General features: G+C 60.0%; 100 protein-coding genes, 1 pseudogene and 1 riboswitch (2 of these 102 running past the window's edge). Of the genes and pseudogenes, 52 read left to right on the top strand and 49 right to left on the bottom strand.

All coding sequences use genetic code 11. The features are described 5' to 3' along the window. From B9Z39_RS09055 to B9Z39_RS17080, 5 genes and pseudogenes are all read left to right on the top strand, one after another. Positions 1-902: the 3' portion of an amidohydrolase gene (locus tag B9Z39_RS09055; protein ID WP_108301452.1), read on the top strand. It extends 7 nt beyond the left edge of the window; 902 of the gene's 909 nt are visible here — the last part of the coding sequence; its start codon lies off the left edge, out of view; its stop codon occupies positions 900-902. A 31-nt stretch (positions 903-933) separates the two neighbouring features. Continuing rightward, positions 934-1959, top strand: a complete 1026-nt coding sequence (locus B9Z39_RS09050) for a tripartite tricarboxylate transporter substrate binding protein (protein ID WP_158236154.1) — start codon at positions 934-936, stop codon at positions 1957-1959. A gap of 24 nt (positions 1960-1983) precedes the next feature. Continuing rightward, positions 1984-2841: a TauD/TfdA family dioxygenase gene (locus B9Z39_RS09045; protein WP_108301451.1), complete on the top strand. Its 858-nt coding sequence runs from the start codon at positions 1984-1986 to the stop codon at positions 2839-2841. A gap of 71 nt (positions 2842-2912) precedes the next feature. Beyond that, positions 2913-3050 (top strand): annotated as a pseudogene (locus B9Z39_RS17085) (BrnT family toxin); the annotation flags it as partial. Between the two features lie 69 nt (positions 3051-3119). Further along, positions 3120-3401 (top strand): BrnA antitoxin family protein, encoded by a 282-nt coding sequence (locus B9Z39_RS17080; RefSeq protein WP_199221195.1) that lies wholly within the window; start codon positions 3120-3122, stop codon positions 3399-3401. Between the two features lie 22 nt (positions 3402-3423). Here the strand turns inward: B9Z39_RS17080 and B9Z39_RS09035 are convergent, their stop codons facing one another. From B9Z39_RS09035 to B9Z39_RS09000, 8 genes are all read right to left on the bottom strand, one after another. Then, entirely contained in the window at positions 3424-4212 is a 789-nt protein-coding gene (locus B9Z39_RS09035) for a class II aldolase/adducin family protein (RefSeq protein ID WP_108301449.1), read from the bottom strand. Between the two features lie 13 nt (positions 4213-4225). Beyond that, positions 4226-5284, bottom strand: coding sequence for a lipopolysaccharide heptosyltransferase II (waaF, locus tag B9Z39_RS09030; RefSeq protein ID WP_255416814.1), 1059 nt, complete (start codon positions 5282-5284; stop codon positions 4226-4228). Continuing rightward, positions 5268-5471: a zinc-finger domain-containing protein gene (locus B9Z39_RS09025; RefSeq protein ID WP_100146632.1), complete on the bottom strand. Its 204-nt coding sequence runs from the start codon at positions 5469-5471 to the stop codon at positions 5268-5270. Before B9Z39_RS09025 ends, waaF begins: the two co-directional genes overlap by 17 nt. An 18-nt stretch (positions 5472-5489) precedes the next feature. After that, on the bottom strand, positions 5490-6440 hold the full coding sequence (locus B9Z39_RS09020; protein WP_108301447.1) for a branched-chain amino acid transaminase: 951 nt from the start codon (positions 6438-6440) through the stop codon (positions 5490-5492). An 89-nt stretch (positions 6441-6529) separates the two neighbouring features. Next, on the bottom strand, positions 6530-6985 hold the full coding sequence (locus B9Z39_RS09015) for a glycerate kinase (RefSeq protein ID WP_100146630.1): 456 nt from the start codon (positions 6983-6985) through the stop codon (positions 6530-6532). 88 nt (positions 6986-7073) lie between these two features. Next, on the bottom strand, positions 7074-8453 hold the full coding sequence (gene radA, locus B9Z39_RS09010; RefSeq protein ID WP_108301446.1) for a DNA repair protein RadA: 1380 nt from the start codon (positions 8451-8453) through the stop codon (positions 7074-7076). A 99-nt stretch (positions 8454-8552) separates the two neighbouring features. Beyond that, positions 8553-9242 (bottom strand): hypothetical protein, encoded by a 690-nt coding sequence (locus B9Z39_RS09005; protein WP_108301445.1) that lies wholly within the window; start codon positions 9240-9242, stop codon positions 8553-8555. Next, a complete protein-coding gene (locus B9Z39_RS09000; protein WP_108301444.1) occupies positions 9235-9825 on the bottom strand; it encodes a helix-turn-helix domain-containing protein in 591 nt (196 codons plus the stop codon). Before B9Z39_RS09000 ends, B9Z39_RS09005 begins: the two co-directional genes overlap by 8 nt. 515 nt (positions 9826-10340) lie before the next feature. Here B9Z39_RS09000 and hpaR point away from each other — a divergent pair. Genes hpaR through B9Z39_RS08955 form a run of 9 tightly spaced genes read left to right on the top strand, consistent with a single transcriptional unit; the run spans position 10341 to position 17780 of the window. Then, positions 10341-10796 carry a homoprotocatechuate degradation operon regulator HpaR gene (hpaR, locus tag B9Z39_RS08995; RefSeq protein ID WP_100146628.1) on the top strand — a complete coding sequence of 152 codons (456 nt, stop codon included), beginning with the start codon at positions 10341-10343 and terminating at the stop codon, positions 10794-10796. Positions 10797-10830: 34 nt separating this feature from the next. Then, positions 10831-11520: a fumarylacetoacetate hydrolase family protein gene (locus B9Z39_RS08990; RefSeq protein ID WP_108301443.1), complete on the top strand. Its 690-nt coding sequence runs from the start codon at positions 10831-10833 to the stop codon at positions 11518-11520. Continuing rightward, the gene (locus tag B9Z39_RS08985; RefSeq protein ID WP_108301442.1) at positions 11517-12296 is read left to right on the top strand and encodes a fumarylacetoacetate hydrolase family protein; all 780 of its coding nucleotides are present in this window, start codon (positions 11517-11519) and stop codon (positions 12294-12296) included. Before B9Z39_RS08990 ends, B9Z39_RS08985 begins: the two co-directional genes overlap by 4 nt. A 22-nt stretch (positions 12297-12318) precedes the next feature. Next, positions 12319-13791: a 5-carboxymethyl-2-hydroxymuconate semialdehyde dehydrogenase gene (gene hpaE / locus B9Z39_RS08980; protein WP_108301441.1), complete on the top strand. Its 1473-nt coding sequence runs from the start codon at positions 12319-12321 to the stop codon at positions 13789-13791. Next, complete coding sequence (gene hpaD, locus B9Z39_RS08975; protein ID WP_108301440.1) at positions 13791-14714, top strand: 3,4-dihydroxyphenylacetate 2,3-dioxygenase; 924 nt, start codon at positions 13791-13793, stop codon at positions 14712-14714. The genes hpaE and hpaD overlap by 1 nt, the downstream gene beginning before the upstream one ends. A gap of 26 nt (positions 14715-14740) precedes the next feature. Then, positions 14741-15148: a 5-carboxymethyl-2-hydroxymuconate Delta-isomerase gene (locus tag B9Z39_RS08970; protein ID WP_108301439.1), complete on the top strand. Its 408-nt coding sequence runs from the start codon at positions 14741-14743 to the stop codon at positions 15146-15148. Between the two features lie 52 nt (positions 15149-15200). Beyond that, on the top strand, positions 15201-16022 hold the full coding sequence (locus tag B9Z39_RS08965) for an aldolase/citrate lyase family protein (RefSeq protein WP_108301438.1): 822 nt from the start codon (positions 15201-15203) through the stop codon (positions 16020-16022). A 10-nt stretch (positions 16023-16032) separates the two neighbouring features. Continuing rightward, entirely contained in the window at positions 16033-16791 is a 759-nt protein-coding gene (locus B9Z39_RS08960) for a class II aldolase/adducin family protein (RefSeq protein ID WP_108301437.1), read from the top strand. Beyond that, positions 16788-17780: a 2-dehydropantoate 2-reductase gene (locus B9Z39_RS08955; protein ID WP_108301436.1), complete on the top strand. Its 993-nt coding sequence runs from the start codon at positions 16788-16790 to the stop codon at positions 17778-17780. The genes B9Z39_RS08960 and B9Z39_RS08955 overlap by 4 nt, the downstream gene beginning before the upstream one ends. On the opposite strand, the gene B9Z39_RS08950 is transcribed toward B9Z39_RS08955, so the two are convergent. Next, positions 17768-18643 carry an EamA family transporter gene (locus B9Z39_RS08950; protein WP_199221190.1) on the bottom strand — a complete coding sequence of 292 codons (876 nt, stop codon included), beginning with the start codon at positions 18641-18643 and terminating at the stop codon, positions 17768-17770. The genes B9Z39_RS08955 and B9Z39_RS08950 overlap by 13 nt on opposite strands. 9 nt (positions 18644-18652) lie before the next feature. Next, positions 18653-19747: an alanine racemase gene (gene alr, locus B9Z39_RS08945; RefSeq protein ID WP_108301435.1), complete on the bottom strand. Its 1095-nt coding sequence runs from the start codon at positions 19745-19747 to the stop codon at positions 18653-18655. Positions 19748-19848: 101 nt separating this feature from the next. Here alr and lplT point away from each other — a divergent pair, with 101 nt between their 5' ends. The 5 genes from lplT (at position 19849) to B9Z39_RS08920 (ending at position 26122) form a co-directional block, all read left to right on the top strand. Then, positions 19849-21156, top strand: a complete 1308-nt coding sequence (gene lplT, locus B9Z39_RS08940) for a lysophospholipid transporter LplT (RefSeq protein ID WP_108301434.1) — start codon at positions 19849-19851, stop codon at positions 21154-21156. A gap of 1 nt (position 21157) precedes the next feature. Then, complete coding sequence (locus B9Z39_RS08935) at positions 21158-22054, top strand: DMT family transporter (protein WP_233248964.1); 897 nt, start codon at positions 21158-21160, stop codon at positions 22052-22054. Beyond that, positions 22051-22539 (top strand): glutathione peroxidase, encoded by a 489-nt coding sequence (locus tag B9Z39_RS08930; RefSeq protein ID WP_100146617.1) that lies wholly within the window; start codon positions 22051-22053, stop codon positions 22537-22539. Before B9Z39_RS08935 ends, B9Z39_RS08930 begins: the two co-directional genes overlap by 4 nt. An 81-nt stretch (positions 22540-22620) precedes the next feature. Further along, the gene (locus tag B9Z39_RS08925; RefSeq protein ID WP_108301433.1) at positions 22621-24366 is read left to right on the top strand and encodes a hybrid sensor histidine kinase/response regulator; all 1746 of its coding nucleotides are present in this window, start codon (positions 22621-22623) and stop codon (positions 24364-24366) included. Further along, positions 24356-26122 carry an ATP-binding protein gene (locus tag B9Z39_RS08920; RefSeq protein WP_108301432.1) on the top strand — a complete coding sequence of 589 codons (1767 nt, stop codon included), beginning with the start codon at positions 24356-24358 and terminating at the stop codon, positions 26120-26122. The genes B9Z39_RS08925 and B9Z39_RS08920 overlap by 11 nt, the downstream gene beginning before the upstream one ends. Before the next feature lie 13 nt (positions 26123-26135). Here B9Z39_RS08920 and glcF read toward each other — a convergent pair whose 3' ends face one another. The 3 genes from glcF to B9Z39_RS08905 form a co-directional block, all read right to left on the bottom strand. Then, positions 26136-27368, bottom strand: a complete 1233-nt coding sequence (gene glcF, locus B9Z39_RS08915; protein ID WP_108301431.1) for a glycolate oxidase subunit GlcF — start codon at positions 27366-27368, stop codon at positions 26136-26138. 16 nt (positions 27369-27384) lie between these two features. Beyond that, entirely contained in the window at positions 27385-28539 is a 1155-nt protein-coding gene (gene glcE / locus B9Z39_RS08910; RefSeq protein WP_108301504.1) for a glycolate oxidase subunit GlcE, read from the bottom strand. Between the two features lie 81 nt (positions 28540-28620). Further along, a complete protein-coding gene (locus tag B9Z39_RS08905) occupies positions 28621-29361 on the bottom strand; it encodes a helix-turn-helix transcriptional regulator (RefSeq protein ID WP_158269476.1) in 741 nt (246 codons plus the stop codon). 74 nt (positions 29362-29435) lie between these two features. On the opposite strand from B9Z39_RS08905, the gene B9Z39_RS08900 reads away from it, so the two are divergent. Next, a complete protein-coding gene (locus B9Z39_RS08900) occupies positions 29436-29903 on the top strand; it encodes a gamma-glutamylcyclotransferase family protein (RefSeq protein WP_108301429.1) in 468 nt (155 codons plus the stop codon). Positions 29904-29919: 16 nt separating this feature from the next. Here B9Z39_RS08900 and B9Z39_RS08895 read toward each other — a convergent pair whose 3' ends face one another. From B9Z39_RS08895 to B9Z39_RS08885, 3 genes are read right to left on the bottom strand one after another with little or no spacing between them, the layout of a single operon-like run. Beyond that, positions 29920-31404, bottom strand: a complete 1485-nt coding sequence (locus tag B9Z39_RS08895; RefSeq protein ID WP_100146697.1) for an ammonium transporter — start codon at positions 31402-31404, stop codon at positions 29920-29922. A gap of 37 nt (positions 31405-31441) precedes the next feature. After that, positions 31442-31780: a P-II family nitrogen regulator gene (glnK, locus tag B9Z39_RS08890; RefSeq protein ID WP_100146613.1), complete on the bottom strand. Its 339-nt coding sequence runs from the start codon at positions 31778-31780 to the stop codon at positions 31442-31444. A gap of 31 nt (positions 31781-31811) precedes the next feature. Then, positions 31812-32594 (bottom strand): TorF family putative porin, encoded by a 783-nt coding sequence (locus B9Z39_RS08885; protein WP_108301428.1) that lies wholly within the window; start codon positions 32592-32594, stop codon positions 31812-31814. Between the two features lie 204 nt (positions 32595-32798). Here B9Z39_RS08885 and B9Z39_RS08880 point away from each other — a divergent pair, with 204 nt between their 5' ends. After that, positions 32799-34346, top strand: a complete 1548-nt coding sequence (locus tag B9Z39_RS08880; RefSeq protein WP_108301427.1) for a YifB family Mg chelatase-like AAA ATPase — start codon at positions 32799-32801, stop codon at positions 34344-34346. 122 nt (positions 34347-34468) lie between these two features. Further along, entirely contained in the window at positions 34469-34783 is a 315-nt protein-coding gene (locus B9Z39_RS08875) for a PsiF family protein (protein ID WP_108301426.1), read from the top strand. 81 nt (positions 34784-34864) lie between these two features. Here the strand turns inward: B9Z39_RS08875 and metH are convergent, their stop codons facing one another. The 3 genes from metH to B9Z39_RS08860 all read right to left on the bottom strand — a co-directional run bounded on the left by metH (position 34865) and on the right by B9Z39_RS08860 (position 40105). Next, the gene (gene metH / locus B9Z39_RS08870; protein WP_108301425.1) at positions 34865-37588 is read right to left on the bottom strand and encodes a methionine synthase; all 2724 of its coding nucleotides are present in this window, start codon (positions 37586-37588) and stop codon (positions 34865-34867) included. 48 nt (positions 37589-37636) lie between these two features. Beyond that, positions 37637-37730, bottom strand: a riboswitch (S-adenosyl-L-homocysteine riboswitch). 4 nt (positions 37731-37734) lie between these two features. After that, positions 37735-39021, bottom strand: a complete 1287-nt coding sequence (locus tag B9Z39_RS08865; protein ID WP_108301424.1) for an amidase — start codon at positions 39019-39021, stop codon at positions 37735-37737. A gap of 10 nt (positions 39022-39031) precedes the next feature. Further along, a complete protein-coding gene (locus B9Z39_RS08860; RefSeq protein ID WP_108301423.1) occupies positions 39032-40105 on the bottom strand; it encodes a homocysteine S-methyltransferase family protein in 1074 nt (357 codons plus the stop codon). 34 nt (positions 40106-40139) lie between these two features. On the opposite strand from B9Z39_RS08860, the gene B9Z39_RS08855 reads away from it, so the two are divergent. From B9Z39_RS08855 to B9Z39_RS08840, 5 genes are all read left to right on the top strand, one after another. Next, a complete protein-coding gene (locus tag B9Z39_RS08855; protein WP_100146607.1) occupies positions 40140-40532 on the top strand; it encodes a rhodanese-like domain-containing protein in 393 nt (130 codons plus the stop codon). Continuing rightward, positions 40517-42508, top strand: coding sequence for a RecQ family ATP-dependent DNA helicase (locus tag B9Z39_RS08850; protein WP_100146606.1), 1992 nt, complete (start codon positions 40517-40519; stop codon positions 42506-42508). The genes B9Z39_RS08855 and B9Z39_RS08850 overlap by 16 nt, the downstream gene beginning before the upstream one ends. Before the next feature lie 75 nt (positions 42509-42583). Further along, a complete protein-coding gene (locus tag B9Z39_RS17075) occupies positions 42584-42724 on the top strand; it encodes a hypothetical protein (RefSeq protein WP_199172959.1) in 141 nt (46 codons plus the stop codon). A gap of 241 nt (positions 42725-42965) precedes the next feature. Continuing rightward, on the top strand, positions 42966-44801 hold the full coding sequence (locus tag B9Z39_RS08845) for a phosphoenolpyruvate carboxykinase (GTP) (protein WP_108301422.1): 1836 nt from the start codon (positions 42966-42968) through the stop codon (positions 44799-44801). A gap of 109 nt (positions 44802-44910) precedes the next feature. Continuing rightward, positions 44911-46089 (top strand): ATP-binding protein, encoded by a 1179-nt coding sequence (locus B9Z39_RS08840; RefSeq protein ID WP_108301421.1) that lies wholly within the window; start codon positions 44911-44913, stop codon positions 46087-46089. On the opposite strand, the gene B9Z39_RS08835 is transcribed toward B9Z39_RS08840, so the two are convergent. The 7 genes from B9Z39_RS08835 to B9Z39_RS08805 form a co-directional block, all read right to left on the bottom strand. Further along, positions 46086-46352, bottom strand: a complete 267-nt coding sequence (locus B9Z39_RS08835; protein ID WP_158236153.1) for an HPr family phosphocarrier protein — start codon at positions 46350-46352, stop codon at positions 46086-46088. The genes B9Z39_RS08840 and B9Z39_RS08835 overlap by 4 nt on opposite strands. Next, a complete protein-coding gene (locus B9Z39_RS08830) occupies positions 46349-48256 on the bottom strand; it encodes a potassium transporter Kup (protein ID WP_108301419.1) in 1908 nt (635 codons plus the stop codon). The genes B9Z39_RS08835 and B9Z39_RS08830 overlap by 4 nt, the downstream gene beginning before the upstream one ends. Positions 48257-48327: 71 nt before the next feature. After that, complete coding sequence (locus B9Z39_RS08825) at positions 48328-49041, bottom strand: response regulator (protein WP_199221189.1); 714 nt, start codon at positions 49039-49041, stop codon at positions 48328-48330. Further along, positions 49038-50606 (bottom strand): ATP-binding protein, encoded by a 1569-nt coding sequence (locus B9Z39_RS08820; RefSeq protein ID WP_108301417.1) that lies wholly within the window; start codon positions 50604-50606, stop codon positions 49038-49040. The genes B9Z39_RS08825 and B9Z39_RS08820 overlap by 4 nt, the downstream gene beginning before the upstream one ends. A 22-nt stretch (positions 50607-50628) precedes the next feature. Further along, positions 50629-51819, bottom strand: coding sequence for an amidohydrolase family protein (locus B9Z39_RS08815; RefSeq protein ID WP_100146599.1), 1191 nt, complete (start codon positions 51817-51819; stop codon positions 50629-50631). Between the two features lie 35 nt (positions 51820-51854). Beyond that, positions 51855-52568 carry a TetR/AcrR family transcriptional regulator gene (locus B9Z39_RS08810; RefSeq protein WP_108301416.1) on the bottom strand — a complete coding sequence of 238 codons (714 nt, stop codon included), beginning with the start codon at positions 52566-52568 and terminating at the stop codon, positions 51855-51857. Between the two features lie 2 nt (positions 52569-52570). After that, a complete protein-coding gene (locus B9Z39_RS08805) occupies positions 52571-53344 on the bottom strand; it encodes a ferredoxin--NADP reductase (protein WP_108301415.1) in 774 nt (257 codons plus the stop codon). A gap of 148 nt (positions 53345-53492) precedes the next feature. Between B9Z39_RS08805 and B9Z39_RS08800 the strand changes: the two genes are divergently transcribed. The 9 genes from B9Z39_RS08800 to B9Z39_RS08760 all read left to right on the top strand — a co-directional run bounded on the left by B9Z39_RS08800 (position 53493) and on the right by B9Z39_RS08760 (position 65503). After that, on the top strand, positions 53493-55085 hold the full coding sequence (locus B9Z39_RS08800) for a 6-hydroxynicotinate reductase (protein ID WP_108301414.1): 1593 nt from the start codon (positions 53493-53495) through the stop codon (positions 55083-55085). Positions 55086-55092: 7 nt separating this feature from the next. Continuing rightward, positions 55093-55983, top strand: coding sequence for a UPF0280 family protein (locus B9Z39_RS08795; RefSeq protein ID WP_108301413.1), 891 nt, complete (start codon positions 55093-55095; stop codon positions 55981-55983). A gap of 17 nt (positions 55984-56000) precedes the next feature. Continuing rightward, positions 56001-56585: an amino acid synthesis family protein gene (locus B9Z39_RS08790; RefSeq protein WP_100146695.1), complete on the top strand. Its 585-nt coding sequence runs from the start codon at positions 56001-56003 to the stop codon at positions 56583-56585. Positions 56586-56642: 57 nt separating this feature from the next. Then, complete coding sequence (locus tag B9Z39_RS08785) at positions 56643-57854, top strand: ABC transporter substrate-binding protein (protein WP_108301412.1); 1212 nt, start codon at positions 56643-56645, stop codon at positions 57852-57854. 63 nt (positions 57855-57917) lie between these two features. Further along, positions 57918-59849 carry an ABC transporter permease gene (locus B9Z39_RS08780; protein ID WP_100146593.1) on the top strand — a complete coding sequence of 644 codons (1932 nt, stop codon included), beginning with the start codon at positions 57918-57920 and terminating at the stop codon, positions 59847-59849. Next, a complete protein-coding gene (locus B9Z39_RS08775; protein ID WP_100146592.1) occupies positions 59846-60613 on the top strand; it encodes an ABC transporter ATP-binding protein in 768 nt (255 codons plus the stop codon). The genes B9Z39_RS08780 and B9Z39_RS08775 overlap by 4 nt, the downstream gene beginning before the upstream one ends. Beyond that, positions 60610-61347 carry an ABC transporter ATP-binding protein gene (locus B9Z39_RS08770; RefSeq protein ID WP_108301411.1) on the top strand — a complete coding sequence of 246 codons (738 nt, stop codon included), beginning with the start codon at positions 60610-60612 and terminating at the stop codon, positions 61345-61347. Before B9Z39_RS08775 ends, B9Z39_RS08770 begins: the two co-directional genes overlap by 4 nt. A 23-nt stretch (positions 61348-61370) precedes the next feature. Further along, on the top strand, positions 61371-61844 hold the full coding sequence (locus B9Z39_RS08765) for a (2Fe-2S)-binding protein (RefSeq protein ID WP_108301410.1): 474 nt from the start codon (positions 61371-61373) through the stop codon (positions 61842-61844). Next, positions 61841-65503 (top strand): molybdopterin cofactor-binding domain-containing protein, encoded by a 3663-nt coding sequence (locus B9Z39_RS08760; RefSeq protein WP_108301409.1) that lies wholly within the window; start codon positions 61841-61843, stop codon positions 65501-65503. The genes B9Z39_RS08765 and B9Z39_RS08760 overlap by 4 nt, the downstream gene beginning before the upstream one ends. A gap of 60 nt (positions 65504-65563) precedes the next feature. Here the strand turns inward: B9Z39_RS08760 and B9Z39_RS08755 are convergent, their stop codons facing one another. Together B9Z39_RS08755 and B9Z39_RS08750 are read right to left on the bottom strand one after the other, a co-directional pair. Beyond that, the gene (locus B9Z39_RS08755; protein ID WP_100146588.1) at positions 65564-66142 is read right to left on the bottom strand and encodes an amino acid synthesis family protein; all 579 of its coding nucleotides are present in this window, start codon (positions 66140-66142) and stop codon (positions 65564-65566) included. A 64-nt stretch (positions 66143-66206) separates the two neighbouring features. Then, positions 66207-67772 (bottom strand): alkaline phosphatase, encoded by a 1566-nt coding sequence (locus tag B9Z39_RS08750; protein WP_108301408.1) that lies wholly within the window; start codon positions 67770-67772, stop codon positions 66207-66209. A 53-nt stretch (positions 67773-67825) separates the two neighbouring features. On the opposite strand from B9Z39_RS08750, the gene B9Z39_RS08745 reads away from it, so the two are divergent. Continuing rightward, entirely contained in the window at positions 67826-68734 is a 909-nt protein-coding gene (locus B9Z39_RS08745) for a DMT family transporter (RefSeq protein WP_108301407.1), read from the top strand. Here the strand turns inward: B9Z39_RS08745 and B9Z39_RS08740 are convergent. Together B9Z39_RS08740 and B9Z39_RS08735 are read right to left on the bottom strand one after the other, a co-directional pair. Beyond that, a complete protein-coding gene (locus B9Z39_RS08740) occupies positions 68731-69738 on the bottom strand; it encodes a tripartite tricarboxylate transporter substrate binding protein (RefSeq protein WP_233248962.1) in 1008 nt (335 codons plus the stop codon). The genes B9Z39_RS08745 and B9Z39_RS08740 overlap by 4 nt on opposite strands. Positions 69739-69844: 106 nt before the next feature. Next, on the bottom strand, positions 69845-71041 hold the full coding sequence (locus B9Z39_RS08735; RefSeq protein WP_108301406.1) for an acyl-CoA dehydrogenase: 1197 nt from the start codon (positions 71039-71041) through the stop codon (positions 69845-69847). A gap of 115 nt (positions 71042-71156) precedes the next feature. On the opposite strand from B9Z39_RS08735, the gene B9Z39_RS08730 reads away from it, so the two are divergent. Further along, the gene (locus tag B9Z39_RS08730; RefSeq protein ID WP_108301405.1) at positions 71157-72065 is read left to right on the top strand and encodes a LysR substrate-binding domain-containing protein; all 909 of its coding nucleotides are present in this window, start codon (positions 71157-71159) and stop codon (positions 72063-72065) included. A gap of 1 nt (position 72066) precedes the next feature. On the opposite strand, the gene B9Z39_RS08725 is transcribed toward B9Z39_RS08730, so the two are convergent. After that, a complete protein-coding gene (locus B9Z39_RS08725; RefSeq protein ID WP_233248961.1) occupies positions 72067-74784 on the bottom strand; it encodes an EAL domain-containing protein in 2718 nt (905 codons plus the stop codon). Between the two features lie 217 nt (positions 74785-75001). Here B9Z39_RS08725 and B9Z39_RS08720 point away from each other — a divergent pair, with 217 nt between their 5' ends. The 5 genes from B9Z39_RS08720 (at position 75002) to B9Z39_RS08700 (ending at position 81768) form a co-directional block, all read left to right on the top strand. Beyond that, positions 75002-77209: an indolepyruvate ferredoxin oxidoreductase subunit alpha gene (locus B9Z39_RS08720; RefSeq protein ID WP_108301403.1), complete on the top strand. Its 2208-nt coding sequence runs from the start codon at positions 75002-75004 to the stop codon at positions 77207-77209. A 9-nt stretch (positions 77210-77218) separates the two neighbouring features. Further along, on the top strand, positions 77219-78826 hold the full coding sequence (locus B9Z39_RS08715) for an indolepyruvate oxidoreductase subunit beta family protein (RefSeq protein ID WP_233248960.1): 1608 nt from the start codon (positions 77219-77221) through the stop codon (positions 78824-78826). A gap of 72 nt (positions 78827-78898) precedes the next feature. Beyond that, positions 78899-79924 carry a TRAP transporter substrate-binding protein gene (locus tag B9Z39_RS08710; protein ID WP_108301401.1) on the top strand — a complete coding sequence of 342 codons (1026 nt, stop codon included), beginning with the start codon at positions 78899-78901 and terminating at the stop codon, positions 79922-79924. A gap of 6 nt (positions 79925-79930) precedes the next feature. Continuing rightward, positions 79931-80461 (top strand): TRAP transporter small permease, encoded by a 531-nt coding sequence (locus tag B9Z39_RS08705; protein WP_108301400.1) that lies wholly within the window; start codon positions 79931-79933, stop codon positions 80459-80461. Positions 80462-80469: 8 nt separating this feature from the next. Continuing rightward, complete coding sequence (locus B9Z39_RS08700; protein ID WP_108301502.1) at positions 80470-81768, top strand: TRAP transporter large permease; 1299 nt, start codon at positions 80470-80472, stop codon at positions 81766-81768. 369 nt (positions 81769-82137) lie between these two features. Here the strand turns inward: B9Z39_RS08700 and B9Z39_RS08695 are convergent, their stop codons facing one another. Together B9Z39_RS08695 and B9Z39_RS08690 are read right to left on the bottom strand one after the other, a co-directional pair. After that, positions 82138-82605 (bottom strand): DUF3237 domain-containing protein, encoded by a 468-nt coding sequence (locus B9Z39_RS08695; RefSeq protein ID WP_108301399.1) that lies wholly within the window; start codon positions 82603-82605, stop codon positions 82138-82140. Next, positions 82602-84701: an acetoacetate--CoA ligase gene (locus B9Z39_RS08690; RefSeq protein WP_108301398.1), complete on the bottom strand. Its 2100-nt coding sequence runs from the start codon at positions 84699-84701 to the stop codon at positions 82602-82604. The genes B9Z39_RS08695 and B9Z39_RS08690 overlap by 4 nt, the downstream gene beginning before the upstream one ends. An 89-nt stretch (positions 84702-84790) precedes the next feature. Between B9Z39_RS08690 and B9Z39_RS08685 the strand changes: the two genes are divergently transcribed. Further along, a complete protein-coding gene (locus B9Z39_RS08685; RefSeq protein ID WP_108301397.1) occupies positions 84791-85606 on the top strand; it encodes a cyclase family protein in 816 nt (271 codons plus the stop codon). Between the two features lie 10 nt (positions 85607-85616). After that, positions 85617-86039 carry a hotdog fold thioesterase gene (locus B9Z39_RS08680; RefSeq protein ID WP_108301396.1) on the top strand — a complete coding sequence of 141 codons (423 nt, stop codon included), beginning with the start codon at positions 85617-85619 and terminating at the stop codon, positions 86037-86039. A 15-nt stretch (positions 86040-86054) separates the two neighbouring features. Here the strand turns inward: B9Z39_RS08680 and B9Z39_RS08675 are convergent, their stop codons facing one another. Genes B9Z39_RS08675 through B9Z39_RS08665 form a run of 3 tightly spaced genes read right to left on the bottom strand, consistent with a single transcriptional unit; the run spans position 86055 to position 87963 of the window. Continuing rightward, positions 86055-86624: a cob(I)yrinic acid a,c-diamide adenosyltransferase gene (locus B9Z39_RS08675; RefSeq protein WP_108301395.1), complete on the bottom strand. Its 570-nt coding sequence runs from the start codon at positions 86622-86624 to the stop codon at positions 86055-86057. Between the two features lie 60 nt (positions 86625-86684). Beyond that, positions 86685-87374 (bottom strand): MT-A70 family methyltransferase, encoded by a 690-nt coding sequence (locus B9Z39_RS08670; protein WP_108301394.1) that lies wholly within the window; start codon positions 87372-87374, stop codon positions 86685-86687. Position 87375: 1 nt separating this feature from the next. Continuing rightward, positions 87376-87963 carry a BglII/BstYI family type II restriction endonuclease gene (locus B9Z39_RS08665; protein ID WP_108301393.1) on the bottom strand — a complete coding sequence of 196 codons (588 nt, stop codon included), beginning with the start codon at positions 87961-87963 and terminating at the stop codon, positions 87376-87378. A gap of 133 nt (positions 87964-88096) precedes the next feature. On the opposite strand from B9Z39_RS08665, the gene B9Z39_RS08660 reads away from it, so the two are divergent. Then, entirely contained in the window at positions 88097-89524 is a 1428-nt protein-coding gene (locus tag B9Z39_RS08660; RefSeq protein ID WP_108301392.1) for an FAD-binding oxidoreductase, read from the top strand. A 12-nt stretch (positions 89525-89536) separates the two neighbouring features. Here the strand turns inward: B9Z39_RS08660 and B9Z39_RS08655 are convergent, their stop codons facing one another. From B9Z39_RS08655 to B9Z39_RS08610, 10 genes are all read right to left on the bottom strand, one after another. Next, the gene (locus B9Z39_RS08655) at positions 89537-91291 is read right to left on the bottom strand and encodes an ATP-binding protein (RefSeq protein ID WP_108301391.1); all 1755 of its coding nucleotides are present in this window, start codon (positions 91289-91291) and stop codon (positions 89537-89539) included. Then, positions 91288-93045 (bottom strand): hybrid sensor histidine kinase/response regulator, encoded by a 1758-nt coding sequence (locus B9Z39_RS08650; protein WP_108301390.1) that lies wholly within the window; start codon positions 93043-93045, stop codon positions 91288-91290. Before B9Z39_RS08650 ends, B9Z39_RS08655 begins: the two co-directional genes overlap by 4 nt. 32 nt (positions 93046-93077) lie before the next feature. Further along, positions 93078-93995, bottom strand: a complete 918-nt coding sequence (locus B9Z39_RS08645) for a ParB/RepB/Spo0J family partition protein (protein WP_100146570.1) — start codon at positions 93993-93995, stop codon at positions 93078-93080. Then, the gene (locus tag B9Z39_RS08640) at positions 93985-94536 is read right to left on the bottom strand and encodes an alpha/beta hydrolase (protein WP_108301389.1); all 552 of its coding nucleotides are present in this window, start codon (positions 94534-94536) and stop codon (positions 93985-93987) included. Before B9Z39_RS08640 ends, B9Z39_RS08645 begins: the two co-directional genes overlap by 11 nt. Positions 94537-94550: 14 nt before the next feature. Then, complete coding sequence (locus tag B9Z39_RS08635) at positions 94551-95348, bottom strand: ParA family protein (RefSeq protein WP_100146568.1); 798 nt, start codon at positions 95346-95348, stop codon at positions 94551-94553. A gap of 22 nt (positions 95349-95370) precedes the next feature. After that, positions 95371-95985, bottom strand: coding sequence for a LysE family transporter (locus tag B9Z39_RS08630; RefSeq protein WP_108301388.1), 615 nt, complete (start codon positions 95983-95985; stop codon positions 95371-95373). 33 nt (positions 95986-96018) lie between these two features. Next, positions 96019-96726, bottom strand: a complete 708-nt coding sequence (rsmG, locus tag B9Z39_RS08625) for a 16S rRNA (guanine(527)-N(7))-methyltransferase RsmG (protein ID WP_108301387.1) — start codon at positions 96724-96726, stop codon at positions 96019-96021. Positions 96727-96728: 2 nt separating this feature from the next. Continuing rightward, positions 96729-98750 (bottom strand): tRNA uridine-5-carboxymethylaminomethyl(34) synthesis enzyme MnmG, encoded by a 2022-nt coding sequence (gene mnmG / locus B9Z39_RS08620; protein WP_108301386.1) that lies wholly within the window; start codon positions 98748-98750, stop codon positions 96729-96731. Between the two features lie 148 nt (positions 98751-98898). Further along, positions 98899-100305 carry a sensor histidine kinase gene (locus B9Z39_RS08615; protein ID WP_108301385.1) on the bottom strand — a complete coding sequence of 469 codons (1407 nt, stop codon included), beginning with the start codon at positions 100303-100305 and terminating at the stop codon, positions 98899-98901. After that, complete coding sequence (locus tag B9Z39_RS08610) at positions 100302-100991, bottom strand: response regulator transcription factor (protein ID WP_108301384.1); 690 nt, start codon at positions 100989-100991, stop codon at positions 100302-100304. Before B9Z39_RS08610 ends, B9Z39_RS08615 begins: the two co-directional genes overlap by 4 nt. A 59-nt stretch (positions 100992-101050) precedes the next feature. On the opposite strand from B9Z39_RS08610, the gene B9Z39_RS08605 reads away from it, so the two are divergent. From B9Z39_RS08605 to B9Z39_RS08595, 3 genes are read left to right on the top strand one after another with little or no spacing between them, the layout of a single operon-like run. Beyond that, entirely contained in the window at positions 101051-102331 is a 1281-nt protein-coding gene (locus B9Z39_RS08605; protein ID WP_108301501.1) for a TolC family protein, read from the top strand. A gap of 11 nt (positions 102332-102342) precedes the next feature. Continuing rightward, positions 102343-103587 carry an efflux RND transporter periplasmic adaptor subunit gene (locus B9Z39_RS08600; protein WP_108301383.1) on the top strand — a complete coding sequence of 415 codons (1245 nt, stop codon included), beginning with the start codon at positions 102343-102345 and terminating at the stop codon, positions 103585-103587. Further along, on the top strand, positions 103584-106667 hold the full coding sequence (locus B9Z39_RS08595) for an efflux RND transporter permease subunit (protein ID WP_108301382.1): 3084 nt from the start codon (positions 103584-103586) through the stop codon (positions 106665-106667). Before B9Z39_RS08600 ends, B9Z39_RS08595 begins: the two co-directional genes overlap by 4 nt. On the opposite strand, the gene B9Z39_RS08590 is transcribed toward B9Z39_RS08595, so the two are convergent. Continuing rightward, complete coding sequence (locus tag B9Z39_RS08590; protein ID WP_233248958.1) at positions 106661-108925, bottom strand: cation-translocating P-type ATPase; 2265 nt, start codon at positions 108923-108925, stop codon at positions 106661-106663. The two genes, B9Z39_RS08595 and B9Z39_RS08590, sit on opposite strands and share 7 nt — an antisense overlap. Positions 108926-108961: 36 nt before the next feature. On the opposite strand from B9Z39_RS08590, the gene B9Z39_RS08585 reads away from it, so the two are divergent. The 3 genes from B9Z39_RS08585 to B9Z39_RS08575 all read left to right on the top strand — a co-directional run bounded on the left by B9Z39_RS08585 (position 108962) and on the right by B9Z39_RS08575 (position 110630). Then, positions 108962-109156 (top strand): heavy-metal-associated domain-containing protein, encoded by a 195-nt coding sequence (locus B9Z39_RS08585; protein WP_100146560.1) that lies wholly within the window; start codon positions 108962-108964, stop codon positions 109154-109156. Then, the gene (locus B9Z39_RS08580; protein ID WP_100146559.1) at positions 109153-110016 is read left to right on the top strand and encodes a pirin family protein; all 864 of its coding nucleotides are present in this window, start codon (positions 109153-109155) and stop codon (positions 110014-110016) included. Before B9Z39_RS08585 ends, B9Z39_RS08580 begins: the two co-directional genes overlap by 4 nt. A gap of 110 nt (positions 110017-110126) precedes the next feature. Continuing rightward, entirely contained in the window at positions 110127-110630 is a 504-nt protein-coding gene (locus B9Z39_RS08575; protein WP_158269475.1) for a Spy/CpxP family protein refolding chaperone, read from the top strand. Here B9Z39_RS08575 and gyrB read toward each other — a convergent pair. Then, entirely contained in the window at positions 110627-113182 is a 2556-nt protein-coding gene (gene gyrB, locus B9Z39_RS08570; RefSeq protein WP_108301380.1) for a DNA topoisomerase (ATP-hydrolyzing) subunit B, read from the bottom strand. The genes B9Z39_RS08575 and gyrB overlap by 4 nt on opposite strands. 68 nt (positions 113183-113250) lie before the next feature. Next, a protein-coding gene (dnaN, locus tag B9Z39_RS08565) for a DNA polymerase III subunit beta (RefSeq protein WP_108301379.1) crosses the window boundary here: on the bottom strand, positions 113251-114261 show its 3' portion. It continues 96 nt past the right edge of the window; the window shows 1011 of its 1107 coding nt (coding positions 97-1107); its start codon lies off the right edge, out of view — the gene reads right to left on this strand; the stop codon is at positions 113251-113253.

The following is a 114261-nucleotide window of genomic DNA, read 5'->3' as shown; positions in this document are numbered from 1 at the left end:
CCTCACCCCTGACCGTGCTCAGCGTGCCACACGACGCGCTGAACTTTGCCATGCCCGCCGAGGCCTGCGACTGCCACACCCATGTGTTTGGCCCCAGCGCCAACTACCCGCTGTCGTCCGAGCGCAACTACATGCCGGGCGACGCCTTGGTGCCCGACCTGCTGGCTTTGCATGACGGCTTACAGATTGCACGCGTGGTGATTGTTCACCCCAGCCCCTATGGCACTGACAACGCTTGCACCCTGGACGCTTTGCGGTTGTTGGGCCCGCGTGGACGCGGCGTGGCGGTGATCGATGCCCACACCACCGACGCAGAGCTACAGGCCATGCACAAGGTGGGTGTGCGCGGCATTCGTTTGAACCTAGAGACCAGCGGCATCCACAACTCCGACTACGCCGCCACACAACTGCGCTGGGCCACGGCGCGCGTGGCGCCGCTGGGCTGGCACTTGCAAATGTTCACCAACCTCAGCGTGATGGCGTCCTTGCGTGAGGTGATCAACACCTTGGATACGCCCGTGGTGTTCGACCACTTCTGTTTGGCCCGGGCCGAGTTGGGCACCTCGCAACCGCACTTTGACACCTTGCTGGCGCTGCTGGCGAGTGGCCGTGTCTGGCTCAAGTTGTCGGCTCCGCACCGGGTGGCACAAGACCCCGACGGCGCGGCCATGACCGAGATGGCGCGCACGCTGATTGCCCACCGGCCCGATCGCCTGCTGTGGGGCAGCGACTGGCCGCATCCCGGGGGTCGCCCCGGTCAGCCGCGCCATCGCGATCAGGTGGAAGCCTTCAACCCCATCAACGATGGCCATGCGCTCAACCGCTTGGCGGCGTGGGTGGATGACGCCGCCACGCTGCGCCAAATACTCGCCACCAACCCTGCGCGCTTGTACGACTTCTGAGTCGCCCACCGCCATCCACACCGTGCCGCCTATGTCTTTGCCCCACACCTCCCCTGAGTTGCAACGACCTCGCTCCGATGCTGCGGCCTCTCGGCGGCGCTTCACTCAGTGGCTGCTCGCCTCATCCTTGGGTGCCGGCGCACTCGGCCACACGCCTTTGGCGCAGGCACAAGACAACAAGCCGCTGCGCATCGTGGTGCCGTTTGCGCCGGGTGGCAGCAACGACATCGTGGGACGCAGCATGGCGCAGCAACTCACGGCCCGCCTCAAGCGCAGCGTGATTGTTGAAAACCGCCCCGGCGCCGGAGGCGCGATGGGCACCGAGCTGGTGGCGCGCGCCGAACCCGATGGCAACACGCTGGTGCTGATCTCGTCGACCTACACCATGAACGCGTCGATCATGAAGCTCAGCTACGACCCGGTGAAGTCGTTCATCCCGGTGGCCATGCTGGGCATGGGCCCGAGCGTGATTGCGGTGGCGGCAGACCTGCCGGTCAACTCCATCAAAGAATTGGTGGAGTACTCCAAGAAAAACGCGGGCAAGGTGTTTTTTGGCTCGGCAGGCGTGGCGAGTTTTCAGCACTTCGCCATCGAGTTGTTCATGCAACGCAGTGGTGCCGTTCTGAGTGTGGTGCACTACAAAGGCGGTGGCCCAGCCTTGGTGGATTTGGCGGCAGGGCACGTGCAGGTGTCCTTGGGCAGCTTGATTCAGATGCAAACCTTTTTGCGTGCGGGCAAGATCAAACTGCTGGCGGTGGCGGGCCCCAAACGGGTGGACCTGATTCCCACCGTGCCCACGCTGCGCGAGTCGGGCATCGACATGGAAGCCAGCAACTGGTGGGCGCTGCTGGCCCCAGCGGGCACGCCCATGCCCTTGGTGGACGCGCTGCACCGCGAAGTGAATGCGGTGCTGACCACGCCCGAGATGCACCAGCGCTTTGCCTCGGAAGGGGCCGAAGCCCTACCACTCAAACGCAGCGAATTGGAAAAACTCATCGCCGACGACACCGTCAAATGGGCACAACTGGCCAAACAAACCGGCATCAAAGCCGAGTAAGTGCAGCCCTTCAGGAGACTTTGCATGACCCTCCATGTACAACCCATTCGCGCCGGGTTTGGCGCTGAAGTTTCAGGCCTGGATTTGACCCAGCCGCAAAACGCCGAGATCCGCGCGCAGCTCAACGACTTGTTCGCTACCTACGCCGTGCTGGTGTTTCGTCAGCAGCCGCTGACGCCGCCGCAGTTCATGCAAGCCGCCGAAATCTTTGGCCCCTTGACGCCGCAGCAAATCAAAAAGTTTGTGCTGCCCGACTACCCGTTGGTGGGCTACAACTCCACCCACGACTTGCCGCGCAAAAACGGCAAGCTGCAAGTGCGCGGCGAGAACTACCACACCGACCACTCCAACGACTTGGCACCGCCCAAAGCCACCACCTTGGTGGCGGTGGAAATTCCGTCCCACGGCGGCGACACCCAGTTTGTCGATGCGCGCCAAGCGTTTGACGATTTGCCCGAGGCCATGCAGCAGCGCATCGTGGGCCTGCGCTCGCTGCATGTGCACCAAAGCAGCCGCAGCCCGCGCAGCTTTGCCAAACTCAGCGACGAAGAGATGGCCCGCATTCCACGCACGCTGCAGCCCTTGGTGATTCGCCACCCCGACAGCGGACGGGCTGCGCTGTACCTGAACACCGGACGCATGGAAGGCATTGATGGCCTGGACGACGAGGCGGGTTACGCCTTGATTGAAGCGCTCTACGCCCACGCCACCCAACCGCGCTACGAATACCGCCACCGCTGGCAAGTAGGGGACTTGGTGATTTGGGACAACCGCTCGGTGCTGCACCAAGCCAATGCGGACTACGACCCCGAGGAATACCGCTACCTGTTGCGCATCATGCTGCAAGGCGCGCCACTGCTGGCCTACGGCGGCAGCACTTGATGCCGTGACTGGGCGACGGCACGGACAGCTGGCGCGAGGATCTATTCAAATTGTTATTACAATAAAAGACGATGCATGTCGAGTTTGATCCCGTCAAGAACGAACAAAACATCCGCCTTCGTGGATTGAGTTTCGAGCGTGCAGCAGCATTTGATTTCGACACCGCCATCATTGCGCAAGACACTCGCAAGGACTACCCAGAAGTGCGCTACGTGGCCATCGGCTTCTTAGTTGCCCGCTTGCATGTGCTGTGCTTCACCCCAGAGAGGTCAACAGCTATGAGCAAACGCACCCCACTGATTGACGCGGACGGCGAAGTGCGCGAACTCAGCGCCGCCGACCTGCGTCGCTTCAAACCAGCGCAGGAAGCACTGCCTGCTGGCTTGCAAAAAACGCTGGGCATGAAGCCGCGTGGCCCCCAAAAAGCGCCGACCAAGCAAATGACCACCATCCGCTTGTCACCCGAGGTGATGAGCGCCTTCAAGGCCACGGGGCCGGGTTGGCAAACCCGTGTGGATGCGGCGCTGAAAGACTGGTTAAGTACGCACGCCTTGGGATAAGTGCGTCAGGCCAGCAGCTTGCTCAAATGTCGTACGGCGGGTAACCCGAGTGTTTGCCCTCAGCTTGCAGCAGGCGAATCATGGCCGGCCACTCCAGCACACCATACGGGCGGCGTGTGCCCGGTTGGTACAGATGGGCCGTGTGCGCCAGCACGTCGGGCGAGGGCATGGTCAGCTCGGTGCGTGCGGCCATGGCGTCCACCTGCGCACGGCACGACATTTCCAACTGGTACATGGTGTTAAACGCTTGCTGAATGGTGGCGCCACAGGTGAGCAAGCCGTGGTTGCGCAAAATCATGGCGTCGTGAGGCCCCAGGTCTTGCACCAAGCGCACGCGCTCGGCCAGGTCAATGGCCGGGCCTTCAAAGTCGTGGTAACCGATGTGACCCACAAAGCGGATGGAGGTTTGCGTCATCGGCAACAAGCCGCATTGCATGCTGGCCACCGCCATGCCCGCGCGGGTGTGGGTGTGAATCACACAGCGCACATCGGCACGCGCTTCGTGGATGCAACCGTGGATCACATAGCCCGACTTGTTGATGCCGTAGTCGGTGTCGGGCTGGCTGATGATCTGGCCAGACGCATCAATTTTCACCAAGCTCGATGCCGTGATTTCTTTGTAGAGCAAGCCGTAGAGGTTGATCAGCAAATGGTCGGTGCCTGGAATGCGCGCCGTGATGTGGTTGTAGATCAGATCGGTCATGCCGAACTGGTCCATCAAACGGTAGCAAGCGGCCAGCTCGACACGGGTTTGCCATTCTTCAGGCGAGACGCTGTGTTGCAGGCTGGGGAAGTCGGTGCTGTAGTTCATGGCAAAAAATCAATCAGGATTGAAAGGCCTGCAACACACGCTCGGGGGTGATGTCTTCCAGGCAACGGGTATGGCCCAACGGACACACGCGTTCATAGCAAGGTGCACAGGCCAGTGGCGGGTGGTAGTTGGGGTCCACACGCAGCCACAACACGCGTGCTTTGTCGTTCAACGGTGGCGTGTGTTCGGGACTGGACGAGCCGTACACCGCCACTTGGGGCACGCCAAAGGCGGCTGCCACATGCATCAGGCCCGAGTCGTTGCTGACCACGCGGTAGGCCGAGGCGATCAAGGCAAAGGCTTGCACGAGTGAGGTTTTACCCGCCAGGTTGACGCATTGCCCCGGTCGCACCGCATTGGCTTGGCGCGCAATGTCGTCGCACAAAGCCTGCTCTTTGGCCGAGCCCAGCAACAAGACGGGGACATCCAGCTTGGCCGCCAGCTCGGCAAAGTGGTGGGCTGGCCAGCGCTTGGCAGGGCCGTACTCGGCACCCGGCGCAAACACCACATAGCTGTTGCGCGCCAGCGTAGGCACATGTGGCATGCGGCCCACCAACTCCAGCGCCTCGTCCAGCAAGGCCGGCGCGAGTTGCAGCACGGGGCGCAAGTCACCACTGAGCTGCATCGACCCTTGGGTCCCGAGCAAGCTCAGGGCGGCGTAAAACTCCACCATCGGGGGGCGTACTTCGCCACTGGGGTTGTCCAAACGGTCGGTCAACAAACCAAAACGCATTTCGCCGGTGTAGCCCACGCGTTGGGGAATGCGCGCCAGCCAAGGGATGAGTGCGCTTTTGAGGGAGTTCGGACACACATAGGCCACGTCAAAGCGCCCGCGCAGGGCACGCGCCATGGCCAGTCGGCCTTGCCATTGCAGGCCACCGTGCTGGAATGGAAACTCGATCACCTCGGCCACACCAGGCATGGCACGGTAAACAGGGGCCACCCACGGCAGCGCCCCCACTGTCAAGCGCTCACCGCGTGCCGCCAGGCGACGCAGCAAAGGCTCGGTCATCACCGCGTCGCCTATCCATTGCGGCGCGATGACGAGGGCGTTTTTAGTGGTGGCCGCCAACGTGTTCGCCGGCTTTGAGTTTGTACACCGTGCCGCAATAGGGGCACTTGGCTTCGCCGGTTTTGGCCACATCCAGGTACACCTTGGGGTGGCTGTTCCAGAGCTTCATGTCGGCTTTGGCGCTGGGGCAAAACACGCCGCCATGGCCATTGAGGTCTTTGGCCAGGAGTTCAACTGGGTGTGTCATGTGTGCGTTCCCTGTGCTTCAGACTTGGGTCAACCAATGGGCGTACTTGGGGTTGCGGCCATTGACGATGTCAAAGAAGGCGCTTTGAATTTTTTCGGTGATGGGGCCGCGGCTACCCACATAGCCTTCTTTGCCCAACTCGATGCGGTCGAGCTCACGAATCGGCGTGACTTCAGCCGCCGTGCCGGTGAAGAAGGCCTCGTCGGCGATGTACACCTCGTCGCGAGTAATGCGCTTTTGCACAATCTCCAGCCCCAGGTCTTTGGCGATGTGGAACACCGTGTTGCGGGTGATGCCGTTGAGGGCACCGGCCGACAAATCGGGGGTGTAGATCACACCGTCTTTCACCACAAAAATGTTTTCGCCAGCGCCTTCAGACACAAAGCCCGAGGTGTCGAGCAACAGGGCTTCGTCGTAGCCCTCGTCGGTGACTTCCATGTTGGCCAGGATCGAGTTGGTGTAGTTGCTCACCGCCTTGGCCTGCGTCATGGTGATGTTGACGTGGTGGCGGGTGTAGCTGCTGGTCTTGACGCGGATGCCGCGCTTCATGCCTTCTTCGCCCAGGTACGCGCCCCAGGTCCAAGCCGCCACCATCAGGTGGATGGTGTTGCCTTTGGGGCTGACACCGAGCTTTTTGTCACCAATCCAGGTGAGCGGGCGGATGTAGCCGCTCTCCAGGTTGTTCTCGCGCACCACAGCGCGCTGGGCTTCGTTGACCTGTTCTTTGGTGAACGGAATGGCCATACGCAAAATTTTGGCGCTGTTGAACAGGCGGTCGGTGTGCTCTTGCAGGCGAAAGATCGCGGTGCCCTGGGCGGTTTTGTAAGCACGCACGCCTTCGAACGCGCCGCAGCCGTAGTGCAGGGTGTGAGACAACACGTGGATCTTGGCGTCGCGCCACTCCACCATCTGGCCATCCATCCAAATCTTGCCGTCACGGTCAGACATTGAGGGAATTACGACGCTCATGGGATTTCCTTTGGACTTGTATGTAGGTGTGCTGGGCCGGTCCAGCCTAGCATTTGATTTTAACGAGGGCAGAGAAGTCGCTCAGAGGCTCATGCCTTGGCGGTCACATCCGAGACCTCTGCGGCTGCCAGTGCGGGCGCGTCGTGGTCTGGCTCAGCCTCTGGTCGCGTCAGGTCCCAGCTTTGCAGCTTGCCATGCAAGAAGGTGCAGCGCACCACCGACTCGGAGCCATCGCGCCAGCTGAAAACTTCAGGCTGGGCGTCTTTCTCGGTCTCAAGTTGCCCCAGGGCACGCGTCATGGCAATGACGTGCATCAAGCTCAAGCCGGTTTTGAGCTTGGCGTTGAGCATGACCGCGCTGTCCACATAGCCGATCGGGCGCTTACTGGCGCGTTTCATGATTTGCACCAAGCGGGTGAAGTAGAGCAACAGCCACATCACCCCGCCAGTGAAGACCATGGCCACGCCCATCCACTGCATGGATTGCCAAGCCCAAGCAGTCAGGCCCACAGCACCTATCGGTATCGCATATCGTTGAAAGTTCATGGCGCTATTGTCTCAGGCCCGTGATCGTCCGATCGTCTTTGCCCGCGCCACACAGGCGACGCAAACCTGCGGCTCCTTTGGTCCCGCTTCAACCCAGCGAGCGCACCAAACCAATCGCCTCATCCACACGTTCCACCGGGTGCAAAGTCATGCCTTCGATGGGCTTTTTAGGCATGTTGGCTTTCGGAATCACAGCCACCGTGAAGCCCAGTTTGGCGGCTTCTTTCAAGCGTTCTTGGCCGCGCGGGGCCGGGCGCACTTCGCCCGCCAGGCCCACCTCGCCAAAGGCAATGAAACCCTGGGGCAAGGGCTTGCCACGCAAGCTGCTCTGGATGGCCAGCATGACGGCCAAGTCGGCGGCGGGCTCGCTGATGCGCACACCGCCCACGGCGTTGACAAACACATCTTGGTCCATGCACGCCACACCGGCATGGCGGTGCAACACCGCCAGCAACATGGCCAAACGGTCGCGGTCCAGGCCCACGCTCAAGCGACGTGGCGAGGGGCCCCCGGTGTCGACCAAGGCCTGGATTTCGACCAGCATGGGGCGCGTGCCTTCGAGCGTGACCAACACACAGCTGCCGGGCACGGGCTCGGGGTGCTGGCTCAAGAAAATGGCGCTGGGGTTGCTCACGCCTTTGAGGCCTTTTTCGGTCATGGCGAAGACGCCAATTTCGTTGACCGCGCCAAAGCGGTTTTTGATGGCGCGCACCAGCCGGTAGGTGGAGTGGGTGTCGCCTTCAAAGTACAGCACGGTGTCCACCATGTGTTCCAACACGCGCGGCCCGGCCAAGGCACCTTCTTTGGTGACGTGGCCCACCAACACCACGGCCGTGCCGGTGGACTTGGCCATGCGGGTGAGGTGGGCCGCGCATTCGCGCACCTGCGCCACCGAACCCGGCGCGCTGGTGAGTTGGTCGGAGTAAACCGTTTGGATCGAGTCCATCACCACCACGGCGGGCTTGAGTTTGTCGACCGTGGCCAGCACTTTTTCCAACAGGGTTTCGGCCAACACTTGCACCTGGCTGTGGTCAAGCCCCAAACGGCGCGAGCGCAGCGCCACTTGGGCCGCCGACTCTTCGCCCGTCACATACAAGGTGGCCATGCCGCTGCGCTGCAAGCCGTCCATGGCTTGCAACAACAAGGTGGATTTGCCAATGCCGGGGTCGCCGCCAATCAACACCACGCCGCCGTCCACCATGCCACCACCGAGCACCCGGTCGAGCTCTTCTTGGCCGGTGGGGGTGCGGGCCACGTCGTGGGCTTCAATGTCAGACAGCGTGGCCACCTCGGCGCTGGGCGCGAGTGCGGCCATGCCCGCGTAGCGGTTTTTGCTGCCCGAGCCCGCCGACTCGACCGCGCTCTCCAGAAGGGTGTTCCAGGCGTTGCAGCTGGGGCATTTGCCCAACCATTTGGGGCTGGTGCCGCCGCATTCGGTGCAGACGTAGTGGGTTTTTTCTTTGGCCATGGTGCAATAGTACTGGACAAACAAACAGTATTCGCGCTTTTCGAAGGTAATGTCGAGTCTCAGTGAGTTCTGCACCGGACGTACAGGGATGACAGTAACTTAGCTGCAGGTCTTCCAGAGATTTCTGAAATGCGCCACGGTGTCGGCGGCACCGTGCAGCTCCAAAGCACCCAACAAATCCGCCCTTGTGTAGGGCGGATTTCTCAGGTCCTTCACACTCTTCTTCAAGGCAGCTTCAACCCTGCCCGGATCCGCGACGCACATCAGATCAACGAAGACACCAGGCTTGACTACCTGAATACCGAGCTTTGCCGTGTCCTTCACCGCCAAGTGCTTCAGGTTTGAAGAGACGACGAAAACCATATCACTCGGCGAGCCCTCGGTGGCCAAGACATCCTTCAAGCGGACCGCGGCCGCCACGACATGCGTGTCGCCATTGTTGACCTTCGCGGGCACTCGGGTCGTCACGCTTTCGTGGTCGTGACCAAGGATTTCCCATTCAGTGCCGGTGGCACTGCGAAAAGCAGCCAACCGGAGGGCCGCTCGCTGTGCGTCCTCTGCCCCTTTGTCACTATCCTTGTATGCCTCCAAGGTCTGACCTTTTAAGCCGGTGACTACTTGGGCCCAATTACGGACGAACTCGACTTCGATGTCCTGCGTCCAGCGCGGCTCATAGAGCCCGCCTAGGTGCAGATCGAAAAGGACGTCGGACAGTCGTGGAGGCAGCAGCGTGTTGGCATCCAGGACGGCGTAGGTGCGCCCGCTCGGAGACAACGGGTGGTTAGCCACGCTTGGGGCCCTTCTTAGCGGGCTTAGATGCCTTCCTAGCTACGAAAGCGGCTTCTGGTATGTTGTACAGGCCCGTCTGGACCCCGGCCTGTCTGTAGACTGCTTTCTTTGTTGTCTCCGAATCCGGCGGATTTTGAGCCATCCAAGCCTTCACCGATGACTCAGGGACACGGCGATGCCCACCGGCGGTCGTCTGCGCACTAGGTAGTTTTCCGGAGTCGATCAGCATTGCGACGTATGGACGGCTGCGCCCCATGATTTGAGCGGCCTCCTCAGTGGAAAGCATCCTGTCCTTGCTCGCCTGCGTCACACGCATGTCCTTACTAAGGATCACCTGCGCGAGGTAGAGCTGCAACTCGCCTCTGATTTGACGGGAGGCTTCGTCCTGAGATTCGAGGACCTCATGCAGAACCACCCGAAGAACACCCGAGTCGATCTGATTTCGCTTGACTCCCTTGATCTGTTTAACCTGCACAATCCTCGGGGAACCATGTTGAGCCACTAGGTCAGCCAACCCGCCTAGGGGATCACCAGCCAGCGCTTTCTGGCTCATTATTCCGTTAGTAGTGATGGATGGTTGCATAGTGGCCGCCGTTTCGAATTTAGTTTCGATTATGGATCAAATTCGAAAAATTCGCATAGGGCAGTTTCGCCCGAAATATGGGGAACGGAGATGAAAGAGGGCCAGGAGTCTTGGCCTTGCCCTATGCGAGCTAACTCGCCTTGAAGACCCCGCGTAACTTCGTATGAGGGCTAACCCATCAATCGACACGGACATCCTATCGGCGAGCTTCTTCAACGTTGAGAGTCCGCTCTCCTGTCCGCTGGCTGTCTTCTTTGGGGCCCGCTTGCTGAGTCCGCTGACATTCGTCGTTCGACGGTGTGCGTCGCTGACCAGCCTACAGCCGGCATCTGTAAGGTGAAAGTCGGAACTGCCGCATTAACGGCCAATCATTGTGTGACCGGTGAAATATCTCGTCTTTCGAATGAAGTTCAAAATTTCGAGGGTAAATCCCAGGCGGCAACGCCCTCTCAGAGCTTGGTCCATGCAAAGCATTCACTTAACATGTTAAATAAATTCCATCTCGTGTTGCTCCCATGCGCCAACCCTTCGTCCATCGCAACCTGCCGCGTTTGCTGCTGCAAGCACGCGAATCGGTGATGGCCCACACCCGACCGGGCTTGCGCAGCCATGGTCTGAGCGACCAGCAATGGCGGGTGTTGCGGGTGCTGGGCGAAGACCACGGCAACGGAGGCCAAGGCGTCGAAACCGGACGCATTGGGCGTGAGGCCTTCATCACCGGCCCCAGCCTTAGCGGCGTGCTCACGCGCATGGAGCGCGATGGCCTGGTGCAACGCCAACGCGACCCCAGCGACCAACGCCGCACTGTGGTGAGACCCACCGCCTTGGGGCTGCAACGCGTGGACACCCTGTCACACACCATCGAAGCGCACTACCAAACCATGGAGCAGCACCTAGGTAAAACCAAATTGGCCCAGCTGTATGCCTTGCTCGACGAGGTGATCGCGCTCGACCTGCCGCCGACCGACTGAACGCAACGCCGCCAACCCTTCACACCTCAAACCTATGACCGCCCACATCCCCTCACCCGACCTGCCCATTCATGGCACGGTCTACGGCGTCTTGCTGAACAGCCAGGCTGAATGGCAAGCGGCCGCGCCGCTGATGAGCAGCGCGCCCTACCAAGCGCCGCCCAAAGCGCCGGTGCTCTACATCAAGACGGCCAACACCTGGACCTTGAGCGAACATGCCATCGCGGTGCCTTCGCACCTTTCTGCGGTGGAGATCGGCGCCACGCTCGGCGTGGTGCTCAGCGAGGAAGGCGCGCTGCGCGGCTATGTGTTGCTCAACGACCTGTCCGTGCCGCACAGCGTGGCCGAGCAAGGTTTTTACCGCCCGCCCGTGAAATACAAATGCATCGATGGATTTTTGGGAATTGGCGCGCAGCTGCTGCCCGCCGCCGACTTGCCAGACCCCCACGCCATCACGCTGGAAGTGCGCATCAACGGCACGTTGTGCCAAACGGTGCAGCTCGGCCAGATGCGTCGCTTGCTGCCACAGCTCTTGGCCGATGTGGGCGAGTTCATGACGCTGCAAGCCGGCGATGTGCTGATGCTGGGCTTGGACGTGTGCCACGATGGCCCTGAAGCTGGACGTCGCCCGCATGCCGTGGTGGGCGACGTGGTGGAAATTCATGCACCCGGCGTGCCAGGCTTAGGCGTCTTGCGTAACCATTTGATGGGAGCTGTGTCATGAAACACGCACGCGTGATCTACCAACACCAGACCCACGACGCGACCGAGCGCGACGGCCAACTGCTGCTGGACGATGGACGGTGTGTGGCCTTTGACGCCGTGCGCTGGCTGCCGCCCTTGGCCCCGGTGGCGCGCCCGCGCACGGTGCTGGCACTGGGCTTGAACTATGCCGACCACGCCAAAGAGCTGGCCTTCAAAGAGCCGCCCAAAGAGCCCTTGGTGTTTGTCAAAGGCGAAGGCGGCTTGATCGGTCACCACGAACACACGCTGCGCCCGAACGAGGTGAGGTTCATGCACTACGAGTGCGAATTGGCGGTGGTGATCGGCAAAACCGCCAAGCGGGTGCGCCGCAGCGATGCCTACGACTTTGTGGGTGGCTACAGCGTGGCCAACGACTACGCCATCCGCGACTACTTAGAGAACTGGTACCGCCCCAACATGCGGGTGAAAAACCGTGACACCTGCACCCCCCTGGGCCCCTGGTTGGTAGACGCGGCGTCGCTGCACCGAACCTATGGCGACCCGTCGAATTTGGCGCTGCAAACCACAGTGAATGGCCAGGTCACACAAAGCGGCAACACCCGCGACATGATTTTTGATGTGCCCACCTTGATCGAGTACCTCAGCGACTTCATGACGCTCTACCCCGGCGACCTGATCTTGACCGGCACGCCCGACGGCGTGGTGGACTGCCAGCCAGGCGATGTGGTCGTGACCGAGATCGAGGGCGTGGGCTCGCTCACCAACACCATCGCGGCGGCCCCGACCCGCGTGTAACACCCCACTTTTGGAGACAACGATGCAGACCATCGACCACCTCATCAACGGCCAATCGGTGAGCCACGGCCCGCGCTTTGAAACCATCAACCCCGCGACCCAAGAGGTGTTGGCCGAAGTGGCCAGCGGGGGCGAGGCCGAAGTCAACGCTGCGGTGGCCGCCGCCAAAGCCGCGTTTCCCAAATGGGCCAACACGCCCGCCCCCGAACGCGCCAAGGTGATGCGTCGCTTGGGCGAGCTGATCACCCAGCACGTGCCCGAGATTGCCCGCACCGAAACCCAAGACTGCGGCCAAGTGATTGCCCAAACTGGCAAGCAACTGGTGCCGCGTGCAGCCGACAACTTTTCGTACTTTGCCGAGATGTGCACGCGCGTCGATGGCCACACCTACCCCACCCCCACCCACCTGAACTACACGCTGTTTCACCCGGTGGGCGTGTGCGCATTGATCAGCCCGTGGAACGTGCCCTTCATGACCGCCACCTGGAAGGTGGCACCGTGTTTGGCGTTTGGCAACACGGCGGTGCTCAAGATGAGCGAGCTCTCGCCCATGAGCGCCGCGCGCTTGGGCGAGTTGGCGCTGGAAGCCGGTGTGCCACCGGGCGTGCTGAACTTGGTCCACGGCTACGGCAAAGACGCGGGTGAACCGCTGGTGGCACACCCCGATGTGCGCGCCATTTCGTTCACCGGATCGACCGCCACCGGCAACCGCATTGTGCAAACCGCGGGCCTGAAAAAGTTCAGCATGGAGCTGGGCGGCAAGTCGCCCTTTGTGGTGTTTGAAGACGCCGACTTGGAGCGCGCCATGGACGCGGCCGTGTTCATGATTTTCTCGAACAACGGCGAGCGCTGCACGGCGGGCAGCCGCATCCTGGTGCAGCAAAGCATCTACGCCGACTTTGTGGCCAAGTTCACCGAACGCGCCAAGCGCATCTGCGTGGGCGACCCATTGGATGAAGCCACCGTGGTGGGCCCGATGATCAGCCAGGCCCATTTGGCCAAGGTGCGCAGCTACATCGACCTCGGTCCCAAAGAAGGTGCCACGCTGTTGTGCGGCGGACTCGACCGGCCCTCGTATGCGCCTGAACTGCCTGCCCACGTGGCACGCGGCAACTATGTGTGGCCCACGGTGTTTGCCGATGTGGACAACCGCATGAAGATCGCGCAAGACGAAATTTTTGGCCCCGTGGCCTGCCTGATTCCGTTCAAGGACGAAGCGCATGCCATTGCCCTGGCCAACGACATCGCCTACGGCTTGAGCAGCTATGTGTGGACCGAGAACATTGGCCGCGCCCACCGCGTGGCCGCTGCGGTGGAAGCGGGCATGTGCTTTGTGAACAGCCAAAACGTGCGCGACTTGCGCCAGCCCTTTGGTGGCACCAAGGCCAGTGGCACCGGGCGCGAAGGCGGCACCTGGAGTTACGAGGTGTTTTGCGAACCCAAAAACGTGGCGGTGTCGATGGGCAGCCACCACATTCCACATTGGGGCGTGTGATGGGACAGCTCGCCCTCGCCGCCAAGATCACCCACGTGCCCAGCATGTACCTGAGCGAGTTGCCGGGCCCGCGCCACGGCACGCGCCAAGACGCCATTGCGGGGCACCAAGACATCAGCCGCCGTTGTCGCGCCCTGGGGGTGGACACGCTGGTGGTGTTTGACACCCACTGGCTGGTTAACGCGAACTACCACATCAACTGTGCCGCGCATTTCAAAGGCAGCTACACCAGCAACGAGTTGCCGCACTTCATCCGCAACATGGATTTTGAGTCGCCCGGCAATCCGGCACTCGGGCAGCTGCTGGCACGCGTGTGCAACGAGTACGGCGTGGAAACGCTGGCGCACGACGCCACCACCTTGTCGCCCGAGTACGGCACGCTGGTGCCGCTGCGCTACATGAATGCCGACCAGCACTTCAAGGTGGTGTCGGTGTCGGCCCTGTGCATGGCGCATTACCTGAATGACAGCGCGCGCCTAGGCTGGGCCATGCGCCAAGCGATCGAACAACACTACGACGGACGGGTGGCGTTTTTGGCCAGTGGCTCGCTGAGCCACCGCTTTGCACAAAACGGCTTGGCGCCTGAATTTGCCTTCAAGGTCTGGAGTCCGTTGTTGGAAAAGCTCGACGCGCAAGTCATCCGCATGTGGCAGATGGGCGAATGGGCGGCGTTTTGCGAGATGCTGCCCGAGTACGCGAGCAAAGGCCATGGCGAAGGTTTCATGCACGACACCGCCATGCTGTTGGGTGCCTTGGGTTGGTCGGGCTACGACGGCAGTGCCGAAATCATTACGCCATACTTTGGTGCCTCAGGCACAGGCCAGATCAATGCGGTGTTTCCGGTCACGCCCCAAGACGGCTCACACATTCCTGCCGCACAAGCCAGCGCGGCCACTGCCTACCAAGCGTTTGGCCGTTTGTAAGATCCAAGCTCTTTGTTGACACCCTCATGCCACACCTCGTCATCCTCTACAGCGGCCAACTCGACCACGACACCGACATGACGCAGTTGTGCCGCCGCTTGGCCGACACCATGCTCACGGTGCGTGACGAAGCGGGTGAACAGGTGTTCCCCACCGGTGGCGTGCGCGTGTTCGCCTACCCAGCGACGCATTACGCCGTGGCTGACGGCAGTGGCGACCACGGCTTTGTCTATCTGAATTTGCGCATGGGCAAGGGCCGCAGCGAGGCCACGCAACAAGATGCGGGGCAACGCTTGATGGCCACCGCACGTGCCCACTTGGCCGACCTGCTGACACGCCGCCATGTGGGCATCACCTTGCAAATTGACGTGGGCCTGCCCGTGTTTGATGGGCGTTTCGGTAACCTCCACCCACTGTTTGCCGCGCCCACTTGAGTAGACGCAAAGACGCACACACTTTCTTTTTTTTTCAACCCACCACACTGCCATGCAAACACCTGTCAACCTCTTCAAACAAGCGCTCCACCAACAGCAAGCCCAAATTGGTTTGTGGATGGGCCTGGGCAATGCCGTGACCACCGACATCTGTGCGGGGGCCGGTTTTGACTGGCTGGTGATCGACGGCGAGCACGGCCCCAACGACTTGACCACCCTCTTGGCCCAGTTGCAAACCGTGGCGGCTTACCCCAACTCGCACCCAGTGGTGCGCATTCCGCACCACGACCCCGCACTGATCAAGCAAGTGCTGGACTTGGGCGCGACCACCTTGCTGGTGCCGATGGTGGACACCGCAGAACAAGCGGCCGCGATTGTGCAAGCCAGCCGCTACCCGCAAGACGATGGCCAAGGTGGCATCCGTGGCATGGCAGGCACGCGTGCCTCGCGCTGGGGGCGCTATCCCAACTACGGCAAAGAAGCCAATGCACAAGTGTGCGTGCTGGTGCAGGCAGAAACGCGTGAAGCGCTCAAGAACCTCGACGCCATCGCAGCCACGCCGGGCGTGGATGGGGTGTTCATCGGTCCTGCCGATTTGTCGGCCTCGATGGGGCACATCGGCAACCAAACCCACCCCGAAGTGCAAGCAGCCATCGTGGACGCGATGGCACGCATTCGAAAAGCGGGCAAAGCGCCAGGCATCTTGATGGGGGACGAAACTCTGGCGCGCCAGTATCTGGCCCTCGGTGCCTTGTTTGTGGCGGTGGGCGTGGACAGCATGATCTTGTCGCGCCAAACCTCAGCCTTGGCCGCCAAATACAAAGAAGGCTTGGGCGGCGCGGCGCCTGCCAGCGCCAAAGGCCAGGTGTACTGAGCCAGACGCCATGAGCCACCGTTTTCACCCCGACGAATGGGCCGCCCGCGTACAGCTGGCAGCTTGCTACCGCGTCTTTGCCATGCTGGGCTGGACCGAGATGATTTACAACCACCTCACGGTGCGCCTGCCGCACAGCGTGAGCGGTGACGACAAGCAGTTTTTGATCAACCCATTCGGCCTGCACTACAGCGAGGTCACGGCCAGCAACTTGGTGAAGATCAACCTGCAAGGCGAGGTGCTGGACGGTTCCACGCACCGCATCAACCCCGCAGGCTTTGTGGTGCATGCCACCTTGCATGGCGGCATAGACGGCGCGCATTGCGTGATGCACACCCACACCACCGCCGGGGTGGCTGTGGCCAGCTTGCAAGGCGGGCTGTCGCAAAGCAATTTTTATTCGGCGCAGTTGCACGACATGGTGGCGTACCACGACTTTGAAGGCATCACCATCCACGCCGACGAAGGCCCACGCGTGCTGCACAGCATTGGCCACAAAAAAGCCGTGATTTTGCGCAACCACGGCCTGTTGGCTTGGGGGCGCACGGTGCCCGAAACCTTTGCGATTTTGTGGACGCTGCAACGCGCCTGCGAAATTCAACTCGCCACACTGAGCATGGGCACGCCCATTGCCGTGCCCGAAGCCATTGCCGCCAGGTGCACACGCGACTCGCTGCAATTCGACAACCAGCACGGGGGCGCAGGGGTGGATGTGTTTGAGGCCCTGGTGCGTCAGGTGGATCGCATCGACATGGGGTACCGGCAATGATGTTTTCCAAGGTGTGCATCTACGGCGCAGGTGCCATTGGCGGCTGGGTTGGCGCGCGCGTGGGGCAACTGCCCGGCGTGCAGCTGTCGGTGGTGGCACGCGGTCACACGCTGAGCGCCTTGCAAGCGCATGGCCTGCGTCTGCACAGCGGCGGGGTGAGCCATGCGGTGCCTGTGCGCGCCAGCGCGCAACCGGCCGATCTGGGGGTGCAAGACCTGGTGGTGATCGCCGTCAAGGCCCCCGCATTGCACGAGGTGGCGCGCCACATCGCCCGGCTGATCGGTCCGCACACGGTGGTGCTGACGGCGATGAATGGCGTGCCTTGGTGGTTCTTGCAACAGTTCGGTGGCGACTATGCCAACACGCCCTTGGTGAGTGTTGACGCCGACGGCAGCATTGCACGCGCCATTCCTGCCCAACACGTGCTGGGGGGCGTGGTGCACGCGAGTTGTTCTTTGCGTTCTCCCGGCGAGATCGCTCACCACTTTGGCAACGGCTTGATCGTGGGCGAGCCCTGCGGTGCGCTGAGCGAGCGAGGCCAGGCCTTGCAAGCGCTGCTGGCCCAAGCGGGGTTTGACGCCACGCTGTCGCCGCAGATTCAAAAAGACGTTTGGTACAAGTTGTGGGGCAATATGAGCGTGAACCCGATCAGTGCGCTGACCGGTGCCACGACCGACAAGATCATGGACGACCCGCTGGTGCGCAGCTTTATTTCCAGCGTGATGCTGGAAGCCAAAGAGATTGGCGCGCGCATCGGCTTGGCCATTGAACAAGAGCCCGAAGACCGGCACGCGGTGACACGCAAACTCGGTGCATTCAAAACGTCCATGTTGCAAGACGTGCAAGCACACCGCGCGGTGGAGCTGGATGCACTGGTGGGTGCGGTGCGCGAGCTGGGGCAGATCACCGGCGTGACAACACCCTTCACCGATGCCCTGATGGGTTTGGCACGTTTGCAAGCGCAAGGCTTGGGGCTTTACCCTGCGTGACGGGCGCGCCAGCGCGGCCACAACACGTTGAGCGCCAAGCCTGCCATCACCAAGGCGGCGGCACCCAGCTTCCAGCCCGGTAAGGGCTCGCCCAATAAGAGCGCCGAAGAGGCCATGCCAAACACGGGCACCAGCAAGGACAAAGGCGCTACGGTGGCTGCCGGATGACGGGCCATCAACCAGCCCCACACGGCGTAGCCAAACAAGGTATTGGCCCAGGCCTGCCACGCCACGCCCGCCCAGGTGAGGGCGTGCGCCTGTTGCAGTGCTTCTTGAATGACAGGCCAGCCTTCAAACACCAAGGACAAGCCGAGCAAAGGAAACGTGGCCCACACGCTGGACCACACCACATAGCTCAACAGGTTCACACCACCGGCTTGTTTGCACACCAGAGTGCCCGACGACCAGCCCAGCGCCGCCGTCAACACAAGCACCAGGCCCAACAGCGACGTGTCGCCATCGGTGTGCCAAGCAATCAGCCCCAAACCACACATGGCCAAGCACAAGGCCCCCCACTGGAAGGCTTGAACGCGCTCACGCAAAAAGTACATGGCTAAACCGGTGGTGAAGAACGCTTGGGTCTGGACCACCAAAGACGCCAGCCCCGGCGTGATGTGCCCTTGGATCGCGGTGTAGAGGCAAGAAAACTGGACCACCCCAATCAAAAAGCCATAGGCCGCCACATTGCGCCAATCCACCGCAGGTCGAGGTAACCACAGCAAGGCCGGAAATGCCGCCAACGCAAAGCGCAAGGCGGCCATGAGCAAAGGGGGCAGTTGATGGAGCGTGGTTTTGATCACCACAAAGTTGCTGCCCCACACCACCATCAGCAGCAAGGCAAGCAGCAGGTGACGCAGCGGCACGTGCGTGACTCAGTCGACTTGAAAACCAACGCGCGCGCTGACAGCGCACATCAGCTCGTAACCCACCGTGCCTGCGGCATGGGCCACCTCGTCGATGGGCAGCACGGCGCCATTGGAGGCACGCCCCCACAAGGTGACTTCGCTGCCATAACCGGCCTGGGGACAAGGCGTGAGGTCAACCGCGAGCATGTCCATGCTCACGCGCCCCAAGGTGCGGGTGCGCACCCCATGGACCAAGACCGGTGTGCCCGTGAGGCAATGGCGCGGGTATCCATCGGCATAGCCACATGCCACCACCCCCATGCGCAAGGGCGCTTCGGCGCGAAACAACGAGCCATAGCCCACGCTGTCGCCCGCTTGCAGCTCTTGCACCGCAATGATTTGGCTGCGCAAACTCAGCGTCGGCTGTAGATGCCAATGCGCCAGGTCATGCTCAGGAAAGTCGGGGGCGCTGCCGTACAACGCAATGCCAGGACGCACCCAATCGGCGGCCACTTCAGGCGCTTGTGCATGGCGCAGCGACGCGGCGCTGTTGGCGGTGCTGCGCTCACCCGGCAAGTCTTGGGTGGTACGGGCAAACACGGCCATTTGTTCGGCCACGCCTCGCGGGCCATCGGCATCGCTGAAGTGGGTGACGAGAGAAATTTCATCTACTTGCGGCAATTGGTTGAGGCGACTCCAAGCCGAGCGAAAACTTTGTGGCTTAAAGCCCAGGCGGTTCATGCCACTGTTCATTTTGAGAAAGACCCGATGTGGCACCTGCGTTTTATGACGGCTGAGCATGTCGATTTGTTCGTCGCAATGCACCGTGTGCCACAGGTCCAAACGCGAACAAAGTTCTAAATCGCGGGCTTCAAAGACGCCTTCCAGCAGCAACACCGGACCACGCCAGCCCAAAGCACGCACGCGTTGGGCCTCGTCCAAGTCCAGCAGTGCAAAGCCATCCGCGCCTCGCAGCCCCTCAAAAGCATGCTCAATGCCGTGGCCATACGCATTGGCTTTGACCACCGCCCAAACCCGTGCATCGGGTGCTGCCGTACGGACTTGCTGCAAGTTGTGACGAAGGGCTTGGGTGTGAACGATGGCTTGTATCGGGCGGGGCATGGTCAATATTGTGGCACCCGCGTGATATAACCAAAGCGTTGCGATCCATAAGAAAGAGGAGTTTGCATGTCACGTCGTTGGCGACGGCATGCCCATGTTTCATGAAGCGCGGTTTTTACACCATCATGTCGGCCCAGTTTTTCAGTTCGTTGGCCGACAACGCGTTGTTTGTCACCGCGGTTGAACTCCTCAAAGCAGATGGCGCTGCGGAATGGCAACGCGCGGCCTTGGTGCCCATGTTTGCGCTGTTTTATGTGGTGCTGGCACCCTTCGTGGGCGCATTTGCCGACTCGCAACCCAAAGGCCAGGTGATGCTGATGAGCAACAGCATCAAAGTGATTGGCTGCTTGATGATGCTGTTTGGCGTGCACCCTCTGGCCGCTTATGCCGTGGTGGGTTTGGGTGCGGCAGCTTATTCACCCGCCAAATACGGCATCTTGACGGAGCTGTTGCCCTCCTCCCAGTTGGTCAAGGCCAATGGCTGGATTGAAGGACTGACGATTGCCTCCATCATCTTGGGTGTGTTGTTGGGCGGCCAGTTGGTCGGGCATGCACTCTCGAGTGCTTTGTTGTCTTTGGATGTGCCCTTTGTGACCACGGGCATCGATACCCCCACCGAGGCTGCGATTTGTTTGCTAGTGCTGATCTACGCGCTGGCGGCTTGGTTCAACACCCGCATTCCCTATACCGGCGCAGCACTGATCCCCATGCGTTTGGATCCTGAAAAAAGCATGGCGCGCAATCTGTGGGCGCTGATTCCAGACTTTTGGCACTGCACCCAGCGCTTATGGCACGACAAGCTGGGACAAATTTCTCTCGCCACCACCACCTTGTTTTGGGGTGTGAGTGGCAACCTGCGCTACATCGTGTTGGCCTGGAGTGCGGCAGCTTTGGGCTACACCACCACGCAGGCGTCCAGCCTAGTGGGCGTGGTGGCCATTGGCACAGCGGTGGGTGCGGTCGCAGCGTCCATGAAGATGCGCCTCGACCACGCCACACGCCTGATGCCTTTGGGCATCTTGATGGGCGTGTGCGTGGTGGCCATGAACTTCATCGACAACCTGTGGATCGCCGTGCCGTTCTTGATTGTGCTGGGTGGCTTGGGCGGCTTTTTGGTGGTGCCCATGAACGCCTTGCTCCAGCACCGTGGTCACAACCTGATGGGGGCGGGTCGCTCCATCGCCGTACAAAACCTGAATGAACAACTGTGCATCTTGGGCCTGGGGGGTTTGTACACGTTGTTCACCAGCATGGGCTTGAGTGCCTTTGGTGCCATCACCGCGTTTGGCGTGTTGGTCGCCTATGTGATGTGGCTGATCAAACTCTGGCACGAGTCGAACCACATCCACCACCGCGAAGAGTTGGCGCGCTTGATGCACATCGCACGCAACGACGACTTGCACGGCTGAGGTGAACACACCGCGCCTGCTGCCCGTCTTGGCCCTGGGCTTGAATGCCTTGGTGTGGGGCCTTTCTTGGTGGCCTTTGCGTCAATTGCATGCCGATGGCTTGCACCCTTTATGGACCACGGCCTGCGTGTTCACTACCGCCTGGATCTGCATCACGTTGTGGCGCCCTTCGGCGTGGCGTGGCCTGAAACAACACCCCGAACTGTGGTGGCTGTTGGTGGCCTCAGGGCTGACCAATGTCGGCTTTAACTGGGCCGTGACCACAGGCGATGTAGTGCGGGTGGTGTTGCTGTTTTATTTGATGCCCACGTGGTCGTTGCTGTTGGCCTGGTGGTTGTTGGGCGAGCGCCCCAACACCCCAGCGCTTGCACGCATGGGCTTGGCCTTGCTCGGCGTGGTGCTGGTGCTCAAAACGCCCGATACGCCATGGCCTGTGCCGCAAAGCTTGCCTGACCTGCTGGCTTTGATGGGGGGGCTGAGTTTTGCCCTCACCAATGTGTTGCTGTTGCGCTTGCAGCACACCCCGGAGCCTTCGCGCATGGTGGCCATGTTTGGCGGCGGTGCACTCATGGCTTTGTTGTGTGCGGTGTTGGCGCAAGCCTCGGGCTTGCTACCTGGGTTGACCTGGGATGTGGCCGCTTGGTGGCCCTGGGCGTTGGTGCTGACCTTGGCTTTTCTGGTGGGCAACTTAGCACTGCAATATGGTGCAGCACGCCTGAGTGCTCACACCACATCGATGGTGATGCTGTCTGAGGTGGTGTTTGCCAGCGTTTCTTCGGTCAGTCTGGGCGCATCGGTGCTGACTTGGCGCATTGCGCTGGGTGGTGGCTTGATCGTTCTGGCCGCATTGTTGGCCTCACAATCTCAACGTACACCCCTTACGAAAGACACACGATGAGCACCCTCTATGACTTTGAAGCGATCCGGTTGGATGGCAGTGTCATGCCCTTGTCCGCCCTGAAAGATCGGGTGGTGCTGATCGTCAACACCGCGAGCGCATGTGGGTTTACACCGCAATTCGCTGGATTGGAGGACTTGCACCAACGCTATCAACACCAAGGGTTGACGGTGCTGGGGTTTCCTTGCAACCAATTTGGCGCACAAGACCCGGGCAGCAACGCCGAGATTGGCGCTTTTTGCCAAAAAAATTACGGCGTGAGCTTTGAGATGATGGCCAAGATCGATGTCAACGGCAACGCAGCCCACCCTTTGTATCAATGGCTCAAGGCCGAAGCCCCAGGCTTGCTGGGCAGCGAAGCAATCAAATGGAATTTCACCAAGTTCTTGGCGGGTAAGGATGGGCACGTGATCAAGCGCTACGCACCGCAAGACACCCCCGCCAAACTGGCACCGGCCATTGAAGCCGCGCTCAACGATAGGTAAAAATAGATTTTTAAAGTAACAAATATTACTATTTAGTTTTATTTTTGTTACTTTTTACGGATTTATGGGTACTATCGATGCATGAAGCCTCTCTACAAAACTTGGCTCAATGCATTTCCTCAGGATTTGCCCCGTCAAAAACATGTGATGTTGGTGATCTTTTTGAGCACCATGGTGCTCGATTGCTTGGCTTTTTACTTCATCAACTCACCCCTCCCGCCTGAGCACCGTTGGGTTCAACTGGCCACTTCTGCTGGCTTGCTGATTTTGTTGGTGGGTTATCTGTGGGCTGGCTGGAGCATGCGTGCCGTTGTGCATGCCATGCTGCTGATTGGCCTGGCCTTGATACTGACGGTGACGCAACAAACCGGTGGCATCAATTCGCCCAAGCTCATTTGCATGGCGTTGTTGCCCATTCCCGCCGTGTTTTTCATCGGCCAAACCGCGGCCTTGGTGTGGGCAGGGGTGGTGGTGCTGACCATGGTGATGCTGGCAGTTGCAACCTATCTTGGGGTTTTGCAAGAGCACTTCTACCTTGCGCCGCAGTACGTCGGCTGGGCCTTGCTCGCCAAAGTGACGGTCATGTTGGCTGTGTTCATGATTCCCATGATGTACCACGTGTTGCACAGCCGCCAAATGGCATCGGTCAAAACACGCAACCAAGAACTGGAGAAGATGCGCGAAGAGCTGATTCAGGCCGAGTCCTACAAAGACGCATTTGTGGCGGGTGTCGGCCATGAGTTACGCACGCCGATGAACGCCATTTTGGGCTTCAACGATGTGTTGCGGGGCGAAGTCAAAGGCGACCCTAAAGCTGAAGCGACGGTCGATTTGATTCGGGACTCCACCGAACGCCTGCTGAAATTGACCAACCACATCTTGGATTTTTCACAGCTGCAAGCCGGTCGGCTGCAACTGCAACAAGTCCCTGTGCATTTGTACGAAGCCTTGCACGTGTGCGTTGGGTCGTTTGCACAGCAACCCGACAGCCCGGTGCGGTTTGTCACCCAGATCGAAGACGGATTGCCCGCCTGGGTGATGACCGACCCCTTGCGCGTCAAAGAAATCCTGTGCCACTTGCTTGAAAACGCGTTCAAGTTCACCGCACAAGGCGAAGTGTGTCTGGGTCTGCGTCGGCAAGGGGATGCGCTGCGCTTTGATGTCATCGATTCGGGCGTGGGCATCCCTTTGGAGCTTCAACGCATCATCTTTAACCGCTTTGAACATGCAGACGCAGAAACGCGTCGGCAGTTTGGTGGCGCAGGCCTGGGCTTGTCGATTTGCGAGCGCCTGGTGCAGTTGTTCGGAGGTGAGATCGGGGTGCGAAGCCAACCTGGTCAGGGCTCACATTTTTGGTTTTGTATTCCGTGCCAACCTTGTGATGCACCCAGTCCACCCAGAGCAAACCTGCCAAGCCAAGCAGACGCCAAATTTTGCATTCTGGTGGTCGACGACAACGCCGTGAATTTGCAAGTGGCCGTGCACTTCTGTCGAACCTTATGGCCACAAGCGAGTGTGATGACGGCACACAGTGCAAAAAGTTGCCTGGAGCAAGTGATGACATCGCCTGTCGACATCATCTTGATGGACATGATCATGCCCGACATGGATGGCGCGCAAGCCACACGCGAAATACGCACCCAGTTGCCCGAACCCATATGTCGCATCCCCATCGTGGGCTTGACCGCCAGCACCCATCCGAGCGACCGTGCCACATGCTTGATGGCGGGGATGAACGCCGTGCTGCACAAGCCCATTGACAAACTGCAATTGTTCGACCGCGTACACGCGTTGCTGAGCGCAGAGGGAGTGCTTGATGACGCATGACACCTCGGCACACAAAAAAATCCAGGGCTCGTTTTATTTGTTTTTTACGTTGTTCTTGGTCCTGATCGCCACGCTCTTTCATTACTTTGACTTCATGCCCGCAGGCACCACCAGCATCGACATCGGTTTGGTGTTTTTATTGCTCACTTACGCCCATATCAAAGGCTTGCCACCCGTCATAGGGCTCACGCTTGGCACGCTGTATGCCGTGGCTCGCGTGGCCTATGTCTCCATGTTGACGGGTGGCATATTTGCAGCCACCACCGGATGGTTGGTGCTGTTGCCCTTGTCACCATTGTTTGTCCTGGGTATTCGACACGGACTGGCATGGATGCTCATCAGCCTGCTGTGCATGACCACTTTGGCTGTCTTGGCTTGGTTTGGCTACATTCCGGCAGACCACACCACCGATATGCGGCTTGGCTGGTGGTCTCTGAGCAACCACATCGCCATTGCGCTGAGTGTGCTCATATTGCCTTTGTTTTATGAACACCTATTCAGAAAAAGTCTGCAACGCAACCAGCAACGTCAAGCCGAGTTGTTGAGCAAACGCGCAGAGCTGCTGAGGGCACAAACCCAAAAGAATTCTTTCATCGCGGCGCTGAGCCATGAAATGCGCACACCCATGAACGCCATTTTGGGTTTCAACGATTTGCTGCAACAACAGCTAGCGCACAACCCGCGCGCATCCGAAGTGGTGAGCCTGGTCAACCAATCGGCAGACCACCTGCTCACGGTCATCAACGACATCCTGGATTACTCGCAGATGCAGACCGGGAAGATCTCTGTGCAGCATGAGCCATTCGATCTGATCAAAACAGCACGCAGCGCATTCGCGTTGTTCCAACAACGCGTCGCAAGCATGAAAATTGAATACACCTTGGACATTCAAGATGACCTGCCTGCCATCGTGATGGGTGACCGCCATCGACTGGTACAAGTTCTGGTGAATTTGCTAGGCAATGCGCTCAAGTTCACGCATCGTGGCTCGGTCACGCTGCACGTCAGCCGCGCGGGCAATGACTTGCTGTTTGTGGTCAAAGACACCGGCATCGGCATTGCCCCACACCGATTGGACAAAATCTTCGACCGGTTCGAGCAAGCCACACCACAAACGGCCAGCCTGTATGGTGGCAATGGTTTGGGTCTTTCGATTGGTCACCATTTGGTGACGCTGATGGGTGGCACGATGGGTGTTGAGAGCGCGCTTGGCGTGGGCTCACGGTTTTGGTTTCGCTTGCCGCTGATCGCCGCATCGGCGCTTCGTGAAACCAACACACCCTCTTCTTTGGAAATAACCTGGCAAGACCTGCCCTTGCGCGTACTGGTGGTGGACGACAACCCCGTCAACCGCTTGCTGGCTTGCCAAGTCGTTCAATCACGTTGGCCCAAAGCCGATCTGGAGCAAGCCACCAACGGGGTAGAAGCCATGAACGCCTTGCGCGGTCATGCGTTTGATTTGGTGTTGATGGACATGGTCATGCCCGTGATGGATGGCATCGCTGCCACGGCCGCGCTACGAACCGAACTCCCCGAACCTCAATGCCATGTCCCGGTGTTGGGCTTGACCGCTAACGTCAACACCGACGACCACGCACGTTGCATGCAAGCGGGCATGAACGGCCTTGTGCTCAAACCCTTTGACCGCAAACAACTGTGCGCGCAGATCGAGGCGCTGCTGCTTGATTCGCCACATTTTTGGACCTCACACGGCCTGTCACCACTGCAAGCCGTTGCCACATCGCCCGCACAGTGACGCCACGCGGCCCTCAGGCCAACGCCGCGTCCACCACCTCTATCCAGTGCTTCACTGGCAAGGCGGTGCCACTTTGCAAGTGCGTGATGCAGCCCACATTGGCACTCAAAATCGCTTGCGGTTGCAAGGCGTCTAAGTGACCCAGCTTGCGGTCGCGCAAGGTGTACGCAATGTCCGGGTTCAAGACAGAGTAGGTGCCCGCCGAGCCACAGCACAAATGGGACTCCACCTCAGCCACTTGCACCGCAAAACCCAAATCAGCCAGATGTTTTTCCACCCCACCTTTGAGCTGTTGACCATGCTGCAAAGTGCAAGGCGGATGGAAGGCTTGCAGGCCTGCTTGCGCCAAGGTTGCGGCCTTGAGTTTGGGTTTGAGCACGGGCACCAATGCAGGTAACAGCTCACTCAGGTCGCGCGTGAGCGCGCTGATGCGTTGTGCTTTCTCGGCATAGACGGGATCATCGCGCAGCACGTGGCCATAGTCCTTGACCATCACACCACAGCCCGATGCGTTCATCACAATCGCTTCGACCCCTTGCTGCACAAACGGCCACCAGGCATCGATGTTGGCGCGCATGTGGTCCTTGCCACCCTCGTGGTCATTGAGGTGAAACTTCACGGCCCCACAGCAACCCGCTTTAGGCACGACCAAAGTTTGAATGCCCGCAGCATCCAACACGCGGGCTGTGGCACTGTTGATGTTGGGCAACATGGCCGGTTGCACGCACCCAGCCAGCATGAGCACTTGCCGGGTATGGCTTTGGGTGGGCCATACCCCTGCCGTTTGAGGCGCCGGCACTTTGGCGCGCAAGGAGGCAGGCAGCACATCACGCACGGCTTGGCCCAGCTTCATCGCCGGGGCAAACAAGGGCGATGGCAAGCCTTCTTTGAGCGCCCAACGCACCACCCGTTCACCCAAGGGGCGAGGCACTTTGGCATCCACCAATTGGCGGCCAATGTCCACCAAATGGCCGTATTGCACCCCACTCGGACAGGTGCTCTCGCAGTTGCGACAGGTCAGGCAGCGGTCCAGGTGCAACTGGGTTTTGCGCGTGGGCTGTGCACCCTCCAACACCTGCTTCATCAGGTAGATGCGACCACGCGGCCCATCCAACTCATCACCCAGCAATTGGTACGTCGGACAGGTGGCGGTACAAAAACCGCAATGCACGCATTTGCGCAAAATCGCTTCGGCCTCACGACCTTGCGGCGTGTCTTGGTATTCGGGGGCGAGGTGGGTTTGCATGATGGATGTGCTGCTTTCAAATGCGCCCTGGGTTCAAGATACCCGCTGGATCGAATTGTTTTTTCAGTTGGTCTTGGATGCGCTGCTGCACCGCATCGAGCGGCGAAAACACACCCACCGCCTTGTCTGCGTCACCGTGCAACGTGCTGGTTCTGAACAACACGGCATGACCACCCGCGCTGTGTGCCAACGCACGCAATGCGCCCGCCTGCGACGCGGCGGCCCAGACCCAGCGCTGTGCGCCATGCCACTCCACGTATTGACGGTCCGGCAAGCCCAACAAGGCCTGCACGTTGAGCGCAGGCGCTGTTTGCGGCACCGACAAGCGCCACAAACACGCATCCGGCGTTGGCGCTTGGGTAAAGAAAGGCAAGGTCTGCTCGCCACTGGCCTGCCAATCAGGCATGGCCTGGGCGTTGTCCATGCGCGTTACGGCTGCGCCAAGGGCCTGCACTTGCGCGCCCATCTTCTGCACCGCCGCTTCCACCGCCGCCACCGCACCGCGCAAACGCACAAACAAACAGTCTTGTGCAACGGGCAAGGTGTCGTCGTGCACCCAAGCACTGGCATTGAGCGGTAGCGGCTGCCCGCCCCACTGGTTGAGCAAACTCAGGGCCTGAAACTGCCCCACGCCCGCGCACATCAAGGTGGCTTCGGCAGGCGCCACGGGCAGGACTTTCAAAGACACCTCGGTGATCAACCCCAACTGCCCCAAGCTACCCGCCATCAAACGCGACACGTCATAGCCGGCCACGTTCTTCATCACTTGGCCACCAAACGTCAAGTCTTGTCCTTGGCCATTGAGCATGCGCGCGCCCAACACAAAGTCACGCACCGTGCCGACACTGGCGCGGGCAGGGCCCGCCAACCCCGAAGCCACCATGCCGCCCACCGTGGCCGCGCCAAACAGCGGCGGCTCAAACGGCAAGCACTGGCCTTGTTCGGCCAAGGCAGCTTGCACTTCGGCCATGGGGGTACCCGCACGCACGGTGATGACCAACTCGCTGGGCTCGTAGCTCAAGATGCCGCGGTACGCACGGGTGTCTAAGACTTCGCCTTGCAGTGTTTGACCATAGAAGTCTTTGCTGCCGCCACCACGAAAACGCAGAGGTGTGGCGTTGCTGGATGCGGCGCGTAAGCGCTCGGAGAAATAGTGCAGGGTCGCTTGCATGGCAGGCATGTTAGCGGCAGGCTGGAATGCAGGGTTTGAATTTTTTACACAACTTCATCAAAAATCAGCCCAAGGTCATGCTCAGACTTGTGCCGCAAATTGTGCAGGCGTGCATCCTGCGATTTTTTTGAAGGCAGCAATGTAGGCCGAGGTGCTCGCAAAGCCGGCCATGTCCGCGAGTTGCTTGACAGAGTCACCTGTCACCAAGCGATCCAACGTGCTGACAATGCGAGCCCTTTGACGCCACTGCCGAAAACTGCACCCCACCTCTGCGCTGAAATGCCGCGTGAAGCTGCGCTCGCTCATGCCAACCTTTGCTGCGGCGTGAGCCAAAGATAAGCCCCACTGGCGATGGCTCATGAGCCATGCCGTGGCCTTCACAAGCTGGGGGTGACGTGGCAATGGAAGATGGCACCGGGGCTCTTCACACTTTGCGACAAGCTGGTGCAGCAGATGGGCCATCATTTCCTGCGTCGCATCACTGTGCTGGTGTTCGAACAGCGCCAAGATCAGCTCCTGCACCAAGGCACTAGGGAGAACAGCATGAACGTGTTCATTGCCAAATACGCACTCGTTGCACGAGAAATAAACCGTTCGCATCTCTGTGTCCGATAGTGTGATCACAGAGTGCTCCACACCCGCAGGGATCCAAAGCGCACGCTTTGGCGGAACGGTCCACTGACCATCATTCGTTTGCACCTGCATCACCCCTCGAGTCGCAAACAACAGTTGGTGCGTGCTGTGCGCATGTTTCGCCAACAAACGCCCGCGCAAATGCGTTTTGGCAAGTACCTTCCACAGACGTGTCGTTTGGCGGTTCATCGACATTGATTGGCGGTTGCGATAGATGGCTGATTTTTAGCATAACGCGTCACCCACTGATTGGAGCTCTGTCTATGTCCAAAATCGTTTCTGTCTTCTTTTACGGGAGCTTCATGCGCCCCGAGGTCTTGGCAAAGTCCGCCGTCCATCCTGCAAAGTTCGAAGTCGCGAAGTTGAATGGCTATGACATTGCGCTAGATCCACATGCCAATATTTTTCCGCATCCTATGACGTGCGTGTATGGCATATTGATTCGTGCTTCGCATGCGGAGTTAGACCGCTTGTACGGGGTCAAAGGTGTAGGTGTATTTTTACCTGAAGCGGTTTTGGTGACTGTCAACGATACGCACTGGGTTCCAGCCCTGTGCTTCATCCCGCCCAGTCGAAACTTGCAAGGTCCTGATACCGCTTACCTTGAACGCTTGATTGAAGCTGCGCATTTACGTGGATTGCCACAAGACTACATTGCGCGTCTGGAAAGATTCAGGGCAAATAAAAAAAGCCCGCCGGTTAGGCGGGCTCAAAGTCCAAGGAAAACTTGAAATAAACCTGGATGGATTAACGGTGGTAGGCCGTTTCGCCGTGTGAGCTGATGTCCAAGCCTTCGCGCTCTTCTTCTTCAGAGACACGCAGACCCAAGACCAAATCAACCAGTTTGTAGGCGATGTAAGACACCACAGCCGACCACACGATGGTGGTGATCACGGCTTGGAACTGAATCCACACTTGACCTGAGATGGAGTACTCAGGGCTCACCGCATTGGCCACGTAGTCAAAGATGCCCGTGCCGCCCAAAGAAGGCGCAGCAAACACACCGGTCAACAAAGCACCCAAGATACCGCCCACGCCGTGGACGCCAAACACGTCGAGCGAGTCGTCAGCACCGAGCATGCGCTTGAGGCCGTTGACACCCCACAGGCACAAGAAACCTGCCAACAAACCGATCACGATGGCACCCATGGGGCCCACGAATCCGCAAGCTGGGGTGATCGCCACCAAACCAGCCACAGCACCAGACGCAGCACCCAACATGGAGGCTTTGCCTTTAGACAGGGACTCCCCGGTGATCCAGCTCAAGGTTGCAGCAGCGGTGGCCACCAAGGTGTTGATGAATGCCAGTGCGGTCACGCCGTTGGCTTCCAGGTTAGAACCTGCGTTGAAACCGAACCAACCCACCCACAGCAGCGATGCGCCCACCATGGTCAAGGTCAAGCTGTGAGGTGCCATGGACTCTTTGCCATAACCCGTGCGCTTGCCGATCACATAAGCGCCCACCAAACCTGCCACAGCAGCGTTGATGTGCACGACGGTACCGCCAGCGAAGTCGAGTGCACCCTTGGCCCACAACCAACCTGCGGCAGCTGTGACAGTTTCCAAAGAAGCAGCGTCGGTGATGGCGTCAGGGCCGTCCCAATACCAAACCATGTGGGCCACAGGCATGTAGCTGAAGGTGAACCACAAAGCGCAGAACAACAACACCGCAGAGAAGCGAGCGCGCTCAGCGAAAGCACCCACGATCAAGGTACAAGTGATGGCAGCAAACGTGGCTTGGAAGGCAGCGAAGGTCAACTCGGGAATCACCACACCTTTGCTGAACGTGGCAGCAATGGAGTCAGGCGTGATGCCTTTGAAGAACAACTTGTCCAGTCCACCAATGAACGGATTACCCGCCGAGAAGGTCATGGAGTAGCCGTAGATCACCCACAAGACATAAATCAAGGAGGTCACGACAAACACCTGCATCAACACGGACAGCATGTTCTTGCTGCGGACCAAACCGCCGTAGAACAAGGCCAGACCAGGGATGGTCATCAGAATCACGAGCACAGTGGCCACGGTCATCCAAGCGGTATCGCCTTTGTTAGGCACGGGAGCTGGAGCAGCTTCGGCAGCAGCAGGTGCGGCGGCTGCAGCAGCAGCAGCTGGCGCAGTGGCCTTGGCTTCAGCAACAGGAGCAGCGGGCGCTGCGGTCTGCGCCATGACGGCAGAGCCGCCGAGCAGCAGGCCTAGCCCGAGGGCGAGGGAGGCAAGCAGTTTTTTCATGATGGGGTCTTTCAAAAAGGGCGTCTGTGCGACACGATCAAAGGGCTTCGGGACCGGTTTCACCGGTGCGAATGCGAACCACTTGTTCGAGGTCGTAGACAAAAATCTTGCCGTCGCCAATCTTGCCGGTGCGGGCAGAACCCTCAATGGCTTCGATGGCGCGGTCGACTTGTTCTGAAGCCACAGCGGCTTCAATCTTGACCTTAGGCAAGAAGTCAACCACGTACTCGGCACCGCGATACAACTCGGTATGGCCTTTCTGACGGCCAAAGCCTTTGACTTCTGTGACAGTGATGCCTTGAACCCCAATTTGCGACAAGGCTTCGCGAACCTCGTCCAACTTGAAAGGTTTGATGATGGCGGTGATGAGTTTCATGGTTGCTCCTAGAGAAGACGACGAGCTTGGTTTAGAAGCTGTATTTCACGCCAAGGACAACAGTGCTCTTGGCTTGGTTGAAGGACTGGTAAGGGCTACTGTAGAAGCCACCCGAAGCGCCATTACCGTTCGTGCTGATTGCAGATGCACTGGCAGACAAGCCGTCACCCAGATCTTTGTTCAAAGTCAACGCCACATCTGTGTAATTGGCAGCAGCGGTGTTCTTCACCACCTGGCGACCAGCGTGGGGAACCAGCGAGTAGCCGTCACCCAGGTCAAAGGTGGCGCTCAAGTCAATGTAAGTGCTGCCCTTGGAATTGATGTTGCCGAACAAATCAGACAAAGAGTAAGAGTACTTGGCTGTGTAAGCGCCAGCAGTGACGGCACCATAAATTTCGTCGGTGTTGGCATTGGTCCACGTCGTGCCTGTTCCAGTGTTTTTCAACGTATTGCCCTGGTATTGGTAGCGCAGATAACCCACGTCATAAGCCAAACCAGCTGCTTCACCTTTGTAGCCACCGTACAGATCGATTTCAACGGGACCTTTGACAGGGCTGGCTGCCGTGCTGTTGTCTTTGATCCAACGAATGGTTGAAGCCCAAGCCCCCAGGTAAAAGCCATTGGTGTTCGCGTAATCCACGCCACCTTGCAGCGCAGGTTGGCCGTGCGTTTGTGCAATGCCGCGGTAGCGGTACTCGCTCGCCACACCCACGTTGTAGCCCAAGGTCGACTCAGGCGCAGCAGGTGCTGTCTGAGCAAAAGCAGCCGAAGAGGTGGCCAAGAGGGCCAGCAGAAGTTTGGACTTGATGTTCATTTGTTTTCTCCATGAAAAAGATTGGGTACATGTTCAGTTAGCAGGGTCCGTGCCAGGGAAGGAGTAAACAAAAGTGTTTATCGCACCTACACAACCCCCCAAAGTGATGCGGTAGTCTGAACACAGAACCATTTTGGCGCACATATTTGGTGCGCACCTTCGCCTTGCTTGCCCTGCATTGGGGCTCAATCACACGGGAGATATATGACACTTGCTTTGATTCACAGCCGTGCGCTGTTGGGGTTGCGTGCTCCTGCCGTGACGGTCGAGGTGCATCTGGCCAATGGATTGCCCAGCTTCACACTGGTGGGCTTGGCCGACACCGAGGTCAAAGAGGCACGTGAACGGGTGCGCTGCGCCATTCAGAATTCGGGGCTCGACTTCCCCAGCAACAAGCGCATCACGGTCAATTTGGCCCCTGCTGATCTGCCCAAAGATTCGGGGCGCTTCGATTTGCCCATCGCGCTCGGCATCTTGGCCGCTCATGGGCAATTGGATGCTGAGGCTTTGGCACTGCACGAGTTTGCAGGCGAGTTATCGCTTTCGGGTGAGCTGCGCCCAGTACGCGGCGCCTTGGCCATGGGACTGGCTTTGCATGGCGCAGGGGTACGCACACGCCTGGTGCTGCCACGCACCAGCGCCGAAGAAGCGGCTTTGGTTCCCACCGCGGAGGTGTACTGTGCGCACCATTTGAAAGATGTGGTCGCGCACTTTGCCAAACCAGAGACAGATCTAGCGCAAACGCTCGCCATCGATGGAATGGGCTGGGCTCGGTTATCGCCTGCACCAAAGAACGGCTCACGGCCCCATGACGGTGCTGATCTGGCCGATGTCAAAGGTCAAGCCGTCCCCAGACGTGCGCTTGAAATCGCCGCCGCAGGCGGTCATTCGCTGCTGTTTGTCGGTCCCCCGGGCTCGGGCAAATCCATGCTCGCGCAGCGCTTTGCCGCGTTGTTACCAGACATGAGCTTGGACGAAGCCTTAGAGAGTGCCGCCATTGCCAGCTTGGCGGGTCGGTTTGCGTTGTCGCAGTGGATGCAACGCCCCACGCGCAGTCCACACCACACCGCCACCTCCGTTGCGCTGGTCGGCGGAGGCACGCCACCACGTCCCGGCGAAATCTCGCTCGCACACCACGGTGTGTTGTTTTTGGATGAGCTGCCCGAGTTTCCCAGGCGCGCACTCGAAGCACTGCGTGAGCCACTAGAGAGCGGGCACATCACCTTGTCACGTGCAGCCACGCAAGCGGAGTTTCCGGCGCAGTTTCAGTTGATTGCTGCGATGAACCCTTGCCCATGCGGCCACTTGGGCTCAGCCATCAAGGCCTGCCGCTGCACGCCAGACCAAGTCGCGCGTTACCAAGCCAAACTCAGCGGCCCGCTGCTAGACCGCATAGACCTACAAGTTGAAGTCCCGGCACTGACCCCTCATGTGTTGCTGCAATCAGGCGCCAGCGAACCAACCGTGCAAGTTCGTATGCGTTGCTTAAGCGCCCACGCCCGAGCCATGGCCAGACAAGGCGTGCCCAACCAGGCCCTGCATGGGCAAGCGCTTGAGACCCACCTGCGTCTCGACACAGCCGCCACACAGTTTCTGAACCATGCCGCCACCAAACTCGGCTGGTCAAGCCGCAGCACCCACCGCGTGCTGCGTGTGGCGCGCACCATCGCCGACTTGGCCGAGAGCGATGCCGTCCATACCGCGCATGTGGCAGAAGCGGTGCAATACAGACGGGTTCTGTCCACGCACTGAGAAGGTATGGCTCACTTTTTATCTGTGTGCGATGTGTTCCCGTTTGGGTTGTGCGTGATCGAATTTATCGACCCTCGCTGCGGTTGCATGAGGGCTTCACTTTCACACAACGGAGAAACACGATGAACAAACTTTTGGCATGGACCAGCTTGGCGTGCGCCTTGGCTTTCAACACCGCACGCGCCGAAGGCGACAAACCGACCCAGCAAACCAAGATGGCCACTTGTAACAAGAGCGCCGAAGGCAAGAAAGGCGACGAGCGCAAAGCCTTCATGAAGGAGTGCCTGAGCGCCAAAGCGCCTGCTGCCGACACAGAAACAGCCAAGTCCAAAGGCACTGGCTCACAACAAAACAAAATGAAGCGCTGCAACGAAGAAGCCGCAGGACTCAAAGGCGACGAGCGCAAACAAAAAATGAGTGCTTGCCTCAAGGCTTGACGCACCATGCTCCCCAACACAAAGGGCGCTCCGAGGAGCGCCCTTTGTGTTTTGCAAACGTGTCGCAAACGTCGCCGCTGTTTACAAATTAGGTGCCAACAAACGCGTCAGGTCTTTGACCGCCACCCCCTGGCGCTGCGCCAAGTCATTCACCTGATCATCACCAATACGGCCCACGTTGAAGTACGTCGCGTCGGGGTGTGCCAAATAAAAGCCGCTCACGCTGGCCGCTGGCGTCATGGCCAGGCTCTCGGTCACGCCCATGCCAATGTCGTCACACTGCAAAAGTTCAAACATGGGTTTTTTGGCGCTGTGGTCGGGACACGCCGGGTAGCCGGGTGCAGGACGAATGCCTTGGTATTTTTCTTGAATGAGCTCCGTGTTGCTCAACGCCTCGTCGGCCGCATAGCCCCACAAATCGGTGCGCACGCGCTGGTGCATGCATTCAGCAAAAGCTTCTGCCAAGCGGTCAGCCAGGGCCTTGAACAAAATGGCCGAGTAGTCATCGTGCGCATCGATGAAGCGCTTTTCTTGCTTCTCAGAACCAATGCCCGCCGTCACCGCAAACAGGCCCACGTAATCGGCCGCTTGGGTTTGGTCGGCCACAAAGTCGGCCAGACACCGGTTGGGACGCCCTTGTGGTTTCACGGTTTGCTGGCGCAGGCCATACCAAGTCATCACGGGTTGTTGGCGGCTTTCGTCGGCATACAACACGATGTCGTCACCCATCCGCTGGGCGGGGTACAGGCCCACCACCGCATTGGCGGTGAGCCAACGGTTGGCAATGATTTTTTTCAACATCGCCTGGCCATCGGCGAACACCTTCTTGGCTTCCTCGCCGACCACCGCATCATCCAAGATGGCGGGATAGGGTCCGGCCAAATCCCAGGTCTGGAAGAACGGTGCCCAATCGATGTACTTTTCCAACTCGGCGAGATCGAAATTTTTGAACACCCGTCGCCCGATGAATTTGGGCTTGGTCGGCTTGTAGATGTCCCAGCCAATAGGCGTGGCGTTGGCACGCGCTTGCGCCAGTGTGACCAAGGGCGTTTGTTTTTTATTGGCGTGCTGTTCGCGCACTTTGGCGTAGTCGGCGTTGAGCTCAGCAATGTAGGTCGCCGCTTGGTCTGACAACAAGCCTTGCGCCACGCCCACGCTGCGCGAAGCGTCGGGCACATACACGACCGGACCTTCGTAATGCGGAGCGATCTTCACAGCGGTGTGCACACGGCTGGTGGTGGCGCCGCCAATCATCAGCGGCATCATGCGGCTGCGGAAGTAGTCGTCTTTTTGCATTTCGCCGGCGACGTACTGCATTTCTTCCAACGAGGGCGTGATCAGACCGGACAAGCCAATGATGTCGGCGTTTTCTTCTTTGGCTTTAGCCAAAATTTCATGGCAAGGCACCATCACGCCCATGTTCACCACTTCGTAGTTGTTGCACTGCAAGACCACAGTCACGATGTTCTTGCCAATGTCATGCACGTCACCTTTGACGGTAGCCATGACGATCTTGCCCTTGGCTTTCACGTCTTCGCCTGCAGCAGCTTGCAAGCGCTTTTCTTCTTCGATGTAGGGCACCAGATGTGCCACGGCCTGCTTCATCACGCGCGCGCTCTTGACCACCTGGGGCAAGAACATCTTGCCTTGGCCAAACAAATCGCCCACCACGTTCATGCCGTCCATCAAGGGGCCTTCGATCACATGCAAAGGGCGCCCACCCTTGGCCAAAATGGCCTGGTAAGCCTCTTCGGTGTCTTCTGAAATGAAGTCGGTGATGCCATGCACCAGCGCGTGGCTCAGACGCGCCTCCACCGACACGGGCACATCCGGCGTGCCACGCCAAGCAAGTTTGGCGCTGTCGTCTTTGGCCGCGCCTTTGGCGCTTTCGGCGACTTCAATCAAACGCTCACCAGGGGTGAGGTGTTCTTCGCCGTCTTTGTACTTCGGAGTGCGGTTCAACACCACGTCTTCCACCCGCTCGCGCAGCGTGGGTTCTAAGTCGTCGTACACACCCACCATGCCAGCGTTGACGATGCCCATGTCCATGCCGGCTTTGATGGCGTGGTACAGAAACACGGTGTGGATGGCTTCACGCACCGGGTCGTTGCCGCGGAAACTGAACGACACGTTAGACACGCCGCCGCTCACCTTTGCGCCGGGCAGGTTTTGCTTGATCCAACGCGTGGCTTCGATAAAGTCCACCGCATAGTTGTCGTGCTCTTCAATGCCGGTGGCAATGGCAAAGATGTTCGGGTCAAAGATGATGTCTTCGGGCGCAAAGCCCACCTCGTCCACCAGCACGCGGTAAGCGCGTTCGCAAATCTCAATCTTGCGCGCGTAGGTGTCGGCTTGGCCTTTTTCATCAAACGCCATCACCACCGCTGCCGCGCCATAACGCTTGACCAACTTGGCCTGGCGCTTGAACTCCTCCACACCTTCTTTCATGCTGATCGAGTTGACGATGCCCTTGCCTTGGATGCAGCGCAAGCCCGCTTCGATGACCGACCACTTGCTGGAGTCCACCATCACCGGCACGCGGGCGATGTCGGGTTCGCCTGCCATCAGGTTCAAAAAACGCACCATCGCGGCCTGGCTGTCCAACATGGCTTCGTCCATGTTGACGTCAATCACTTGCGCGCCGTTCTCCACTTGCTGACGGGCCACGGCCAGGGCTTGCTCGTACTCGCCGTTCAAGATCATGCGAGCAAAGGCTTTGGAGCCCGTCACGTTGGTGCGCTCACCGACGTTGACGAACAAAGTGTCCGCGCCAATAGAGACTGGCTCTAAACCAGACAGTTTCATGGGAGGAACGGCTATCGAATTCATGGGGGATCTCACCTGGGGTCATCGTTCAGGTGAGCGTCGTTGCAAAGATACGGCCCCAAGCCTGACTTCACGCCCGATCCTGAAAAGAATGGGTGAAGCTGCAACGCTCCTTGGGGAAGGCATTATTTTAACTGGTGCAGCGCATGCGCCGCCGCCAAGGTGAACGCATCACCCCCCACCGGCCCCACCACCTGCAACCCCACAGGCATGCCGTTGGGCGCGTGGCCTGCTGGAATGTTCACCGTGGGGGTGTGCAGCACGGTCCAGATGCGGCAAAACACCGGGTCACCCGTGTTGTCCAAGCCCAGTGGTGCCGCACCTGCTGCGCTGGGCGCGAGCAGCACATCCACATCTTTGAACACATCAGCCAACTGGGCGCGGCAGCGCGCCACCAAGGCTTGGGCCTGGTCGTATTGCGCAGCGGTCACGGCCACGCCCGATTGCATGATGCCCTGCAAGCGCGGGCTCAAGCGCTCAAAGTGTTGCAAGCGTTCATACGCCAAACACTGGGCTTGTTCAGCCAACTGAATGTGGGTTTGAGCCTGCACCAGCAGCTCGTAGTCCACGGGCAGGCGCACCTCGTGCAAGGTCATCGCACCCGAGGCTTGAACGCGTGCCGCCGCTTGCTGCATAGCAGCTTGGGTTTCGGACAAAGCCTGCGGCCACTCATAGGTGTGACACAGGCCCACGCGCAAGGGGCGGGCCAGGTGTTCGCCCATGGGGCGCACCAACCAGTCATGGCGACCGCTCAAGGCCGCAGCAAACAAGGCCGCATCGGGCACGTTGCGCGCCAGGGTGCCCACGGTGTCCAAGGTGTCTGACAAAGGTTTGGCGCCTGCACGATTGATGCCGCCAAAACTGGGTTTGAAGGCCACGATGCCGCAATACGCAGCAGGTCGCGTGAGCGAGCCTGCGGTTTGCGTGCCCAACGCCAGCGGCACCATGCCATCGGCCACCGCAGCCGCCGAGCCCGACGACGACCCGCCCGGCGTGTGCGCCGTGTTGTGCGGGTTGCGGGTTTGGTTGGGCTGAAAGGTGGCGAACTCGGTGGTCACGGTTTTGCCCAACACCACCGCGCCCGACGCACGCGCCAAGGCCACACAACTGGCGTCGTTGGCCGGTTGATGCCCGGCATAGATGGGCGAGCCATAGGTAGTGGGCATATCGGCGGTGGCGATCAGGTCTTTCACACCAATCGGCAGGCCATGCAACAAGCCTTGGTGGGCACCTTGGTCCAAAGCCCGCGCACGCGCTAGTGCGGCATCGCGCGCCACATGGTTCCAAGCCTGCACCTCAGCTTCACGGGCGTCGATGCGGGCCAAGCAATCACGCACCAAGTCTTCAGCACGCAGTGTGCGTTGGGCCAGTTGTTGGGCCGCCTGACAGGCGCTCAGGAGATGGTGTGACATGGATTACGCCTTACGCAGATTCGCGGTAGAAAGGGCCCGCACTCACAGCACGGGTATGTTGGTCGGACACCGCTTGACCAATGGCCGCGATGTGCTCAGGGGTGGTGCCGCAGCAGCCGCCCACGATGTTGACCAATCCCTCGGCCGCAAACTCGTGCAGCAAGCGGGCTGTCACATCGGGTGTTTCGTCAAATCCAGTGTCGCTCATGGGGTTGGGCAAGCCCGCATTGGGGTAGCAACTGATGAAGGTGTCGCCTGCCACCCGCGCCAACTCTTGGATGTAGGGACGCATCAGCGCCGCACCCAACGCGCAGTTCAGGCCCACCGCCAGCGGCTGGGCATGGCGCACGCTGTGCCAAAACGCGGTCACGGTTTGGCCACTCAAGATGCGCCCTGAGGCATCGGTCACGGTGCCACTGATGATCAAGGGCAAGCGCTCACCGCTCGCCTCGAAGTACTCGTCAATCGCAAACAAGGCGGCTTTGGCGTTGAGCGTGTCAAAAATGGTTTCCACCATCAGCACATCGGCACCACCCTCCACCAAGGCTTGCACCTGCTCGTAATACGCTGCGCGCAACTGCTCGAAATCCACATTGCGTGCGCTGGGATCGTTGACATCCGGGCTGATGCTGGCCGTTTTGGGCGTGGGGCCCAAAGCGCCGACCACAAAGCGGGGCTTCTCGGGGGTGCTGTATTTGTCGCAGGCTGCGCGCGCAATTTGGGCCGAGCGCAGGTTCATCTCGCGGGCCAAATCGGCCATGTCGTAATCGGCCTGGGCAATCGTGGTCGCACCAAAGGTGTTGGTCTCAATCAAGTCGGCACCCGCTGCGAGATAGCTTTCATGGATGTCGCGAATCACATCGGGACGCGTCAAGCTGAGCAACTCGTTGTTGCCTTTGACGTCTTTGTGAAAGTCTTTGAAACGCGCGTACTGCGCGTCGGGGCCGGTGTAGCCTTCACCCCGGTATTGGGCCTCGCTCAGCTTGAAACGCTGAATCATGGTGCCCATGGCACCGTCCAAAATGACAATGCGTTGGGCCAGCAATGCGGGCAATTGTTGGGCTCGGGTGTAAGACTGGGTCATGGGGAGATTGTAAGAAGAGGGACAATCACGCCCCATGCGAAACCTGCTTCCCTCCGATACCTGGGCCCTGATGCAAGCCAATCCCGACGTGCTGATGATCGACATCCGCATGGAGATCGAGTCCATGTATGTGGGTCGCCCGCCGGGTGCGGTGCATATTTCCTGGTACGAATACCCCGAGTTCACCACCGACGCGCCAGCGTTTTGTGCCGCAGTGCTTGCCGAAGCGGGCCGCCAAGACCGCACGGTGGTGCTGTTGTGCCGCAGCGGCCAGCGCTCAGTCGATGCAGGTCGCGCCTTAGAGGCCGCAGGCTTCACCGACGTGGTGAATGTGTTGCACGGGTTTGAAGGCGACTTGAACGCCAACTTCCAGCGCTCTAGCCTCAACGGCTGGCGCTTTGATGGGCTGCCGTGGGAACAGATGTAAGCACGCACGACATCCTGCGCGAGGTTTTTGGTTACAACGCATTCCGTGGTCCGCAAGAAGCCATCGTGGCCCACGTGTGCGCCGGTGGCGACGCGCTGGTGCTCATGCCCACGGGTGGCGGCAAGTCGCTGTGCTACCAAATACCGGCCATTGCGCGCCAGCGCATGGGTCACGGCATCACCATCGTGGTGTCACCCCTCATCGCGCTCATGCACGATCAGGTGGGCGCGCTGCACGAAGCCGGTGTGGAAGCGGCCTTTCTCAACTCCAGCCTGAGCGGCGAAGAAGCCTATGCGGTGGAGCAACGGCTGCGCCGGGGCGACATCACCTTGCTGTATGCCGCGCCTGAGCGCGTCACCACGCCCCGCTTTTTGGCCCAGCTCGATGCCCTTCATGCCCAAGGGCAGCTCAGCCTGTTCGCGATTGACGAAGCGCATTGCGTGAGCCAATGGGGCCACGACTTTCGCCCCGAGTACCGCGCCCTCACCGTGCTGCACGAACGCTATGCGGGCGTGCCGCGCCTGGCACTCACCGCCACTGCCGATGCCCTCACCCGCGCGGACATCGTGGAGCGTTTGCAGTTGGAGGACGCCCAACAGTTTGTCAGCAGCTTTGACCGTCCCAACATCCGCTACACCATCGTCGAGAAAAAAGACGCCTCCTTGCAGCTGCTGCGCTTCATCCAACGCGAACACAGCGGGGCATGGGGCCAAGACAGCGGCATCGTTTACTGCCAATCTCGCCGACGGGTGGAAGAAGTGGCCAAGCTGTTGTGCGACGCCGGCATTGCCGCGTTGCCTTACCACGCGGGCTTGGACGGCGCGATTCGCCAGCGGCACCAAAACCGTTTCTTGCGCGAAGAAGGTTTGGTGATGGTCGCCACCGTGGCGTTTGGCATGGGCATCGACAAACCCGATGTGCGCTTTGTGGCGCATCTGGACATGCCCAAAAACATCGAAGGCTACTACCAAGAAACCGGGCGTGCCGGTCGCGATGGCCAAGACGCCCACGCCTGGATGGCCTATGGCCTGAACGATGTGGTCAACCAGCGCCGCATGATCGACGAGAGCCCAGCGGGAGAAGACTTCAAACAAGTCATGCGCGGCAAACTCGACGCCCTGCTGGCCCTGGCCGAAGCCACCGACTGCCGCCGCGTGCGGCTGCTGCGCTACTTTGGCGAAACCTACCAACCCGACACGCCAGTGCCGAGCGTGGGGGCAGCCGGACTGCCGCCGGGCCGTTCCCAAGGCAGGCCAACCCCCTCGGGGGGCAGCGAGGACACGCCAGTGCCGAGCGTGGGGGCACTTCAGTATTTTTGCGGCAACTGCGACAACTGCCTTCAGCCCCCCGAGATTTGGGACGGCACCGAAGCGGCCCGCATGCTGCTGTCCACCATCTACCGGGTGCAACAACAAAGCGGCATCTCCTTCGGAGCCGGGCATCTGATGGACATCTTGCGCGGCAAGACCACTGAAAAAGTACAGCAATACGGCCACCAGGCCTTGAGCACGTTTGGCATTGGCGCCCACTTCACCGAGGTGCAGTTGCGCGGGGTGTTGCGCCAGCTCATCGCCATCGGCGCCTTGGGCGTGGATGCCCAAGCCTTCAGCACGCTGTATTTGACCGAGGCCTCGCGTGCTGTTTTGAAAGGCGAAGTCACGGTGCGTTTGCGCGCTTCGGTGTCCACACCCGCTGACCGCAAAGCCAAACGGGGCACGAGCGGGGCGGCCAAGCCCGCGCCCGTTGAACTGGATGCCCAAGGCCAGATCCGCTATGCGGCGCTCAAAGCTTGGCGGGCCGAAGTGGCACGCGCCCACAACCTGCCCGCGTATGTGATTTTTCACGACGCCACTTTGGGTGCCATCGCGCAGGCCGGTCCCGACAGCTTGGAAGCCTTGCAAGGCATTGCCGGCATTGGCGTGAAAAAGCTCGAAGCCTATGGCGAAGAAGTCTTGCGCGTGGTCACCCATGCGTGACCCAAGCCCACATCGCCCGGGCCCATGTCGCGGCTGATTTAGAATTCGCAGCATTCATCGATTGAGGAAACCCACATGTCCCACGACAACCACACACCCCACAACGGCGAACAAGACGTTGTGGAGTCCATCGTCCCCCTGATGCCCATCGTGCTGCCTGTGGCGGGTGCTATCCTGATTTTCTTGCTGGCATTCATCGCCGTGTTCATGTCTTGATGCACCAAATCTGTCGCCAAAGCGGCAGAGCACCTCAAAAAAGCGCCTTCTCAGGCGCTTTTTTGCACCCTTTTGGGTTCTTTTTCTGCTTTGAGTCACCTTTGCAAGCCTGGGTAAGGCCATCCATTCTTAGAATGTGCGACCTTTTGTCATCAGGATGAAATTGTTTGAGGTCAGGGCTTCGCGCCCTACGCGGTCGGCTGAGCCCTGACCTCCAACAATTTTTGACTTAGGAGCTTTGATGAACGCACCCGCTTATGTGAAGAACCCCAAGCTGATCGCTTGGGTAGCCGAGATGGCCGCTTTGTGCAAACCCGCCAAGATTCATTGGTGTGATGGCAGCGAAGAGGAATACAACGCCCTGTGCCAGCAATTGGTCGACGCCGGCACCTTCAAAAAACTCAACCCCGTCAAACGGCCCAACTCGTTCTTGGCTTGCTCCGACCCCACCGATGTGGCGCGCGTAGAAGACCGCACCTACATCTGCTCTGAGAAGAAAGAAAACGCCGGCCCCACCAACAACTGGGTGGCCCCCGCCGACATGCGCGCCACCTTGCAACCTCTGTTTGACGGTTGCATGCAAGGCCGCACCATGTACGTGATTCCGTTCAGCATGGGCCCCTTGGGCTCGCACATTGCCCACGTGGGCATTGAACTGTCGGACAGCCCTTATGTGGCCGTGAGCCAAAAAATCATGACCCGCATGGGCAAAGCCGTGTACGACGTGATCGGCACCGACGGCGCGTTTGTGCCTTGCGTGCACACCGTGGGCGCACCACTGGCCGCTGGCCAAGCCGACGTGACATGGCCGTGCAACAAGACCAAGTACATCGTGCACTACCCCGAGACCCGCGAAATCTGGTCTTACGGTTCGGGCTACGGCGGCAATGCGCTGCTAGGCAAGAAGTGCTTTGCGTTGCGCATTGCCTCCAACATGGGCCGCGACCAAGGCTGGTTGGCCGAACACATGCTGATTTTGGGTGTGACCAACCCCCAAGGAAAAAAGTACCACGTGGCGGCGGCCTTCCCCAGCGCCTGTGGCAAAACCAACTTCTCCATGCTGGTGCCGCCCGCTGGCTTTGAAGGCTGGAAAGTCACCACCATCGGTGACGACATTGCCTGGATCAAGCCGCACGACGACGGCAAGCTTTACGCCATCAACCCCGAAGCGGGTTACTTTGGTGTGGCCCCTGGCACCAACTTCCACACCAACCCCAACTGCATGGCCAGCTTGGACAAGAACGTGATCTACACCAACGTCGCCCTGACCGACGACGGCGACGTGTGGTGGGAAGGCATGGACAAAGACACCGGCAAATTGCCCGATCACCTGATCGACTGGCAAGGCAAAGACTGGACGCCCCAGATTGCCAAAGAAACCGGTGCCAAAGCCGCCCACCCCAACGCACGCTTCACCGTCGCAGCCACCAATAACCCGGCCCTCGACCCCGCCTGGGACGACCCTGCCGGCGTGGTGATCGACGCCTTCATCTTCGGTGGCCGTCGCTCCACCACCGTGCCTTTGGTGACCGAAGCACGCAGCTGGACCGAAGGCGTCTACATGGCCGCCACGATGGGCTCGGAGACCACCGCTGCAGCCGCTGGCCAGCAAGGCGTGGTGCGCCGCGACCCCTTCGCCATGCTGCCGTTCACGGGCTACAACATGAGCGACTACTTCCAGCACTGGCTCGACATGGGCGACAAGCTCACCCAAGCCAAGGCCAAGTTGCCCGCCATCTTCTGTGTCAACTGGTTCCGCAAGGGCGAAGACGGCAAATTTGTGTGGCCTGGTTACGGCGAGAACATGCGCGTGCTCAAGTGGATGATCGACCGCATCGAAGGCACCGCCCAAGGCGCCGAGAACGTGTTCGGCATCAGCCCCTCGTACAACGAACTCAACTGGACCGGCCTCAATTTCTCGGCCGACCAATTCAAAACCGTCACCCACGTCGACAAAGCCGCTTGGGTGGAAGAGTTGAAGTTGCACGAAGAGCTGTTCACCCAACTGGCCTACCACCTGCCGGTTGAAATGACAGCCACCAAAGCAGCATTGGCTGCCCGCTTGGCCACCGCCTGAACATAGCCCGGCACGCTGCAACACGTTGGGTGGCTCGGCTCAGCCACCCAAAAACCTGTTAATTCAAAGTCTGATTTTGAATTAACAGGTTTTTGCTAAACTTCTGCGCATGATCAGGCGCAACATTGAACCCCTTCTTCGCCAGTTGGCTGGGCAGTACCCCATCGTCACGCTGGTGGGGCCACGCCAAAGCGGCAAGACCACGCTGGCACGCATGGTGTTTCCAGACAAGCCCTATGTGTCGCTGGAAGACCCCGATGTACGCCGCTTCGCCACCGAAGACCCGCGCAGCTTTTTGTCTGCCTACAAGGGGGGCGCAGTTTTTGACGAAATTCAACGCGCGCCAGAGCTGCCCTCTTACTTGCAATCGATGGTGGACAACCATCCTGAGGCCGGGCAGTTCATTCTCACGGGCAGTCAACAGTTTGAGCTGATGACGCAAGTCAGCCAATCATTGGCGGGGCGCACGGCGTTGCTGCGGTTGTTGCCCTTGACGCTGTCTGAGCTGGAGTCGCTTCGCCCCATCGATTCGCAAGCGCCACTGGCGCTGCCCTCGTGTTTGCTGAACGGGTTTTACCCACGTGTACACGACCAAAATCTGAAAGCCTCACAGGCCATGGGCGACTACTTCGCCACCTATGTTGAGCGCGATTTACGGCAACTCGCTGCCGTGCAAGACCTGCGCTTGTTCGAGCGGTTTGTACGCTTGTGTGCCGGACGTACCGGGCAGTTGCTCAACCTCAACAGCTTGGCCAATGACGCGGGCGTATCGCAACCCACGGCACGCGCCTGGATAGATTTGCTACAAAGCAGTTTCATTGTTCATTTGCTGCCCCCTTGGTTTGTGAACACGGGCAAGCGCTTGATCAAAACGCCCAAACTTTATTTTTACGACACCGGCTTGGCCTGCTGGCTCTTGGGTTTGCGCACGCCGGAGCAGGTGCAACGTGACCCGCTGTGGGGTTCGTTGTTTGAAAATTTTGTCGTGGCCGAAGCCTTGAAAGACCGCTTCAACCAAGGCGAAAACAGCGCGCTGTATTTCTACCGAGACTCGGAAGGCAACGAGGTGGACTTGCTCATGCCCGTAGGGCGACAACTGCACGCCATTGAGATCAAAGCCGGTGGCACCGTCAACCCCGACTACTTCAAAGGCCTCAAGCGCTTCGACGCACACCACCCGCACACGCTGATCAGCGGCTGCGTGGTGTTTGGTGGCGAGACGCCGCAGGCGCGTGAGTCCTGGCCCGTGCATTCGTGGCTGCAACTGCGCCACCCACCGACCCGCTAAGCACGCTGAATCACGGCAATCAAGGCGTTCACCGCTTGCTGTGCCTGCTCGCCTTCGGCAGACAGGGCCACCAAGTCATCCTGCATGGCACCTAAGGCCATCACCTCAACAATCGACTTGGCATTCACCACATGCCCATGGCAAGCCAAGGTGATGTCGCAATTGAAATGCGAAGCTTGCATGGCCAGCAACGCAGAAGCCCTGGGGTCCAACCCATCTTTGCCAGTGAGTTTGATGGTGATGGGCAAGGTGGTGTGGTTCATATTTGCACCCGTGTGCCAAGTTCTACCACCGAGTTGTCGGGCAAGTGGAAAAATTCCACCACACCACCTGCGTTGCGCGTCATGGCTGCAAACATTTTTTCTCGCCATTGCGCCATGCCGCTGCCCGGGGTAGACACCACGGTTTCTCGGCTCAAGAAGTAGGTGGTTTCAAAGACGGGAATCTCCAGGCCCAAGGCTTGGCATTGCAGCAAGGCTTTGGGCACATCGGGCGTGTTCATGAAACCAAACACCACCACCACTTGCCAAAAGTGCTCGCTCAAACGCTCGACCTTCACACGCTGGTTGACCGACACCCAAGGCACCTCGTCAAAGCGAACCGTCAAGATGACGTTCTTTTCGTGCAGCACCTGGTTGTGCTTCATGTTGTGCAGCAACGCTTGCGGCACGGTTTCTGGGTTGGCCACGGCATACACCGCGGTGCGTTGGACCAAGTGGGTGGCTCCGGAATCGATGTGCTGGATGAACGACTGCATATCCAGCCCGTCGCGACGGATGGTCTCGACCACCAACTCACGACCGCGTGACCAAGTGGTCATCACCACATACAAGGTCAAGCCCATGACCAGAGGGAACCAACCCCCATCAAAGAATTTGATGATGCACCCGGCAAACAAAAATACATCGATGCTGAGAAAAAACAAGGTTGCGGTCACCGCCAAGGGCAAGGACATTTTCCAGGCGTCACGCACCACAAAAAAGGTCATGGTGGTGGTGATCACCATGGTCAAGGTCACCGCGATGCCATAGGCACCGGCCAAAGCCGATGAGCTTTTGAAAGACAGCACAGCGGCCACCACGCCCACCAACAAAATCCAGTTGACGGCGGGCATGTAAATTTGACCCACCTCTTGCTCGGAGGTGTACTTGATGTCCATGCGAGGCAAGAACCCCAACAAAATGGCCTGCTTGGTCATGGAATACGCCCCCGAAATCACCGCCTGCGAAGCAATCACGGCCGCCACCGTGGCCAACACCACAGCAGGAATCAACCAAGCCTCTGGAAACATGCGAAAGAAGGGGTTTTCAATCGCGCTGGCATCGCGCATCAGCAACGCGCCTTGCCCCATGTAGTGCAAAGCCAAACCGGGCAACACCAATGTCATCCATGCCCACTGAATGGGTTTGCGGCCAAAGTGCCCCATGTCCGCATACAGCGCTTCAGCGCCGGTCAAGGCCAGCACCACCGCACCCACGGCCGCCAAAATCAACGGCCCGCGGTCCCACAAAAAAGTGGCCGCATGCCAGGGGTTGAGCGCTTGCAAAATGCTGGGCTCTTGCGCAATCTGCACCACCCCTGTGGCTCCGAGCACTGTGAACCACACCACGATGATGGGACCAAAAAACTTGCCCACCCGTTGCGTGCCCCAACGTTGCATGACAAACAACAGCACCAGCACCACCACCGCAATGGGCACGACATACGGCTGCAACACGGGGGTGACCATCTCCAGGCCTTCGACAGCGCCGATCACCGAAATCGCGGGCGTGATCACACTATCGCCATAAAACAAAGTGGCCCCAAACAAGCCCAACAGCAACAAGAAACGGCGCAACGCAGGCCGGTCTTTGACGGCATGGGCCGCCAGCGCGGTCAATGCCAAAGCACCGCCCTCGCCCCGGTTGTCCGCACGCAAAATCAGCAGCACGTACTTGAGTGTGACGATAAGCATCAAAGCCCAGAAGATGGTGGAGACAGCACCGATCAGGTTTTCAGGCGTCATGGCCACACCCGTGGCTGGCAAAAACACTTCTTTGACGGTGTACAACGGGCTGGTGCCAATGTCGCCATACACCACGCCAATGGCAGCCAAGGTCAAGGCCGCCGTGGATTGGCGTTTAATGTGGGCGGACGGGTTGTCTGAATCTATCGCTGCGACTGACATGGGCTCTCCTGTATGAAGTGCCTCGAGCTTGCCTAAGTTCGCGTTAGGAACGCATAAGTATCCGCAAGCGCTTAATCCGGTTCGCTCAAACGATAGCCCACACCAGGTTCGGTCAACAGCATCTGCGGCTCTGTCGGGTTGTGCTCCAACTTCGCCCGCAATTGCCCCATGTACAAGCGCAAGTAGTGGGTGTGCGCCACGTACTCCGCACCCCAGACATCCAACAGCAACTGGCGATGCGTCACCACCTGCCCCGCCTGCCGCACCAAGCGCGCCAGCAGATTGAACTCGGTCGGTGTCAGATGGACCGCCTGGACGCCCATGCGCACCTCGTGCTTGGCCAAATCCACCGTAAGTTCACCCCAACGGTAATGTGTTTGGGGCGCTTGCACCGCTGTGCCGCGGTGACGCAAAGTCACACGCATGCGCGCCAACAACTCACTGATGCTGAAAGGCTTGACCAAGTAATCATCTGCCCCAGCGTCCAGCAAATGCACCTTGTTGTCATCGTCGTGCCGGGCCGAAATGATCAGAACCGGCACGTCATACTGCGCGCGCACCTCGTGCAGCAAGTCAGCGCCGTCGCCATCGGGCAAGCCCAAATCCAAAATCAACAAATCCAGCGGCGTGTGCGACGGCATGGTGTGCCGCAACACGGCGGCAGCGTCAGCAGCGCTGCCACTGAGCACCACCTCATAGCCTTCCACCATCAGCGCATCGCGCAAGGTGCGACGCAGTTCACGGTCATCTTCTACCAACAGCACACGCAAAGCCATGTCCGTCAAACCTCCGAGCTTGGGCTATTCATTTCAGGCTGCACGTCCACGGGCCACGCCACGCACACCGTTGCGCCATGGGGCTGCGTGTCTTGAATCCAAATCTTGGCGCCATGCACTTTGGCAATGGCTTGGCACACCGCCAAGCCCACCCCCACGCCGCGGCGCAACTGCGTCTCGTCCGAGGCATCGGCTTGCGCCGCCTGCGGATGTATGCGCTCAAACGCTTGAAACACTTTGTCTTTCCAGGCATCGGGAATACCAGGCCCTTGGTCGATCACCCGCACCTCGATGGTGTCGCCTTGCCGTTGTGCGTGGAGCTGGATCAAGGACTCGTCAGGGCTGTATTTGATGGCGTTTTCCACCAAGTTATCCAGCAGCTGCACCAGCAGCATGGCATCGCAAAAAATCAGCGGCAAGCCCGCGGGCAATACCACGTCGATCTGGCGCTGCGGATAGCGCAGACGCGTTTTGGACAGCACCGCACCCACCACCTCTTGCAGGGACTCCCAGTCTTTGTGCACTTGCCATGGGGCCGCGTCCAGGCGTGCCAGCTGCAAGGTGTTGGTGGTCATGCGGTTGAGGTGTTGTGCCTCCAGCAGCACGGTGTGCGCGAGGTCGGTGATCTGCTGCGCACTCAAGAGCGCGCCCTGGTCGTGAATGGCGGACGCCGCCCCCATGAGGTTGGCCAAGGGTGTTCGGTAGTCATGAGAGATCGACGTCAACAAGGTGTTGCGCAAGCTCTGGCTCTGCGCTTCTTCTTTGGCGTGCTGTGCCTGCTGCAAGGTGTGGGCGCGTTCGATTTCTAGCCCCAGCACATCACACATCTGCTGCACCGTGTGTCGCGTGAATGCGGTCAAGGCAGGCCATGACACACCGTGAAGAGCCACCGCACCCCAAGCACAGGACTGGCCACGCAACGGCAAAAACAAGGTGCTCTGGTTTTCGTAACGACCCGTCCCCGGCCCCATGGCCGCGAACTGTTTCACACAGGCCCACAAACCTTGTGTGTCTTGTGCGTTGGGGTGTCCGATCAAGAGGCTCGCAGCAGGGCTGGTACTCAGCGCAGCGAGCTCTCGCAGCAACAACACCGACACAGTGCCCCGCACACTCGTTTGCAGCACCGACTGCAACAGATGGCCTTGCGTTGGCAAATCCATGTTTTCTCGAAACTGTTCGCTCAAGGCCCGCAGTTGTTGGGCTGCTTGTGCATGTTGGCTCTCGCGTTGGGCAGCCAAACGCAAGCGTGCCATCAGATAACTCACCATCACGCTCACACCCAACATGGTCACGAGCAGCAGCAAGTCTTGGTGCAAATGCACATGGAAGGTGAAGCGCGGTGGCACAAACCACCAGTTGAAGCCCAGCACCGACAACGCACTGAGCACCACCGAGGCCGTGGCCGACAACCACATGCTCGCCATGGCACTGGCCAAGACCAGCAACAAGGCCAAGTTGCCCAAATTGAGCACGCCATCGCAGGCCCACAGCAACGCCCATGCGCTCAGCCAGATGGCCACGCCTGGCCAGCGAACTTCAAGTTTGGGCACGAGGTGACGGTTGGGCTGTGACACCCGCGCAGACTAGCACAGACATTCAGTGCACCACCACCGGTACTTCGGTGGCAGGCGGTGTGTTGCGGCTGCGGGTGCAACGCACCAAACCGTCGATCATCACCATGCCAATGCCAGGAATGTCGCCCAGCTGCACGCTCTCAAGTAAGGTTTTGCCAGCGGTGTGCTGGGCACGGTCCATGAACACAAAATCGGCGGCACGGCCCACTTCGATCAAGCCACAGTTCAGGTTGCGAATTCGCGCCGTGTTGCCGGTGGCAAAACAAAACACCAACTCGGCAGGGATGTTGGCCAAACTCGACAACAAAGCCACCATGCGCAGCATGCCCAAGGGCTGCACGCCAGAGCCCGCAGGCCCGTCAGTGCCCAAGATCACGCGGTGCGGACACTTCAGCTCCAGCGCAGCTTTGGCAGCGGCAATGGCCACGCGCTCGTTGCCGTTGTGCACGATTTCAATCGCACGGCTCGACTTTTCGCACAACTCACACACATGCGCCTCAGGCAACGAGGTGTGACCACCGTTGATGTGACCAATCACGTCGGCATCGGCTTCGAGCACCACGTCTTTGTCGATCAAGCCCGAGCCCGGGATTGACGGCCCCCCGGTGTGGATGGTGCTTTGGATGCCGTACTTGCGCGCCCAGGCCACCATCTCTTTGGCTTCGTAGCCCGCCTTCACCGAGCCCAAACCCACCTCGCCCAGCAGCGTCACGCCGGCAGCGGCGAGTTCCTGAAAATCATGTTCGGTCATGCCTTTTTCGATGATGGGGGCACCCGCAATCACCTTCACGCCGCCGGGGCGGAAGTTGTCAAACGCACGTTGCGCGGTGATGGCCAAGGCTTTCAAACCCACGATGTCTTTGGGGCGTCCGGGCAAGTGCACTTCACCGGCAGAGATCATGGTGGTGACGCCACCGTGCATGGTGGAGTCAATCCAGCCGATTTGGTTTTGCCGTGGCGTCCAATCACCAAACACCGGGTGCACGTGGCTGTCGATCAAGCCCGGGGCCACGCAGGTCTGGCGCACATCGATGGTGGTCTTGGCCTCGGATATGTCGCAGTCTTTTTCACGCCCAACCGCGGTGATCAGGCCATCATGGATCACGATGGTGTCGGCGTCCAAGATCGGATGGTCGATGTCGCCCGAGAGCAGCAGCCCGATATTGCGCAAAACAACTTTGCCAGATTTTTCTTCAACAGCGGCGGTGGCCATGGGGTTCTCCAATCAAAGGGTTAGAACGTGGAAATTCACCGCTTCACCGTGCGTAGCACCGTGTCGGTGACGAAGTCTTGCCAATGCTGCACGGCCTCGGGCGTTTGCAAATCTTCGCCCATGAAGGCCGACAAGGTGTAGCGGTTGGACATGAAGAAGTACCCGGTGGACACGATGAGCAAATACACATCGCGCGCCACCAAGTCTTGACGAAATAGTTTTTGGCGCACCCCGGTCTCCAAGATGCGTCGGATCACATCAATCGCAGGCGACGAGTACTGCGCGGCCCGGTCTGACTTGGTGATGTGACGCCCCAAGTGCAAGTTCTCGGTGTTGAGCAGGGTCACAAACTCGGGGTTGCGGCGGTAGTAATTCAGCACAAAGGCGATCACGTCTTTCAAGGCCTGCACGGGCTCGTCGGTGTTGAGGTCGAGTTGCGACTCGGCCTCGTTCATGCGGCGGTAAATGTCTTCGATCACCTCGATGAACAAACCCTCTTTGTTGCCGAAGTAGTAGTACAGCATGCGGTCCACCGACTTGGCCGCTTTGGAAATTTTTTCCACGCTGCCGCCATCGAAACCGTATTTGGCAAACACCCGCGTGGCTGCTTTCAAAATGCTCTCACGCGTGGCCTGGGCCGACAACTCGCGCACGCCCGTTTTACGCTGTGGCGCCACACGCTTGGCCAAACGCACGCCCGTCACCGCGCGCTTAGGGGCAGGTGTGGCTGGGGTGCGCGTGGTGGCCATGGTCACTGCTCGGCGAAGGCGCGCTCGATCACAAAGTCGCCGGGCTTGGTGGTGTTGCCCTCTTTGAAGCCACGCTCTTCGAGTATGTGCTTCAAATCCTTGAGCATTTGTGGGCTGCCACAAATCATCACCCGGTCATCCGTGGGGTTGAAGGCCTGCAGCCCCAAGTCGGCAAACAGCTTGCCGCTCTCGATGGCGTCTGTCAAACGGCCCTGGTTTTTGAATGGCTCGCGCGTGACCGTGGGGTAGTACAGCAACTTCTCACGCACCATCTCGCCCAGAAACTCGTGCTGGGGCAACTCTTGCGTGAGGTAGTCGTGGTAGGCCAGCTCTTTGACCTCGCGCACGCCGTGTACCAGGATCACTTTGTCAAAACGCTCATACGTGTCGGGGTCGCGGATCACGCTCAGAAACGGCGCCATGCCGGTGCCGGTGGAGAGCAGGTACAAATTTTTACCGGGCAACAAATAGTCAATCAGCAGCGTGCCCGTGGGCTTGCGTCCGACGATGATTTTGTCGCCCACCTGGATATGTTGCAGGCGTGAGGTGAGGGGGCCGTCTGGCACCTTGATGCTCAAGAACTCCAGGTGCTCTTCGTAGTTGGGGCTGACGATGCTGTAGGCGCGCAACAGGGGTTTGTTGTTGACGCGCAGGCCGATCATGGTGAAGTGGCCGTTGGAGAAACGCAGCGCGGTGTCGCGCGTGGTGGTGAAGCTGAACAAGCGGTCGGTCCAGTGATGAACCGTCAACACTTCTTCTTCGTGGAATGCACTCATGGGTAACGCCCAAAGGTTAAAAAAAGAAACGTCTGTCGTGAATGTCCCTCTTGCTGAGCGACGTTGAATGCTCTATATTGCGATTTCATGTAGTGTTCACAACATCAAATTGTGGTGAATACTACACAAAAACATTGGGCTGTACAACATGACGACGCACACCAAAGGCGATGGCCTGCCAGGCCCCGACGATGCTTCTCCCAACTGGGGACTGGAGCGCGTGACGCCGCGCAACGAGCAAATGGCCGGCAACAAGGTCGAGTGCAATGCCTGTCCCGTCTTGTGCCAAATCTCGGATGGCCGTGTGGGCGCCTGCGACCGCTATGCCAACCGCCACGGCGTGTTGGTGCGCCTCGATCCGGTGGTGCTGTTGCACCAAGGCACCACGCCCGAGCCTGACACCGAGGCCTTGACGCCACGCCACGACCTCAAGGTCGATGCCAAAGACCAAACCGCCAGCGCTTCGCGTGGCGTGTTTGTCACCGGCATTGGGTCTTCCACCACCTACCCCGACTACAAACCCGCCCCCTTCATCGTGGCCTCGCAATCGCGCGGCGTGGACATGGTGACGGTGGTGACCGAAGGCATCTTCAGCTACTGCAGCTTGAAAGTGAAGATCGACACCGACCGCTACCTCGGGCCCGAACAAGCCGCCGTGCTGTGCAAGGGCGAAGTGGTGGGCCATGTGACCACGGCCGAATACGGCTCGCAAATGCTCAGCCTGGGCGGCGTGCACCACCTGACCGGTGGCAGCAAAAAAGAAGGCCGCGTCACCATGAACTTGATGCAGGCCCTGGGTAACCACGAGGCGGTGGAAGTGTCCATCGACGGCGGTGCCACCGTGGTGTTGCAAGCAGGCCAAGCGCCCATCGTCAACGGTGTGACCGAGCAACGCATGCGCGTGGGCTGCGGCTCAGCGGCCATTGGCATCTTTGCCCAGCAATGGCTGGGCCTGTGCGACGAGGTGGTGGTCGTGGACGACCACATCACCGGTGTGCTCAGCGAACACCAAGCCGGGCGTTGCCTGCACATTCCCCCCAGCGGCATCTGCATCAAAGGGCGCAAGTCCACGCCGGGGCGCTACTTCCAAGTCGCCAATCCGGGCACCGGCTGGGGTGGCACCGACATCGAAGACCCGTTGTCCATCTTGGACAGCTGGGACCCCGAGGTGGCACGCCCTGGGCTGCGCTTGTTGATGACCTCGACCACGGGCGAACACGCGGCGTGGTATGTGCTGGATGAACAATTGCAACCCCAAGTGGCCGACATGCCCGAAGCCGTGCGTCGCGTGGTCGAACGCATTGGCGAAAACTGCGAACCCTCGCTCGTGTCGGTGCTGTTCCTGGGCGGCGCGGGCGGCAGCTTGCGCGCGGGCGTGACCGACAACCCGGTGCAACTGACACGCGCCATCAAACGCGCACTGGTCAATGTCACCTGCGGCGGCGCACCGTCTTATGTATGGCCGGGCGGCGGCATCACCTTGATGGTGGACGTGCTGCGCATGCCTCGCGGCAGCTTTGGCACCGTGCCCACACCGGCCATCGTGGCGCCCATTGAGTTCACCATGCGCTTGAGTGACTACCAAGCCTTGGGCGGTCACATGGGCTTTGTGCGCAGCCTGGACGACACGCTGCGCCACGGCGCTTGGCACAACGACGGCGCACCCACACAACTGCGTTGGGTGGCACCACCCGCCAGCGACAGCCCTTGGCCGCTGGACACACCCCCGATGTTGGGCTGACCCACCCATGCAAGCCCATCGCCAAGCCCTGGACCCGCAACGCTGGCATTTCCAGCACGGCCCGATCGACTTGGTGATTCAGGCCGACGGTGACGCCGCTTGCGTGCAAGCCGCGCACGAGGCCGCGTGGGCCGCGTTTCAACCCATGCTGCCCAGCTTGGTGCAAGAGTTGCCCCAGCTGCGCCAAGCCGTGCCAGCGCGTGCACACAATCTCCTGCGAGGTGCCATTGCACGCAGCATGTGGCAAGCCTGTGCGCCACTGGCCGCTCCCTGCCCCACACACCCCGACGGCTTCATCACTGCCATGGCGGCCGTCGCCGGGGCCGTGGCGCAAGCGGTGCTGGCGTGCTACCAACGCCCGGGCATTGCACGCGCTTGGGTCAACAACGGGGGCGACATTGCGCTGCATTTGACGCCAGACACTTCAGTGCGCATTGGTTTGGTGAGCGACATCGCACGCGCTTGGGGTGAGTCGCCGCTGAGTGACTGGGTGCTCGATGGCGCGTTGCACATCAGCGCCGACATGCCCGTGCGTGGCATCGCCACCAGTGGTTGGCGCGGTCGCAGCCAGTCGCTCGGCATTGCCGACAGCGTGACCGTGTTGGCCGCCACCGCTGCACAGGCCGACGCCGCCGCCACCTTGATTGCCAACGCCGTCAACGTGGACGACCCACGCATCGTGCGTCAAGCCGCGAATCAGTTGCGTGACGACGCCGACCTGGGCACACGCTGGGTCACGGTGGATGTGCCGCCACTCAGTGCCTGCCAAATTAGCCAGGCCTTGACACGTGGTCAACGCTATGCCCACCAGTTGCAAGCCCAAGGTTTGATACACGCCGCCTTGTTGTGTTGCCAAGGTCAGATCGAAGTTGCCGGGCACGAAGCCTGCTTAGCCTGATAGGAGAAATGAACCCCATGAAAGCCACCATTCGCAAGATCGTCGTGCAAGTCGACGAAACCCATGTCGAAGGCGGTCAAGCCATTGACCCACCCACACGCCGCGCCCTGGCGATGGCGGTGATCGACAACCCCTATGCGGGCCACTACAGCGCCAACCTCGACATCCTGATCGAAATCGGCGAAGAGCTGGGCGGTCTGTTGGGCCAACGTTGCGTCCAGGCTTTGGGCATCACGCCCGAGCAAGCGCAAAGCTACGGCAAAGCCGCCATCGTGGGCGAAGCGGGCGAGCTTGAACACGCCGCCGCTGTGTTGCACCCCAAACTGGGTGCGCCGCTGCGCAAAGCCGTGAGCCACGGCGCCGCTTTGGTGCCATCGGCGAAAAAACGCGGCACCTTGGGCACCATCATCGATGTGCCCTTGGGCCACAAAGACGCTGCGTTTGTGCGCAGCCACTTTGACGCCATGGAAGCCCGCGTCAGCGACGCGCCGCGCGCCAACGAAATGGTGGTGGCCGTGGTGGTGACCGACAGTGGTCGGCCCGCGCCGCGCATTGGCGGTTTGCAAGTGTCTGAAATCGTGGGCCAAGACGGCCTGCGCTAACAGCTTGAGTGATCTGTTTCGTTTATCGTTCACGTTTCGTTTTTTAAAGGAGCCAGCATGAAGAGTTTTCGCAGCCTGACCCGTGCAGCCGCAGCCGCAGCCGCGGCCTTGGCCTGGGGTCTTGCCCCGGCGATGGCACAAGGTGTCATCAAGATCGGTGAGATCAACAGCTACAAGGCCCAGCCCGCCTTCTTGGAACCGTACAAAAAAGGCATGGAACTGGCGGTTGACGAAATCAACGCCGCCGGAGGTGTGAACGGTAAAAAACTGCAACTCATCATCCGTGACGACAACGCCAACCCCGGTGACGCCGTGCGCGCGGCCGAAGAGCTGGTGTCACGCGAACAAGTCGATGTGTTGAGTGGCACCTTCCTGTCACACATTGGTTTGGCGGTGGCCGACTTCTCCAAGCAAAAGAAATTTTTCTTCCTAGCGGGCGAACCTCTGACCGACAAAATTGTTTGGCAAGGTGGCAACAAATACACCTTCCGTCTGCGCGCCTCCACCTACATGCAAGCGGCCATGCTGGTGCCCGAAGCCGCCAAGCTGAAGAAAAAACGTTGGGCCGTGGTGTACCCCAACTACGAATACGGCCAATCGGCTGCCGCCACCTTCAAGCAATTGCTCAAGGCCGCACAACCTGATGTCGAGTTCGTGGCCGAACAAGCGCCAGCACTGGGCAAGGTCGACGCGGGTGCCGTGGCCCAAGCCCTGGCAGACGCCAAGCCCGACGCCATCTTCAACGTGTTGTTTGGCGCTGACTTGACCAAGTTTGTGCGCGAAGGCAACACGCGTGGTCTGTTCCAAGGCCGTGAGGTGGTGAGCTTGCTGACCGGTGAACCCGAGTACCTGGACCCGCTGAAAGACGAAACGCCCAACGGCTGGATCGTCACCGGCTACCCCTGGAACGGCATCAACACCGCAGAGCACAAAACCTTCTTGGGTGCTTACCAGGCCAAGTTCAACGACTACCCACGTCTGGGTTCGATCGTGGGCTACAGCATGATTCAGGCACTGGCCGCTGGCATCAAAAAAGCCGGCAGCACCGACTCTGAAAAACTCGCCGTGTCGTTCCGCGACCTGAGCTTCACCAGCCCGTTTGGCAAAGTGAGCTTTCGGGCGCAAGACCACCAATCCACCATGGGTGCCTTTGTGGGTCGCATCAAGAATGACAACGGCAAGGGCGTGATGGTCGACTACCGTTACCTCGACGGCGCGGCCTTCCAGCCCAGCAACGACGAAGTCAAGAAACTGCGCGCTGCCGACTAAGCAGCCTCTGTCCGCATGCAGCGCACCTCGGTGCTGCATGCAGATGCTCACGGAAATGTAGACATGGATTTTTCTGGCTTTGTGGTGCAAGGACTCAACGGCTTGGCCGGTGCATCCTCTTTGTTTTTGGTCGCTGCCGGCCTGTCGCTGATCTTTGGGGTCACGCGCATCGTCAACTTTGCCCATGGCTCGTTTTTCATGCTCGGCATTTACATCGCGTACTCGCTGGTGGAACACGTGGGTCGCTCCATCGGTTTGGCGCTGAGCTTTTGGTGGTTGCTGCTGTTGGCCGCGCTCATCTCAGGCCTGCTGGGCGGCTTGGTGGAGATGCTGCTGTTGCGCCGCATTTACCGCGCGCCTGAGTTGTTTCAATTGCTGGCCACGTTTGCCTTGGTGCTGGTCATCAAAGACGCGGCCTTGTGGCTGTGGGGCCCCGAAGATTTGTTGGGCCCACGCGCACCGGGCTTGTCCGGTGCGGTCGATATTTTGGGTCGTCGCTTTCCCAGCTACGACTTGTTGTTGATCGTCATTGGCCCGGTGGTGTTGGGCTTGTTGTGGTTGCTGCTCACGCGCACCCGCTTTGGCACCTTGGTGCGTGCCGCCACCCAAGACCGTGAGATGGTGGGCGCTTTGGGCATCCACCAACGTTGGTTGTTCACCAGTGTGTTCGCCCTGGGCTGCGCACTGGCGGGCTTGGGCGGCGCCTTGCAGTTGCCCCGTGAACCCGCCAACTTGGGGTTGGACTTGCTGACCATTGGCGACGCGTTTGTGATCGTGGTGGTCGGCGGCATGGGCTCAATTCCGGGGGCCTATGTGGCGGCGCTGATGATTGCCGAGATCAAAGCCCTGTGCGTGGGCCTGGGCACGGTGGAGCTCTGGGGCATGTCGTTCGCATTTTCCAAGCTCACCTTGGTGGCTGAATTTTTGGTGATGGCCGTGGTGCTGATGGTGCGCCCCTGGGGCCTGATGGGCAAACCCCAAAGCACGCCACGCCATGGCGGCGAAGCCGAGGCCCCGCTGCGCTTGGGCGGTCGCGGTCAACTGCTGGTCTGGGTGTTGTGTGGCTTGGTGTTATGGGCCTTGCCCCTGTTGACCGCGCAGTCGCCCTACACCACCGTGTTGGCAATTGACCTGCTCACCGCCGCGTTGTTTGCCTGCAGCTTGCACTTCATCATGGGGCCTGCCGGCATGCATTCGTTTGGTCACGCCGCTTACTTTGGGCTGGGGGCTTATGTGGCCGCCTTGCTGGCTTTGCGCGCGAACATGCCCATGGAGTTGACCTTGGTGTGCGCACCGCTGCTCACCGCCGTGGCGGCGGCTGTGTTTGGTTGGTTTTGTGTGCGCCTGTCGGGCGTGTACCTGGCCATGCTGACCTTGGCCTTTGGCCAAATCTTGTGGTCGATTTGTTTTCAGTGGGACAACTTCACCGGTGGCAGCAACGGGCTCACCGGCGTGTGGCCCAGCCCCTGGCTGGCCGACAAGCGCATGTACTACTACCTCACGCTCGCCTTGTGCGGCTTGAGCGTGTACGCCCTGCGGCGCATGCTGTTTGCACCGTTTGGCTATGCCTTGCGCGCCAGCCGTGACTCGGTGCTGCGCGCCGAAGCCATTGGCATGAACGTCAAACACTTGCAGTGGGCGGGCTTTGTGGTGGCCGCTGCATTTGCCGGTTTGGCGGGCGCTTTGTTTGCCTTCTCCAAAGGCAGCATTTCGCCCGACGCCTTGGGTGTGTCCAAGTCGGTCGATGGCTTGGTCATGGTCTTGCTGGGCGGCGTGCAAACCGTGGTGGGGCCGTTGGTGGGGGCCATCACCTTCACCGGTCTGCAAGACACCATCGCCCGCAGCACCGACTATTGGCGCGCCGTGTTGGGCGGCACCATCTTGCTGTTGGTGATGGTCTTCCCACAGGGCTTGGCAGGTTTTGTCAGCAGCAAATTACAGGCACGCTTTCAGCGTGGCCACACACACGCGCAGCGACAAGGGGGTACGACATGAGCCTGCTTCAAGTGCAAGGGCTGGGCAAATCGTTTGGTGGCAACCGGGCGGTGGACGACATCAGCTTCAGCCTCGCACCCGGTGAGTTGTTGGCCCTGATTGGGCCCAACGGCGCAGGCAAGTCGACCACCTTCAACATGCTCAACGGCCAGTTGCAACCCGACAGCGGCAGCATCACGCTGGGCGGTCACAACCTGGTGGGGCGCAAGCCGCGCGAGGTGTGGCAGATGGGGGTGAGCCGCACCTTCCAGATCGCCGAAACCTTCAGCTCCCTCACCGTGGCCGAGAACGTGCAAATGGCCTTGCTGTCCGACGACGCACGTTTGTTTGCCATGTGGCGCCGTGCCACCTTGTACCGCCGTGCCGACGCCTTGGCCCTGCTGGCACAAGTGGGCCTGGTCGAACAAGCCGATCGACCGTGCAGCGAACTCGCCTATGGCGACGTCAAGCGCCTGGAGCTGGCGATTGCCATGGCCAACCAACCGCGCCTGCTGTTGATGGACGAACCCACCGCCGGCATGGCGCCGGGCGAACGCAACAAATTGATGGCCCTCACGCGTGAGCTGGTGACACAACGCGGCATGGCCGTGTTGTTCACCGAGCACAGCATGGATGTGGTGTTTGGCTTTGCCGACCGCATCATCGTGCTGGCCCGTGGACGCTTGATTGCCGAAGGCCAGGCGCAAGACATTCGCGACCACCCCAAAGTGCAAGAGGTTTACTTTGGCAGCGGCAAAACCTTTGAACGGAAAGAACCGGCATGAACCCGAGCCCCAACACCTTGCTGCAAACGCAAGGCCTCAACGCCTGGTATGGTGCAGCGCAAATTTTGTTCGATGTCAGCCTGCACGTCGGACGTGGCGAAGTGGTGGCGCTGATGGGTCGCAACGGCGCGGGCAAGTCCACCACCCTCAAAGCCATCATGGGGCTCATGCCCAAACGCAGCGGCCAAGTGGCGTTTTTGAACCACGACATCTCGCACGCCGAACCCTACCAAGTGGCGCGCCTTGGTTTGGGTTTTGTGCCGGAAGACCGCCGCGTGTTCAGCGAACTCACGGTGCTGGAAAACCTGAGCGTGGGCCGACAGGCCGCACGCCATTTCCCCGATGGCACGCCCGCGCCCTACTGGACGCACGAAAAACTGTTCAAGCTGTTTCCCAACCTCGGTGAAATGCAAGACCGCGCGGGTGGCCGCATGAGCGGCGGCGAGCAGCAAATGCTCACCGTAGCGCGCACCTTGATGGGCAACCCCTTGTTGGTGCTGTTGGACGAGCCCTCAGAGGGCGTGGCCCCGGTGATCGTGGAGCAAATGGCCGACATGATCTTGGCCCTCAAAGCCGAAGGCGTGAGCATCTTGCTGTCTGAGCAGAACCTGCACTTTGCACAGTGGGTGTCGGACCGCGCCTATGTGCTGGAGAAGGGGCAGATTCGCCACGAGGCCGCCATGGCTGCGCTGGTAAAAGACGACGACATTCGCCGTAACTACCTGAGCGTCTGACGCAACGCCTCAACACACGCACGATGAAGCCCGTCCATCTGTCTGTCAATGGCGAATCGCACCACCTGCCGCTCACGCGGCACACCACCTTGCTGAACGCCTTGCGCAACGACCTGGGCCTCAACGGCCCCAAGTTTGGCTGCGGCCTGGGCGAGTGCGGCGCGTGCACGGTGCTGGTGGACGGCGTGGCAGCACGCGCGTGCGTGATCCCGGCCTGCGAGGTGCAAGACCGCGCCATCACCACGCTGGAAGGACTGGGCAACGCACAGCATTTGCACGTGGTGCAGCAGGCGTTCATCGACGCGCAAGCCGCCCAATGCGGCTATTGCTTGAATGGCATGGTGATGATGACCGTCGCCTTGTTGGCCCACACGCCCAACCCAAGCGATCACCAAATTCGCCACGCACTGGCTGGCAATTTGTGTCGCTGCGGCGCGCACCTTGAAATCATGGATGCGGTACGCCGCGCCGCTTCGCTGATGGCCAACCCCGCATGAACACACTGCGCGCCCAACAAGTGCGTTCGCGCGCCGACTTTCACCAAGCCCATGGCGTGTTGCTGGTGGTGCGCGACCCGCCAGCGGCACCCCCGCTAGCCCCCGGTCAACCGGCGTTGGTGGCGGGCAACCCCGCCGAAGGCGTCGAAATTTTGCTGGCGGTGTGGGACGACGGCAGTGTGACCGCCTTGCACGGCCATGTGGACTTGGGCACCGGCTTACGCACCGCGCTCACCCAGGTGGTGGCCGAAGAGCTGGACGTGCCGCCGCAGCGCGTGCACCTGGTGATGGGCAGCACCGCCGCTGCGCCCAACCAAGGTGCCACCATTGCCAGCGCCTCGCTACAAATTCATGCCCAGCCTTTGCGTTTGGCTGCAGCACAAGCACGCCAATGGTTGCTCGCCCAAGCAGCACACCAATGGGCTGTCGACGCCAGCCAAGTGCAACTGCGTGAAGGGGTGGTGCACGGGCCCGCCCAACAGGCCGACATTGGTGAGTGGGTGCGCGAACAGCACACCGCCTTGATGCTGGACGCCAACACACCTGTCAAATCGCCCGACGACTACCGGCTGGTGGGCAGCAGCTTGCCTCGGGTCGACCTGCTGGCCAAAGCCACCGGGGAGCAGATTTTTGTGCACGACATGCGCTTGCCCGGCATGCTGCATGGCCGTGTGGTGCGCCCACCCTACGCGGGCGCCGACAGCGGCGACTTTGTGGGCAACACCTTGGAGCGGGTGGACGCACAGTCGATCGCGCACATTCCCGGCATCCGTGCTGTGGTGACGCAACGCGACTTTGTGGGCATCGTGGCCGAGCGCGAAGAACAAGCCGAACAAGCGCTGCGCGAACTGGTGGTGCACTGGAAGCCGTGGCCCGGCATGCCGGGCCTGGATGACACCGAACAAGCCCTGCGCAACAACCCCAGCACACCACGCGAGCTGGTCAACGAAGGCGCGGTGGACCAAGCCCTGCACGATGCCGCGCAGACCTTCGACCGCACCTACGTGTGGCCCTACCAAATGCATGCGTCCATCGGCCCCTCGTGCGCCGTGGCCGCGTGGATGAAAGACGGCGACCCTGACGCACCCCACACCCTGCTGCGGGTCTGGGCCGGCAGCCAAAACCCGCATGTGCTGCGTGCTGATCTGGCGCTGCTGATGGGCCTGCCCGACACGGCCGTGGACGTGGTGCGCATGGAAGCTGCGGGTTGCTATGGCCGCAACGGCGCCGACGACGTGGCCGCTGATGCGGCCCTGCTGTCCAAAGCCGTGCGTGCGCCGGTGCGGGTGCAACTCACGCGCGAGCAAGAGCATGCGTGGGAGCCCAAAGGCGCGGCACAACTCATGCAAGTGCGCGGTGGCTTGAAGGCCGACGGCATGCCTGCGGCCTACGACTTTCAAACCGCCTACCCCTCCAACGGCGCGCCCACACTGGCCCTGCTGCTGACGCGCACGCTCGACCCGGTGTCGCGTGCGTATGAGATGGGCGACCGCACCGCACGCCCACCCTACGCCTACGACAACTTGCGCGTGACCGTCAACGACATGCCCGCCATCTTGCGTGCCTCGTGGTTGCGCGGTGTGTCGGCCTTGCCCAATTCGTTTGCGCATGAGAGCTTCATTGACGAGCTGGCCAGTGCGGCCAAGGTGGACCCGGTGGACTACCGCTTGCGCATCTTGCAAGACCCACGCGCCCATGAGTTGGTGCAAGCCACCGCCGAGCGCGCCCACTGGAAGCCACACCGCCTGCCGCAACAACAAGCCGCACAGGGCGACTGGTTGCAAGGCCAAGGCTTTGCCTATGCGCGCTACATCCACAGCAAATGGCCGGGCTTTGGTGCAGCGTGGGCGGCCTGGGTGGCCGATGTGGAGGTACACCAACACACCGGTGAAGTGCATGTGAAACGCGTGGTGGTGGGCCACGATGCTGGCTTGATGGTCAACCCACAAGGCGTGCAACACCAGGTGCACGGCAACGTGCTGCAAACCACCAGCCGCGCCCTCAAAGAACAGGTGCAGGTCGACCCCCAAACCGGCAGCGTGACCAGCCAAGAGTGGGGCAGCTACCCGATTTTGAGTTTCCGCGAAGTGCCTGTGATCGAGGTCATGCACATGCCGCGTCCGGGCGAGCCGTCGCTGGGGGCGGGCGAATCGTCGTCGGTGCCGGGCACCGCCGCGATTGCCAATGCCATTTTTGATGCCACCGGCATTCGCTTTCGCAACCCGCCGTTCACCCCCGAGGTGGTGCGCGCCGCCTTGCACCCGCTGGGCCACACCACCCCGCCCACGCCACCTGCCGACCAGGTCACGCCGTCCAAGCCAGGCTGGGACCGGCGCACGCCGCGCAGCCGCCAACCGGGCGTGGCGTCGGCATGGCGTCGCCGCTGGGGACAGCTGGCCTCTTTGGGGCTGGGGGTGTTCACCGTGAGCGCCGCTTTGCTGGGTTGGCGCAGCAGCTTGCCGCTGGTGGGCCCGCTCGACACCTCACCTTTTAGCGCCAGCATGTTGGCACGCGGCCAGCAAGTGGCGGCGCTGGGCAACTGTGCGGGCTGCCACAGCACCGAAGACGGCGAGCGCAACGCCGGGGGCCGTGCCATGGCCACCCCATTTGGCACGGTCTACACCACCAACCTCACGCCCGACCGCGAGAGTGGTATCGGCGCTTGGTCATACCGCGCGTTTGAGCGTGCCATGCGCGAGGGCGTGTCGCGCGACGGGCACCGGCTCTACCCGGCATTTCCGTACACCGCCTTTGCACACATGCGCGACGACGACATGATGGCTTTGTACGCCTACCTGATGTCGCAGCCTGCGGTGGCATCACGCCCGCCGCAAACACAGTTGGCGTTTCCGTTCAGTCTGCGGCCTTTGATGGGGCTGTGGAATGCGCTGTTCCACACCGAGACCGGCTACACGCCCAACCCCCAACAGTCTGAAGCCTGGAACCGTGGGGCCGAGTTGGTCAACGGCCTGGGCCACTGCGGCGGCTGCCACACACCTCGCGGGTGGTTGGGTGCGGAAAAGTCGCAAGCCGCCTACCTGCAAGGCGCGCTGGTGGACGGCTGGGAAGCTCCCGCACTGACCGCGCTCAACCGCAGCCCCGTGCCGTGGACCGAGGACGCCTTGTTCAGTTATTTGCGCCGTGGCCACAGCCCGCAGCACGGCATGGCGGCAGGCCCCATGGGTGAGGTGGTGCGTGAATTGGCCGTGGTGCCCGACGCCGACCTGCGCGCCATGGCGGTGTACCTGAGCAGCCTCAACCCCGTGAGCGACACCCCCAATCTGGCCCAGCAAGCCCGTGCCTTGGTGCAAACCGCCGCCGCCCAAGCGCCGCCGCCCAGTGCCGCCCAACGCCAATTCGAAGGCAGTTGCGGCAGCTGCCACCACGACGGCGACGGCCCGCAACTGCTGGGCTTGAACCAGCCGTTGGCGCTCAACACCAACTTGCACAGCGAGCGACCCGACAACTTGATTCGCGTCATCTTGGAGGGCGTGCAACGCCCGGCTTCACGCGACATTGGCTTCATGCCCAGCTTTGCACAAAGCCTCAGCGACAGCCAAATTGCCGAGCTGGCAGGCTGGATGCGGGCCCGCTATGCGCCACAACAACCGGCGTGGCACAACTTGCCAGAAGCGGTGGCGCGGGTGCGCGGGCGCTGAGGCCTCTTGTACGAAAAACGGCCACCCGAGGGTGGCCGTGCGTCGAAGACGTGAGGCTGCTCAGCGCTGTCCGTCGTGCACCGTCACGTTTTCTTTGAGTAAACCGCCCAGGCGCGAATGCACGCGCCCACCAGTGCCCATGACCAAGGCAAACAAAATTTCATTGGGGCGCGGTGCATCTTGAATGCCCACCTCGATGCTGTTGAAGTGGCTGCGTACATACGACGCGTGGATGTAATGCACGGGCACCATCATGCGGTAGCCCGCACTGGCCACGGCCTTGACCGCTGGCACCATCGATTTGGGTTCACCCAACACCGAACGCATGGCCCAGCCCCCGGCTTCGTGCCACACCGCACCATGCTCCATCTCGCCGTTGATGCCGACGATGGCGGCCTTGCTGTAGACCTCGATGTTGTCTTTGCCCAAGGTGTCCACCAGCTCTTGTGCGAGCAATGTTCCCAGGCTGCGCAACTCGGCCATGAAGGGCATCAGATCGGGTTCGTAACGACCGGCATAGGGATTGCGAATGACAGCACACGAGGCCGCCAGCTTGAGTGGCTTGTCCACCACCGGGCCACCCTCGTGGTAGGTGGTTTCTACGATCAGGCAGCGCTTGCGAATTTCGATCAAAGACATGAAGGAGCTTTCTCGGTCAGTGGAGGATGACGTGTGACACGTCGCGTACTTGTATTTTTACAGATCACACACTCTGCACGCCCGCCTTGTCTTTGTGGACCACAAAGCTCGCCTGTGTCTTCATGCCCGCTTCGCTGCCGGCAGGAAACGCGGTGGTTCTGAAGTCGCAACGCACGCTCTGCGGTGTGACGGTGATCAGGCTGTAACCCCGCTCGTCGGCGCGGGCATGGACCAGGTCGGGGTTGTTGGCTTTGATCACCGCCAGCACGTTGTCGCCCATGCCGCGTGAGGTGATGGAGGTGGTGACAAACTCGCTCGCCACGATGGGCGAGAGCGGGTCGTTGGGCACCAAGCGCAAGTTGCTGGCCACGTTCATGTGCACGTCACCACCCAGGGTCACCACGTTTTGCAAGCGTGCGTCAACCACGGTTTGCAGCAAGCGCTGGCGGGCCTGGGGGTAGCCGTCCCACGCATCGGTGTAGGTGGCACGCCCCACAGGCGCGGGAATGCTGGTGGGCGCAATCAAGGTGGCTTGGCCCAACAACTTCCAGGTGCGTTTGGAAGCACTCAGGGTTTGACTCAACCAACGCTCTTGGGCGGCGCCCAGCATGCTGCGTTGTGGGTCGTCCAGCGCCTCGCACTGGGTGACCATGCGCCCGCCGCCGCGCACCGGGTCGCGACAAGCCTGGGGACTGCGGTATTGACGGCAATCCAGCGTCCACAAGTCGGCCAACTGGCCCCAGCTGAGTTGGTCGTACAGCCGCATCGATGCAGCCTGCGGGCTGTTGGCGTCAGGCCCCAACAACACGGGCTGGTGTTCAAAGTAGGCTTGGTAGGCCGCCGCGCGGCGCAACAAAAATTGTTGCGGGTCGGTGTAGTTGCGGTCTTGGTCGTTGGCGTAGTCGTTGACCACTTCGTGGTCGTCCCACATCAACACCCAAGGGTGTGCTGCGTGTGCGGCTTGCAGCATGGGGTCGCGTTTGTATTGCTCGTAGCGTTCGCGGTACTGCGGCAAGGTTTTGGGTTCGGGCCCGCTGTGTTTGCGCAGCGCGTATTGCGGGTTGCTGCTTTCGTAGATGTAGTCGCCCACAAACAGCACCAGGTCCAGCGACTGTTGGGCGATGTCTTGGTGCGCCACGTACTGGCCCTGCTCGTAGTGCTGACACGAAGCGAGCGCGATGCGCAACTGGCGCACATCGGCATGGAGGGCCGGTGCCGTGCGGGTGTGACCCACGGCACTGAGCGCATCGCCTTGGCGAAAGCGGTACCAATAATCGGTCGCGGGTTGCAGGTGCTGCGCATGCAGGTGCACGCTGTGGCCACGGCTGGCATCGGTCAACACCTCGGCGTGTTGCACGCGGCGCTTCAAGCCCGCATCGGCAAACAGCTCCACCTGCACGCGCAGCGTGCCATCGCCCAAAGCCGCACGGTCTTCCTGCGACAACAGCAAGCGCGTCCACAGCACCATCGAATCAGCGCGCGGTCGGCCACTGGCCACGCCCAAGGCAAAGGGCTGGACACGCCAGGTGTAAGCACGCACGGCAGGCTCGGCCATGGCGGTCATCCAAGGCGAGAGCGCCAGCGCCAGAGCACTGCGTTGAAGGTGTTGGTTGAAAGCGCGTCTTTGCATGGAAAGGGTCAGAGGTGAGGCCAGGAACAGCCGGTCATGTTAAGTTCAATCTGATGAAAACACGACGTACACATTTGGATGCGCTGGCCATGAGCCTGTTGGTGATCTGCTGCTTGTTTTGGGGCCTGCAACAGGTCTTGGTCAAAGCCACCTTGGCCGATGTGCCGCCCATGCTGCAAGCCGCGATCCGGTTTGCAGGCGCAACGGTACTTCTGTGGCTGTGGTGCCGTCTACGGCACGTGGCCTTGTTTGAAGCCGATGGCAGTCTGGGGGCCGGCTTGTTAGCCGGTGCGTTGTTTTGCAGCGAGTTCGTGTGCATCTACCTGGGCTTGCAATACACCTCGGCCTCGCGGCTGACGCTGTTCTTGTATTCGGCGCCGTTTTGGGTGGCATTGCTGCTGCCCTTGCGGGTCAAGGCCGAACGCCTGCGCGCCGTGCAATGGCTTGGTCTTGGGGTTGCGTTTGCCTCGGTGGGCGTGGCACTGAAGGACGGACTGCAAACCGCACATGCCGACAGTCACGGGCTGTCGTGGCTGGGCGACGCCTTGGCGCTGGGCGCGGGTGTGTTGTGGGCGTTGACCACGGTGGTGATTCGCAGCACACGCATGGCCACGGTGAGCGCAGAAAAAATGTTGTTCTACCAAGTGGGCGTGAGCGCATGCGTCTTGCCCTGCCTGTCTTGGCTCATGCACGAAAGCTGGCCGAGCAGCTTCGGCGTGTTTGCCTGGACGTCGATCGCGGTGCAAACCGTGATGGGGGCCTTTGCCAGCTATTTGGTGTGGATGTGGTTGCTGCGCCATTACCCCGCAACACGCTTGAATGCGTTTGTATTTCTCACCCCCATCTTTGCGTTGACAGCGGGCGCCTTGTGGCTGGGTGAACCGGTGACCCTCGGTTTGTTGATGGCACTTGCCGGTGTGGCGCTGGGCATTGTGTTGGTGAACCGCACCGCCCAGGCTTAAGTTTTTTTGGCCAGCCCCAAGCGCTCCACCGTGGCGCGCTCGGCCTCGTAGGTGCGCTGCGCGTACTTGGTGTAGTCCTCGCTGTTCATGTAGATCACGGGCTGGTTGAAGCGGTCCAGGGTCTCGATCACCTTGGGGTCATCCAAGGTTTTCTTGAACGCGTCGTGGAGCACGCGCACCACCGCCGGGTCCATGCCTTTGGGGCCGCCAATGCCAAAGGGCGACTCAGAGACCGTGTCCCACCCACTCTCTTTGACGGTGGGCACATCGGGAAACGCCTTGGCGCGTTTGCTGCCCAAGGTGGCCAACAAACGCAGCTTGCCTTCTTTCACCAAAGGCATCACCTCGGTGGTGCTGCTCATCAAACGGATGTGGCCCCCCAGGATGGCCTGCAAAATTTCTGCTGCGCCTTTGTAGGGAATCGGGTTGAGCACCATGCCTGCTTTTTGGCAAAACTCCTCCACCGCCAAATGCGGTGTGGTGCCGGTCCCCGTGTGACCGTATTCCAATTTGCCCGGGTTGGCTTTGGCATAGGTCACCATCTCTTGCAAGGTTTTGAACGGTGCGTCCATGGACGCGGCCAAGCAGAAGGTGTAGCCCGTCAAGCACGCGATATGGGTGATGTCTTTGATCGGGTCAAAGTTGGTTTTTTGCATGTGGGGCAAGCGGTAAATGCCCAAGGGCAACTGGGTCAAGGTGTAGCCATCGGGCTTGGCACTCACCATGGCCGTGGCGCCCAAGATGCCGCCCGCGCCGGGTTTGTTGTCGGGCACCACCGCCACGCCCAAGGCGCGGCTGGCACTCTCGGCAAAGGCGCGCAACACCGCATCGCTGGGACCACCTGCGGGCCACGGCACGATCAAGCTGATGGGTTTGCTGGGGAATTTGTCTTGCGCCCAGGCTGCGCGGCTGATGAGCGCAGGGGCGGCCAAGCTGGTCAAAGAACCCGCCAAGCCCTGCAAGGCTTGACGGCGGGTGACGCTGGGGGAAAAGAGGTGGGTCAACGGGGGCTCCAGAAAACAACCATTCCAGAAGCCGACGTTAGCCGCTCAGGGCCAAGCGCAACAGCGGGACAACACCCATGTCCCGCTGTTGCTCATCACGCCAGACTCAGTTGGCGAATGCGGCGATGCCGGTTTGCGCACGACCCAAGATCAGGGCGTGGATGTCGTGTGTGCCTTCGTAGGTGTTGACCACTTCAAGGTTGACCAGGTGACGGGCCACACCAAACTCGTCACTGATGCCGTTGCCACCCATCATGTCGCGCGCCATGCGGGCAATGTCCAAGGCTTTGCCGCACGAGTTGCGCTTCAAGATGGAGGTGATTTCCACGCTGGCCGTGCCTTCGTCCTTCATGCGACCCAGGCGCAAGCAGCCTTGCAGGCCGAGCGAGATTTCGGTTTGCATGTCGGCCAGTTTCTTTTGGATCAACTGGTTGGCGGCCAAGGGGCGACCAAACTGTTGACGGTCCAAGGTGTACTGGCGGGCGCGGTGCCAGCAGTCTTCGGCCGCACCCAAAGCACCCCAGGCAATGCCGTAGCGCGCGCTGTTCAAGCAAGTGAACGGGCCTTTCAAGCCTTGGACTTCGGGGAAGGCGTTTTCTTCGGGCACAAACACGCCGTCCATCACGATTTCACCAGTGATCGAGGCACGCAAGCCCACCTTGCCGTGGATGGCGGGGGCGCTCAAGCCCTTCATGCCCTTTTCCAAAATGAAGCCACGGATGGGGCCGACTTGGCCACCTTCGCTGACCTCTTTGGCCCACACCACAAACACATCGGCGATGGGGCTGTTGGAGATCCACATCTTGTTGCCCTTGAGCTGGTAGCCGCCCGCCACTTTCTTGGCGCGGGTGGCCATGCTGGCGGGGTCTGAGCCGTGGTCGGGTTCGGTCAGGCCAAAGCAACCGATCCACTCGCCGGTGGCGAGCTTGGGCAGGTATTTTTGCTTTTGTTCTTCGGTGCCAAAGTCGTTGATGGGCACCATCACCAGCGACGACTGCACGCTCATCATGGAGCGATAGCCCGAGTCCACGCGCTCGACCTCGCGGGCAATCAAGCCGTAGGCCACGTAGTTCAATCCAGGGCCGCCGTATTGCGTGGGGATGGTGGGGCCCAACAAACCGAGCTCACCCATTTCGCGAAAAATTTCGATGTCGGTTTTTTCGTTGCGAAAGGCGTTCAGCACACGCGGCTGCAACTTGTCTTGGCAGTACGCCGCTGCCGCTTCGCGGATCATGCGTTCTTCGTCGGTGAGTTGTTGGTCCAGCAAAAACGGGTCTTGCCAATTGAAAGCGGCGTGGGCCATGAGGGAGCTCCTGTGTGTCTGAATAAAGGTTGGGGTGATCTTAAATGCCCCGAGGACCGCGGAGAAACGGTGATTTAACATCCAGTTATGCTCAATCCTGATATCTGAACAGACGATGCGCCGCAAAATACCGTCTACCCAAGCCCTGTTGTGTTTCGACGCTGCCGCACGTCATGAGAGCTACACACGGGCTGCGCAAGAGCTGGTGCTGACGCAAAGTGCGGTGTCACGTCAAGTCACGCTGTTAGAAGACTTTTTAGGGTTGAAGCTGTTTCGCCGCACCCGCCACGGTGTGGCGCTCACCCCGGCGGGGGTGGATTACGCCCGCCAAGTGGGGCAGCGGCTCGACGGCCTGGAGCGCGACACGCTCGACACCATGACACGCCAAGGCACGGGTGGTCACCTCACCCTGGCCGCCGTGCCCACCTTTGCCACCCATTGGCTGATTCCGCGTCTGGCCACCCTGGCCCAGCGTCACCCCGACATCACAGTGCACATCGACACCCGCACGCGGCCGTTTTTGTTTGCCGACACCGCCTTCGATGCCGCGCTCTACACCGGCACCCCCGAACAAGTGCGCAACTGGCCCGGCACGCGGGCCGACAAACTGCTGGACGAAGAGGTGGTGCCCGTGTGCAGCCCCCAGCTGATGGCCGGGCGCACCCACCTCACGCCCAAAGCCCTGGCACAACTGCCCCTGCTGCAACAAAGCACACGGCCCGAAGGTTGGCGCCAGTGGTTTGACGCCATGGGCGTGAGCGCGCCCAACGCCCTGGGTGGCCCGCGTTATGAACTGTTCTCCATGCTGGCGGTGGCCGCCACCCACCACCTGGGCGTGGCCTTGATGCCACGGCTGTTGATTGCGGGTGAGTTGGCGCGTGGCGAATTGGTGGTGGCCTGCCCCAAGGCCTTGCGCGGCACACGCAGTTACTACTTGATCACGCCCGATGTGGGCCACGCGCCTGGAGTGCTCACGCGCTTTCGCACGTGGGTGCAAGAGCAGGCGCTGCTGAGCACGCGCTAGTTCATGCGTGCGCGTGGGTGGCGCGCAAGAGGGCCTCAAACTCTCGCACCGGCACCGGCCGGCTGAAGAGATACCCCTGGTAATTGGTGCAGCCCATGTTGGCCAGTGCTTGGCGCTGGGCTTCGGTTTCAACCCCCTCGGCAATCACGGACAGGCCCAGGCTGTCGCCCAGGGCAATCACCATCTTGGCAATGGCAGCATCGTTGTGGTCCACCAAGATGTCGCGCACAAAGCCCTGGTCGATTTTGAGCTGGTCCAGAGGCAAGCGCTTCAGATAGGCCAACGATGAGAAGCCCGTGCCAAAGTCATCGAGAGAAAAACCCACGCCCACTTTTTTCAGCGCATGCATCTTGGCAATGACGCCTTGCATGTGGGTCACCATCATGCCCTCGGTCAATTCAAGTTTGAGCTTGTTCGGCGGCGCGCCGGTGGCGCGCAAGGCCTCTTGCACCTGGTCGACAAAATCATCTTGGTTGAACTGACGGGCGCTGACGTTGGCGGCCAATGTGAGGTGCGCCATGTCTTCGTGGTGCTGCCACACAGCCAACTGTTTGCAGGCCTCATGCAAGATCCACGTGCCCAAGGGAACGATGAGCCCCGTTTCCTCAGCCAACGGAATGAACTCGCCAGGAGGCACCAGGCCTCGCTCAGGCGAAATCCAGCGCACCATGACCTCCACACCAAAAATCTGCTGCTGATCCGACACCTGCGCTTGGTAATAGAGCACGAACTGCTGCTTTTGCAAGGCCTCTCGGAGGTTGCGTTGCATCACCGCGCGTGCGCTGACCATTTCCTGCATTTCGGGCTCAAAAAAGAGCGTGGTGTTGGGGCCCATGCGCTTGGCCTTGTGCAAAGCCAAATCGGCACGCTTGAGCAACTCTGTGGCCGTCTCATGCGCAGGCCCAAACAAGGTGATGCCAATGCCGCACGTCATTTGATGTTCCATGCGGTCAAGGTACATGGGCAAATTCAGCGCGGCTACGATTTTCTTGGCCACGTGTTCAGCCTCGGTGGCCGCCTCGCCAGTGTCTTGGCTCAGATCATCAAGTAACACAATGAATTCGTCGCCAGCAAGTCGGGCCACGGTGTCTTGAGCCCTCACACACGTTTCTAGGCGCGTGGCAATGTGCTGCAGCAGTCGGTCACCTTTTTCGTGGCCTTGCGTGTCGTTGAGGGTTTTGAAGTCGTCCAGGTCAATGTGCATCAAGGCGCCCCAGCGACGTTTTTGAAGACTCGACGTCAAGGCCTGGTTGAGTCGGTCCAAAAAGTAGCGTCGGTTGGGCAACCCGGTCAAGGTGTCGGTGTAGACCAATTGATGAATTTGACTCAAGGCCTCCTTGCGCTCGGTGATGTCGTGTGTCACCGACAACAGGCAAGGTTCGCCGTCGACTGCCAGCGGTGTAGAGGACACCCAGCTTGAAATTCGCTGCCCCGTCTTGGTGAGAAACTCAAACTCCATGTTTTGACATTGGCCCTGTGTTTGCATCGTGTGGATGAAGACCGCACGGTCCTCCAGACGGTGCCAAATTTTGAGCTTCAAGGAAGTGGCACCGATGACCTCTTCACGAGACCAACCAAACAGACGCACAAAGCCTTGGTTGATGTCGAGGTACTGGCCATCGGACAAACGGGTGATCGAGAGCGCATCCGGGCTGGTCATGAACGCGGTTCGGTAACGCAGCTCGTTCTCCCTCAAGCCTTGCTGGCGTTTCTCCAACTCGACCAGCAGGTGGTTAAAGCCACCAATCACCTGACCAATTTCATCCTGCCGGGTGACCACCAGCGGCTGCAAGGGCGCGCTTTCTTGCGCCATCTCCGCCAACGCCCGTGCCGTGGATTGCAGGGGCAAAAGCTGCCAACCCAACATCCACCACGTCACGGCCCCAGCGAGCAACGTGGTCACGAAAGCAGCCCACAAGATGCGTTGGTGCATCACCTCTATCGGGGCAAAGGCCTCTTGTGTCGGCAGCACAACGGCCGCATACCAACCCGCCACCGGGATCCGCTTGACCGACGCCAACACTTCAATGCCCAGCGGGCTCACGAACACCGCCGAGCCTTCTGCGCCACGAATGAAATGGTCCAAGGTGGGGCTCACGTGCTCGGCTGGCAAGGTCTCCATGATGCGGCGCTTGTCACTGGAGGTCACGATCATGCGCTGCTCGGGCGCCACCACCAAGTAACTGCCAGTCTCACCGTAATGGCTGTCTTGCACGATGTCCATGAAGTTGGGTAACTCCAAGTTGATGCCTGCGACCAACGCCCCGATGCGCTGCCCTTGCGCATCCAGCACCGGCGTGGCCATGACGAAAACGGGCGCTTTCAGCAGCTGGGCCATGACAGGCTGCGTGATCACGGTTTCCCCTCTGTCGAGCACCGCACGAAGGTAGGTACGGCCGGCGTAATTCACACCTTGGCGATGCAAGGATTCAGGATAGGAGGCGAGCACCGTGCCGCGTGTGTCGGTCACAAATGTGCCGCCGCTGAACATCTCTTGCAGCACGACCAAGGACGAGAGTTGTGTCTGTGTGGCCTGCGGTTTCTGGCGTATCACTTCGCCGATAACCGTGGCTGCTTTTTGCAGTGCGTTACGACGCTCGGTGAGGCCACGGTTGACTTCGTTGGCCAACAACGTGACGGTTGAAAGTTGCTGCGCTTCCAATTGCGTTTGCATGTCTCTGCGCAACATGTGGTCGGCATACAACGCCAAGGACCACATGCTGCTCAGAAATATAAACAGCGTGAACAGGGTGACCCTTGCTTTTAGAGAGCGGCCCGGGAGACGACTTAAATGCATGGGGAGGTTCTTCTTTTTCGGACGTAAACCGAAGGGATAAGAGACTTTACTCCGCTTATCCAAACTGATGCGCGTCATTTGTCTGACGCTTGAAAAAATCAGGCCCTGCTAAGCTTGCGCTCACAACAGGAGACAAGCCGTGGAAGTTTCATTCAGCAAAGAAGTTGAGATGCTGCGCATGGGCGCGGGCGAGACGTTTCATGGGGAAGGCATCTTGGCCATCACCAAAGCGCTGCTGCAATCGGGCGTGGCCTATGTGGGCGGCTACCAGGGTGCACCGGTGTCGCACTTGCTCGATGTGATGGTGCAAGCCAAGGACTACATGCAAGAGCTTGGCGTGCATGTGGAGGCCTGTGCCAACGAAGCCTCGGCAGCGGCCATGTTGGGCGCCTCCATCCACTACCCCTTGCGCGGTGCCGTGACTTGGAAATCCATCGTCGGCACCAACGTGGCGGCGGACGCACTGAGCAATTTGTCATCGCCGGGTGTGAAAGGTGGCGTGCTGATTGTGGTGGGCGAAGACTACGGCGAAGGCGCGTCGGTGATACAAGAACGCACCCACGCCTACGCGCTCAAGTCTGGCATGGTCTTGCTGGACCCACGTCCCGACCTGAGCCGCATGGTCGACATGGTGGAGCACGGCTTTCGGCTCTCCGAAGCGTCGAACATGCCCACCTTGATGGAGTTGCGCATCCGCGCCTGCCATGTGCGCGGCAGCTTTGTGGCCAAAGACAACCAAGCGCCCGCGCAGTCAGCGTTGCACCTGTTGGCAGAGCCCGCCAAGTTTGACTACAGCCGCTTGGCCCATCCACCGGTGACGTTTGGCCAAGAAAAGCTCAAGCACCAAGAACGCATTCCGGCCGCACGCGCCTACATCGAGGCGCATGGCCTGAACGAACACTTTGACGGCGAGCACCACGACTTGGGGCTCATCGTGCAAGGCGGTCTCTACAACACCTTGATCCGCGCCTTGCAGCAGTTCGACTTGGCCGACGCGTTTGGCAACAGCCGCATTCCGCTGTTGGTGCTCAACGTGACCTGCCCTTTGCTGCCCGACCAAATCGCCAACTTCTGCCAAGGCAAGCGCGGCGTGTTGCTGATGGAAGAGGGTCAGCCCGAATACATCGAGCAAGAAGTGGCCACCTTGCTGCGTCGCCGTGACTTGCAAACCCCCTTGCACGGCAAAGACGTGTTGCCCCAAGGCGGCGAATACACCGCCGAGGTGATGGCGCAAGGCCTGCTGCAGTTTGTGAACCGTTATTTGACGGAGCCCGTGGGCCCAGCGTCTGCCGCCAGCGCAACCGACGCCACGGCCACCGCCACGTCGGGTGTGCAGGCCTGGCTGCAAGGCAACCAAGCACGCCGCACCGGTGTGGCGCAGGCGTTGCAAGCCCAAGGCCAAACCCTGCCGCCACGCCCGCCCGGGTTTTGCATTGGCTGCCCAGAACGGCCCGTGTTTTCGGCCATCAAGTTGGCGCAACAAGACATTGGCGCGGTGCACGTGTCCGCCGACATTGGTTGCCATGCGCTGGGCACGTTCGAGCCGTTTTCCACCGGCCACACGATCTTGGGTTATGGCATGAGCCTGGCCAGCCGAGCCGGTGTGTCGCCGTCGATGCAACGGCGCGTGCTCTCGATCATGGGTGACGGTGGCTTCTGGCACAACGGTTTGCTCACCGGGGTGCAAAGCGCACTGTTCAACGGGGGCGACGCGGTGTTGCTGATTTTTAAAAATGGCTACACCTCGGCGACGGGCACGCAAGACATCATCTCCACCCCAGACGACGCGGCCAAACTCGCCGCCGCCGACAAATGGCAAAGCCTGGCCCACACCAACCAAACCATTGAGCGCACGCTGCAAGGGCTGGGTGTGCAATGGCTGCGCACCGTACACACCTACGAAGTGGCCAAGGTGCGCGAGACCTTGGTGGAGGCTTTCACCTCGGACTTCAATGGGCTCAAGGTGATCGTGGCTGAGGGCGAGTGCCAACTCGAGCGGCAACGCCGCATCAAGCCCTGGATTGCCAGTTTGCTGAAACAAGGCGAGCGTGTGCAACGCGTGAAGTACGGCGTGGACGAGGACGTGTGCAACGGCGACCATGCCTGCATTCGCCTCTCCGGCTGCCCCACGCTGACCCTGAAAGACAACCCCGACCCCTTGAAGGTGGACCCGGTGGCCACGGTGATCGACGGCTGCGTGGGCTGCGGTTTGTGTGGCGAGAACGCGCATGCGGCCACGCTGTGCCCCTCGTTTTACCGGGCCGAGGTGGTGCAAAACCCAGGTGTGTGGGAGCGTTTGCTGGCCTCACTGCGCGCAGGGCTGGTGCGCGTGCTTCAACCAGCCTAAGGCATTGACATGACCCAAGCGATTTCTATTTTGTTGTGCGCCCTCGGCGGCGAAGGCGGCGGTGTGCTGGCCGACTGGCTGGTGGACGCGGCGCGTCACGCGGGCTACCCGGCCCAAGCCACCTCGGTGCCGGGCGTGGCCCAGCGCACCGGGGCCACCACGTATTACCTGGAGGTGTTTCCCACACCCCACAGCGCCCTGGGCGGGCAACGCCCAGTGTTTGGCTTGAACCCTTTGCCGGGACGCTTGGACTTGCTGGTGTCGTCGGAGTTGCTGGAAACCGCCAGGCAAACCGCGCTGGGCTTGTGCTCGGCCGACCGCACCTGTGTGGTCAGCGCCAGCAACCGCGCCTTGACCACGCAAGAAAAAATGCAACTCGGCGATGGCCGTTTGGACGACGCCGCGCTGGTGCACCTGTTGCAACAGCACAGCCGCACCAGCCATGTGCTGGACATGGCCGCGTTGACGCGCCAAGCGGGCACTGTGGTGAGCGCCACCATGCTCGGCTGCATTGCCGCCAGCGGTGTGCTGCCCATGCAACGCGCCGATTTTGAGGCCGCCATTTTGGACGGCCACGCCACGGGCAACGCCAGCCAGCAAGCCAGCTTGCGCGGCTTTGCCTTGGGGCTGGACGCGGTGCAACAGCAACGCACCCAGTCGCGCTATGTCGATGCCGTGCTCGCACCGACAGCCAACGTCACAGCCGACGCAGCGGATGCGCCCGCGCTGCCAGAGGGCGTGGCGGCTTTGTTTCCAGCCGCCGTGCACCCCATGCTGCGCTTGGGCCACGCCCGCTTGATCGACTACCAAGGCGCCAACTACGCGGCGCTGTATGTGCAACGTTTGCAAGCCGTGTGGGCCGCCGAGCAGTCGGGCGCGCCGGGGCAAAGCCGCGCCACCGAAGAGATGGCGCGTTGGTTGGCGCTGTGGATGGCGTTTGACGACATCGTGCGCGTGGCCGACTTGAAAAGCCGCGCCTCGCGCTTGCAACGCGTGCGCGACGAGGTCAAGGCCAAGACCGACGATGTGGTCAAGCTCTACGACCACTTCAAACCCGGCGTGCCGGAGTTTGCCGGGCTCTTGCCCAGCCCCCTGGCCGAACGTTTGATGGCTTGGGAGCAACGCCGTGTGGCAAGCGGCAAAGCGCCGTTGGGCCTGCCGATCAAGGTGGGCACACACACGGTGGGCGGCTGGCTGATGCTGCGGCTCTTGAGCAGCATGCGCGGCTTGCGTCGCTTGGGCCACCGCTACGCGCAAGAACAAGCGCTGATCACCGAGTGGCTGGCTGCTGTCGAGGCAGGCGCACGTGCGCACCCGGCTTTAGGGCTGGCGCTGGCGCAATGCGGCCGTCTGATCAAAGGCTATGGCAGCACCCACACACGCGGGCGCGACAACCTGTTGCACATCGTGCGTCACCTGGCACAGGGTGCCGTGTTTGACACGCCACAAGCCCGCGCGCAGGCGATTGACCAAGCGCGCGAAGCCGCCTTGCGCGACGAAGCTGGTCAGGCCCTGGACGTCGCCTTGCGCGCGCACGGCGCACCAGCGCGCGAGCTGCGCGCGCAACCCATCCGCTGGATGCCACGGGTGCGCACGCAGCACGCAGACAAAGGTTGACAGGGGGAAACACCCGTAGTCAGTCCCAAGTTCAGCGATTACAAATAAGCCCTTTCTTTGCGAGACACACCCATGCCCATCCCACTCTCCCGCACCCTGCTCACCACCGCCGCATTGGCCTTCAGTTTGGGCGCCGCCCAGGCCCAAGACAAACCGGTGGCCTTGAAGTTCGCCAGCTGGGTGCCCGCGCAGCACGCACTGAACCCGGCCTTGGTGGCGTGGGGCGAGAGCTTGAAAGCGGCCTCAGGCGGCACACTCACCGCCACCATGTTTCCGTCCGAACAACTGGGCAAAGCGTTTGACCACTACGACATGGCGCGCGACGGCATTGCCGATTTTTCGTACGTGAACCCTGGCTACCAACCGGGGCGCTTCCCGATCTTTGCCGCCGCCTCACTGCCCTTCATGATCAGCAACGCCAAAGCAGGCTCTGCCGCGATTGACGCGTGGTACCGCGCTTACGCGGCCAAAGAAATGAAGGACGTGCACTTTTGCTTTGCCTTCGCGCATGACCCCGGCGCGTTTCACTCGCGCAAAAAAATCGTGCTGCCCACCGACATCAAAGGCATGAAAGTGCGTCCCGCCACCTCGACCGTGGGCCAGATGATCACGCTCTTGGGCGGCACCAACGTGCAAGCCTCGGCCCCCGAGTCACGCGACATGCTCGAGCGCGGTGTGGCCGAGGCCATCACCTTCCCTTGGGGTTCGGTGATGTTGTTTGGCATTGACAAGGTGGTGAAGTACCACATGGACGTGCCCCTCTACGCCACGCCTTTCGTGTGGGTGATGAACAACGACAAATACAACGCCTTGTCGGCCAACCAAAAGAAAGCGGTGGACAGCCACTGCACCAGCGAGTGGGCCGAGAAGGTGGGCAGCGTCTGGGCCGACTTTGAAATTTCGGGTCGCGTCAAACTGGCCGCCGACCCCAACCGCGAGGTCTACAAACTCACGCCCGAGCAACTCGCCGCCTGGAAACAAGCGGTGGCCCCGGTGGAAGTGCAATGGGCCAACGACGTGAAGAAAACCGGCCAAGACCCGGTGGCTGTGTTGTCGGCCTTCAAGCAATCGCTGGCCAAGTACAAGTCGGGCCTGTGATCGCCCATGACGGGCCTGTCTGAAAAAACCAAGAGCCCGTTCGATCGCATCATCGATGCCATCGAATGGATGGCGGCCTTGTTTGTGGGCATCGTGGCCGCCAACATCTTCATCGCCGTCGTTCTGCGCAAGTTCTTTGACACCTCGATTCCCGACAGCTACGACTTCGGTCGCATGCTGCTGGGCATCTTGATCTTTTGGGGCATTGCCGCCACCAGCTACCGCGGCAGCCACATCACGGTGGACTTGCTGTGGACCGGCGCGAGCCCGCGCATGCGCCGCTTCATCGACGTGTTTGCCACCTTGGTGTTGCTGTTTGTGGTGACGGTGCAAACCATCATGCTGTTTGACAAGGTGGCCGTGACGATGCGCGACAACGTGCTGACCTACGACCTGAACTTGCCCACCTGGCCCTTCTTTGCCGTGGCCTGGATGGGCGATGTGTGCGCGGTGCTGCTGATTGGCATCCGCACCTGGCGACTGATCATGCAGCCCGAAGCGCTGGAAGATCACCCCGAAACAAAAACCAACGAGTGACCATGGAACTGAGTACCGATGCTGTGGCCGTGATCGGCTTTGTGGTCTTGTTTGTGTTGATGCTCTTGCGCGTGCCCGTGGGCATGGCCATGGGGCTGGTGGGCGTGGTGGGCTACAGCTACATCGCGGGCATGGGGCCCGCGTTGAAGCTGGTGGGACAGACCTCGATGCGCACCGTGACCGACTACACCTTTGGCGTGATTCCGATGTTCATGCTGATGGGCGCGTTTGTGTCGGTGTCGGGCGTGAGCCGTGAATTGTTTCGCGCCGCCAATGCTTTCATTGGCCATTTGCGCGGCGGCTTGGGTGTGGCCACCGTGCTGGCCTGCGGCGGCTTTGCCGCCATTTGTGGTTCATCGGTCGCCACCGCCGCCACCTTTTCTGCCGTGGCCTACCCGGAGATGCGCCGCTTTGGCTACCCCCAATCGTTTGCCACCGGCGTGATTGCCGCGGGCGGCACCTTGGGTGCCATGTTGCCCCCCTCCACCGTGCTCGCGGTCTACGCTATTTTGACGCAGCAAGACATTGGCAAGCTCTTCATGGCGGGCATCGTGCCGGGTTTGTTGGCCATGAGCATGTACGTCATCACCATCTTCTTGATCGTGCAATTTTGCCCCGACTGGCTGCCCGCTGGCGAGCGCAAGTCCTTCGGTGAGCGCATGAACGGCCTCAAAGATGTGTGGGCCCCGCTGACCCTGTTCTTGTTTGTCATTGGCGGTTTGTACGGCGGCTTTTTCACCCCCACCGAAGCCGGTGGCGTAGGGGCCAGTGGTGCTTTTTTGCTGGGTGTGTTGCGCGGCAAACTCGACCGTGCGGGCATTCGTGAAGCCCTGCTCTCCGCCACCCGCACCTCGGCGGCCGTGTTCACCGTGTTGATTGGTGCGCTGCTGTTTGGCTACTTTCTCACCATCACCCAAACCCCGCAAAAGCTCACCGAGTTCTTGACCGGCTTAGGCATTGGCCGCTACGGGGTGCTGGCCCTGATCATGGTGATGTACCTGGTGCTCGGTTGTTTGATGGACGCCATGGCCATGATCATCTTGACCGTGCCCATCATCTACCCGGTGATCTTGCAGCTTGGCTTTGATCCGATCTGGTTTGGCATCATCATCGTCATGACCGTGGAGCTCGGGCTCATTCACCCGCCCGTCGGCATGAACGTGTTTGTGATCAAGAGCGTGGTCAAAGACGTGAGCTTCATGACCATCTTCAAAGGCGTGATTCCGTTTGTCGTCACCGACATCTTGCGCTTGATCATCTTGATCGCGTTTCCCATCATCGCGCTGTGGTTGCCCAACCGCTTGTGACAACGAGCCTCAGCGCGAAACCACACGACGCCAAGCCGCCCTCACCCTAACTCTCGCCCGTAGCCAAGGCGAGCAGTCAGCGCCCGATGCGGCGACATCAAGCGCGCAGCGCGGAGCCGCAGCGGGTGCTGGCTGATCGCCCAACCACCTGTGACCCCACTAAGTCTCAGCGCAAAACCACGCAACGCCAAGTCGCCCTCACCCTAACTCTCGCCCGTGGCCAAGGCGAGCAGTCAGCGCCCGATGCGGCGACATCAAGCGCGCAGCGCGGAGCAGCAGCGGGTGCTGGCTGATCGTCTTGGCGAAGCGAATGAACTAAGCGAATGAACTAAGCAAGGCAAGCAAGCGAACGAGACAAGCGCCCGAACCTCAACAGACTTTGTAAAAACTCAAATGCACCGCATCCGGCAACCGCAACCCCACACCAATGAACTGGTGCTCCGCCAACCAAGACCACTGCGGCGTACTCGCTTCAAAACTGGGTTGGCAGCGGAAGTACACCCGCGTCGGGTCCACCGGCTCACCGCGACGAATCTTCGCGGAGTCTTCGGCACTGGCCACACGCAGCGCCTTGTTTTGCACAAACACCCGCGTGCCATCGTCGAGTTCCAGCACATAGCGCGCATCCAGGTGCGCTTGCGTGCCATCGCCCACGATCAACTGAAAGTCGGCCCCACCCGGCACGATGCGCCCTTGCATCCGCGGGCCCGTGACCGTGCCGCCGGTGATGGGGATCATGCGGCGCAGGCCCATGGCCGTGGTGCCCACTTCCACCGGCGCGTCGATGGTGACGGCCAAGTCACACACATGTTCAAGGGTGGGTGCGGGCAAGCTCATGCCGACTCCAAGTGGCGGCGGGCCAGGTCCACATACCAAGGCAGGCAGCCCGGGTTGGCCATGGCGTCTTGGTTGACCACTTTTTCCAGCGGCTGACCCAGCATGAGTTTTTTGATGGGCAGCTCTTGCTTCTTGCCCGTGAGGGTGCGCGGGATTTGGTCAACCTGAAAAATCTCATTCGGCACAAAGCGTGGGCTGAGTGCGGTTCGAATGGCGTCGTTGAGTTTGGCCTTCATGGCCGCGTCGAGCACCAGGCCGTCGCGCAGCACCACAAACAAAGGCATGTAACTGTCGCGGCCCAGGTACTCCAGGTCGACCACCATGCTGTCCATCACCTCGGGCAGGGCCTCCACCGCGCTGTACAACTCGCTGGTGCCCATGCGCAAACCATGGCGGTTGATGGTGGCGTCACTGCGGCCATAAATCACGCAACCGCCTTGGGGCGTGACCTTGAGCCAATCGCCATGCCGCCACACGGCGCCCATCTCGGGCGAGGCGTCGCCACCTCCAGGCGCACGGCCATGCCCAGCAGGGTACATGTCAAAGTAGCTGGAGAGGTAGCGGACGTTGCCCGCGTCGTTCCAAAAATACAGCGGCATGGACGGCATGGGTTGGGTACACACCAATTCACCCACCGCATCAACCACCGGCTGGCCTTGTTCGTTCCACGACTCGACCGCACACCCGAGCAGGCGGCATTGCATTTGGCCAGGGATGAGTGGCAACTCACGGTTGCCTCCAATGAAGGCGCCCGCAAAATCGGTGCCGCCCGAGATGTTGCACCACCACACGTCTTGGTCTGGGGCTTGTGCGCCCGCCATGGCTGAGCTGGCCGCCATGGCACGTAAAGCGCGGAACTGCTCGGTGCCCCACCGCTGCGCGTCTTCGCTCAAGGGCGAGCCGGTGGTACCCAGCGCACGCACGCGCGCCAAGGTGGGCCACTGCGACAGGTCCAAGCCCGACTTGAGGCAGTTGGCAAAGAAGGCAGCACCGGCACCAAAAAAGGTGGCGCCAGTTTCTGCCGCAAAGCGCCACAAGGTGCCCCAATCGGGTTTGTCTTTGTCGGTGCCGCCGGGGTTGCCGTCAAAGATGACGCAGGTGGTGCCGTTGAGCAAGCCACTCATCTGCGCGTTCCACATCACCCAGCCCGTCGAGCTGTACCAGTGGTAGCGCTCGCCCCAGCTGTTGGGGTGGTAGCTGCAGCCCACATCGTTGTGCAAGACCTTCAAGGCCAAGGCCACGATGGTGCTGCCGCCGTGGCCATGCACGATGGGCTTGGGCAAGCCTGTGGTGCCGCTCGAATACACAATCCACAGCGGATGGTCAAAGGGCAGTGACAAAGGCTGAAACTGCGCCGTGGCCGCGTCGTCGCGGGTGATGGTGCTGTCGTAATCGGAGCTGTGGGGCAGGCTGGCGTCGGGGTGGAGGTTGCGCAGCAAGATCAGGTGTTGCACGGTGGGCAGTTGGGCGCGCATCTCGGAGACCACCTGCAAGCGGTCGTGGTCACGCCCGCCATAGCTCACGCCGTCGCAGGCGATCAAAATTTTGGGCTCAATTTGCGCAAAGCGGTCGAGCACGGCGTTGGTGCCCATGTCCGGCGCGCAAATGCTCCACACGCCCCCCAAACTCACCGTGGCCAAAAACGCCACCATGGCTTGCGGGATATTGGGCAAGTAGGCCGCCACGCGGTCGCCGGGTTGCAGGCCTTGGGCTTTGAGGTGCAGTGCCAGCGAGGCCACTTGGCGTTGGAGTTCGGGCCATGACAGTTCTTGGTGCAGCCCTTTTTCGTTGCGACTCACCAGGGCCATCAAGCCTGCCGCATGGGCTGCCTCCACGTGGCGAAACACCTGTTGTGCATAGTTCAGGTGCGCGCCGGTGAACCACTGGGCACCGGGCATAGCGTTTTTCACCAACGCCGCTTGGTGCGGTGTGGGCGAGCGCAGGTCAAAGTAGTCCCAAATGCTTTGCCAAAACGCATTCAAGTCGGTGGTGGACCAACGCCACAAAGCGTCGTAGCTGTCAAAGCTCAGGCCTTTGTGCTGGCGCAGCCAGTCTTGGTAGAGCCGAATCTGAGGAATGTACGCAGGCGTTGTCATGCGCCAAGATTAACAGGCGACAGCCCTGCATAGCCCCCGAGAGAACACCAAGTTAAGCTCCGTCTACAAGACTATTTCAGGAGATACCCATGGCCCGACGCTTTGTGGACTTGTCTATTTTTTTAGAGAACGATGTGGTCAGCGATCCCCCCGCGTTCGCGCCCAAGATTGAGTACTTCACACACGAGAACACGTATGCGCAGATTGAGCCGTTTTTTCCCGGACTGAAGAAAGAGGACTTGCCCGATGGCGAGGGCTGGGCCGTGGAGTTTGTGCAACTGTCCACCCACAACGGCACCCACCTGGATGCGCCGTACCACTTTCACTCCACCATGGACAACGCGTTGGGTAGCAAAAAGCCCGCCATTGCCATTCACGACGTGCCGCTGGAGTGGTGTTTTCAGCCCGGCGTGAAGCTGGACTTTCGCCACCTGCCAGACGGCTATGTGGTGACCGCCGCGGACGTGGAGGCCGAGTTGCAACGCATTGGCCACACCTTGAGTCCGCTGGAGATTGTGGTGGTCAATACCCGCGCCGGGTCGCGCTATGGGCGCAACGACTTTGTATCGAGTGGTTGCGGCATGGGTTACGAAGCCACCATGTATTTGCTGGAGCGTGGCATTCGTTTGACCGGTACCGATGCCTGGAGTTGGGACGCGCCCTTTGTGCACACGGCGAAAAAATATGGCGAAACGCAGGACGCCTCCCTGATTTGGGAAGGCCACAAAGCAGGCCGTGACATTGGCTACTGCCACATCGAAAAAATGCACAACCTCGAAGCCTTGCCGCCGACTGGCTTTTACATCAGCTGCTTTCCGCACAAGATCCGCGGCGCATCCGCCGGGTGGACACGTGCCGTGGCAATTTTTGACGACGCGTTGATGGCGTCATCACCCAACACCTGAAAGGCAAACCATGCGTATTTGGCAAAAACCCATTTCTGTGGCGCTGCTCAGCGAGAGCCACCATGACACCGCGCCCGCGCATTTGGGCATGGAGTTTTTGGAGGTGGGCGACGACTTCATCCGCGCGCGCGTGCCGGTGGATCACCGCACGCAGCAACCGCACGGCATCTTGCACGGTGGGGTGAGTGTGGTGCTGGCCGAAACCCTGGGCTCATGCGGCGCGCATTACAGCTGCCCCGAGGGTTTTCGGGCGGTGGGCTTAGACATCAACGCCAACCACATCAAGGCGGCCAGCAGCGGCTGGGTCACCGGCATCACGCGTGCGGTACACATCGGACGCAGCACGCAGGTGTGGCAGATAGAGATGCACAACGATGCAGGTGAGCTGACCTGCGTGTCGCGCATCACGATGGCCGTTTTGTCGCCGCGTTAACGTGAAAGACCGTGCTTAGTCTTGGCTGGCCGCGCGCTGCATGCGCTCGCTCTTCCAGTAAACATCGTCGCCGCCGTTGAGGCGGTTGAGCACACGGGCCAAGACAAACATCAAATCGCTGAGTCGGTTGAGGTATTGGCGCGGGGCCTCTTGAATGGCTTCTTCGTTGCCCAAGGCCACCACCGCACGTTCGGCGCGACGCGCCACAGTGCGACACACATGGGCCAGCGATGCGGCGCGGTTACCCGCAGGCAAGATGAATTCCTGCAAGCGCGGCAATTGGGCGTTGTACTTTTCCAGCGCTTCGTCCAGCGCCAGCACGGCTTCGTCTTTGAGCAACTCAAAGCCGGGAATGGATAACTCGCCACCGAGGTTGAACAGCTGGTGCTGAATTTCCACCAGCACCTCACGCACATCGGCCCCCATGTCTTCGCACAACAGCACGCCAATGTGGGAGTTGAGTTCGTCCACGTCGCCCATGGCATGCACGCGCAAGCTGTTTTTGGACACGCGTTGGTTGTTGCCCAGGCCGGTGGTGCCTGCGTCTCCGGTGCGGGTGGCGATTTGTGTCAGTCGGTTGCCCATGGTGTAGTCCTTGCAAGCTAAGTAACCAGCGTTTTAGTAGCCTCTGAGTGGCGACGTGTATCAAATGCTTGATGCTTTATAGCTTGTCTTGTTTTCAAAAAGTGCGGTTTGCTCATTTCGCACAAAATCGATCTGCGAATGATTGTTGTATGTTGCCCAGTCTGGAAAGTACTCGTCCGCTTGATGACCCCATGTTGTCCAACCAGCACGAGAACCACGTGCAAACATTTCCAGATAAGGGCCAGGACTGCATGACTCTAAAAGCGGATAGAACTCGTCTGGTTTTCGTGAATGTTCTCTTTTTTGAGTCGCTAAGAAATTCACCTGTGAGCGTCCGGGGGGAAGTGTTCTTGCGTTTTTTCCTTTGACACCAAACAAAATTAATTCTGTGACATTTCGAAAGTAAAAACCAACACCTCTGCCATCTGGGCCACCATCTTTTCGGATCTTGTGCCAAACGAGATTTGATTTGTACTGAAACCCCCAAGCCTTGAGAACTTGCAAACCCTCTGGCAGTAGGGCATTAGGCACCCACAAGTAAAGGTGGGCCGTCTCTGCGGTAACGTCAGAAACGGGTAACTCCATGATGGACTTTAGATCCATTGTTTCGTATCGATTTAACCGCTTGTGTTCTGGTGCCATTTTTCCTGTGCGGTTCTGAAATTGCCACGGAGGATCCGCCAAAACTGTTGCAAATTTCTGGCCTCCCGTTCTTGTTAAAAGATCCATACCAGACTCAGAAATCATCATGTTAGTCCTCGACATAAAGTGAATTGCTGATGCCAAAAACCAAAATTGGGCAGCCCCCGCCTCCGCCCCCACTGATACGCGGTAACAATTTACGCATGTGGGTTGTTGATGCGCCAAAGCTTGGGCCGCGTCCGAGGGAATCAAAGATAGCTTGTAAATGATCGCAACGCGTAATGATCACGCCGACAGAAACTGCTCGCAAATCAAAAAGCAACCGGAAATTATTTAAGTCTCTATCGTAAAAAGGGTCTTTGTTATTCCATTCAATTTCTAGCGCAACACGATTTTTAAAACAGTCGATTTGATGCGTAGGGCTTTCTTGTTTCGCGCCATCCACCAGAATTTGGGTTTGAAATTGTTTTTCGACCCACCCTTTTGCGTATAGTCGGCTGTCGATAGCCTCTGAGACCTTTGACTTTCGTCCGCCACCAACGGTCAACCAGCTTCGGTAAAGTCGAAAATTTTCTAAGACTTCAACGATGTCGTCCCACTCTTGAGAAAAATCATGTTTAAGAATCGCGCATGCGTGCTTCCACTCATGTACTTCATAATTTTCGAGTATGAATGGTGAAAGTAAATCGGATGCCATTTTTGTTTCTATGTTCCTAAGCGCTTATCTTGCACTGATCATACTTGGAGTGCCAACTTAGACACGGGGTTCACGAGAGGAATATGGTGCAAGGCTTGTCCGTAGAATCTTTGGCAAACACGGAGACTGCCCTATGAACGCCCCCACATCCCTCGACCACTTCACCCCACACGTCACCCAGCGTGAGGTGCCACAGGCCTTGCTCGACGCTCTGGTCCAACGCTTTGGCGCCAACTGTTCTACCGCGCAGATCGTGCGCGAGCAGCATGGCCGTGACGAGTCGGCCTTCACCACGGTGCCACCACCCGCTGCGGTGGTGTTTGCCGAAAGCACCCAAGACGTGGCCGACGCAGTGGGCTTGGCCGCGCAATACAAAGTGCCCGTGATTCCGTTTGGCGTGGGCTCGTCGCTCGAAGGTCATTTGCTGGCCGTGCAAGGCGGCATCAGCCTGGACGTAGGGCGCATGAACCGCGTGCTGAGCATCAATGCCGAAGATTTGACCGTGACGGTGCAACCTGGCGTGACACGCAAACAGCTCAATGAAGAAATCAAAAGCACAGGCTTGTTCTTTCCGATCGACCCCGGGGCCGACGCCACCATCGGCGGCATGAGCGCCACCCGCGCCAGCGGCACCAACGCCGTGCGTTACGGCACCATGCGTGAGAACGTGTTGGCCCTCGAAGTGGTGACGGCCAGTGGTGAGGTGATTCGCACCGGCACGCGTGCCAAGAAGTCGAGCGCGGGCTATGACTTGACCCGCTTGATGGTGGGCAGCGAAGGCACGCTGGGGGTGATGACAGAAATCACGCTGCGCCTGTACCCCTTGCCCGAAGCCGTGTCTGCGGCGGTGTGCTCTTTCCCAAGCATTGAAGCCGCTGTGCAGGCCACGATCACCATCATTCAAATGGGCGTGCCGATTGCGCGTGTGGAGTTGATCGACGCCAACACTGTGCGCATGGTCAACGCCTATGCCAAGCTGGGCCTGAACGAGTCGCCGATGCTGTTGATGGAGTTTCACGGTTCGCCCAACGGCGTGAAAGAGCAGGCCGAAACCGTGCAAGAGATTGCGGCAGAGCACGGCGGTCAATCGTTTGAGTGGGCCACCACGCCCGAAGAACGCACGCGCTTGTGGACGGCACGACACAACGCGTACTTTGCCGCGATTCAAAGCAAGCCCGGATGTCGCGCCATCAGCACCGACACCTGTGTGCCCATCAGCCGACTGGCCGATTGCCTGCTTGACTCGGTGGCCGAAGCCGATGCCTCAGGCATTCCGTATTTCTTGGTCGGCCATGTGGGCGACGGCAACTTCCACTTTGGCTATTTGATCGACCCCAACATTCCCGCCGAGCGTGAAACCGCTGAAAAGCTGAACCACCAACTGGTGCAACGCGCCTTGGCCCTGGAAGGCACTTGCACCGGCGAGCACGGTATTGGCTTGCACAAAATGGATTTCTTGTTGACCGAAACGGGCCACGGGGCGGTGGACATGATGCGCACCATCAAGCGTGCCTTGGACCCACACAACATCATGAACCCCGGCAAGATTTTCAGCCTCTGAGGCCTAGCGCGATCAGGTGGCGCGTGTGTGGGCGGTGGCTGACACCAGTGCCTCCACTTGATGACACAGCTTGTCTTGGTCGAAAGGTTTGAGCAGCACGGCATTCACGCCGGCTGCCTCGAAGCGGGCCAGGTCTTGCGGGTTGACGTTGGCGGTCAGTCCCAACACGGGGGTGTTGCAAGCAGGCGCGGGCAAAGCTTTGCGTAGGCTTTGGGTGGCTTCAATGCCATCCATCTCGGGCATGACCATGTCCATCAACACCACATCAAAAGGCTGACTCTTGAGCGCATGCAAGGCCTTGAGGCCGTTTTCAGCCTCCACCAACACACAGTTCTTCCAGGTGTTGTGCAGGATTTGACGAATCAACAAACGGTTGATGGGGTGATCGTCCACCACCAAAAAACGCAGCGGCGCATCAACGGTTTCATGCACGGCCCCATGGTGTGTTTGTCCTGTGGTCGGCTCGGCCACCTCACGCAAGGGCAAGTCAAACCAAAACACAGCGCCTCGGCCAGGCTCGCTCTCAAAGCCAATTTCTCCGCCCAGCAAGGCGACCAACCGTTGCGAGATGGACAAGCCCAGTCCATTGCCACCATAGCGATTTTGGATGCCCGAATCGGCCTGGGAAAAGCGTTGAAAAATGCGCCCACGCTGCTCGTGAGAAATGCCAATGCCCGAGTCTTCGACCAAAAATCGCACGCCATTGTCATGCGCACGCACACGCAAAATCACATGGCCTTGGTGGGTGAACTTGATGGCATTGCCCAGCAAGTTCACCAGCACTTGCATCAAGCGATGGCGGTCTGTCTTGACCCAAACCGGCACATCAGGATCGATGATGCAGTAATAGTCAATGCGCATGCTTTGCACACGCAGATGGAACAGACCGAAGGCGTTGTTCACCGTGTCCCTGAGTGCAAAGGTTTCGGTGTGCACGCTGAGTTGACCCGCTTGTAACTGCGAGTAGTCCAGCACATCGTTGATGACCGTCAGCAAATGGTCGGCGGACTGGCGTGTGTGGTTCAAAATTTTGAGCGCCTCAGGCCGATCTTGCACACGCGACAACAGCATGGCGTTGAAGCCCAAAATGGCATTCATGGGAGTGCGCAATTCATGGCTGACGGTGCTGATGAAGTGCTCGCGAATTTCTGAGGCGCGCAGCAGTTCCTGTCGCTTTTGTTCAAGCGCCAGGGTGCGTTCTTTGCTGGTTTGCAAGCCGCGCTTGTAGAGCTTGTCGTAGAGCATGGGAACCAGCATCAACGCAACGGGAACGACCCAGTTGATGATGAGCGATGTCCACACCAAGTGGTCATCCAGCACAAAGCTGGGGTCGAGCATGCCCTGTGCGTTGGCATAGGCCATGCACAGCACCAAGGCATACACACCGCCGGTCCACCACAAGCCCTGGCGACGACCCACCAGGTGAAAGGAAATGACCGGCACCATGGTCAGCCATGCCAAAAAGGGAGAAAACAAACCGCCGGTCGACCAAGCGATGTAGCACAGCGCAACCAAACCCACCCACAACACATGCTGAATGCAGGTACGCAAAGACACGCCCTTGTACAAGGCCAGCAGGCCCACCACTTGGGCCAACACAATGGCGCTGGCGCCCAGGGTTTGCGCGGGCGCGCCAAGCGCGGCACACAGCAACCAGCCAACGATCACCAGCAAAGAAGACAAGACGAAAGACTGCATCTTGTTTTCACGCAAGCGTGCTGGCACACAAGCCGCCAGCCAGTCCATGAGGCGATGCCAGCCCATCATGCACTCACCCCTGCTTGGCGGTGACGCGACAAGAATTTACAAATGTGTTGCACCGTCTCCACCGGGTCGAGCGGTTTGTACAACACATCGTCCATGCCGCTGTCCAAGCAGCGCTCGCGGTCCACAGGATTCACACTGGCGGTCAACGCCAGCACCGGCACATCACAGATAGGCGCGGGAAAGGTTTGGCGCAAGGTGCGGGTGGCCTCCAAGCCATCCATGTCCGGCATCATCATGTCCATCAAGACCAAGTCAAAGCGTTGCTCTCGCAGCAGGGTCAGGGCATGTTCGCCGGTGTCGGTTTGTTGCACTGTGGCGTTGGGGAAATGCTTTTTCAACATCAGGCCCGCCACCAGCAAGTTCACGGCGTTGTCGTCGACCAATAAAAAGTTCAAGGGCTCTTGCGTCAAGCTGGCCCAGTCTTGTGATGCCAAGGTGGGCGTGGCCACCATGAGCATGGGCAGGGTGAACCAAAAATAAGCGCCCTCGCCCACATGGCTGCGCACGCCCAAGGTGCCACCTTGCAAGGTCACCAGACGCTCGCAAATGGACATGCCCAAACCGGTTCCACCGTACTGGCGGTTGGTTTGAATGTTGGCGTGTTCAAAGCGGTCAAAAATGACTTGTTGTCGGTCCTCGGCGATGCCAATGCCCGTGTCTTGCACTCCCACCCGGACATGTGCGTCTTGCAACACAACAGACACCGAGACGAGACCTTGGTCGGTGAATTTGATGGCGTTGTCAACCAGGTTTTGCAAGATTTGTTGGAACCGGCCTTTGTCAGCATAGACCCACGCATGGTCGTCGAATGGCATCTCGACGTTCATGGCCAAGCCCTTGCGCTGGGCGATTTCTCGGTAAGGTTTCAAGACCGAGGTGACGGCATCGGTCAAATCAAACTCTTGCGCATGCAACACCAGGCGTCCGGCTTGCAATTGCGAAAAGTCCAGGATGTCGTTGACCACCTGTAGCAAGCGCTCGGTGGAGACACGGATGTGGTCCACCACCGCCACATCGTCGGGTCGGTCAGCGAGTTGCCCATGCAAGATGCCGTTGAAGCCCAAAATTGCATTCATGGGCGTGCGCAACTCGTGGCCAACCGAGGCAATGAATTCATCTTTGTGGGCCTGGGCGCGTTGCAAGTCGTCGTGGGTTGCTTCTAGCGCCTGGTTATGTTGTTCGTTGGCCTGCACTTGCTGGCGGTACATGCGCTCATACAGATGCACCCCAAAAACCCAAGCACCTACCACGCACACTTGGTTGAAAACGCCCCAGGCAATCATGTGGTGCCAGTCGACACGGGTATCGATCAGGCCCCGCATGCCCGCCCACATGAGCCCACACTGAACCAGCGAGATCAGTCCGAGCCACCACACCGCAGCCGTTCGGCCGACCGTGAGCAAAGCCACCATGGGCAGCAGGCTGAACCACAAGTTTTTCGAGGAGTTCACGCCCCCGGTTTGCGCCGCAGCCCAGGTCAGGGTCACCAGACCCGTCAGCAACACGGCATTGGCCGAGTACAAGGTCGAAAAACCTCGCCGCAGCAACACCATCAGAACCAGACAAAGGGCCGCGCTGAACAAATAAATGCGATGGTCGTAACCGGGATGATCGAGAAAGTAAAAGAGCAGCGCCGAGGCCAGGGTCAGCTGCAAACAGTATTTGGAAAACAGCCGCCGCCGGGCGGCAGACATGTCTTCCAGCACACGATCGGCATCGTCCAGCGAAGGGTCAACGACGGGGTTTACAGCCATCGTGCATCAGTGTGGGTATCGGTCGAACAGGCTCAAGCCCTGAGCTTGTCGATCAAGCCATTGAGTTCGTCCAACGAGCCAAATTGAATCGCCAGTTCGCCCATTTCCTCGATGCGGCCTTGGCGTTTGACGCGCTTTTTGATGCGCACATCGACCTCCGCTGTGAGCAAGTCGGACAACTCTTCTTCCACGCGCTTCAAATCGCGTGATTTTTCTTTTTTGGGCTTTTGCGGCACCAGATTGAATTCGGCACTGAGCTTTTTGACCAGGCTCTCGGCCTCGCGCACCGACATGTGCTTGGCGGTGATTTGGTTGGCCGCCGTGATTTGCGTTGCGCGGTCCAGGGCCAACAAGGCACGGGCATGGCCCATGTCCAAATCACCCGCCATCAGCATGGTTTGCACGGGCTCGGCCAGATTGAGCAAGCGCAGCAAGTTGCTGGCCGCGCTGCGCGAGCGGCCCACCGCCTGGGCGGCAGTTTCGTGGGTCAGGCCAAACTCTTTGATCAAGCGTTGCAGTCCTTGGGCTTCTTCCAGTGGGTTGAGGTCTTCACGCTGGATGTTTTCAATCAAGGCCATGGCCGCAGCGGCCTCGTTGGGCACGTCGCGCACCAGCACGGGCACGGTGTCGAGCCCGGCCAGTTTGGCCGCGCGGCTGCGGCGTTCACCGGCAATGATTTCGTATTTGCCTGCGTTGGGGCCGTCGGTGAGTTGGCGCACCAGAATCGGCTGCATGATGCCTTGGGCTTTGATGCTTTCGGCCAACTCGTACAACGCGCCTTCGTCCATGCGCGTGCGTGGCTGGTACATGCCAGGCACCATCTCACTCAAAGGCAAGGTATGGGGTAAGCCCTCGTTGGCCGCGGCTTTGGCTGCTGCGCTATCGTCCACTTTGGGGCCCAACAAGGCTTCGAGTCCGCGGCCTAAGCCTTTGGGTTTTTTAGTGACCATGGTGTGTTTTCTCTTTGATTTTGAATTCGTCCAACAAGGCTCGGCCTTGAGGCCAGTCACCCACATTTGAGTCGCTGTTGATGTGTCCTCGGTTGCCCACATCGACCAAGCGCGAGCCCCAGTCCATGGCCAACCGGCTGGCGCGCATGAAGCTGCAATACGGGTCATTGCGGCTGGTGACCAAGGTGCTTGGAAACGGCAGCCGCTCACGCACGATGGGGCTCCAGCTGTGCAGCACGTGCCGCATTTCTGGCCGCTCCACGTCACCCGGCGCCACCAACAGTGCGCCCAACACACGCTCGGTGTGCTGGGAATGCGCAGCCCATGCGGCCACCAGAATGCAGCCCAGACTGTGGGCGACCAACATCACCTCGTCATGGGCCAACACGGCCTCTTCAAGTTGCGCCATCCAGTCGCCGCGCAGAGGGAACGACCAGTCATGCTGGGCCACACGGGTGTCGCCATGCTGCGTCTCCCACAGGCTTTGCCAATGGTCAGCGCCGCTGTTGTGCCAGCCGGGCAAAAGTAAGACGGTGGACATGGCGGTCTGGGAACTCAAAGGGTTTGGACGCGCTGGACCATCTCTTGCGCGAAATCGACAAAGGCCTGACTGCCTTTGGCCGACGGGTCAAACACCACGCCTGGCAGGCCGTAGCTGGGGGCCTCGGCCAAGCGCACATTGCGCGGAATGACGGCGTTGAACACTTTGTCGCCAAAGTGGTCCTTGAGCTGGTCGCTCACCTGTTGCTGCAAGGTGATGCGAGGGTCAAACATGACGCGCAACAAGCCAATGATTTTGAGCTCGCGGTTCAGATTGGCATGCACCTGCTTGATGGTGTTGACCAAGTCCGTGAGGCCTTCCAGCGCAAAGTATTCGCACTGCATGGGCACGATCACGCCATGCGCAGAGCACAAACCGTTGAGCGTCAACATGGACAATGAAGGCGGACAATCGATCAGCACAAAGTCATAGTCTTGGGCCACGCTGGCCAGGGCTTGCTTGAGGCGGTTCTCACGGTTGTCCAGATCGACCAACTCCACCTCGGCCCCCGCCAAATCTCGGTTGGCACCCAGCACGTCGTAGGTCGGAGCCTTGGCGCGTGCGCCCTCGTCACCCCAGTTGCTGCGCACCCGCGCCTCCGCAATGCTGGCGGACTCCAGCAGCACGTCGTAAACCGACAAAGTGAGTTGGCGCTTATCAATTCCAGAGCCCATGGTGGCATTGCCCTGCGGGTCCAAGTCCACCATCAACACGCGCTGCCCCACCGAGGCCAAACCAGCCGCCAAGTTCACCGTGGTGGTGGTTTTGCCCACGCCACCTTTTTGGTTGGCGACACAGAAGATTTTGGCCATGGAGACTTTCCGTTGAGAGTATTTATTTAGACAAGGCCAATTTCAGACCAAAACCAATCAGCAACAAGCCGGCGACCTTGTTCAACAAGGTAGAGGCCAGCGCGCTGGCGCGCACGCGCGCGGCCAGGAAATGCGCCAACACGACGACCACCAAGCCATAGACAAAGGTCAACGCGGCAATGGTTGCGGCCATGAGCGCAAAGGTCACCCAGCCCTGATGCACCGTCGGATCGACAAACAATGGGAAAAACGCCATGTAAAACACAATGGCTTTGGGGTTGAACACGGTGATAACGAAGGCTTGTCGCAAGTAGTGGTGGGGCTTGAGTTCCAGCACCGGGGCATCCCCTGGTTTGGCGCTGAGCAACTTGGCACCCAACCAAACCAAATAAATCGACCCGACCCACTGAACGGTGTGAAACACGCCCGGATTGGTCAACAACAAGGCCGCCACACCGGCGACGGCCATCCACAACAAGGCCTGGTCGCCCGCAATCACGCCCAAGGTCGCGGCCAAGCCCGCACGGATGCCTCCTTTGGCTGTTGCCGTCAGCAATGCCAAATTACCAGGGCCGGGAATGGCCAAAAACACAATGATGGCCACGACGAAAGCGCCGTAGTCGGATACACCGAGCATGCAAGCCTCAAAACAGGGGATGGGAGTGGGAGTTTAACCGCGCATCCAAACGATACAGCGCTCGGCATTCAGGCCGGGAACAGTCAGCTGTTCCACGTGAAACACTTTCACACTTGGCGGCAAGGCCTGGATTTCAACCTCGGGATGCTTGCCCTTCATGGCCAGCCACACGCCATGCGGCGCCAGTGCCGAGGCGGACCAGGCGGTGAAGTCGAACAACGAGGCAAAGGCACGCGAACACACCACATCGAACGGGTCGGTCAAGGTCTCGACCCGGGCGTGCAGGCCGCGCAAATTGGGCAGGCGCAAACTGGCCGCCACCTGTTGCACAAATGCCGCTTTTTTGGCCACGGTGTCGACACAGGTCACCGACACCTCCGGGCAAGTGATGGCAATGACCACGCCCGGCAAACCGGCACCTGCACCCACATCCAACAAACGATACCTAGGGTGCGCCACAGACAAGGCCGCAGCTGTCGCTTTCAACGGCGTGGGTAACGGCACCTCGGGTTTTGACAGCTTAGCCAACTCGCGACGCAATGGCGCAACGACCGCCAGACTATCGAGCAAATGGTGGGTCAACATTTCCTGTGCATCACGCACCGCCGTGAGGTTGTAGACCTTGGTCCATTTGGCGATCAAGTCCATGTAGGCCAAGAGCTGCGCCTGTGCAGCCTCATCCAAAGACAAGTCCAAATCAAGCAAGCCTTGGCGCAAAGCGCCAGCCAAGGGGTGCGACATGGTCAAACCGCCGCCGCTACGTCGGAAGACTCTAGCGCCGAGGCCTCGGGCACAAAGCCTTTGACACGGGCGCGCTTGAGGTGGATCAGCAACAAGGACATGGCAGCAGGCGTGATGCCCGACAAGCGCGAAGCCTGCCCCAGCGTTTCGGGACGGTGGCGACTGAGCTTTTGTCGCACCTCGATAGACAGTGCCGTCACCTGGTTGTAGTCCAGGTCTTCTGGGAGACTGAGGTTTTCGTAATGGGCGGCACGCTGCACCTCATCACGCTGACGGTCAATGTAGCCCGAGTACTTGGCAGCAATTTCCACCTGCTCCACCACGGCACGGGTGGTTTCACGTGAAACATCATCGCCGCCCAAACCAGCCACCAACTCGGGGCTTTGATAGCGACCGCCATCCAGCGACATCAGCGCGTCATAACTCACATCTGGGCGGCGCAACAAATCAGCCAGGTTGTGCTCATGCTCAATGGCCTTGCCCAACACCCGCTCAGACTCGGCGGACGGCAAATTGCGGGGATTGACCCAGACCGACCTCAGGCGCTCTGTTTCACGTGAAACAGCATCGCGCTTGCGGCTGAAGGCTTCCCACCGTGCGTCATCGACCAACCCCATCTGGCGACCCATCTCGGTCAAGCGCATGTCGGCGTTGTCTTCGCGCAGTTGCAGGCGGAACTCAGCCCGGCTGGTGAACATGCGGTAGGGCTCAGTCACGCCTTTGGTGGTCAGGTCGTCAACCAACACGCCCAAATAGGCCTGGTCACGCCCAGGCGTCCAAGCGCCGCCAAAATCATTGGCTTGCCCCGCCATGGCACGGCACTGCAGGGCCGCATTGATGCCAGCAAACAAGCCTTGGGCCGCAGCCTCCTCGTAACCTGTTGTGCCGTTGATCTGGCCTGCAAAGAACAGGCCGCCAATGGCCCGGGTTTCAAAGCTGCGCTTGAGCTCACGCGGGTCAAAGTAGTCGTACTCGATGGCGTAACCCGGGCGAATGATGTGGGCGTTTTCCAGCCCTTTCATCGAGCGCACCAACTCGTACTGGATGTCGAAGGGCAAGCTGGTCGAAATGCCGTTGGGGTAGTACTCGTGGGTGGCCAGGCCTTCGGGCTCGAGAAAAATCTGGTGACTGTCTTTGTCGGCAAAGCGGTTGATTTTGTCTTCCACGCTGGGGCAATAGCGTGGCCCCACGCCCTCGATCTTGCCGGTGAACATGGGACTGCGGTCAAAGCCTGAGCGGATGATGTCATGGGTGCGCGCATTGGTGTGGGTGATCCAGCACGGCATGTGCTGAGGGTGCATCACCGCACGACCCATGAAGCTGAACACCGGCACCTCGCCGGGCAAACCACCGGGCATGCCGTCCCCGGGTTGTTCGGTGCATTGGCTGAAGTCAATGGTGCGTCCATCAAGCCTTGGGGGCGTGCCGGTTTTCAGGCGGCCTTGCGGCAACTTGAGCTCTTTCAGACGGGAAGACAAGCTCACCGCCGGTGGGTCGCCTGCACGACCACCCGAATAGTTGTTCAAGCCCACATGGATCTTGCCGTCTAGGAAAGTGCCGGCGGTCAGCACCACGGTACGGCCTTTGAAACGGATGCCGGCTTGGGTCACCGCACCGGCCACACGGTCGCCGTCCATCATCAAGTCGTCGACCGCTTGCTGAAACAACCACAGATTGGGCTGGTTCTCCAAACGGCGGCGGATGGCCGCCTTGTACAAAATGCGATCGGCCTGGGCACGGGTGGCGCGCACGGCTGGCCCTTTGGAGCTGTTCAAAATACGAAACTGAATGCCGCCTTCATCGGTCGCCAAGGCCATGGCGCCACCAAGGGCATCCACCTCTTTGACCAAGTGCCCTTTGCCAATGCCCCCAATGGAAGGGTTGCAGCTCATCTGGCCCAAGGTTTCGATGTTGTGCGACAACAGCAGGGTTTTGGCGCCCATGCGCGCAGCGGCCAACGCGGCCTCCGTACCGGCATGGCCACCGCCGACCACGATGACATCAAACTCTTGGGGATACAACATAAAACAGCCAACCTTTGAATACAGGGGCTGTGTGCCGCCCTGTCAAGCAGGGTGCGATTTTACAAGGCCCTCGCTCGCTGCGCACAGCGCCAAAGGCCCGCAGGGTCTGGGGTTGAGCGCCATATCGCTTATGGGTGCGCCCTGAGCTTCAGGCGGACGGCGTTTTCAAGAAGGTCAAGCTGACCCGCAAGCCAGAGGGTGTCTCGCCTTGCATCGACACCTGCGCACCCAACAAACGGGCGTATTCGCTGACGATGGCCAAGCCCAGCCCCGAGCCCTCTTTGAGCGCCTCGCCGGCCGAGCCCTGCACCCAGCGTTTGGTGAGTTGTTGCATTTGCGCGGCCGACACACCCGGCCCGTTGTCGCTGACCGACAAGACCACGGCTTGCGGTGCCTCGTGCACCGCCACCGTGATGTGGCTCTCGCCTTCTGGCGCTCGGCCATAGCGCAACGCGTTATCCAGCAAGTTGTTGAGCACGCCCTCGATCAAGGCCGCGCCGCCCATGACTTGCACAGGTTGCTCCACGCCCCGTGCGCCCAGGTCCACCCCTGCGGCGTCGGCACGGGGTAAAAAGCGCAACACGGCTTCGCCCACCAGCACATCCAGCGCCACCGGTTCACGCACCAAACTTTGCTGGGCCTCATCGGCCAAAGCCAGTGCCAAAAGCTGGTCCACCAAATGGCTGGCACGCTCTTGGCTGTGCGCAATGCCCTGCAATTGCTCGCGCCACACCTGAGGGTCGGTATGACGCAAACCATAGTCGGCCAGGGCGCGAATGCCCGCCAGCGGCGTGCGCAGTTCGTGGGCCACATTGCCCGAAAACTCACGCTGCGCTTGCACGCTTTGCGCAATGCGCGTCAACAAAGCGTTGACCGCCTGGCCCAAGCGCTGCACGTCACGCGTGCTGCCCGAGACGGGCACGGGCGTGAGGTCACGCGCATCGCGCTTGCCCACCAAGCGGGTCAGCTCGGCCAAGGGGTGCAGGTCGGTTTCGATGGCGCGCTGCAACCACAACGCCAAACCAATCAACAACAAAATCTGCGGCGCAATCGAAAACGCCAGCAAGCGCTGCAACAAGCGGTCTCGGCTGGTGGTAGTTTGCGCCATCACCACATAAAAATCCACCGGCTGCTCGCGGTGGATGGTGACACTGCGCAAACTGCGATTTTGATAGTCCAGGGTGTCAAACACCGGCTGCCCTGTCGTCCCCAGCTTGCCTGGCAACCCGGTATGACCGGCGACCAAACTGCCGTCGGGCCGCAGCACAGCAAAGTACAAGGACTCGCTTTGGTCAAACAAGACGGTGCTCATTTCCTGAGCCGACAAGCTCAGCTCTAAGCCCCCCATGCTCACATCGGCATTGCGGCGCACATGGCTGGCCACCAGATAGGCATCGTCCAGCAAGGCACGGTCATAGGCTTGTTGGGTGAAGTACGTGGCAATGCCGACCACCAAGGCCGAGCCAACCAGCCAGGTCAGCGCCAAGGGCAGCAACACATGGCGCAACAAGCGGTTGCGCAAAGACGGTTTGACAGTCAGTCGCTCAGTGCTCATGCCTGCTCCTCCAGCAAGTAGCCCATGCCCCGCAGGGTCCGAATGGTCGCGCCCGTGTGGGCCAGTTTTTTACGCAGACGGGAAATGAAGGCCTCCAAGGCGTTGTCGCCCAAGGCCTCGTCAAAGCCTGAGAGCTTGTCGGACAACACGCGCTTGCTGACAGTGCGCCCGGGCGGTGTCATCAGCTCCCACAGCACTTCAAACTCACGCGCGGGCAAGGCCAGATCAATCTCATCGACCAAGATCCGGCGGTTCTTGCGCTGCAACACCAAACGGCCCACCTGCACGTGGTCATCTGCCCCCAGGGTTCGACGCACCAAAGCGCGCAGCCGCGCTTCGACCTCTTCCAAGTCGAAGGGTTTGCCCAAGTAGTCATCGGCACCGGCATCCAAACCCGCAATGCGTTCGTCGGTTCTGTTGCGCGCTGTCAACACCAGCACGGGGGTACGGTCACCTCGGCGACGGGCCTCGCGCAACAGTTGCAAGCCACTGCCCGCCGCTGCGTGAGGCTGTCCATTCAAAGGCAAATTCAAGTCCAGCAAAACCGCGTCATACGCCTGCACTTGCCAATAGTGGGAGGCTTCCTCCAAATGGCTGGCCGCATCCACGCGGTGGCCCGCATCGCTCAGGCTGCGCAGCATCACCGCTTGCAGCACGGCGTCGTCTTCGATGAGCAAAATTCGCACGGGCGTAGAAAAAAGTTGTGGTCAGGTTTTGGTCAGGGAGGATGCGCGATAAACGCCGCATGAGCATACGACAGAACCTGCATCCACGCCGCCTGAGCTGGGTCTTAAGCCTGGCCCTGCCCCTGTGGGGTGGCCTGGCTTGCGCCGACACGCTGGGGTTGCCCCAAGTGCTGGAAGCAGCACGCAACAACCTGGATGTGTCGATGGCACGCCAAGCCGCTGAGGCGGCCCGCGCAGACGTGCTGGCCGCCGATCGATCCCCCTTTCCGATCTTCACAGCCAAGACCAGCCAAATGGACTTGGAACACGGCATTGGCGCTGGCCCCTTCGGTCAAAAGAAGATCGACAAGTCGGGCGGTATCGACTGGACCTGGGAACGCGGCAACAAACGCGGCTTACGCACCCAAAGCGCCGAACGTCAGGCCAACGCCGCCGTGGCTGACCTGCAAGATATGCGGGTGATGCAACAACTCGGGGCTGCGTCTGCTTATTTCGATTTGCTGGCCGCCATGGAGCGCAACCGCGAAATGCAGGCACTGGCCAGCAGCGCCAGACTACTGGCACAAAGCGCCTCGGTGCGACTGAAAGCCGGTGATTTATCAGCCCAAGAGTCGGCGCGGCTGGAAATCGAAGCCCAGCGCGCACAAGCCGACGCGCACAGTGCGCAGCTCGACCAAGAACGCGCCGTGTTGCAACTGGGCCAATTCACCAACCTGCGCATCAACCTGAAAGATTGGCAGATCAACGCCGATTGGCCCTTGCTGCAAGCCATGCTGGACGCCAGCACCGTGCAAGAGGCCTGGCTGGACCAACGCCCCGACGTCGTGGCGGCACTGGAGCGCGTGTCCGCCGCGCGCGCCGCACTGGAGCTGGCACAAGCCCAAAAGAAATCTGACCTGACCTTGGGCAGCAGCCTGGACCACTACCCCTCGCAATCGCGTCGCCTGCTCGAATTGCGCGTCTCGGTGCCTTTGCAATGGGGCTATGGCTATGAGGGTGAAATTGGCCGCGCACAGGCCCAGCTGACCTTGGCCCAAGATCTGTTGGACAAAACCCGCCGCGACGCCTTGGCCGATTTTCAACGCCTGCTGCAAGAACGAAATGCCGCCCAACAGCGCGAAGCCCTGTACGAACAAGACATCTTGCCGCGTGCACGCCGCGTGGCCGAGCAAGCCGAATTGGCCTACACCCAAGGCGCCTCGTCTTTGACCGATTTGCTGGATGCACGCCGCACCTTGCGCAGCACCCTGATTGAAGCCGCCTTCACCCGCGCCGACTACGCCAAAGCGCATACCGCCTGGCAGCTGCGCACCCCCCCTCAGACCGCCAGCACACGCTGAGCCGACACACCATGCACCACAACACTGCGAACGAGCCCAACAAGCTCCAAACCCTCTTGAACACCCCGACCAAACGCTGGGGAGTCGCCGCTGGCTTGGTGGCTGTGCTGGCACTGGGTTACTGGCTGAGCAAACCCGAACTCGCCCCCCACCCTGTGATCGCTCAACCCATCGTGCAAGGGCAACAACTGCGCTTTCCCGCTGGTCACCCGCAGCTGGCCTTGTTGGGCACAGCCCCGGCCGTCGCGGCCCAAAGCGTGACCATTGATTTACCGGCGCGTTTGGTCTGGAACGAAGAGCGCACCCAACGCATTTACCCCGCGTTTGCGGGCCGTGTGGTGCAACTCAACGCGGATGTCGGTCAAAGCGTCAAGGCAGGACAAGTGCTGGCCACGTTTGCCTCTCCCGACTTCGGTGCCGCACAAGCCGACACCGCCAAAGCGCAAGCCGATGCACGTTTGACCGAGCGCGCCTTGGCGCGCCAACAAACCCTGTTCAATGCGGGCATCGTGTCACGCAAAGACCTAGAGCAAGCCGAAGCTGACGCATCGCGTGCGCAAGCCGAGGTTGCGCGGGCACAAGCACGCACCAGCATGTATGGCAGCGGCAACTTGGTGAACCAACAACTGGGCGTGTCAGCAACCATCTCCGGCGTGGTGGTAGAGCGCAACCTCAGCGCGGGCCTGGAAGTGCGCCCCGACCAAGGGGGCCCCGGCAACCCGGCCTTGTTTGTGGTGAGCGACCCCAGTTCGTTGTGGGTGCAAATTGATGCGCGCGAGTCTGACGTGGCATCCCTCAAACCGGGCACCAAAATTGAACTGGTGTTGCCCAACGTCGTAGGCCAAAAATTCGAAGCCACGGTTGCGGCCACGGGCGACTTCATTGACCCAACGAGCCGAACCATCAAGGTCCGCGCCGTGATCGACAACCGCCAACGCTTGCTCAAAGCTGAGATGCTGGGCACGGCGCGCATCGAGCGTCAGCTCGCTGCAGGTGTGTTGGTGCCAGCCAGCGCCGTGCAGCTGCGCGGCACCGAACATTGGGCCTATGTGCAAACCGAAACCGGCGTGTTTGAGCCTCGTCGCATCAAACTCGGTTATGAAGGTTTGCAAGAGGTCTTGGTGATCGACGGGCTCAAAGCCAATGAGCTGGTGGTGAAAGACAACGGGTTGCTGCTAGCACGCGAGTTCCGCAACGCCGAAGACCAGGCCAAACCCCACACCTCTGCCGGTGGCACCAGCGCGGATCACAAATGAAACGTCTGATCCACTATGCGCTGAACCAACCGCTGTTCATCCTGCTGGGCACTCTGTTGTTCGTGATGTCTGGCGTGATCGCGTTCAAAAACCTGTCGGTTGAGGCGTTCCCAGACGTGACCGATACCCAAGTGACGGTGATTGCGCTCTACCCTGGGCGCGCGGCGGAGGAGGTGGAGAAGGAGGTTTCTCTGCCCATTGAAGTCGCGCTGTCGGGCTTGCCCAATTCGATCCGCGTGTTCTCACACACCCAATTCGGCTTGTCATTCACCGTGGTGACGTATGACGACAAGGCTGAGGTCAACTTGGCACGCCAGCAAGTCAACGAGCGTTTGCGGGGTGTTGATTTGCCCCCTGGCGTTGAAGCCGAGGTCATGCCCAACGCCACGCCAGTGGGCGAGATCATGCGCTACCGCCTCAAGGGCGATGGCAAGACCTCCACCGATTTGCGCACCATCGAAGACTGGACCGTCGAGCGCGCTTTGCGCCAAATTCCAGGCGTGGCCGACGTGGTGGGCATGGGCGGCTACATCAAACAATACGAGGTTCAGCCCGATCTGCAAAAGCTGCGCGCCTACAAGCTCACGCTGCAAGACTTGCAAGATGCGCTGGGCCGAGGCAACGCCAACGCGGGCGGCAGTTATGTGGCGCAAGGCGCACAGCAGTTCGCCATCCGTGGCTTGGGGCTATTGCGCTCCGCCGACGACATTGGCCAAATCGTGGTCACCGCACGCAGCAACACCCCGGTGCTGGTGCGCGATGTGGCCAAGGTCAGCATCGGTGCCGTGCCACGTTTGGGCACCGTGGGCCAAGACTTGGACGACGATGTGGTGACCGGCATTGTGATCATGCGCAAAGGCGAAAACCCCAGCGTGGTGCTCAAGGGCGTGAAAGAAAAAATTGCCGACCTGAACAACCGTGTGCTGCCACACGGTGTGCAAATCGAGCCCTTCTATGACCGTTCGTGGTTGATGGGCAAAACCTTGACCACGGTGTTCAAAAACTTGGTTGAAGGTGCGTTGCTGGTCTCGCTGGTGCTCTACCTGTTCTTGTCCAACATGCGCGCTTCGCTGGCCGTGGTGGTGGTGATTCCGCTGGCCTTGCTGGCCACGTTCTTGGGACTCAAGATCATGGGCGTGCCCGCCAACTTGCTGAGCTTGGGCGCGATGGACTTTGGCATCATCGTGGACGGTGCCGTGATCGTGATTGAAAACATCATGCACCGCCTGTCTGAGCGCGGGGAAGGCATGAACGAGAAGGAGCGTCGCACCCTGATCACCAACGCCGCCAACGAGGTGGGACGCCCCACCTTGTTCTCGATGCTGATCATCATTGCGGCGCACATCCCGATTTTTGCCTTGCAACGCCATGAGGGCCGTATCTTTCAGCCCATGGCCTTGTCGGTGACCACGGCGCTGGTTGGGGCCTTGATTTTCTCGCTCACCTTGGTGCCATTGCTCGCCTACTGGATGCTGCGCAAGGGCATTCCACACGGCGACAACCGCCTGGTGGCATGGGCCAAACAGGTGTACACCCCGGTGCTGGACTGGGCCATTGAGAAGCCCCGCAAGGTCGTCACAGTTGCCCTGAGTTGTTTTGCGCTGTCTGTTGTAGCAGCCGCCCATTTGGGCTCGGAGTTCTTGCCGGAGCTTAACGAGGGCACCTTCTGGGTCAACTGGGACATGCCGGCCAGCGTGTCACAAGAAGAGGCGGCCAAGATTTTGCGCAAAGCACGCCTGCAACTGCTCACGGTGCCCGAAGTGCGCACCGTGGTGTCCAAAGCCGGCCAACCCGAAGACGGCACCGACCCCAAAACCCTCAGCATGGCCGAGGTGTTTGTCGACGTGAAACCCGCAGAAGAATGGCGCAAGGGCATGACGCGTGATTTGCTGATTGAAGAGATGGACGAGAAGCTGGCCGTCATTCCTGGCGTGGACCCCGCGTTCTCGATGCCGATCCGCGACAACGTGCTGGAGTCGATCTCGCAAATCAAAGGACAGATCGTGGTCAAGGTCTCGGGCGACGACCTGACCGAGTTGCGGCGCACCACAGAAGCCATGCAACGCGAGTTCAAACAGGTGCAAGGCGTGCAACGTGCCGAGATTGACCGTTTGGGCGAAGTGCCACAGCTGGTGATTGACATTGACCGCGACCGCGCCTCACGCTTGGGGCTGAATGTGGGCGACGTGCAAGACGTGATCGAGTCAGCACTCGCAGGGCGTGCCACCACCCAAATTTGGGAGGGTGAGCGCAAGTTCAGCGTGGTGGTGCGTTTGAGCGGCGACAAACGCACCGCCGCCAACCTGCCCGCCACACCCATCGCCATACCCGGCGGGGGTTACACGACGCTAGAGAACGTGGCCACCATCCGTCAGGCCAGTGGTGCCATGAACATTGCCCGTGAAGCGGGGCGCCGGACCATGGCCATTGGCATTTTTGTGAAGGGCCGCGACATGGGCTCTATCGTGGCCGACATGAAAGCACGTGTGGCCAAGAACGTGACGATTGCCGACAACTACGCCGTCACCTGGTCGGGCGAGTTCGAAAACCAAGAACGCGCCATGCAACGTTTGGCGGTGGTGGTGCCTATTTCGCTGTTGCTGATTTTTGTGCTGCTGTTTGACGCATTTGCGTCGTTCAAAACGGCTGGCCTGATTTTGCTCAACGTGCCTTTGGCTTTGATTGGTGGCTTTGTGGCGCTGTGGATTTTCAGCATTCCGTTGTCGGTGTCTGCGGCCATTGGCTTTATCGCGCTGTCCGGTCAAGCGGTGCTCAACGGTGTGGTGATGCTGTCCGTATTTCAGCAGTTGCGCAACGCCGGCCTCACCGTGATTGACGCCGTGAAAGAAGGTGCACTTCAGCGCTTGCGCACCGTGCTGATGACGGCCTTGCTGGCCGCTTTGGGCCTGCTGCCCATGGCGCTGAGTCACGACATCGGCTCAGAGACGCAACGTCCTTTGGCCATTGTGGTGATTGGCGGCTTGTTCACCGCCACGCTGCTGACTTTGGTGGTGTTGCCTGCGTTGTATGTGGCCTGGTTCTCCAACAGCCCCAAGCCACCTGGCCACAACGGTCACTGAGGTTTTTCGGTCCCAACACGTGGTGACCAACGCTTGAGCAACAAGGCGTTGGTCATCACACTGACCGAGCTCAAGGCCATGGCAGCACCAGCCACCACCGGGCTCAAGTAGCCCAAAGCGGCCAATGGAATGCCTGCCGCGTTGTAGGCAAAAGCCCAGAACAGGTTTTGCCGAATTTTGGCCACGGTGCGGCTGGAAATGTCCAGCGCCGCCCCGACCAACGCCACCTCGCCACGCATGAGCGTGAAGCCTGCGGCTTGCATGGCCACATCGGTGCCGCCCCCGTTGGGGTTGGCCATGGCCATGCCCACATCGGCAGCCGCAAGTGCAGGCGCGTCGTTGATGCCGTCGCCCACAAAGGCCACCACCCGACGGGCCCCGTTGTCGCCCTGCTGCAGGCGCTGCACCAAGGCAAATTTGTCGCCAGGCAAAACCTCGGCATGTACCTCATCATCGTGCAGGCCCAGTCGTTGCGCCATGGCGCGTGCAGCCCCCAGGTTGTCGCCAGAGATCATGACCAAGCGCAAGCCGCGCGCGCGCAACGCGGCCAGGGCGGCTTGCACACCCGGTTTAGGCTCGTCACCAAACGCCAGCAAGGCACGTGGCAACAACTGCGCCGTGTCGCCCGAACCCACGCGCTCCACCAACACCGAGACCGTGGCACCTTGGGCCTGCAAGGCCAGCGCTTGCGCCTCCCAGGGCGCGGCCTGACTGGCAGAGCCAGTTAAGTTCAAGGCCGTCATCCACCGCAAGCTGCCCAACAGCAAGGCGCGCCCCTGCACCTGGCCCTCGCTGCCGTAGCCTGGCACCGCGCGCACGGCTTGTGGAGCGGCAAAGGTGACGTTCTGGTTTTTGGCAGCCTGCACCACGGCACGTGCCAAGGGGTGCTCGCTGCCGCTTTGCAAACTGGCAGCTATGGCCAACCAATCGTCTGCGCCTTGCGGTGCGTCAACAACGGGTGTGAGCGACAGCAAGCGCGGTTGCCCCACCGTGAGGGTGCCGGTTTTGTCAAAGGCCACCGTGTCCACGCGGTGCGCCACCTCCAAGGCTTGCACATCTTTGATCAAGATGCCGTGCTTGGCCGCCACACCCGTGCCCGCCATGATGGCCGCCGGCGTGGCCAGCCCTAGGGCACACGGACAGGCAATGACCAACACGGCCACGGCATGAATCAGCGACAGCTCGACGCTGTGGCCGCTCCACCACCAGGCCAGCAAGGTCAGCAAGGCCAACACCAACACCACGGGCACAAACACGGCGGAGACTTGATCCACCAGACGTTGAATGGGGGCCTTGGCCGATTGCGCGTCTTCCACCAAACGGATGATGTTGGCCAACACCGTGGCGGTGCCCGTGGCCGAGACCTGCATGACCAAACGGCCTTCCCCGTTGATGCTGCCACCCGTTACCCGGGCCCCAACACCCTTGGGCACAGGCAGCGGTTCGCCAGTGAGCATGGATTCGTCGAGTTGAGAGTCGCCCTCCAAGACCCGGCCATCGGCAGCCACGCGCTCACCTGGCAACACGACCACGTGGTCGCCTACCAACAGCTCTTCAATGGGAATGTCTTGTTCGCCATCCGGCCCGATGACGCGCGCGCGCGCGGGACGCAAGGCATGCAGCGCACGAATGGCGTCGGTGGTTTGGCGCTTGGCGCGGGCTTCCAGCCATTTGCCGAGCAAGACCAGCGTGATGACCACAGCCGAGCCCTCGAAATACAAGTGCACCATGGTGCCATCAGCGGCAGACCACCACAGCCACACCGACAAGGCCCAACCGGCAGTGGTGCCCAGGGTCACCAACAAGTCCATGTTGCCCGTGCCCGCCAACAAAGCGTGCCAACCCGCTTTGTAAAAACGCGCACCCAGCACAAACTGGACCGGGGTAGCCAACAAAAACTGCCACAACGCAGGCAACATCCCATGCTGGCCCAACACATCACCCAGCATGGGCAAGACCAAGGGCAAGCTCAACACCGCGCCCGCGAACACCGGCGAGAAACCCACCCACGGACCTGCGGCTTGTTGTTCGAGGTGCTCGGGTGCCAGGGGTTCGTAGCCCGCATCACGCACCGCACGGCGCAAGCGCGCTTCGTGGCTGGCGTCGTCGTCATTCCAGACTACACGCGCGGACTCCGTGGCCAAATTGACGCTGACATCCGTCACCCCTGGCAGTTTGGCGATGGCTCGCTCCACACGGGCCACGCATGAGGCACAGGTCATGCCGCCAATTCCAATGTCACAGGTGGTATCACTCATAAGAGTTAAGCTTACTCCTTTGTTAAGGAGCCACTGATGAATCACTCATTCCAAGTTCAAGGCATGACCTGCGGTCACTGCGAGATGGCGGTCAAAAAAGCGGTGTTGCGTCTCGACCCCGAAGCCAAGGTGACGATTGACCGAGCACACAACAAAGTGGAGGTCGACAGCACACAAGCCCATGAAGCGTTGGCAAAAGCCATTGCACAAGAAGGGTACCAAGTCGCATGAGCCCCATCACACGACCCCGAGGTGTGGAGCGCCTGGTACGCGGCCAAGACACGCAAGACGGCGCGGGCGTTCGTCTCACCCGCGTGTTGTCGCACGATTTGCAGCAACGCCTAGACCCGTTTTTGATGCTCGATGCCTTTGGCAGCGACAAACCCGACGACTACATTGCCGGTTTTCCCAATCACCCGCACCGCGGTTTTGAGACCGTGACCTACATGATTGCAGGTCGCATGCGGCATCGTGACAGCGGTGGCCATGAAGGCTTGCTGCAAAACGGTGGTGTGCAGTGGATGACCGCAGGACGAGGCCTGGTGCACAGCGAGATGCCCGAGCAAGAAGAAGGTGTGATGGAGGGTTTTCAGCTCTGGCTCAACCTGCCCGCCAAAAACAAGCTGTGTGAGCCCTGGTACCGCGACATTCAAAGTGCAGACATTCCCGAGGTCACCACGCCTGAGCAGGTGTTGGTGCGGGTGATTGCTGGCTCCTCACTGGGAGTGGCAGGTGCCGTGACACGCGAGCACACCGAGCCGCTGTATGTGGATGTGCATTTCCCCGATCGCGACGGCGTGGTTCTGGAACAAGCGATTCCGTCCAGTCATCACGCCTTTTTGTACGTCTACCGAGGCAGCTTAGACGTTGTTCAAGGCAACACGGCAACAACAGTGCCCGCGCAACGGATGGCGATTTTGAGCAATGGTGGCGACGGTGTGGTGCTGCGTGCTCACGCCAACACCCGTGCCATCTTGATCGCAGGCAGGCCCTTGCATGAACCGATTGCGCAATACGGTCCATTTGTGATGAACACCCGCGAAGAGTTGGCCCAAGCCGTGGACGATTTCCGTGCCGGTCTGATGGATTGAGTTACACAACTTTACGTAAGTTGTTGTGTGACACAAGGTGGCGAAACATAGGCCGCGCACAGTCTGAACTTGACCGAAGCATGTCGCTTCTTGTTTCAAAGGACTTTGTCATGAACCGTTTCACACCTTCACGTTTGACTTTCGCCACTGCCCTGGCTGGGCTTGGCTTGGTTTTGAGCCTGGGCGCGCAAGCCCAACCCATGGGGGGCATGGGCATGGCCGGCGACGGCATGATGGGACACACCCACATGGCCCAACGCTGGGAAGCGCGCCAACACGAACTCAAGGCCAAACTCAAACTCAACAGCAGCCAAGAGCCTGCGTGGAACACGTTTGTAGAGGCCATGAAACCCTCCACACACCCCGTCATCGCTTCCTTGGACCGAGAAGCCTTGGGCAAGCTGACCACACCTGAGCGCATGGACAAAATGGCTGCGTTTCATGAAGCACACCAAGCGGCCATGCAAAGCCACATGAAGCAACGCAGCGATGCCACCAAGCAGTTTTATGCTCAGCTAACCGCAGAACAGCAAAGGGTTTTTGATGCTGAAACCTTGCCACGCGGACCACGGATGGGTCGCATGGGCCAAGGCCCAGCCAGCAAAGCCAATTAAACGTCGATGTTGGCAGCGCGCAACGCGTTGCTTTCGATGAAGTGACGACGGGGCTCCACCTCGTCGCCCATCAGCATGGTGAACACGCGATCGGCTTCGATCGCGTCATCAATTTGTACGCGCAACAAGCGGCGCACATTGGGGTCCATGGTGGTTTCCCACAACTGCTCGGGGTTCATCTCACCCAAGCCCTTGTAGCGCTGACGTGCGGTGGCGTGTTCTGCCTGGGCAATCAACCAACGCATGGCGATGCGGAAGTCGCTGACTTTTTCTTCTTTGGCCTTCTCGCCCTCACCGCGCTGAACGCGTGAGCCTTCGTTGAGCAAACCGCGGAAGGTTTGAGCAGCTTCAGCCAGCGCAGCATAGTCGGCACCGTGCACAAAGTCTTGCGTGATGACGCTGCTCTTGACGTTGCCGTGATGGCTTCTGCTGATGCGCAAAATGGGTTTGTCGGTGCGCACATCAAACTCGCCCGAGGCTTCTGAACCACTGCCAAGTTCACGCAACTTGGCTTGCATGGCGACAGCCGAAGCTTCTGCTTCGGCCACGGTGTCCAGATTGACCGACACGCCATCTGCCATAGCGCGCAAGGCCTCTGCATCCATGAAGCCACTCAAGCGAGCAATGACCGCTTCTGCCAGTTGGTGCTTGCGCGCCAGTTCGGCCAAGGTATCGCCACTCAAGGTTTGGGGGTTGGTGCCACCTGTGGTGATGCTGGCATCTTTGAGCGCAATACGCAGCAAAAAGCTGTCGAGTGCTGGGCCGTCTTTGAGGTATTGCTCTTCTTTGCCCACTTTGACCTTGTAGAGCGGCGGTTGTGCAATGTAAATATGGCCACGCTCGACCAACTCGGGCATCTGACGGTAAAAGAAAGTCAGCAGCAAGGTTCGAATGTGTGCCCCGTCGACGTCCGCGTCGGTCATGATGATGATGCGGTGGTAGCGCAGTTTGTCGACGTTGAAGTCATCCGTCGCCGACTTACCCGATTCGGCACTGGCTTTGCCAATACCGGTACCCAAGGCCGTGATGAGGGTCAAGATTTCGTTGCTGGTCAGCAGCTTTTCGTAACGTGCTTTTTCGACGTTCAAGATCTTGCCGCGCAAGGGCAGAATAGCTTGGAATTTGCGATCACGTCCTTGCTTGGCAGAGCCACCAGCGGAGTCACCCTCAACGATGTAGATTTCGCACAAGGCAGGATCTTTCTCCTGACAATCGGCCAATTTGCCTGGTAGGCCCATGCCATCCAAGACCCCTTTGCGACGTGTCATCTCACGGGCTTTGCGGGCGGCTTCGCGGGCACGTGCAGCATCCACGATCTTTCCGCAAATAATCTTGGCATCGTTGGGACGCTCTTGCAGGTAGTCGGTCAGTGTTTTGGCGACGATGTCTTCAACCGGCGCACGCACTTCGCTGGACACCAACTTGTCTTTGGTTTGGCTGCTGAACTTCGGTTCAGGTACTTTCACGGACAACACACAACACAAGCCTTCGCGCATGTCATCGCCGGTGACTTCAACTTTGGCTTTTTTAGCAAAGTCGTTTTCTTCAATGTATTTGTTGATGACTCGGGTCATCGCTGCACGCAAGCCCGTCAAATGCGTTCCACCGTCGCGCTGAGGAATGTTGTTGGTAAAACACAGCACGCTCTCGTTGTAGCCATCGTTCCATTGCATGGCCACTTCGACACCAATGCTGGTCCCAGGAATGCCACCGTAGGTGTCGGCAGGGCGCTCACCTTCGGCATAAAAAGCGTTGGGGTGCAAGACTTTTTTACCCGAATTGATGAAGTCGACAAAACCTTTGACACCCCCGGCGCCAGAGAAATCGTCTTCTTTGCCGGTCCGTTCATCGATCAAGCGGATGCGCACACCGTTGTTCAAGAAACTGAGTTCACGCAAGCGCTTGCTTAATATTTCATAGTGGAAGTCACTGTTTTGCGTGAAGATTTCCACGTCGGGTAGAAAGTGAACTTCGGTACCGCGTTTTTCTGTTTCTCCAGTGACCTTCATGGGTGAAACTTCAACGCCGTTGACAACCTCAATCAAACGGTTTTGCACAAATCCTTTGGCAAATTCCAGCGTGTGAACTTTGCCTTCGCGACGAACGATCAAACGCAAAGATTTAGACAGAGCATTCACGCACGACACACCAACACCATGCAAACCGCCAGACACTTTGTAACTGTTCTGGTTGAACTTTCCACCCGCGTGCAATTCGGTCAATGCGATTTCTGCGGCACTGCGCTTGGGCTCATGCTTGTCGTCCATCTTGACACCCGTTGGAATGCCACGACCGTTGTCGGTCACGCTGATGGAGTTGTCGCTGTGGATAGTCACCACGATGTCGTCACAGTGGCCAGCCAATGCTTCGTCGATGGAGTTGTCCACCACTTCAAACACCAAGTGGTGCAAGCCTGTGCCATCAGATGTGTCACCGATGTACATACCTGGACGCTTGCGAACGGCTTCAAGACCTTCAAGAATTTGAATCGATCCTTCGCCATAGCCTTCCCCGGCGGCTTCTTGGTTGGTGGTGTTTGTAGGTTCAGTCATGGCAAGTCTTCGTTCGCGATGCGCATGGCATCACGGGATCTATCAATAAAAGTAAGGTCAGATGCAAATCAGATGCGCATGGGCATCACAACGTATTTGAAGGTGGCATTTTCAGGAATGGTAATCAGGGCAGAACTGTTGGAATCAGCCAGATCAATTTGAACCATGTCTTGGTCCATGTTGGTCAAGGCGTCGATCAAATACGTCACGTTGAAACCAATTTCAATGGCATCACCACCGTAATCAATTTCAAGTTCGTCCACTGCTTCTTCTTGTTCTGCATTGCTTGACGCCACACGCAAAACACCAGGCTCCAAATTCAAACGAACACCTTTGAATTTTTCGCTGGTCAAAATGGCTGTGCGTTGCAATGTCGCCAACAAGGCTGTACGGCCCAGAGTGATGGTGTTCTTATGATTTTTTGGAATCACACGGTTGTAATCGGGGAACTTACCTTCCACCAACTTCGTCACAAATTCCATTCCTTCAAAACTGAACTTAGCTTGATTGCTGGCAAATTGCATGTCGATGGCGCCTTCTTTGTCGCTCAGCAAGCGCTGCATTTCCAACACAGTCTTGCGCGGCAAGATGACCTCTTGGCGTGGAACTTCGATGTCTAAGATGGCAGAAGCAAAAGCCAACCGATGTCCATCGGTTGCTACCAGGCTCAACTGCTTTCCTTCTGCAACGAACAAGATGCCGTTGAGGTAGTAGCGAATGTCATGAATGGCCATTGCAAAAGAGACTTGGTGCAACAACTCTTTCAGTGTTTTTTGTGGCACGCTGAAAGAGGGACCAAAGGTTGCCGCTTCTTGAACCAATGGAAAATCTTCTGCTGGCAAAGTTTGCAAAGTGAAACGACTCTTGCCACCTTTGAGAATCACTTTGTTTTGGCTTGATTCCAAACTGACGGTTTGATCGGATGGCATGGTGCGCAAAATATCAATCAACTTGCGTGCACCCACTGTGGTTGTGAAATTGCCAGCATCGCCATCAAGTTCGGCTGTTGTGCGGATTTGAATTTCTAGATCGCTTGTGGTTAGTTGCAATGAACCACCTGTTTTACGAATCAGCACATT

Origin of the sequence: Limnohabitans sp. JirII-29, from assembly GCF_003063395.1 — a bacterium.
Lineage (GTDB): Bacteria > Pseudomonadota > Gammaproteobacteria > Burkholderiales > Burkholderiaceae_C > Limnohabitans.
Note: the sequence above shows the minus strand (reverse complement) of the source record. Positions and strands in the feature narration are given on the sequence as shown.

What these genes read in the sequence shown, in the direction of transcription:
- B9Z39_RS08925 (WP_108301433.1), top strand. Translation starts at nt 22,621, where the DNA reads ATGAAGCCTCTCTACAAAACTTGGCTCAATGCATTTCCTCAGGATTTG.
- B9Z39_RS08645 (WP_100146570.1), bottom strand. Translation starts at nt 93,995, where the DNA reads ATGGTCACTAAAAAACCCAAAGGCTTAGGCCGCGGACTCGAAGCCTTG.
- B9Z39_RS08795 (WP_108301413.1), top strand. Translation starts at nt 55,093, where the DNA reads ATGCAAGCCCATCGCCAAGCCCTGGACCCGCAACGCTGGCATTTCCAG.
- B9Z39_RS08730 (WP_108301405.1), top strand. Translation starts at nt 71,157, where the DNA reads ATGCGCCGCAAAATACCGTCTACCCAAGCCCTGTTGTGTTTCGACGCT.
- B9Z39_RS08955 (WP_108301436.1), top strand. Translation starts at nt 16,788, where the DNA reads ATGATGTTTTCCAAGGTGTGCATCTACGGCGCAGGTGCCATTGGCGGC.
- lplT (WP_108301434.1), top strand. Translation starts at nt 19,849, where the DNA reads ATGAAGCGCGGTTTTTACACCATCATGTCGGCCCAGTTTTTCAGTTCG.
- B9Z39_RS08880 (WP_108301427.1), top strand. Translation starts at nt 32,799, where the DNA reads ATGACACTTGCTTTGATTCACAGCCGTGCGCTGTTGGGGTTGCGTGCT.
- B9Z39_RS08885 (WP_108301428.1), bottom strand. Translation starts at nt 32,594, where the DNA reads ATGAACATCAAGTCCAAACTTCTGCTGGCCCTCTTGGCCACCTCTTCG.
- B9Z39_RS08875 (WP_108301426.1), top strand. Translation starts at nt 34,469, where the DNA reads ATGAACAAACTTTTGGCATGGACCAGCTTGGCGTGCGCCTTGGCTTTC.
- B9Z39_RS08755 (WP_100146588.1), bottom strand. Translation starts at nt 66,142, where the DNA reads ATGTCTTTGATCGAAATTCGCAAGCGCTGCCTGATCGTAGAAACCACC.
- B9Z39_RS08710 (WP_108301401.1), top strand. Translation starts at nt 78,899, where the DNA reads ATGCCCATCCCACTCTCCCGCACCCTGCTCACCACCGCCGCATTGGCC.
- B9Z39_RS08725 (WP_233248961.1), bottom strand. Translation starts at nt 74,784, where the DNA reads ATGTGGTCCTTGGCGTTGTATGCCGACCACATGTTGCGCAGAGACATG.
- mnmG (WP_108301386.1), bottom strand. Translation starts at nt 98,750, where the DNA reads ATGTTGTATCCCCAAGAGTTTGATGTCATCGTGGTCGGCGGTGGCCAT.
- B9Z39_RS08605 (WP_108301501.1), top strand. Translation starts at nt 101,051, where the DNA reads ATGAGCATACGACAGAACCTGCATCCACGCCGCCTGAGCTGGGTCTTA.
- B9Z39_RS08960 (WP_108301437.1), top strand. Translation starts at nt 16,033, where the DNA reads ATGAGCCACCGTTTTCACCCCGACGAATGGGCCGCCCGCGTACAGCTG.
- B9Z39_RS08760 (WP_108301409.1), top strand. Translation starts at nt 61,841, where the DNA reads ATGAACACACTGCGCGCCCAACAAGTGCGTTCGCGCGCCGACTTTCAC.
- B9Z39_RS08765 (WP_108301410.1), top strand. Translation starts at nt 61,371, where the DNA reads ATGAAGCCCGTCCATCTGTCTGTCAATGGCGAATCGCACCACCTGCCG.
- B9Z39_RS08650 (WP_108301390.1), bottom strand. Translation starts at nt 93,045, where the DNA reads ATGGCTGTAAACCCCGTCGTTGACCCTTCGCTGGACGATGCCGATCGT.
- B9Z39_RS08715 (WP_233248960.1), top strand. Translation starts at nt 77,219, where the DNA reads ATGACCCAAGCGATTTCTATTTTGTTGTGCGCCCTCGGCGGCGAAGGC.
- glcF (WP_108301431.1), bottom strand. Translation starts at nt 27,368, where the DNA reads ATGCAAACCCACCTCGCCCCCGAATACCAAGACACGCCGCAAGGTCGT.
- B9Z39_RS08930 (WP_100146617.1), top strand. Translation starts at nt 22,051, where the DNA reads ATGAGCACCCTCTATGACTTTGAAGCGATCCGGTTGGATGGCAGTGTC.
- B9Z39_RS08615 (WP_108301385.1), bottom strand. Translation starts at nt 100,305, where the DNA reads ATGAGCACTGAGCGACTGACTGTCAAACCGTCTTTGCGCAACCGCTTG.
- B9Z39_RS08640 (WP_108301389.1), bottom strand. Translation starts at nt 94,536, where the DNA reads ATGTCCACCGTCTTACTTTTGCCCGGCTGGCACAACAGCGGCGCTGAC.
- B9Z39_RS09025 (WP_100146632.1), bottom strand. Translation starts at nt 5,471, where the DNA reads ATGACACACCCAGTTGAACTCCTGGCCAAAGACCTCAATGGCCATGGC.
- rsmG (WP_108301387.1), bottom strand. Translation starts at nt 96,726, where the DNA reads ATGTCGCACCCCTTGGCTGGCGCTTTGCGCCAAGGCTTGCTTGATTTG.
- B9Z39_RS08780 (WP_100146593.1), top strand. Translation starts at nt 57,918, where the DNA reads ATGGATTTTTCTGGCTTTGTGGTGCAAGGACTCAACGGCTTGGCCGGT.
- B9Z39_RS09045 (WP_108301451.1), top strand. Translation starts at nt 1,984, where the DNA reads ATGACCCTCCATGTACAACCCATTCGCGCCGGGTTTGGCGCTGAAGTT.
- B9Z39_RS09020 (WP_108301447.1), bottom strand. Translation starts at nt 6,440, where the DNA reads ATGAGCGTCGTAATTCCCTCAATGTCTGACCGTGACGGCAAGATTTGG.
- radA (WP_108301446.1), bottom strand. Translation starts at nt 8,453, where the DNA reads ATGGCCAAAGAAAAAACCCACTACGTCTGCACCGAATGCGGCGGCACC.
- B9Z39_RS08770 (WP_108301411.1), top strand. Translation starts at nt 60,610, where the DNA reads ATGAACCCGAGCCCCAACACCTTGCTGCAAACGCAAGGCCTCAACGCC.
- B9Z39_RS08595 (WP_108301382.1), top strand. Translation starts at nt 103,584, where the DNA reads ATGAAACGTCTGATCCACTATGCGCTGAACCAACCGCTGTTCATCCTG.
- B9Z39_RS08670 (WP_108301394.1), bottom strand. Translation starts at nt 87,374, where the DNA reads ATGATGATTTCTGAGTCTGGTATGGATCTTTTAACAAGAACGGGAGGC.
- B9Z39_RS08695 (WP_108301399.1), bottom strand. Translation starts at nt 82,605, where the DNA reads ATGAGCTTGCCCGCACCCACCCTTGAACATGTGTGTGACTTGGCCGTC.
- B9Z39_RS08705 (WP_108301400.1), top strand. Translation starts at nt 79,931, where the DNA reads ATGACGGGCCTGTCTGAAAAAACCAAGAGCCCGTTCGATCGCATCATC.
- alr (WP_108301435.1), bottom strand. Translation starts at nt 19,747, where the DNA reads ATGCCCCGCCCGATACAAGCCATCGTTCACACCCAAGCCCTTCGTCAC.
- B9Z39_RS08690 (WP_108301398.1), bottom strand. Translation starts at nt 84,701, where the DNA reads ATGACAACGCCTGCGTACATTCCTCAGATTCGGCTCTACCAAGACTGG.
- B9Z39_RS08835 (WP_158236153.1), bottom strand. Translation starts at nt 46,352, where the DNA reads ATGAACCACACCACCTTGCCCATCACCATCAAACTCACTGGCAAAGAT.
- B9Z39_RS08800 (WP_108301414.1), top strand. Translation starts at nt 53,493, where the DNA reads ATGACGACGCACACCAAAGGCGATGGCCTGCCAGGCCCCGACGATGCT.
- B9Z39_RS09000 (WP_108301444.1), bottom strand. Translation starts at nt 9,825, where the DNA reads ATGCAACCATCCATCACTACTAACGGAATAATGAGCCAGAAAGCGCTG.
- B9Z39_RS08830 (WP_108301419.1), bottom strand. Translation starts at nt 48,256, where the DNA reads ATGTCAGTCGCAGCGATAGATTCAGACAACCCGTCCGCCCACATTAAA.
- B9Z39_RS08970 (WP_108301439.1), top strand. Translation starts at nt 14,741, where the DNA reads ATGCCACACCTCGTCATCCTCTACAGCGGCCAACTCGACCACGACACC.
- B9Z39_RS08905 (WP_158269476.1), bottom strand. Translation starts at nt 29,361, where the DNA reads ATGAACCGCCAAACGACACGTCTGTGGAAGGTACTTGCCAAAACGCAT.
- gyrB (WP_108301380.1), bottom strand. Translation starts at nt 113,182, where the DNA reads ATGACTGAACCTACAAACACCACCAACCAAGAAGCCGCCGGGGAAGGC.
- B9Z39_RS08855 (WP_100146607.1), top strand. Translation starts at nt 40,140, where the DNA reads ATGCGAAACCTGCTTCCCTCCGATACCTGGGCCCTGATGCAAGCCAAT.
- glcE (WP_108301504.1), bottom strand. Translation starts at nt 28,539, where the DNA reads ATGCAAGCGACCCTGCACTATTTCTCCGAGCGCTTACGCGCCGCATCC.
- B9Z39_RS09050 (WP_158236154.1), top strand. Translation starts at nt 934, where the DNA reads ATGTCTTTGCCCCACACCTCCCCTGAGTTGCAACGACCTCGCTCCGAT.
- B9Z39_RS08920 (WP_108301432.1), top strand. Translation starts at nt 24,356, where the DNA reads ATGACGCATGACACCTCGGCACACAAAAAAATCCAGGGCTCGTTTTAT.
- B9Z39_RS08865 (WP_108301424.1), bottom strand. Translation starts at nt 39,021, where the DNA reads ATGTCACACCATCTCCTGAGCGCCTGTCAGGCGGCCCAACAACTGGCC.
- B9Z39_RS08630 (WP_108301388.1), bottom strand. Translation starts at nt 95,985, where the DNA reads ATGCTCGGTGTATCCGACTACGGCGCTTTCGTCGTGGCCATCATTGTG.
- B9Z39_RS08810 (WP_108301416.1), bottom strand. Translation starts at nt 52,568, where the DNA reads ATGGCCACCACGCGCACCCCAGCCACACCTGCCCCTAAGCGCGCGGTG.
- B9Z39_RS08805 (WP_108301415.1), bottom strand. Translation starts at nt 53,344, where the DNA reads ATGAGTGCATTCCACGAAGAAGAAGTGTTGACGGTTCATCACTGGACC.
- B9Z39_RS08735 (WP_108301406.1), bottom strand. Translation starts at nt 71,041, where the DNA reads ATGGCCCACGCCGCTTTCAATTGGCAAGACCCGTTTTTGCTGGACCAA.
- B9Z39_RS08675 (WP_108301395.1), bottom strand. Translation starts at nt 86,624, where the DNA reads ATGGGCAACCGACTGACACAAATCGCCACCCGCACCGGAGACGCAGGC.
- B9Z39_RS08745 (WP_108301407.1), top strand. Translation starts at nt 67,826, where the DNA reads ATGAAAACACGACGTACACATTTGGATGCGCTGGCCATGAGCCTGTTG.
- B9Z39_RS08775 (WP_100146592.1), top strand. Translation starts at nt 59,846, where the DNA reads ATGAGCCTGCTTCAAGTGCAAGGGCTGGGCAAATCGTTTGGTGGCAAC.
- B9Z39_RS09035 (WP_108301449.1), bottom strand. Translation starts at nt 4,212, where the DNA reads ATGAACTACAGCACCGACTTCCCCAGCCTGCAACACAGCGTCTCGCCT.
- B9Z39_RS08990 (WP_108301443.1), top strand. Translation starts at nt 10,831, where the DNA reads ATGACCGCCCACATCCCCTCACCCGACCTGCCCATTCATGGCACGGTC.
- B9Z39_RS08580 (WP_100146559.1), top strand. Translation starts at nt 109,153, where the DNA reads ATGAGCCCCATCACACGACCCCGAGGTGTGGAGCGCCTGGTACGCGGC.
- B9Z39_RS08635 (WP_100146568.1), bottom strand. Translation starts at nt 95,348, where the DNA reads ATGGCCAAAATCTTCTGTGTCGCCAACCAAAAAGGTGGCGTGGGCAAA.
- B9Z39_RS08785 (WP_108301412.1), top strand. Translation starts at nt 56,643, where the DNA reads ATGAAGAGTTTTCGCAGCCTGACCCGTGCAGCCGCAGCCGCAGCCGCG.
- B9Z39_RS08685 (WP_108301397.1), top strand. Translation starts at nt 84,791, where the DNA reads ATGGCCCGACGCTTTGTGGACTTGTCTATTTTTTTAGAGAACGATGTG.
- B9Z39_RS08680 (WP_108301396.1), top strand. Translation starts at nt 85,617, where the DNA reads ATGCGTATTTGGCAAAAACCCATTTCTGTGGCGCTGCTCAGCGAGAGC.
- hpaE (WP_108301441.1), top strand. Translation starts at nt 12,319, where the DNA reads ATGCAGACCATCGACCACCTCATCAACGGCCAATCGGTGAGCCACGGC.
- B9Z39_RS08590 (WP_233248958.1), bottom strand. Translation starts at nt 108,925, where the DNA reads ATGAGTGATACCACCTGTGACATTGGAATTGGCGGCATGACCTGTGCC.
- B9Z39_RS08815 (WP_100146599.1), bottom strand. Translation starts at nt 51,819, where the DNA reads ATGGCCACCGCCGCTGTTGAAGAAAAATCTGGCAAAGTTGTTTTGCGC.
- B9Z39_RS17075 (WP_199172959.1), top strand. Translation starts at nt 42,584, where the DNA reads ATGTCCCACGACAACCACACACCCCACAACGGCGAACAAGACGTTGTG.
- B9Z39_RS08585 (WP_100146560.1), top strand. Translation starts at nt 108,962, where the DNA reads ATGAATCACTCATTCCAAGTTCAAGGCATGACCTGCGGTCACTGCGAG.
- B9Z39_RS08665 (WP_108301393.1), bottom strand. Translation starts at nt 87,963, where the DNA reads ATGGCATCCGATTTACTTTCACCATTCATACTCGAAAATTATGAAGTA.
- B9Z39_RS08575 (WP_158269475.1), top strand. Translation starts at nt 110,127, where the DNA reads ATGAACCGTTTCACACCTTCACGTTTGACTTTCGCCACTGCCCTGGCT.
- metH (WP_108301425.1), bottom strand. Translation starts at nt 37,588, where the DNA reads ATGAAACTGTCTGGTTTAGAGCCAGTCTCTATTGGCGCGGACACTTTG.
- B9Z39_RS08985 (WP_108301442.1), top strand. Translation starts at nt 11,517, where the DNA reads ATGAAACACGCACGCGTGATCTACCAACACCAGACCCACGACGCGACC.
- glnK (WP_100146613.1), bottom strand. Translation starts at nt 31,780, where the DNA reads ATGAAACTCATCACCGCCATCATCAAACCTTTCAAGTTGGACGAGGTT.
- B9Z39_RS17080 (WP_199221195.1), top strand. Translation starts at nt 3,120, where the DNA reads ATGAGCAAACGCACCCCACTGATTGACGCGGACGGCGAAGTGCGCGAA.
- hpaD (WP_108301440.1), top strand. Translation starts at nt 13,791, where the DNA reads ATGGGACAGCTCGCCCTCGCCGCCAAGATCACCCACGTGCCCAGCATG.
- B9Z39_RS08655 (WP_108301391.1), bottom strand. Translation starts at nt 91,291, where the DNA reads ATGATGGGCTGGCATCGCCTCATGGACTGGCTGGCGGCTTGTGTGCCA.
- B9Z39_RS08895 (WP_100146697.1), bottom strand. Translation starts at nt 31,404, where the DNA reads ATGAAAAAACTGCTTGCCTCCCTCGCCCTCGGGCTAGGCCTGCTGCTC.
- B9Z39_RS08790 (WP_100146695.1), top strand. Translation starts at nt 56,001, where the DNA reads ATGAAAGCCACCATTCGCAAGATCGTCGTGCAAGTCGACGAAACCCAT.
- B9Z39_RS08600 (WP_108301383.1), top strand. Translation starts at nt 102,343, where the DNA reads ATGCACCACAACACTGCGAACGAGCCCAACAAGCTCCAAACCCTCTTG.
- B9Z39_RS08660 (WP_108301392.1), top strand. Translation starts at nt 88,097, where the DNA reads ATGAACGCCCCCACATCCCTCGACCACTTCACCCCACACGTCACCCAG.
- B9Z39_RS08840 (WP_108301421.1), top strand. Translation starts at nt 44,911, where the DNA reads ATGATCAGGCGCAACATTGAACCCCTTCTTCGCCAGTTGGCTGGGCAG.
- B9Z39_RS08860 (WP_108301423.1), bottom strand. Translation starts at nt 40,105, where the DNA reads ATGACCCAGTCTTACACCCGAGCCCAACAATTGCCCGCATTGCTGGCC.
- B9Z39_RS08845 (WP_108301422.1), top strand. Translation starts at nt 42,966, where the DNA reads ATGAACGCACCCGCTTATGTGAAGAACCCCAAGCTGATCGCTTGGGTA.
- B9Z39_RS09015 (WP_100146630.1), bottom strand. Translation starts at nt 6,985, where the DNA reads ATGAACTTTCAACGATATGCGATACCGATAGGTGCTGTGGGCCTGACT.
- B9Z39_RS08900 (WP_108301429.1), top strand. Translation starts at nt 29,436, where the DNA reads ATGTCCAAAATCGTTTCTGTCTTCTTTTACGGGAGCTTCATGCGCCCC.
- hpaR (WP_100146628.1), top strand. Translation starts at nt 10,341, where the DNA reads ATGCGCCAACCCTTCGTCCATCGCAACCTGCCGCGTTTGCTGCTGCAA.
- B9Z39_RS08965 (WP_108301438.1), top strand. Translation starts at nt 15,201, where the DNA reads ATGCAAACACCTGTCAACCTCTTCAAACAAGCGCTCCACCAACAGCAA.
- B9Z39_RS08750 (WP_108301408.1), bottom strand. Translation starts at nt 67,772, where the DNA reads ATGCAAAGACGCGCTTTCAACCAACACCTTCAACGCAGTGCTCTGGCG.